At 44.0% G+C, this 115,343-nt stretch carries 103 protein-coding genes and 2 pseudogenes (1 of these 105 running past the window's edge); 15 read left to right on the top strand and 90 right to left on the bottom strand.

Annotation, left to right across the window (positions count from 1 at the left end; all coding sequences use genetic code 11):
* From ASL11_RS34760 to ASL11_RS34720, 10 genes are all read right to left on the bottom strand, one after another.
* Positions 1-112, bottom strand: partial view of a stalk domain-containing protein gene (locus ASL11_RS34760; protein ID WP_056625860.1) — the beginning only. Its footprint begins 491 nt before the window's first position; 112 of the gene's 603 nt are visible here — the first part of the coding sequence; its start codon is at positions 110-112; its stop codon lies off the left edge, out of view.
* A 179-nt stretch (positions 113-291) separates the two neighbouring features.
* A complete protein-coding gene (locus tag ASL11_RS34755) occupies positions 292-984 on the bottom strand; it encodes a hypothetical protein (RefSeq protein WP_056625857.1) in 693 nt (230 codons plus the stop codon).
* A 300-nt stretch (positions 985-1,284) separates the two neighbouring features.
* Positions 1,285-1,548: a glycosyl hydrolase-related protein gene (locus ASL11_RS34750; RefSeq protein ID WP_056625854.1), complete on the bottom strand. Its 264-nt coding sequence runs from the start codon at positions 1,546-1,548 to the stop codon at positions 1,285-1,287.
* A gap of 133 nt (positions 1,549-1,681) precedes the next feature.
* Entirely contained in the window at positions 1,682-2,107 is a 426-nt protein-coding gene (locus ASL11_RS34745) for a DUF1801 domain-containing protein (protein WP_056625850.1), read from the bottom strand.
* A gap of 153 nt (positions 2,108-2,260) precedes the next feature.
* On the bottom strand, positions 2,261-2,824 hold the full coding sequence (locus ASL11_RS34740) for a GNAT family N-acetyltransferase (RefSeq protein WP_056626182.1): 564 nt from the start codon (positions 2,822-2,824) through the stop codon (positions 2,261-2,263).
* Positions 2,825-3,060: 236 nt separating this feature from the next.
* A complete protein-coding gene (locus tag ASL11_RS34735) occupies positions 3,061-4,800 on the bottom strand; it encodes an ABC-F family ATP-binding cassette domain-containing protein (protein ID WP_056625847.1) in 1,740 nt (579 codons plus the stop codon).
* 316 nt (positions 4,801-5,116) lie between these two features.
* Positions 5,117-5,317 (bottom strand): hypothetical protein, encoded by a 201-nt coding sequence (locus ASL11_RS37780; protein ID WP_235550664.1) that lies wholly within the window; start codon positions 5,315-5,317, stop codon positions 5,117-5,119.
* 21 nt (positions 5,318-5,338) lie between these two features.
* Positions 5,339-5,467: a hypothetical protein gene (locus ASL11_RS37940; RefSeq protein ID WP_268796263.1), complete on the bottom strand. Its 129-nt coding sequence runs from the start codon at positions 5,465-5,467 to the stop codon at positions 5,339-5,341.
* Positions 5,468-5,740: 273 nt separating this feature from the next.
* On the bottom strand, positions 5,741-6,229 hold the full coding sequence (locus tag ASL11_RS34725; protein ID WP_056625845.1) for a hypothetical protein: 489 nt from the start codon (positions 6,227-6,229) through the stop codon (positions 5,741-5,743).
* A gap of 375 nt (positions 6,230-6,604) precedes the next feature.
* On the bottom strand, positions 6,605-7,066 hold the full coding sequence (locus tag ASL11_RS34720; RefSeq protein ID WP_056625843.1) for a VOC family protein: 462 nt from the start codon (positions 7,064-7,066) through the stop codon (positions 6,605-6,607).
* A 100-nt stretch (positions 7,067-7,166) separates the two neighbouring features.
* Here ASL11_RS34720 and ASL11_RS34715 point away from each other — a divergent pair.
* Positions 7,167-7,633 (top strand): annotated as a pseudogene (locus tag ASL11_RS34715) (helix-turn-helix transcriptional regulator); the annotation flags it as partial.
* 1 nt (position 7,634) lies between these two features.
* On the opposite strand, the gene ASL11_RS36195 reads toward ASL11_RS34715, so the two are convergent.
* The 5 genes from ASL11_RS36195 to ASL11_RS34695 form a co-directional block, all read right to left on the bottom strand.
* On the bottom strand, positions 7,635-7,772 hold the full coding sequence (locus ASL11_RS36195) for a hypothetical protein (protein WP_235550673.1): 138 nt from the start codon (positions 7,770-7,772) through the stop codon (positions 7,635-7,637).
* Between the two features lie 50 nt (positions 7,773-7,822).
* The gene (locus ASL11_RS34710; RefSeq protein ID WP_056625841.1) at positions 7,823-8,122 is read right to left on the bottom strand and encodes a histidine phosphatase family protein; all 300 of its coding nucleotides are present in this window, start codon (positions 8,120-8,122) and stop codon (positions 7,823-7,825) included.
* 94 nt (positions 8,123-8,216) lie between these two features.
* Positions 8,217-8,591 (bottom strand): hypothetical protein, encoded by a 375-nt coding sequence (locus ASL11_RS34705; protein ID WP_056625838.1) that lies wholly within the window; start codon positions 8,589-8,591, stop codon positions 8,217-8,219.
* A gap of 223 nt (positions 8,592-8,814) precedes the next feature.
* Entirely contained in the window at positions 8,815-9,843 is a 1,029-nt protein-coding gene (locus ASL11_RS34700) for an aminoglycoside phosphotransferase family protein (protein WP_056625835.1), read from the bottom strand.
* Positions 9,844-10,026: 183 nt separating this feature from the next.
* Positions 10,027-10,647 (bottom strand): class I SAM-dependent methyltransferase, encoded by a 621-nt coding sequence (locus ASL11_RS34695; protein WP_056625832.1) that lies wholly within the window; start codon positions 10,645-10,647, stop codon positions 10,027-10,029.
* A 419-nt stretch (positions 10,648-11,066) separates the two neighbouring features.
* Here ASL11_RS34695 and ASL11_RS34690 point away from each other — a divergent pair, with 419 nt between their 5' ends.
* Positions 11,067-11,468: a VOC family protein gene (locus ASL11_RS34690; RefSeq protein WP_056625829.1), complete on the top strand. Its 402-nt coding sequence runs from the start codon at positions 11,067-11,069 to the stop codon at positions 11,466-11,468.
* Positions 11,469-11,529: 61 nt separating this feature from the next.
* Here ASL11_RS34690 and ASL11_RS34685 read toward each other — a convergent pair whose 3' ends face one another.
* Complete coding sequence (locus ASL11_RS34685; RefSeq protein WP_056626180.1) at positions 11,530-12,795, bottom strand: erythromycin esterase family protein; 1,266 nt, start codon at positions 12,793-12,795, stop codon at positions 11,530-11,532.
* Positions 12,796-12,947: 152 nt separating this feature from the next.
* Complete coding sequence (locus ASL11_RS34680) at positions 12,948-14,063, bottom strand: PD40 domain-containing protein (RefSeq protein WP_056625826.1); 1,116 nt, start codon at positions 14,061-14,063, stop codon at positions 12,948-12,950.
* 184 nt (positions 14,064-14,247) lie between these two features.
* Between ASL11_RS34680 and ASL11_RS34675 the strand changes: the two genes are divergently transcribed.
* Positions 14,248-14,673 (top strand): SRPBCC family protein, encoded by a 426-nt coding sequence (locus ASL11_RS34675; protein ID WP_056625823.1) that lies wholly within the window; start codon positions 14,248-14,250, stop codon positions 14,671-14,673.
* Between the two features lie 199 nt (positions 14,674-14,872).
* Here the strand turns inward: ASL11_RS34675 and lepB are convergent, their stop codons facing one another.
* The 5 genes from lepB to ASL11_RS34650 all read right to left on the bottom strand — a co-directional run bounded on the left by lepB (position 14,873) and on the right by ASL11_RS34650 (position 19,949).
* Positions 14,873-15,526 carry a signal peptidase I gene (lepB, locus tag ASL11_RS34670; protein WP_056625818.1) on the bottom strand — a complete coding sequence of 218 codons (654 nt, stop codon included), beginning with the start codon at positions 15,524-15,526 and terminating at the stop codon, positions 14,873-14,875.
* A gap of 83 nt (positions 15,527-15,609) precedes the next feature.
* On the bottom strand, positions 15,610-17,088 hold the full coding sequence (locus ASL11_RS34665) for an Lsa family ABC-F type ribosomal protection protein (RefSeq protein ID WP_056625816.1): 1,479 nt from the start codon (positions 17,086-17,088) through the stop codon (positions 15,610-15,612).
* A gap of 420 nt (positions 17,089-17,508) precedes the next feature.
* On the bottom strand, positions 17,509-18,273 hold the full coding sequence (locus tag ASL11_RS34660) for a GTP cyclohydrolase II (RefSeq protein ID WP_056625813.1): 765 nt from the start codon (positions 18,271-18,273) through the stop codon (positions 17,509-17,511).
* 237 nt (positions 18,274-18,510) lie between these two features.
* A complete protein-coding gene (locus ASL11_RS34655) occupies positions 18,511-19,281 on the bottom strand; it encodes a DODA-type extradiol aromatic ring-opening family dioxygenase (RefSeq protein ID WP_056625807.1) in 771 nt (256 codons plus the stop codon).
* Positions 19,282-19,289: 8 nt separating this feature from the next.
* Positions 19,290-19,949 carry an alpha/beta hydrolase gene (locus tag ASL11_RS34650; RefSeq protein ID WP_056625803.1) on the bottom strand — a complete coding sequence of 220 codons (660 nt, stop codon included), beginning with the start codon at positions 19,947-19,949 and terminating at the stop codon, positions 19,290-19,292.
* A gap of 188 nt (positions 19,950-20,137) precedes the next feature.
* On the opposite strand from ASL11_RS34650, the gene ASL11_RS34645 reads away from it, so the two are divergent.
* Complete coding sequence (locus tag ASL11_RS34645) at positions 20,138-20,689, top strand: helix-turn-helix domain-containing protein (protein ID WP_056625801.1); 552 nt, start codon at positions 20,138-20,140, stop codon at positions 20,687-20,689.
* 318 nt (positions 20,690-21,007) lie between these two features.
* Here ASL11_RS34645 and ASL11_RS34640 read toward each other — a convergent pair whose 3' ends face one another.
* The 3 genes from ASL11_RS34640 to ASL11_RS38290 form a co-directional block, all read right to left on the bottom strand.
* Entirely contained in the window at positions 21,008-23,455 is a 2,448-nt protein-coding gene (locus ASL11_RS34640) for an S-layer homology domain-containing protein (protein ID WP_056625798.1), read from the bottom strand.
* Positions 23,456-23,575: 120 nt separating this feature from the next.
* On the bottom strand, positions 23,576-26,125 hold the full coding sequence (locus ASL11_RS34635) for a LuxR C-terminal-related transcriptional regulator (protein WP_056625796.1): 2,550 nt from the start codon (positions 26,123-26,125) through the stop codon (positions 23,576-23,578).
* Positions 26,126-26,482: 357 nt separating this feature from the next.
* Positions 26,483-26,929, bottom strand: a complete 447-nt coding sequence (locus tag ASL11_RS38290; RefSeq protein WP_442953121.1) for a VanZ family protein — start codon at positions 26,927-26,929, stop codon at positions 26,483-26,485.
* A gap of 166 nt (positions 26,930-27,095) precedes the next feature.
* On the opposite strand from ASL11_RS38290, the gene ASL11_RS34625 reads away from it, so the two are divergent.
* Entirely contained in the window at positions 27,096-27,791 is a 696-nt protein-coding gene (locus tag ASL11_RS34625) for a LysR family transcriptional regulator substrate-binding protein (protein ID WP_056625791.1), read from the top strand.
* Positions 27,792-27,852: 61 nt separating this feature from the next.
* On the opposite strand, the gene ASL11_RS34620 is transcribed toward ASL11_RS34625, so the two are convergent.
* The 13 genes from ASL11_RS34620 to ASL11_RS34560 form a co-directional block, all read right to left on the bottom strand.
* Positions 27,853-28,302 carry a tellurite resistance TerB family protein gene (locus tag ASL11_RS34620; RefSeq protein ID WP_056625787.1) on the bottom strand — a complete coding sequence of 150 codons (450 nt, stop codon included), beginning with the start codon at positions 28,300-28,302 and terminating at the stop codon, positions 27,853-27,855.
* Between the two features lie 325 nt (positions 28,303-28,627).
* Positions 28,628-29,116 carry a (2Fe-2S)-binding protein gene (locus ASL11_RS34615; RefSeq protein ID WP_056625783.1) on the bottom strand — a complete coding sequence of 163 codons (489 nt, stop codon included), beginning with the start codon at positions 29,114-29,116 and terminating at the stop codon, positions 28,628-28,630.
* Positions 29,113-29,955 carry an FAD binding domain-containing protein gene (locus tag ASL11_RS34610; RefSeq protein WP_056625780.1) on the bottom strand — a complete coding sequence of 281 codons (843 nt, stop codon included), beginning with the start codon at positions 29,953-29,955 and terminating at the stop codon, positions 29,113-29,115. The genes ASL11_RS34615 and ASL11_RS34610 overlap by 4 nt, the downstream gene beginning before the upstream one ends.
* A complete protein-coding gene (locus ASL11_RS34605; RefSeq protein ID WP_056625777.1) occupies positions 29,942-32,272 on the bottom strand; it encodes a xanthine dehydrogenase family protein molybdopterin-binding subunit in 2,331 nt (776 codons plus the stop codon). Before ASL11_RS34605 ends, ASL11_RS34610 begins: the two co-directional genes overlap by 14 nt.
* A gap of 150 nt (positions 32,273-32,422) precedes the next feature.
* Entirely contained in the window at positions 32,423-32,758 is a 336-nt protein-coding gene (locus tag ASL11_RS34600) for a thioredoxin family protein (protein WP_056625774.1), read from the bottom strand.
* A gap of 90 nt (positions 32,759-32,848) precedes the next feature.
* A complete protein-coding gene (locus tag ASL11_RS34595) occupies positions 32,849-33,277 on the bottom strand; it encodes an organic hydroperoxide resistance protein (RefSeq protein WP_056625771.1) in 429 nt (142 codons plus the stop codon).
* A 67-nt stretch (positions 33,278-33,344) separates the two neighbouring features.
* Positions 33,345-34,514, bottom strand: coding sequence for an MFS transporter (locus tag ASL11_RS34590; RefSeq protein ID WP_268796265.1), 1,170 nt, complete (start codon positions 34,512-34,514; stop codon positions 33,345-33,347).
* 252 nt (positions 34,515-34,766) lie between these two features.
* Positions 34,767-35,207 (bottom strand): MarR family winged helix-turn-helix transcriptional regulator, encoded by a 441-nt coding sequence (locus tag ASL11_RS34585; RefSeq protein ID WP_056625766.1) that lies wholly within the window; start codon positions 35,205-35,207, stop codon positions 34,767-34,769.
* A gap of 132 nt (positions 35,208-35,339) precedes the next feature.
* Positions 35,340-35,813 (bottom strand): VOC family protein, encoded by a 474-nt coding sequence (locus ASL11_RS34580; protein ID WP_056625763.1) that lies wholly within the window; start codon positions 35,811-35,813, stop codon positions 35,340-35,342.
* A gap of 80 nt (positions 35,814-35,893) precedes the next feature.
* On the bottom strand, positions 35,894-36,547 hold the full coding sequence (locus tag ASL11_RS34575) for a sigma-70 family RNA polymerase sigma factor (protein WP_082596067.1): 654 nt from the start codon (positions 36,545-36,547) through the stop codon (positions 35,894-35,896).
* Positions 36,548-36,655: 108 nt separating this feature from the next.
* A complete protein-coding gene (locus tag ASL11_RS34570; protein WP_056625760.1) occupies positions 36,656-37,498 on the bottom strand; it encodes an alpha/beta fold hydrolase in 843 nt (280 codons plus the stop codon).
* 31 nt (positions 37,499-37,529) lie between these two features.
* Positions 37,530-38,285 carry a hypothetical protein gene (locus ASL11_RS34565; protein ID WP_056625757.1) on the bottom strand — a complete coding sequence of 252 codons (756 nt, stop codon included), beginning with the start codon at positions 38,283-38,285 and terminating at the stop codon, positions 37,530-37,532.
* A gap of 73 nt (positions 38,286-38,358) precedes the next feature.
* Positions 38,359-38,943 carry a TetR/AcrR family transcriptional regulator gene (locus ASL11_RS34560; protein WP_056625755.1) on the bottom strand — a complete coding sequence of 195 codons (585 nt, stop codon included), beginning with the start codon at positions 38,941-38,943 and terminating at the stop codon, positions 38,359-38,361.
* Positions 38,944-39,182: 239 nt separating this feature from the next.
* On the opposite strand from ASL11_RS34560, the gene ASL11_RS34555 reads away from it, so the two are divergent.
* Positions 39,183-40,283: a GerAB/ArcD/ProY family transporter gene (locus tag ASL11_RS34555; RefSeq protein ID WP_056625752.1), complete on the top strand. Its 1,101-nt coding sequence runs from the start codon at positions 39,183-39,185 to the stop codon at positions 40,281-40,283.
* On the opposite strand, the gene ASL11_RS34550 is transcribed toward ASL11_RS34555, so the two are convergent.
* From ASL11_RS34550 to ASL11_RS34530, 5 genes are all read right to left on the bottom strand, one after another.
* Positions 40,272-40,502, bottom strand: a complete 231-nt coding sequence (locus tag ASL11_RS34550; protein WP_056625749.1) for a hypothetical protein — start codon at positions 40,500-40,502, stop codon at positions 40,272-40,274. The two genes, ASL11_RS34555 and ASL11_RS34550, sit on opposite strands and share 12 nt — an antisense overlap.
* On the bottom strand, positions 40,499-41,671 hold the full coding sequence (locus ASL11_RS34545; protein ID WP_056625746.1) for a Ger(x)C family spore germination protein: 1,173 nt from the start codon (positions 41,669-41,671) through the stop codon (positions 40,499-40,501). The genes ASL11_RS34550 and ASL11_RS34545 overlap by 4 nt, the downstream gene beginning before the upstream one ends.
* On the bottom strand, positions 41,671-43,263 hold the full coding sequence (locus tag ASL11_RS34540) for a spore germination protein (protein ID WP_056625742.1): 1,593 nt from the start codon (positions 43,261-43,263) through the stop codon (positions 41,671-41,673). Before ASL11_RS34540 ends, ASL11_RS34545 begins: the two co-directional genes overlap by 1 nt.
* A 154-nt stretch (positions 43,264-43,417) precedes the next feature.
* The gene (locus ASL11_RS34535) at positions 43,418-44,377 is read right to left on the bottom strand and encodes an alpha/beta hydrolase (RefSeq protein WP_056625739.1); all 960 of its coding nucleotides are present in this window, start codon (positions 44,375-44,377) and stop codon (positions 43,418-43,420) included.
* Between the two features lie 96 nt (positions 44,378-44,473).
* A complete protein-coding gene (locus ASL11_RS34530) occupies positions 44,474-45,055 on the bottom strand; it encodes a TetR/AcrR family transcriptional regulator (protein WP_056625736.1) in 582 nt (193 codons plus the stop codon).
* Between the two features lie 242 nt (positions 45,056-45,297).
* Here ASL11_RS34530 and ASL11_RS34525 point away from each other — a divergent pair, with 242 nt between their 5' ends.
* The gene (locus ASL11_RS34525; protein ID WP_327205130.1) at positions 45,298-46,191 is read left to right on the top strand and encodes an NmrA family NAD(P)-binding protein; all 894 of its coding nucleotides are present in this window, start codon (positions 45,298-45,300) and stop codon (positions 46,189-46,191) included.
* A gap of 132 nt (positions 46,192-46,323) precedes the next feature.
* Here ASL11_RS34525 and ASL11_RS34520 read toward each other — a convergent pair whose 3' ends face one another.
* The 7 genes from ASL11_RS34520 to ASL11_RS34490 form a co-directional block, all read right to left on the bottom strand.
* Positions 46,324-46,698 carry a nuclear transport factor 2 family protein gene (locus ASL11_RS34520; RefSeq protein ID WP_056625730.1) on the bottom strand — a complete coding sequence of 125 codons (375 nt, stop codon included), beginning with the start codon at positions 46,696-46,698 and terminating at the stop codon, positions 46,324-46,326.
* Positions 46,676-46,957 (bottom strand): MerR family transcriptional regulator, encoded by a 282-nt coding sequence (locus tag ASL11_RS34515; RefSeq protein WP_056625727.1) that lies wholly within the window; start codon positions 46,955-46,957, stop codon positions 46,676-46,678. Before ASL11_RS34515 ends, ASL11_RS34520 begins: the two co-directional genes overlap by 23 nt.
* A gap of 33 nt (positions 46,958-46,990) precedes the next feature.
* Positions 46,991-47,626, bottom strand: a complete 636-nt coding sequence (locus tag ASL11_RS34510) for a GOLPH3/VPS74 family protein (protein WP_056625724.1) — start codon at positions 47,624-47,626, stop codon at positions 46,991-46,993.
* A 138-nt stretch (positions 47,627-47,764) separates the two neighbouring features.
* Complete coding sequence (locus ASL11_RS34505) at positions 47,765-49,069, bottom strand: enolase C-terminal domain-like protein (RefSeq protein WP_056625722.1); 1,305 nt, start codon at positions 49,067-49,069, stop codon at positions 47,765-47,767.
* Between the two features lies 1 nt (position 49,070).
* Positions 49,071-49,994 (bottom strand): Gfo/Idh/MocA family oxidoreductase, encoded by a 924-nt coding sequence (locus ASL11_RS34500; protein WP_056625719.1) that lies wholly within the window; start codon positions 49,992-49,994, stop codon positions 49,071-49,073.
* 143 nt (positions 49,995-50,137) lie between these two features.
* Positions 50,138-51,142, bottom strand: coding sequence for a PLP-dependent cysteine synthase family protein (locus ASL11_RS34495; RefSeq protein ID WP_235550663.1), 1,005 nt, complete (start codon positions 51,140-51,142; stop codon positions 50,138-50,140).
* A 15-nt stretch (positions 51,143-51,157) separates the two neighbouring features.
* The gene (locus ASL11_RS34490; protein ID WP_056625716.1) at positions 51,158-52,108 is read right to left on the bottom strand and encodes a carbon-nitrogen hydrolase family protein; all 951 of its coding nucleotides are present in this window, start codon (positions 52,106-52,108) and stop codon (positions 51,158-51,160) included.
* A gap of 262 nt (positions 52,109-52,370) precedes the next feature.
* Between ASL11_RS34490 and ASL11_RS34485 the strand changes: the two genes are divergently transcribed.
* Positions 52,371-56,486, top strand: coding sequence for an OmpL47-type beta-barrel domain-containing protein (locus ASL11_RS34485; protein WP_056625713.1), 4,116 nt, complete (start codon positions 52,371-52,373; stop codon positions 56,484-56,486).
* Between the two features lie 179 nt (positions 56,487-56,665).
* On the opposite strand, the gene ASL11_RS34480 is transcribed toward ASL11_RS34485, so the two are convergent.
* The 17 genes from ASL11_RS34480 to ASL11_RS34400 all read right to left on the bottom strand — a co-directional run bounded on the left by ASL11_RS34480 (position 56,666) and on the right by ASL11_RS34400 (position 82,209).
* On the bottom strand, positions 56,666-57,967 hold the full coding sequence (locus tag ASL11_RS34480; protein ID WP_056625710.1) for a Gfo/Idh/MocA family protein: 1,302 nt from the start codon (positions 57,965-57,967) through the stop codon (positions 56,666-56,668).
* A complete protein-coding gene (locus ASL11_RS34475) occupies positions 57,964-59,646 on the bottom strand; it encodes a DUF4091 domain-containing protein (protein ID WP_056625708.1) in 1,683 nt (560 codons plus the stop codon). Before ASL11_RS34475 ends, ASL11_RS34480 begins: the two co-directional genes overlap by 4 nt.
* A gap of 143 nt (positions 59,647-59,789) precedes the next feature.
* Positions 59,790-62,141: an AraC family transcriptional regulator gene (locus ASL11_RS34470; RefSeq protein WP_056625705.1), complete on the bottom strand. Its 2,352-nt coding sequence runs from the start codon at positions 62,139-62,141 to the stop codon at positions 59,790-59,792.
* A gap of 547 nt (positions 62,142-62,688) precedes the next feature.
* Positions 62,689-63,675, bottom strand: a complete 987-nt coding sequence (locus tag ASL11_RS34465) for a hydroxyacid dehydrogenase (RefSeq protein WP_056625701.1) — start codon at positions 63,673-63,675, stop codon at positions 62,689-62,691.
* 130 nt (positions 63,676-63,805) lie between these two features.
* Positions 63,806-65,296, bottom strand: a complete 1,491-nt coding sequence (locus ASL11_RS34460) for an ABC transporter substrate-binding protein (RefSeq protein WP_063795783.1) — start codon at positions 65,294-65,296, stop codon at positions 63,806-63,808.
* Between the two features lie 159 nt (positions 65,297-65,455).
* On the bottom strand, positions 65,456-66,358 hold the full coding sequence (locus ASL11_RS34455) for a carbohydrate ABC transporter permease (RefSeq protein WP_056625695.1): 903 nt from the start codon (positions 66,356-66,358) through the stop codon (positions 65,456-65,458).
* A gap of 14 nt (positions 66,359-66,372) precedes the next feature.
* Positions 66,373-67,290, bottom strand: coding sequence for an ABC transporter permease (locus ASL11_RS34450; RefSeq protein WP_056625692.1), 918 nt, complete (start codon positions 67,288-67,290; stop codon positions 66,373-66,375).
* Between the two features lie 272 nt (positions 67,291-67,562).
* Entirely contained in the window at positions 67,563-69,062 is a 1,500-nt protein-coding gene (locus ASL11_RS34445; protein ID WP_162261693.1) for an ABC transporter substrate-binding protein, read from the bottom strand.
* A 270-nt stretch (positions 69,063-69,332) separates the two neighbouring features.
* Positions 69,333-70,880, bottom strand: coding sequence for an FAD-dependent oxidoreductase (locus ASL11_RS34440; protein ID WP_056625687.1), 1,548 nt, complete (start codon positions 70,878-70,880; stop codon positions 69,333-69,335).
* 69 nt (positions 70,881-70,949) lie between these two features.
* Complete coding sequence (locus tag ASL11_RS34435; protein ID WP_056625684.1) at positions 70,950-72,902, bottom strand: right-handed parallel beta-helix repeat-containing protein; 1,953 nt, start codon at positions 72,900-72,902, stop codon at positions 70,950-70,952.
* A gap of 43 nt (positions 72,903-72,945) precedes the next feature.
* Positions 72,946-74,781 carry a right-handed parallel beta-helix repeat-containing protein gene (locus tag ASL11_RS34430; protein WP_157257155.1) on the bottom strand — a complete coding sequence of 612 codons (1,836 nt, stop codon included), beginning with the start codon at positions 74,779-74,781 and terminating at the stop codon, positions 72,946-72,948.
* A gap of 92 nt (positions 74,782-74,873) precedes the next feature.
* The gene (locus ASL11_RS34425; protein ID WP_056625677.1) at positions 74,874-76,643 is read right to left on the bottom strand and encodes an amylo-alpha-1,6-glucosidase; all 1,770 of its coding nucleotides are present in this window, start codon (positions 76,641-76,643) and stop codon (positions 74,874-74,876) included.
* Positions 76,644-76,713: 70 nt separating this feature from the next.
* Positions 76,714-77,544, bottom strand: a complete 831-nt coding sequence (locus ASL11_RS34420; protein ID WP_056625675.1) for a carbohydrate ABC transporter permease — start codon at positions 77,542-77,544, stop codon at positions 76,714-76,716.
* Positions 77,537-78,424, bottom strand: a complete 888-nt coding sequence (locus ASL11_RS34415) for a carbohydrate ABC transporter permease (RefSeq protein WP_056625672.1) — start codon at positions 78,422-78,424, stop codon at positions 77,537-77,539. The genes ASL11_RS34420 and ASL11_RS34415 overlap by 8 nt, the downstream gene beginning before the upstream one ends.
* A 36-nt stretch (positions 78,425-78,460) precedes the next feature.
* A complete protein-coding gene (locus ASL11_RS34410) occupies positions 78,461-79,777 on the bottom strand; it encodes an ABC transporter substrate-binding protein (RefSeq protein WP_056625669.1) in 1,317 nt (438 codons plus the stop codon).
* A 79-nt stretch (positions 79,778-79,856) separates the two neighbouring features.
* Complete coding sequence (locus tag ASL11_RS34405) at positions 79,857-80,831, bottom strand: LacI family DNA-binding transcriptional regulator (protein WP_056625667.1); 975 nt, start codon at positions 80,829-80,831, stop codon at positions 79,857-79,859.
* 91 nt (positions 80,832-80,922) lie between these two features.
* The gene (locus tag ASL11_RS34400) at positions 80,923-82,209 is read right to left on the bottom strand and encodes a Gfo/Idh/MocA family oxidoreductase (protein WP_056625664.1); all 1,287 of its coding nucleotides are present in this window, start codon (positions 82,207-82,209) and stop codon (positions 80,923-80,925) included.
* Positions 82,210-82,366: 157 nt separating this feature from the next.
* Between ASL11_RS34400 and ASL11_RS34395 the strand changes: the two genes are divergently transcribed.
* Positions 82,367-83,188 carry a helix-turn-helix domain-containing protein gene (locus ASL11_RS34395; protein ID WP_063795777.1) on the top strand — a complete coding sequence of 274 codons (822 nt, stop codon included), beginning with the start codon at positions 82,367-82,369 and terminating at the stop codon, positions 83,186-83,188.
* A 74-nt stretch (positions 83,189-83,262) separates the two neighbouring features.
* Here ASL11_RS34395 and ASL11_RS34390 read toward each other — a convergent pair whose 3' ends face one another.
* The 3 genes from ASL11_RS34390 to ASL11_RS34380 form a co-directional block, all read right to left on the bottom strand.
* On the bottom strand, positions 83,263-83,838 hold the full coding sequence (locus ASL11_RS34390; protein WP_056625663.1) for a TerD family protein: 576 nt from the start codon (positions 83,836-83,838) through the stop codon (positions 83,263-83,265).
* Positions 83,839-84,227: 389 nt separating this feature from the next.
* Positions 84,228-84,974 carry a type I methionyl aminopeptidase gene (map, locus tag ASL11_RS34385; protein WP_056625660.1) on the bottom strand — a complete coding sequence of 249 codons (747 nt, stop codon included), beginning with the start codon at positions 84,972-84,974 and terminating at the stop codon, positions 84,228-84,230.
* A gap of 101 nt (positions 84,975-85,075) precedes the next feature.
* Complete coding sequence (locus ASL11_RS34380; RefSeq protein WP_056625657.1) at positions 85,076-85,993, bottom strand: AraC family transcriptional regulator; 918 nt, start codon at positions 85,991-85,993, stop codon at positions 85,076-85,078.
* Positions 85,994-86,181: 188 nt separating this feature from the next.
* Here ASL11_RS34380 and ASL11_RS34375 point away from each other — a divergent pair, with 188 nt between their 5' ends.
* The gene (locus ASL11_RS34375; protein WP_235550662.1) at positions 86,182-87,597 is read left to right on the top strand and encodes an MFS transporter; all 1,416 of its coding nucleotides are present in this window, start codon (positions 86,182-86,184) and stop codon (positions 87,595-87,597) included.
* A 488-nt stretch (positions 87,598-88,085) separates the two neighbouring features.
* On the opposite strand, the gene ASL11_RS36905 is transcribed toward ASL11_RS34375, so the two are convergent.
* Positions 88,086-88,256, bottom strand: coding sequence for a hypothetical protein (locus ASL11_RS36905; RefSeq protein ID WP_157257153.1), 171 nt, complete (start codon positions 88,254-88,256; stop codon positions 88,086-88,088).
* A gap of 492 nt (positions 88,257-88,748) precedes the next feature.
* On the opposite strand from ASL11_RS36905, the gene ASL11_RS38075 reads away from it, so the two are divergent.
* Positions 88,749-89,249, top strand: coding sequence for a CBO0543 family protein (locus tag ASL11_RS38075; RefSeq protein WP_056625651.1), 501 nt, complete (start codon positions 88,749-88,751; stop codon positions 89,247-89,249).
* 40 nt (positions 89,250-89,289) lie between these two features.
* Here ASL11_RS38075 and ASL11_RS34360 read toward each other — a convergent pair whose 3' ends face one another.
* A complete protein-coding gene (locus ASL11_RS34360) occupies positions 89,290-89,649 on the bottom strand; it encodes an SET domain-containing protein (RefSeq protein WP_056625647.1) in 360 nt (119 codons plus the stop codon).
* Between the two features lie 28 nt (positions 89,650-89,677).
* The gene (locus tag ASL11_RS34355; RefSeq protein ID WP_056625645.1) at positions 89,678-90,763 is read right to left on the bottom strand and encodes a CotH kinase family protein; all 1,086 of its coding nucleotides are present in this window, start codon (positions 90,761-90,763) and stop codon (positions 89,678-89,680) included.
* A 153-nt stretch (positions 90,764-90,916) separates the two neighbouring features.
* On the opposite strand from ASL11_RS34355, the gene ASL11_RS34350 reads away from it, so the two are divergent.
* Positions 90,917-91,420: a hypothetical protein gene (locus tag ASL11_RS34350; RefSeq protein ID WP_200962503.1), complete on the top strand. Its 504-nt coding sequence runs from the start codon at positions 90,917-90,919 to the stop codon at positions 91,418-91,420.
* A 470-nt stretch (positions 91,421-91,890) separates the two neighbouring features.
* Here the strand turns inward: ASL11_RS34350 and ASL11_RS36900 are convergent, their stop codons facing one another.
* The 5 genes and pseudogenes from ASL11_RS36900 to ASL11_RS37280 all read right to left on the bottom strand — a co-directional run bounded on the left by ASL11_RS36900 (position 91,891) and on the right by ASL11_RS37280 (position 95,696).
* A complete protein-coding gene (locus tag ASL11_RS36900; protein WP_056625636.1) occupies positions 91,891-92,292 on the bottom strand; it encodes a hypothetical protein in 402 nt (133 codons plus the stop codon).
* A gap of 25 nt (positions 92,293-92,317) precedes the next feature.
* Positions 92,318-92,986: a hypothetical protein gene (locus ASL11_RS34335; RefSeq protein ID WP_056625633.1), complete on the bottom strand. Its 669-nt coding sequence runs from the start codon at positions 92,984-92,986 to the stop codon at positions 92,318-92,320.
* A gap of 15 nt (positions 92,987-93,001) precedes the next feature.
* Positions 93,002-94,350 (bottom strand): annotated as a pseudogene (locus ASL11_RS34330) (arsenic transporter).
* Between the two features lie 155 nt (positions 94,351-94,505).
* Entirely contained in the window at positions 94,506-95,000 is a 495-nt protein-coding gene (locus tag ASL11_RS34325; RefSeq protein ID WP_056625630.1) for a hypothetical protein, read from the bottom strand.
* Between the two features lie 237 nt (positions 95,001-95,237).
* On the bottom strand, positions 95,238-95,696 hold the full coding sequence (locus ASL11_RS37280) for a hypothetical protein (RefSeq protein WP_157257152.1): 459 nt from the start codon (positions 95,694-95,696) through the stop codon (positions 95,238-95,240).
* On the opposite strand from ASL11_RS37280, the gene ASL11_RS37275 reads away from it, so the two are divergent.
* Together ASL11_RS37275 and ASL11_RS36885 are read left to right on the top strand one after the other, a co-directional pair.
* Positions 95,695-96,213 carry a hypothetical protein gene (locus tag ASL11_RS37275; RefSeq protein ID WP_157257151.1) on the top strand — a complete coding sequence of 173 codons (519 nt, stop codon included), beginning with the start codon at positions 95,695-95,697 and terminating at the stop codon, positions 96,211-96,213. The genes ASL11_RS37280 and ASL11_RS37275 overlap by 2 nt on opposite strands.
* 547 nt (positions 96,214-96,760) lie before the next feature.
* Positions 96,761-96,928, top strand: coding sequence for a hypothetical protein (locus tag ASL11_RS36885; protein ID WP_157257150.1), 168 nt, complete (start codon positions 96,761-96,763; stop codon positions 96,926-96,928).
* 296 nt (positions 96,929-97,224) lie between these two features.
* Here ASL11_RS36885 and ASL11_RS34315 read toward each other — a convergent pair whose 3' ends face one another.
* From ASL11_RS34315 to ASL11_RS34260, 12 genes are all read right to left on the bottom strand, one after another.
* Positions 97,225-98,217 (bottom strand): LacI family DNA-binding transcriptional regulator, encoded by a 993-nt coding sequence (locus tag ASL11_RS34315; protein ID WP_327205132.1) that lies wholly within the window; start codon positions 98,215-98,217, stop codon positions 97,225-97,227.
* A 106-nt stretch (positions 98,218-98,323) separates the two neighbouring features.
* Complete coding sequence (locus ASL11_RS34310) at positions 98,324-99,901, bottom strand: DUF3502 domain-containing protein (protein ID WP_056625621.1); 1,578 nt, start codon at positions 99,899-99,901, stop codon at positions 98,324-98,326.
* Between the two features lie 41 nt (positions 99,902-99,942).
* Positions 99,943-100,851 carry a carbohydrate ABC transporter permease gene (locus tag ASL11_RS34305; protein WP_056625617.1) on the bottom strand — a complete coding sequence of 303 codons (909 nt, stop codon included), beginning with the start codon at positions 100,849-100,851 and terminating at the stop codon, positions 99,943-99,945.
* Positions 100,852-100,893: 42 nt separating this feature from the next.
* The gene (locus tag ASL11_RS34300) at positions 100,894-101,763 is read right to left on the bottom strand and encodes an ABC transporter permease (RefSeq protein ID WP_235550671.1); all 870 of its coding nucleotides are present in this window, start codon (positions 101,761-101,763) and stop codon (positions 100,894-100,896) included.
* Between the two features lie 123 nt (positions 101,764-101,886).
* Entirely contained in the window at positions 101,887-104,595 is a 2,709-nt protein-coding gene (locus ASL11_RS34295) for a beta-galactosidase (RefSeq protein ID WP_056625610.1), read from the bottom strand.
* Positions 104,596-104,847: 252 nt separating this feature from the next.
* A complete protein-coding gene (locus ASL11_RS34290) occupies positions 104,848-106,380 on the bottom strand; it encodes a response regulator (protein ID WP_056625607.1) in 1,533 nt (510 codons plus the stop codon).
* A 14-nt stretch (positions 106,381-106,394) separates the two neighbouring features.
* A complete protein-coding gene (locus tag ASL11_RS34285) occupies positions 106,395-108,194 on the bottom strand; it encodes a sensor histidine kinase (protein WP_056625604.1) in 1,800 nt (599 codons plus the stop codon).
* Positions 108,195-108,217: 23 nt separating this feature from the next.
* On the bottom strand, positions 108,218-109,513 hold the full coding sequence (locus ASL11_RS34280) for an ABC transporter substrate-binding protein (protein WP_056625602.1): 1,296 nt from the start codon (positions 109,511-109,513) through the stop codon (positions 108,218-108,220).
* Positions 109,514-109,776: 263 nt separating this feature from the next.
* Positions 109,777-111,414: a methionine--tRNA ligase gene (metG, locus tag ASL11_RS34275; protein ID WP_056625599.1), complete on the bottom strand. Its 1,638-nt coding sequence runs from the start codon at positions 111,412-111,414 to the stop codon at positions 109,777-109,779.
* A 416-nt stretch (positions 111,415-111,830) separates the two neighbouring features.
* Positions 111,831-112,430, bottom strand: a complete 600-nt coding sequence (locus ASL11_RS34270; protein ID WP_056625596.1) for a response regulator transcription factor — start codon at positions 112,428-112,430, stop codon at positions 111,831-111,833.
* Positions 112,427-113,563 carry a sensor histidine kinase gene (locus ASL11_RS34265; RefSeq protein ID WP_056625594.1) on the bottom strand — a complete coding sequence of 379 codons (1,137 nt, stop codon included), beginning with the start codon at positions 113,561-113,563 and terminating at the stop codon, positions 112,427-112,429. Before ASL11_RS34265 ends, ASL11_RS34270 begins: the two co-directional genes overlap by 4 nt.
* A 69-nt stretch (positions 113,564-113,632) precedes the next feature.
* Positions 113,633-114,703, bottom strand: coding sequence for a fatty acid desaturase (locus ASL11_RS34260; RefSeq protein ID WP_056625590.1), 1,071 nt, complete (start codon positions 114,701-114,703; stop codon positions 113,633-113,635).
* Positions 114,704-115,023: 320 nt separating this feature from the next.
* On the opposite strand from ASL11_RS34260, the gene ASL11_RS34255 reads away from it, so the two are divergent.
* A complete protein-coding gene (locus ASL11_RS34255; RefSeq protein WP_056625586.1) occupies positions 115,024-115,224 on the top strand; it encodes a cold-shock protein in 201 nt (66 codons plus the stop codon).
* The last annotated feature ends 119 nt before the right edge of the window (positions 115,225-115,343 follow it).

Here is a 115,343-nt window from a genome sequence, read left to right as displayed (position 1 = left end):
TGATATTGAAAAATGCTGAAAACAAGTATGTTTGAACTGATTCTGAAGCAAACACCGCAGTAGAGAGAGATAAAAACGTTCCTACAACTAATCCAAGAATAAATTTCTTCAAAAATCTCAACTCCTTAATAATCATGGTATAGAATACTCGTTATGCCCTGCGGGGTTCTCTCTTACAAGTGATTCATTCTAAGTTTTACAGAGTTATACTTTGTAAAATCACCTTTACCGACAGCTCCACTGAGAACAAAACCTATACTGCCCTCCGCTGAATAGGCTTCCGTCATAATATTACTCATCACGCTTAAGCTCAATCCAGACTGGCCCTAACCAGGAATCTATTCGGGACCAGTCTCGCCAGACTTCATTCACCGTCACCTTTTGGGGGCTCAAATTGGATCCCGTTTCCATACCATCTGGAGAACGAAAAAGCTTCGTCGTACTATTTAGCTGGACTTCCTGCCGGACCTCTTTTACCTCGAATAAAGCCGTGTAACGCGGTGAGATCCATCTTTCTCCGTTCAATGTCTCAATCAAGTAGCGGTTATCCCACTTTGCTTTCACTTTTACAGTTTGCGGCGCCAATTGCATCCCTGTAGGCTTGATAAGACCCGGATCGTTATAGAGCGACTCCACACCGAAAATTTCCAAGCTCGTATCAAATGACTTTTGATTCCCCAGAAGCGCGTTGTTTGGCATAATCCATGCATTTCCAAGCCAGGTAGAAATCAAGTAAATCGGAACCAAATATCCTTCTCCATGCCCAACTCTCCGTTGACTGGTGTCCAATATTGTAACCGTTTGAGGAGCTATGATTCCGATTGTCTGCCCGTTTTCACCTAATAAAGTAGTGTCTTCAAATAAGGTGATTGTCATCGACGCAGATGAATCTTCGACCTCTATAGTTGTTGTTGCGAATACTTCCCTTACCGCCATACACGCGAATAATGCAATAACGACTACAAATATCGTTCTTTTTTTCATGTCCAAGCTCCTTGTTTTTGATTTTTGACCAAAAGAAAATCGCCCCTAAAAAGAAGGCGAAATATAACACCCAACTCAAATCTTTATTATGTAAATAATTTATTCATGAACCATTTTCCCGTAATTACTACTAATCATTTAGACGCTCAACATTCAAGGAAGTTCCATGATTTTACAGAATTTTAATTCTAAGTTGAATCCGCACTACTGCCCGTTATTTGAGAAAAGGCAACCAATCCACCCGGACTGGCTGCCTCTTCAAGTAGTTATTAAGCAAGAGTTCCCGTATTCGTTCTGTCATCAGAAATGTTTTATTGCAAAGGTTCGCATTTGAAATGGTCCAAGAGAAACCTCTAATCCATTAAATCGGTTAAAAGGAACTGGCTCAGCTTTGAACAGCAGTATGGCGTTTTGTTCCTGTACCGCAATCCTATCATTCGCAAGAACCGGCAGATGGATTAAGCCAGTTGCGCCATGGCCAGAAGCATCATACAGACGAAGTATCCAAGCATTTTGATAGCTGCAATACTGGATGGATATTTTCGTGTTTGATTCAAAATTCAAAAATCGAACTCCTATAAAAAGGAGGATTTGTGTTACTAGACTACAATCAAGGACATTAAACGCAGCAAAAGCTACCGAATCCTATCTATCGGTAACCTCATTCTGATGCCATTAAACTAACATTAGAAGTTCGTTATCGTGTCGCCTCAACACCAAACCGTATTGCGGCTTCAAGTATATCAATGTTTATATCTTTTAGCGTTTTGAACTTAATGCAATATCCACTCACACTCGCCCTACCAATTTTATTTCCATATGTGTGGGTTAAGTATTTCTTATCTTTAATACCTAGGATATAGACAGAGATTCCGGTTTTGTTTGCACTGATACCAATTTGATAAAACTCTCTGGAACTTCCATCAGCATATTTTATGGTGTGAAATCCATATCCTATATTAGGATTAGAAACAGCTATATTTTCATTGTTTTTACCATCCAAGAACCATAATTTACATACTGGCATTACTTGCAGAATGATGCGGTGTAACTCTTGCATATCACTACGTTTTGGTTCAGCTTGGCTGGTAATATACTTTTCGATTTGTTCTTGTACGTTCATTTAAAATGCCCCCCCTTTTATATTATTTGTTAATACAACATATTTGTTACTTCATTCCATTATCCTGCCTTATTACGCAAAAATGGCCGCCGCGGCAGCCGTTAAAATATTGATTTATGAAGCTATAGTTATCCGGTAGTCTAATAAAACATGTCATCGTTGTATCTTTGCAAAAATGTATGTGTCCCTCAATTCGCTTCCATCAACCGATAAATCTTCGTTCTTGATAATACCCTCAAGTTCAAAGTGTAATCGTTCAGGTATTAACTTACTTCTAGTATTTTTAGTATCGCAACGTATTTCCAATCTTCGGGCATTCAACTGACTAAAAGCAAAATTACAAATACCATCAACCGCTTCAGTCATATACCCACTGCAACTAAAAAGTGTATTTATCCAATATCCAATTTCAAATTTCCGTACATCCCAATCTATGTTATGTAAGCTTGATGTAGCAACAAATTGCCCCGTTTCTTTCAAAAAGATAAGGAATCTTAGATTTTCACGACTTAAAAATCTTACATGTGCCTCTCTAACTGCAAGTTCAATATCATATTCGGTTTGTTCATTTTGAGCAAACTTTAACCATGGTTTCAACTCATTTATCGAAGCATTAACGGCTTCAAAAACAACCTTACCATCCCCATGTTTTGGCATTCTAATTACTAATCGTTCAGTATGAAACTCATCTGGAAAATCAATCATAATTGGTTTCATGACATCCCCCTTTGGTTTATTTTTATCAAACAAAACAACCATAAACTAATGCTACCAAAAAATAACCTGCTTTGCATTACCAAATCTGCCCGTTAGTTTAGCAAGTTACAGGTCAGTCTACTGTTAGTCGGCAAACGGATAACTAAAAAAGCCCGCGGGTTACACGGACTTCATTTGGACATTGTTCTTGTCAACCGACAATTAGTTTGCAGGATCGATTTAATCGAGCGTTAGATTTAAAGCAACTTAATCAGCTCTTCTAGCTCATCAACCAATACTTTTGCAAGTTCAAAATTAGTATCTTTTAAAGCCAATTCTATTTTCATTTCAAGCGATTTTTTATTTTGTTCATTTTCCAGATAGTCTCTATCAAAATGACTAGCATAAATCATCTGTCTAAATTTTCGCATACTCATTTTTCTAATCGTCTTATCGTCAATGATTAAAACATAATCCATACCATTTACAACAGAGTAGAAATCATGAGAAATCATAAGAATCGCACCTTTATAGTCTTCAATAGCTTTCTCCAGTGCTATTTGTGTATAGGTGTCCAAATGGCTTGTCGGTTCATCAAGAAGCAATACGTTTGCTTTACTGGCAGAAACTTTAGCCAATTGAAGCATATTTTTTTCTCCACCAGATAAAGAGGCTATCTTTTGATTAACGATTTCTCCTTCAAAGCCATAGTTTGAAATATACGATCTAACCTCATCATAAGTTTTAAACCCAGCATCGATGAATTCTTCGAGTATTGTATTATAATCCTTTAGTACTTCTCCTTGATTCTGAGATAGATAAGCCACTTTAACATCAGCATTTATTTCAATTGAAGCATGATTATTTGTAAAGATATCTCGAAGTAAAGTCGTTTTCCCAGTACCGTTTGGACCAATAATGGCTACTTTATCCGTAGATTTTATCTCAAAGTTAACATTGTCTAAAAGCAACTCATCAAACGTAACACTATAATTATTGACATTTACAACAATGGTGTCTTCAATCTCATTTTCAATAGCAAAACTAATACTCGGTTGCTTAATATCAACAAATGGCGCTTTAATTCTACGCGCTTCCAATCTTTCTTGAAACCTTACTCTAGCTTTTAATGCTCTCCCTCTAGATGCTTCTGAATTATACGTTGCGATAGCTCTAAGATTATCAATAATGTTATCGTATCTCGCAATTTCTTCTTGTTCAGCGACTGCGATTTCTTGCAACTCAATTTTTGTCTGAAGTAATGAGAAATTATACTCAATATACCGCCCATCAAACTCTTGGATCTCCATGTTTTCAAGGTGTAGAATTTTGTTGAAACAATGATTCAATAGATATCGGTTGTGCGTAACAACTAGCAGCATTCCTTTGTGAGAATTAATCAGATTTTTAAGCGCATTTAGGTTTTCAAAGTCTAAAAATACATCGGGTTCGTCCATAATCATTAAGTCTGGACTACTAAGCATTTCCTTCATCACTTGAATAAGTTTGAATTCCCCACCACTCAGGTCGGATACTTTAAGATCTTTTAGCTTCATAAGGTTTGCTAGATTTAGTTTCTTATTAATGTTGCTTTCAAAATCAGCCCCACCGATTGAATCAAATGTGTCTAAAGCTAATTGATACTTTTCTAATAACGCATCCATATCCGATGATGTTTCCATCTCCGTACAAATAGATGTTATTTCATTTTGTATCTTAATAAATTCTTCCCCAATATATTCAAAAACAGTTGTTTCCTTCGTTTTGTCGAATTGTGGAAATTGACTTACATGCCTAATTTTGCAAGTCGGATCTATTTCTAACATGCCCTCGAACAAATATCTTTCTGGATCCATCAGTATATCGATCAGTGTACTTTTCCCACTGCCACTTGTTCCTATAAAAGCGCAATGTTGTGCCTCTTCAAGCGTAAATGAAATGTTTTTATATAGTTCTTTTTGCGGAAATGAGAAGGACAAGTTTTCAACTTTTATCATAATATTACCTTTCCTTATAACTAAATTAGTGACTATTAGTAGATGTATTGAAGAGCACGTATTTCGAGTTTACCGTTGTTAGAATAACACTTGTTACAAACAACTTCAATCAATTCACATTAAAGTTGTTCGTTAAATCGAAAATACAACTTAGAACAATATGATCACGCTGAAGTGACCCCCCATTTGTTAGACACACTTTGTCCTATTTTCTTTATTAAAAGAATAATCTAACAAACAAGCCTTCCGTCGAAACGAAAGGCTTGTTTTGGTGTTTTTCTAATATCGAGAATTTCTCGATTATCTCCATGTCCAATTAACGCTCGTAGCCGGGATCTTCGTAATCGGTATTTTGCAGCTTATTAAGTATGTTCATATCATGAATATGCGCCTTCGTCCTGTCAGTTCCCAACTTGTAGATTAGTTGATAGAGTTTGAGCAGATCATCGTTAAATTGATCCGTTGCTTTATCGTGATCGGCGGATTTATACGGAATTGGAGCTCTGAATTGGGTCACTTCATCATCCCGCTGTAGTTGCTAAAGCATTTGACGTAGCTTTTCGAGCTCATCCTCTGTCCCGCGGACCTCAAGCTGTTCATTCATAGAAGCTTTACTATCAAGACTTTTGTTGGATAAAGAGACGTATAGTGTATGTATAGTAGACATTCCAAACACTCCTTTTCCTATAGACTACTTCCTATTAAAGCTAATAGGACTTGTTTGAAACAGCGTTCCTCCGTCGTCTTTACACTAACAATACCAAGATCCTTGGGTGGACTTTCATCTTATACTTAACTTACGTTATCCTCACCATAAGCTTAATTACAAAAAGAGACCCACAGCAACGGACTGTAGGTCTCTTTTTGTGTTTTATAGGGGGTCGACTTTTATTAATTGGTGTCGCAGATTTGCACGGCCATTAATGAAATAAAGTTATTGTCACCCGACTGTTGTTGTTGTTGTTTTATTGGTTTTAATAATCACTTCAATCCCTGGTTTTGGATAATTTTCCTGTTCGAAATTCTCTGGATCTTTTATTGTCCACGTAACGTAAGTTAAATATTCGTCATTTGGCGCACGAACTTCCTCAAAGTCCGTTACAAGCTCTTCCCCAGAATCAATAATTCTATATATGAGTGAAAGATTTGCTATATTTGCAGCTACTTTTCTGTCAATAATATTTACAGTACTTATATTGCCTGGCTGAAGTTCAACACCTATAGCAACGTTACCGGTTTTAAGATTCCTGCCAGGCTCGGCATCATTAGTGTTAGCTCCTTGTGCCAATCCGATCTTACAAACGTAAATTGTTGATTGATTGTTTAGCACAAACTCAAGAGTACACTGTGCTTCCATATATGCCTTGTACTCCTTTTCAAAATCTTCTCTTTTTATTTCCTCCGTGTTTAATAGCTCTAATTCTGTCATTATCTTTAATCGCTCCTTACCTATTTTCGTTAAATTTTATATCAAACACATTTAACTCACCTTTTGCTCTTGGACCACTTTGTTATTGAAAGCAAACATTTAATGGTAATCTGTGCGGATTACTTCATTTCTATCCCAGGCACCTAATCCAAGAGTATTGAAAAAAGTGAGCAGAAGCCCTTAAAAGTAATAGGGTTCTGTTCACTTTTTCAGCTTAGTATATACCAAAATTGGAAAAACAATGTATAAACGAACTAATGGCTTTTTCAGTATTTTCCCTGATCCAAATTCATTAATATTCCCTTAGTATACCTGTTATTTAAAAGGAATAATAAAAAATGGCCTTTAGTTGCAAGACCATTTTCTAAATCATTACTATTTGTTGGAAATAACTTTATCAAGGAACTTATCTGCGTCACTATTAAATTTCCAAACAACACCAAATTTATCAGCCAACATTCCGAAGCACGAAGACCAAGGCATTTCTGCTAATGGCATGATAACATAACCACCTACAGATAAATTAGAAAAGTAATTCTCCAGTGTCTGTTTATCATCAATAACGAGACTAATCATTATATTATTTCCTTTTATCAACTCGCCCGTTATACTCTTCATCGAAGGTAGAATATCCGACATCATAATTTTCCCACCTGCGAATTCGATTGAAGACTCCATGATCATATTTAATTCATTTTCTGGCAAGGGATAGTTTGGATCTTGCGGAAAATCACTGAATTTCACCTTTTTTACCTCGTTTACATATAAAGCCTCCGAATAAAATGCGATCGCTTTTTCTGCGATTCCATCAAAATTTAAATATGCAATAGCTGACATAATGTCATACCTCCTTCTTGTTATAAATGTAGTATAATCTATAAAAGGTGACAGCTATTTGTCACCTTTCATAGATTATGCAGAGAAAAAAGAGGGAAATATGGACAAGGTTGAGAGACTAATTTCTATAATCATGATATTGCTGAAAAAAGATGTCGTTACAACAAAAGAATTCGCAAGATTATTTAACGTTTCCAAAAGAACGATTCTTCGTGATATGGAAACACTGAGTTTATCAAACATCCTATCTATTCTATCCATGGAGTTCATGGTGGCTACGCTATTATGGATGAATATAAGGTTGATAAACGTCTTTTAAGCAGCTCCGACTTGGAGAATATATTGACTGCGCTCGGCGGATTGGAACAAATTTTAATTAGCGAAGAAGTTGAAGTGACTATAAAAAAAATAGAAGCCATGGTTAATCCATTGTCTCCGAAAAGTTCAATCCAACTGTCATTTTATAATTGGGAGGGTCGGTCTGAGATTCTTCAAACCTTGAAGATTTGCCAAGAATCGATATTAAAGAGAACGTTAGTTTCATTTGATTATATAGATAAAAATGGCATTAAGGGTTCACAGCGACACTTCTTGGATTTGATCCTACTGGAATCGTAGCTACAACCGTGTTTGTAATTCCGTTAATAACGGAAACATTGTTGTTCGTTGTGTTTGTTACGTAAATACGGTTTGTGTTAGGATTCACATCGATACAGCATGAATACGGTGTTAGCTGATGCCAGTGACTTCTTAGAGCTACTCTAACCAAAGCCTCTTAACTTCTTTTAATTCGTGATTTTTAAATTCTAATTTATAAATGTCTGGCATCGAAGTTGATTCCCAAAATTCAAAGTCAAATTGGTTATTAAAATAATTCAAAATCAAAGTCATTATATCCCCATGTGTCCCGATTACAATTTTCTTTTCTCTATATTCATTTAATATTTTTACTATTGTTTTTATTGCTCTTCCTTGAGCACTGATGGTCGATTCACCATCAGGAAATGAGTAATAAATGTCTTTATAAACTTTCAGTTTTGCTTCCCTAAAATTCATTTCTCCAATCTTACCTATTTCTCGGCATGTCTAATAAAGTAAATAACGGTTTTCATTGTTTTCACTTCTTTCTTTATCTGCTCTGCAATTATTGTTATGCCTTATTTGAATCGTCCCAATCACCATTTATTGGTCTCCTCCATAATTCACCTTTCGCAGATGAAAGAATACTGCTTCCTTGAGCATGTTCACCTGCTGTAAATTCTTTGAGTCCATTCTCCTTAGCATTTATATACATACGTCCACAAGTGAAACACTGGTAAACTGTTTTTTGTAATTCACCAATAAGATATCTAATACTCATTACGGCTCGCTCTTTATCTTTTGCTGTTGGTCCTGATTTTTCTATTGCGTTATCTACTGCATCTAAGAAGTCGAAAAAATCTTGATCTGAAATGATGTATCCTTTATTTGAATGAAAATCCGTTTGGTCTACGATGATATCTCCACATCTACATCTAATCTTCATGCATTTCACCCCGAAAAAGTATATTTAGGACATTGCATTTAACGCCAGATTTATGAATCTCGCAGATTTCCCAAATTAGAGGTATTCGTGCAACGATTCAACTATCCTCCCATTAGCAGAGTAAAGGGCTGTCACACGGCAGCCTAGCTAATTTATTTGGGTACTTAAGATGAACTCCTGATACTCTATCTTCTCTTGAACTATAGTTACCCGTTAATTTAGGCTATGTACCAGATGTGATCATCAAGGGTATGGTCTTCATTTCATAGATTTTTTGGAGAGTATGGATACGCCTAGTCTTCCCATCATCAGCCTCTGTGTGGAGATACCCTTCCACAAGCCTGTACCCAAATACGAGAAGGATTAACTCATAGACACAATGATCAGCAATTCGGGGTACATCGGCAAACTCCGAAAAGCCTTTGTAATACGCAGGGATACATCGCTGGTAATGTTCGACCATGTGATCGATATTCGGATCATCCGCAATCAGGCTTGCGAGATCCTCGCCCAGGTAACCCCATCCGCAGGTATCCCAATCGATAAGCGTGAAATTCCCGTCAGCGTAGATAAGATTGGTTACCCAAAAGTCCCGATGACACAGCACGAGGGGCAATTTTTCAATACGGGCGAATATCTCGTCTGCTTGCTCATCGATGTCGATGAGCATTTGCCGCACGTGCAGAGGCAATTCGCAGTCCTCCGATCGTATATAATCGTAAACGACCGGCCATGACCGATAATGCAAATACGTATTCTTCATGAGATCCGCATGACTCAGGTTGGTCAGGCTCTGCAGCACAGCGGGTTGCACAGCATACAGCTTGCCTTGAAAGCGCCCTAACTCCAGCGCTGCCTTTTCATACATGTCACGGGTCAAGTCTAAACCGGTTACGCCATCGATATATTCCAGCCACAGAAGGTATTCATTACCTTCGGCATTGAACTCGGCGTGATAACATGTCGGCCAGCTGAGGGCTTGCGATAAAGTCGCTCCCAAGTCAGACGAATAGAGATCATATTCCCTGCGCCATGAACCCGGATCGCCGTAACGCTCCCATTTGTTCTGGATTTTCAGCACTATACGGTAGGGCAATTTTTCGCCATCCACGCTTTGGGCGATCCCCGTTACCAGGTAAACTTTTGCCACAGTTCCGCCCTGTAACGGCACAGTTTGGTAGTCGGTGGAGATGATATTCATCTTGAACCGTTGGTTTAAAGCATAAATCAGCTTTTCAAGTTCAATAATCATTTATTCCTCCATTTTCTTTTTTGTCGATGAGGAAGCGCGTATTATCCTGGATATACTCGTTATCATATTGCGGGGCATAGATACCCATCTATTGAGAAACGACATCAATATCAAGTTATTAGTGTACTTCTACTAATCTGCGCAAGTATTCTAATAGACAAATCGTCAGTATACACGAACAACTCAATCTAGAATTGAGTCCTTATTTGGTGATGCCCACACCAGATGAATGGTGTTATATATGTACCTTTCCACACGGTGAACACTTACTTTTGATTCCGCAAGAATATCCATGATATTACGATCCAGATGACAACCCACTAATCGATTGAACATAGGCTCTATTAACTTTTGGGTTCTTTTAATCCATCGATTCGAACTAAGACCATGCTCCATTAACAGTATTTGGCCACCTGGTTTGCAAAAGGAGTTTAATGATTGCAATACTTGAACAGGATTGTCATAGCCGCAAAAGGATAATGTGGATACGATTGTATCAAATGAGCTATCGGGAAACGAGAGCGATTCAATATCTGATTGCATGAACGTCGCCCGAATTCCACTCTCTGTCGCAGAAACTTTGGCTTTGGATAACATTTCACGACTAAAGTCTACAGCTGTCACCTCAACATCTTTAGGGTAAAAGTTAAAATTTGCTCCAGCACCGACGGCAATCTCCAGTACCTTTCCCTTTGCGCTGCCTAGCAATGTGGATCGCCATCTACGCTCAGATTGTTTCTTTCTTCTCGTTTCATATATGTTGGATTGTTTATCGAATTTACGGATTAATTTTTCTTTACTCACAGCACACCTCCTTGAATCGAATGAATCCACCCAAAAATGGAGTGCTTCAAACGTTGCCAGTTTGCACTCCATTTTGTCAACCTAAGATTACGTGTAATTTATAAATATTCTTTATAGCTGCTACCGCTTCATATCGCGGATCATAATAATGCTCCAACAAGAGGCTAACTGCTGACTCAAAAAAGCGAGATACTAGTAGCCTGCAAGTATCTTTAAGTTTATCATATGATTTAAAACCGTCACAGTATTTCAAGTTTTGTTCCTTGTCTGGCTAGGATCAGTATCCTCATATCGGCTGGAGAGCCTAGATGCATGACAGGAATGTCATACCTTACGTTTCATTTATAAGATTCACTTCTGATGCCAGAAGTATAGTATAGTAGGAGTAATTGAAAAATATATTTCAGGAGGATACGGCTATGAAACAGGAGATTTGGATTAACCTGCCGGTCAAAGATGTTGAGAGGTCTACTGCCTTTTTCAATAAGATTGGATTCCATGCAGTGAGCGTTGGTAACGAGAGAGCCAAGCTTGCCATAGGTCAAACAACGATTCTGCTGTTCCCGGATGAGGCGTTTGAGAAATTTACAGGTTCAAAAACCGCAGATACTTCCCATAGCGCAGAAGTAATATTTTCCATTGGCGCTGAAAGCAGAGAAGAAGTAGATACCTTTATTCAAAAAGTAGAGTTTGCCGGAGGAAGCATCTTTGGCATGCCGAGTGAAATTGACGGCTGGATGTACGGCGCAGGATTTGCCGACTTGGACGGTCATCGCTGGAACCTGCTGTACATGGATGAGAGTAAAATGCCGAAACGCTAATATGGCACGACTGTCATTAGCATATGGTCACCGGCGTATAAGAAAAAGTGCTTGTGTGGGTTCACACAAGCACTTTTTCTATAGTTAATGGACGAAGTGCATGGCTTTCGTCCACATGCACAAAGGCGTCGTACCGCTGAGCCATCACTGAGGGAACGTAGTTCCCTCGCTCAGAAGTGGGGCGGTACACGACACCGATGGCACGGTGCCCCAGGACCTCGTGCCCGAGTAACGGATCCTCCTTGCTTAGCAGGAGGATCTGATCATACGCGCCAGCGCGATGCATGAGCTCCTCCCAGCTGCCCTGCTGTGCAGCAGGCACTTGCATCGTCGTCATCGGCGCGCCCCAAGATTTCGCGGCAATGACGGTGCCGCGGTAAGTGCCGAAGCCAATTGCACAGACATCGGCTTCGCCGTGGGCTTCGCGCATAAGCTGGCCGACGTTGATCATGCCGTCGGTCATCATATCGGTTGCACGCGCATCGCCAATGTGTGTGTTATGCTCCCAGACGATAACTTTGGCGTCTGAGCCGTGGTGGAGGGCGAGGCGCCGCAGTGCCTCGACCATGTGTCGGTCGCGGACGTTCCAAGATTCCGCGTCATGCTTGACCATGGTGCTGTAATAATCCTCCGCGTTTACGGCAACAAGCGCATTTAATTCTGCACTAAAGGCGGCTTCGCTATCTTCGTCGTACCGCACTCGTTTCACGTGAAGCTCCTTCAGCAGTTTCACGACATCGTCCTTACAGCTCTCGCCGTAGAAAGCCGCAGAAACTCCGTAGTTTTGCCCCTCTTTCTCATAGGAATCGAAGCACTCAAAGGCTTTACGGGCTAAAGCTAACTGTTCAGGTGTCCCTATTTCCTGCAGGTAGCGTTCAATTTCTTCCAAGGACTCCCATAAACTATAAACGTCAAGTCCATAGAAACCGACGCGCTGCGCCATCGGTTTGTCTTCATTATGCTTTTTTAACCAATCCATTAACTCCCCAACTTCTTCATTTGCCCACATCCACGTTGGCCAGCGATTGAACCCTTCCATCACTGCACTGGCGTTTGGTTTCGCATCCTTGTACTGCTTCACATACCGGTTAACCTCATAGCAGGAAGGCCAATCCCCTTCAACCGCTATGAAGGAAAATCCCTTCGTTTCAATCAATTTACGGCTCAATTCCATACGCAGCTTATAAAATTCGGAAGTACCATGCGTGGCTTCACCAAGTAAAACATACTTCTTATCGCCAATCGCTTCGATTAATACCTCCAAATCATCTGTACTGTTCAAACGCACAGCCTGTTTCTTGAGCTGTTCCACGATAAGTTCATCCATGTTCACTTGAGTTACTCCTATTCATAATGAGTTTTCTTACGTAGTATGCACAAAAATACGAAGAAAAAGCGCTTCACAGGGAAGCGCTTTTTTCTGAAAATTAGTATACCGAGAACATGCGTTAGTTGAATAGTCTTTAGCATTCCAGTTGATCAGTTGAATTTGTAAATAATCGTCTCCGGCTTCGATTCCAAAGTTGAATGGGAACGGTTAACACTGAACATCATTAGTTTGCTGTTTGGACTCCAGAAGAATTCGCTGACCGCCACCTGATTGCCGCTTTTGTAGATCATCTTATTTTCGACTATCTTCATATCGACCACATGGACCTCATATTTGTCGGGGTAATGTTTCGCCACGACATAAGTCAGTTTCGATTGATCAGGTGACCAAGATACTTTGTTGAAATATTCCCCAGTCTCCAAACGATCCCCTATAGGATTTCCATCTGGATCAAGCAGCAGAAGCTCACTTTTCATCCTGTCGGATTGGCTTAAGCTGCCGAGTACTGTCGATACAACAGCTATCTGATGTCCGTCTGGAGAGGGATAGAATCGATTAACATTCTCAGCAAATATCGTATGCAGCACAGGATTATCCATCAGTGACAATTCGATATAACTTAATCTGCTACTAACTAGAAAGTACAAGCGTTCACCTACCTTCGACACCTGCACACCTTTATTGGGTACCATCCATTGATTTAGTGCAGGCATAGGCGTCATCTTTCCCTGCAAATCAATCTGCACGACGCCATTATCACCAATTCCACCCATGTACAATACATGCTCATTATCTAGCCATACGGCGCTGCCAGCAGTTGCCTGATTGGCGATTTCCTTCGTCTCTCCGCCATCTCGGCTTATTATCCGATGCTGGGCAAAATAATTCTCGTCTTCCATATGATTCTGCTTCACATAGATATGCCTGCCGTCGGGAGACACCGCATAAATATCGTAGGAAATGCCAGGTTTTTCTCCACTTACCTCTCCTGAGATGATATCCTTATTTCCCATCGTATCTATATAATTGGGCTCATGAGCTTCGTCTGTTCCTACTTTCACTGACTGCACAAACTCTATCTCATGATCGGAGATCCAGCCAGTTCCATGGATTCCCTCCAATCGACTGGCAGTCCAGCTTTTCGATGAATCCAAGACAATGTCTGTATTTTCGTCCAATACGTGCTTAGTCGCAACCTGCGATTTCGCTATCACACTCGAACTCAACAGTAAAGTCATAACCGCCAAACAAACGAGCTGCTTCATCTTTGGTTGTACTCCTTCTGTTCCTCATATCCTAGCCATATACCTAATTTCACCTAATAATAACATAAAATGCTATTTCCTAGGAGCGCTTTTTCCCCCTATGGCCAATTATAGTTAATCATTAGTTTAATGGTATAATTAACTATAGATAATCTAAAATACATATAGTGAGGCGGTAATTAGAATGGAAACAGTTAATCAAACAATAACGGTAGAAACCACAGTACATGTACCAGTTGAAAAAGTGTGGAAATACTGGACAGAACCACAGCATATAACGAAATGGTCTTTTGCTTCTGATGATTGGCATGCACCAAATGCCGAAAATGATTTAAGGGTAGGCGGCAAATTTCTTACAAGATTGGAAGCAAAGGATGGAAGCTTTGGATTTGATCTTGGTGGAGTTTATGATGAAGTGAGAATTAATGAATTTATTTCTTACACTTTGGGAGATGGAAGAAAAGTTGCAATCACTTTTATACGTCAAGAAAACGATACTAAGGTAATTGAATCTTTTGAAGCAGAAACTACTAATTCCATTGAGATGCAAAAAGCAGGCTGGCAGGCGTTTCTAGACAACTTTAAAAAATATAGTGAAATTTCTAAATAAGATTAGGATAAAGTGAATCGAGGACGTCATTTGTGAGTCGGACTCAACTATCCTTCACGTGTAATTGAGAAAAGGCAACCAATCCACTTGGACTGGCTGCCTTTTCATCTTATTATTAAGATATAGTTCACCATTAGTTCACTGCCCGTGCTCAGGCAATCCCATAAATCTAGCAAAAGTGTAAAAGGAATGTCCGTCTTCATTTATTCACCACACCAAGAACCTTACCCAGTATAGTATCTTTTGGGATTGTTCCAAAATGTCTGCTGTCCGCACTACGACACCAATCATCGCCAACGATATAATACTGCTCGTCAGGGATCATTATTTCCTTCAAATTTGTTTCCTTGCTTTTTAAAAAGTCTTTAGCATTATTACTAAAATTATTGCGGATGTTATCAGCTAAATCAGATCGATTTGCTGCCTCTTGCAATTCTTCAATGCTCATTCCAAGTCTGTGTGCTTGCCCGTAAAAGGTATCAAGTTTTCTTCCGTTTATATAAATCTGACCTATATCAATGCGGATTTTCTCTCCAGGCAATGCGACAATTCTTGCCATTTCATTCTCGCTCAAATTAATTTTGGAGTTCTCCAACTTTGGATTTCTATAAAATACGATTTCCCCTCTTTGAACGTCATTTGATTTGTAATACGTTTGATCGACTACAATCTCGAAGCCATCGAACTCATGATGACCCCGATCCATGTTGTCATAACGGTGATTGTATACATTCGTACCTTCAACGGGGTTAATTATATTAATATCCTGTTTTGTTACATTATCTTGAAGCGACTCTACGGTGCAAGCAGTTAGTAAAACAATCATTAACAAAAGAAATACGCTTAATTTCATTAGCTCTCCTCCAAAAGTATCCTATAAATATTATACTTCAAAAGGATTGTTCATCTTCAGATAAAAGTTCGGTCCTCTTTTTATTAGAGTTCAATGATCTTTGTAGCCACATTTTCACAAAATTCACTGTCATGCTCCACAAAAAGAATAGTTGGTGAGTATTCAAGCAGCAACTCTTCAATTTGCATGCGAGAGATAACATCAATAAAATTAAGCGGTTCATCCCAAATATGCAAATGAACTTCCTCGCAGAGACTTTTTGCAATCAGCACTTTCTTCTTTTGCCCTCCGCTAAAATCTGAAATATCCTTCTCAAATTGGACTCTTGAGAAATCAAGCTTACTTAGAATTGATTTAAAAAGGCCTTCATCGATCCCCTTGCTGGCTGCATACTCCGATAAATTACCTTTAAGATGGGAAGTATCTTGGGATACGTAGGATATTTTCAACTGACTATCCCTTATAAGGTTGCCTGTATAGCTTAGATCTTCACCACAAATAAGTTTGATAATACTTGATTTCCCGGAGCCATTCTTACCCGAGAGTGCAATTCGTTCACCTTGTTGGATAGTAAAGCTAATATCTGCACAAACCATTCTCTCTCCATAAAAAATCGATAAATGATCCAGCTCAACCAGTTGGGTTTTATGAAAAACAAGTTGCGAAATCTCTAAGCTATCAGAGTTTTCAATATTTTTTAGGAGTTTCGACTTTTCATCAATAGCAGCCTGCTGTCTTTGTGCAATTGATTTAGAACGTTTCATCATTTTAGCAGCTTTGTGGCCAATGTACCCTTTATCTACTTTAGAACCAGAATTTCTTGTTCCATTTTTCGTTTTCTCCACTTCATGTGACCAGTTTCCCGTCCGTTTAGATGAATCCGATAAGCGTTTAATATCTTTTCTAAGTTTATCGTTCTCCGCAAGTTCAAAGTTATCTTGTCTCTTTTTATTTTCCCACCAACTTGAAAAATTACCTCTTTGAATTTCTATATTGGTCTTATTGATTGAAAGTATATGATCTACACAGTTATCCAGAAATGACCTGTCGTGAGACACCAAAATATATCCTTTTTTGGTATTGAGATAATCACTGATAAGTTTTCTTGCATTCCTATCAAGATGATTCGTTGGCTCATCAATTAGAAGAAAACTATTTTCCTTAATAAATAATGCTGCGAGTAATACTTTCGTTTGTTCCCCGCTAGACAATGAATTAAAAGGCCGATATAAAACATCTTCAGAAACCTTGAGCAGTGAAAGTTCACGTACTAGTTGCCAGTGCAGATAGTCCGGAAATATGTCGCTGATTACATCGAGCGTATTATTCTCTTTATTTTCCACATAGAAAGGGAAATATTCAAAAACAACATTAGCTGTAATATTTCCGCTATATTCATATTTACCTAGCAACAAGTTAAGAAATGTCGTTTTGCCCCTCCCATTTCTCCCGGTAAATCCCAACTTCCAATCCGTATCGATTTGAAAACTTACGTTCTCAAATATGTTATCGTAACTGCCCTCGTAGGCAAACGACAGATTTGTAACACTTATTAATGACATAACATTATCCTCCTGTATGAAATAATAAAAGCCACAAGAAAGTTACTTTCTTGTGGCTCAAATAAATACAACAAATCTAGCCCCCTAAGGAATTAGATAAGGATATATGGTTTGAGTAAAAAGAATAAGTAACTTTCTTGCATATAAAGAATAAAACATGCGAAATAAACCTCTCGCTTTTGTCGTTTTATTTTTTTATATTCGCAAGAAATATTACATTAAACTTTTCAACTCCATTCATTAATTAAATGGAATCATATCATACCCATTTATTAATTTCAACTCACAAGGTCCTGGTACCGAACAGCACAATTCATCAAGATATCAGTGGACATTAAAGAAGATGACCACTGACCAGTTCAGGGACCATCTCCTTGCCATCTTCTTCTGAGAACGTTTCGTTAAGCGAACACACCGCTATTAGTCATTATTACAACAGCCTTCTTCTCCGTTCAAGTGCCCGGACCGCTCGATTTTCGTCTTCAAATATTTCTCGTTATATTCAGATACATCTCCCCAAAGCTGCACACGATCCTCTACATCCAATCCTGCTTTACTAAGTGCATCTAATTTTTTGGGATTGTTTGTGATCAGCGTGACCGGCTTTGTCCGAAGTGCTTTTAAAACCTTTATCGCGTCGCTATAATCACGTGAATCATCAACAAAACCAAGTTGAAGATTGGCATCCACCGTATCGTATCCGTTTTCTTGTAGAATATAGGCAAGAGCTTTGCTAAAGAGCCCGATACCGCGTCCTTCATGATTAGCTAGATAAAATAACGCGCCGCTTCCATGGTCGGCAATATGTTTCAACGACTGATTGAGCTGGTAACCACAATCACATCGCTTACTGCCGAAAATATCGCCGGTATGACAGATGGAGTGAAACCGAATTAAGGCATGATCAGCATTTTGAAAATCTCCATGTACGAGTACACTCGATTGTTGATATTCCGCTAAATTAGAAGAAGATAATTTGGCGACAATACGTTCAAAATCTTCAGTCGCTTCGTTGCAATTGAGCCAGCAGTACCACTTAAACTGGACTGTCTCTCCATTTAAGTTAACCGGTAGCTTAATGGGTCCGACAAGATATACTGCTCTTTCTTCGTCCGTTTTGATCAGTTTTATTTTCTCTTGTAGCAGTGAAATTACTTTAGGATCAAATTTTTGCACGACAGGCATGGATACTTCTCCTTTTCAATCTGCATGGGGATTTCCGACAATGGGCGCAGCGGCGACTATTTCTTTTCAAAAGCTTCGTAATTCCTCTACACAACAACCTTCAAATAAATGTTCAGCACGATCGCCACACCCTTTGTCTGTATACGGACTTAGTCCCCTTAGCCATGCACCAAATTAACGGAAATAATACCGGGCCATACCAATTAACATCACGATCGCTAATCGAACTCATCATACTTAATTAAATTGCCAACAGCTTAAGCTTAGATTCCCGTATTGATAGCTGCGGTGAAGCAGATTCGCCTGACGATTGGTGTCACCAGATCCCATTGCAAGAAACAGTGGAATAAAGTGCTCACTTGTTGGCACGGCTTCTTGAGCATGAGGAGCCAGTTTATGATATTGAAATAGCGCCTCTGTATCCCATGACTCGAGCTTATTCTGGAGCCAATTGTCAAACTGTTCAGCCCAATCATCATTTCCTTCGGACTGCCACTTCAATCTTCTTAAATTGTGGACTGTTCCTCCGCTTCCGATAATGAGAATATCCTGTTCCCTAAGTTCCGACAACGCTTTGCCGATTTGATACTGCTGCTCGTTGCTTAGATTACGATTCACGGATAGGGCGACAACCGGGATATCCGCCTCAGGATAAAGTAACTTCAAAACCGCCCAAGCCCCGTGGTCCAGTCCTCTACTCTCATTCAGAACGCTCGGAATGCCTTTCTTTTCAAATAATGCCCGAACATGCTCGCTCAGAGAACGATCACTCTTGGCCGGGTAGGTCATCGTATAAAGCTCATCCTGAAACCCGCCAAAATCATAGATGGTTTCATACGTTTCAGTAGCACTGACTGTCTGTACCGGCTCTTCCCAATGAGCACTAAAGAGTATGATTGCTTTCGGTCTAGGTGTATTGTTCTTAAAATTCTTAAGCAGTTTTGTGTATTCGTTATCCTCAAGCACGATTGATGGCGCGCCATGCGCGAAAAAATAGGAAGGCATCATACCATTTCTCACTCCTTTGTTGTAATCAAACCAGCATCCTGATTAAGCCAATTTAGAAAATCAAACTGGTTCTCTTCCGATACGCCATGATCCGTCGGATATAAATGAAATGTTAGGCGCGGCGTCTTCTCTTTGAAATACGCCGCTGCCTCGTGACCTATCCGTACTGGAAATACGGAATCATACTCGCCATGGGAAATAAACACGGATACATCCTTCACGCTTCGCAATGGATACTCCGTTTTCACAAACTCAGGAACGTACCCATTTAGTGAAACGATTCCCTTCAGCTCATTTCCCATCGTAAGTGCAAGTGTCATCGACAGAATCGCACCTTGGCTAAAGCCAAGCAAATACCGTTTGCCTGGATCGATCGGATATTTTTCCGTCGCATATTGAATGAATGCTTCAAGTTGACTTACCGCTTCGTCAAACATCTCTCGGATAGGATTACCCAAACTTTTCAAATCATAATACTGGTAACCTGCTCCAAGCGGTAAATTACCGCGAATACCGATAATGATAAAATTATCAGCCAACGGAGCTACCAAACCGAACATATTTTTTTCATTGGAGCCTTTGCCATGCAAGGTAAGGACTACCGGATATTTCTTGTCTGGGTCCATATTCGCCGGTAAATGAACATCATATGAATAAGCAGAAATCATAAAAATCCTCCTCGTTTTAATTATTTAGCTAAAGCATCTACATTGTTATATCCCAAATAATATTAGTAATAATAAAATAATGTTTATATAAGTAATTTAATGTATGACATGCTAGCGTGTCAATAGATGTTTTGTTAATATGTAATTAAGTTTTGTATTACTAATATTTTATGAGAGGTGCAATCAGGATGGATATCGGCTCAACTATACGGGTAATTCGGAAAAGAAAAAATATTACTATCGCCCAAATTTGCGAAGAAACCGGCTTGTCCCAAGGCTTCATGAGTCAGGTTGAAACCAATAAAACCTCCCCCTCTATTTCGACGCTTGAGAACATAGCACAGGCTTTAAAGGTCCCTTTAGCTTATTTGCTCTTGAAGAAAGAGGAGCGAATGATGGTTGTTCGCAAGGAAGAACGAAGCATTACAACAAGCGGTTCTGACAATTTAAAGGTGGAGCACTTAAGCTCCACAAAGAACGTCAAGATGATGGTGGTAGAGTTCCCTCCAGGCGCTTCGACGGGAGATATACCTCATGCTCATGAAGGCGAGGAGGTCCATGTCGTTATCAAAGGAAGAATATTCGCAGAACAGGGTGAGGATGCGGCTGAATTCGGAGAAGGTGATTCGTTCAGTTGGAACGCATGTACACCCCATTTGGTAAGAAATATTGGGAAAGAAACGGCAATCGTGCTTATTTCTATCTATACAGAAAGCAACAGCGGACAAAACCTTATCTGAAAGTTAGGAAGGTTTTGGACTCCTCCGCGATGATCGATCAAATCTTGTCACTTGGAGTCCGCTGTACTGTGATAATAAAGTATAAGACAGGATGTATTGAATCCGCTCGATTTTTCGAATTACAAACCCCTTTGACTCCGAAAATTAAGTGTTAGAATGCCAAAAAATACAAAAGAGCAGCAGCCATGGACGGGAAAATAATGTCCTGGACTGCTGCTGTTTTATTGAACAAACGTTTTCCGCTAGCGGAATGATTTCAATACCCTCTACTACCCTTTTACTCTCAAATTATTTATTCGTTCATTGTAGTACCGGTCCTTACTTCACTTGCAACAAATTTATGATTAAGGTAACTGCCTCGGCTCGTGTTGCAATCCCATTCGGTACGAACTGATTGTCGCCGCGCCCATTGACGATGCCCAGTTGCTTAGCTGTCAATACTGCTCCTTTAGCCCACTGTGCAATCTCATTATCATCTGAGAAGCCGGTATTTACATCCGTTGCGATCTTCTTGCCGCTAGCCTTAGTGATCATCATGGCCATTTCCATTCGTGTAATCTTGGCCTGCGGTCGAAAGGATCCGTCCGGATATCCAGATAGGATCCCTGCTTCTACAGCTTGAGTGATCGCTTGCTTCGACCAAGCGGGGATCTCTTGCAAGTCTGTGAAGCTTAATGGGGTGTTGCTCAATGCAGGCTTTCGTGCACTTATAAGCATCGTTACGAATTCCGCTCGCGTAATAATAGCATCCGGTTTAAAGCTTCCATCCTCATAACCTTTGACGATTCCTTGCTTCACTGCTTGTTTGATTGTCATTTCTGCCCAATGGCCGGAAATATCACTAATATTCACGACCACCGAGTCGTCTTTAGGCGGCAACTGGGCTGTTTTATCACCGACGAGTACCCCGGGTGCAGCCACTTTTACCGTTACCGTGTAGTTTACCGAGCTGTCGTCGGCCGCTACTACCGCATACGTGATCGGATTCGTGAAATCCTGAGAAGTTGTTCCACTTACCTGCGATTTATTCGCTACTTTCACACTTGCCCCTGTTGTTGCAAACGTCGGAACAAGCACTTTAATATTCGTGCCATTCGGAACTGTTAATACAATTCTATGGTTTTCTTCGTCAACCATTCCACTAACGACAGGGTTCAAGCCTGCGAATGTAAAAGCGGTGATTGCTTTCGCAGGGTTTTCCGCTACTTTTACCGTTACTGTGTAGTTCGTCACGCTTTGATCAGCTGCTAGGACACCGTAAATGACCGGGTAGGTGAAATCCAGTGCTGTCTTTCCGCTACTCACAGGTGTTACAATTCTTTGAGACGATAGTTCAACTGCCGTCACACTGGCCCCCGTTATGGTAAAGATTGGAATTAGCTCTTTTACATTCGTTCCATACGGCACAGTCAATGCAATCATCTTGTTTTCTTCGTCAACCGCTCCCGTTACTCCGGGATTAAACCCTTCAAAGCTAAATGCCGTAATTGACTTCTCTTGAGCCTTTGCGATCGATACTATAACGGAATAGTCCACAGTGCTGTTATCACTGGCCTCTACGGTATACGATACGGGATTCGTGAAATCCTGAGAACTCGTATCGCTCACTTGTGGTTCATTGCCTACATGCACACTTCCCCCTGCTGATGTGAATGTCGGAACAAGCGACTTTATATCCGTGCCATCTGGAACTTCTAAATTAATCAAATGCTGCTCTTCGTCAACCACTCCAGTAACGACAGGGTTCAAGTCTGCGAATTTAAAAGAAGTGATCTTCTTAGCCCCTTCACCTATCATTACCGTTACCATGTAGGTCGACCTGCTTAGGTCAGCTGCGATAACATCGTACTGGACTGGGTTCGTGAAATCCTGTGCTGTCTTTCCGCTCACTTGTTTTACCGGTATAGTGACCGGAATTACAAATATTCCTATAGGTTGTGAGGCATTGGTTCTGAACATGATGTTTGATTTTACATCCGTCATCATACTGGTCCCCGTAATGGTAAACGTCGGAACAAGCGCCTTTACATCCGTTCCCTCCGGAACCTTTAAAGTAATGACTTTGTTCGCTTCGTCAATGGTTGTGGCTACCTGCGTATTCACATTCATTCCTGCAAAGCCAAATGCCGTAATCGACTTCTCTTGGGACTTCGATTCCGACACTCTTACTGTTACTTTATACATCATTGGACTGTCACTTGGTACACCCGTATATACCCAAAAGTTGACTGGACTGGTGAAGTCCTTTCGTCCCACCCTTATTGGTTTTTCGTTATATTCAAGTAAATCAGGGAATGATTTCAAAAATACATCTATGTCTCCATTAGTTCTTATATAAGACTCGTTAAAAGCTCTTCTATAATAAGCATTAATATGGTCATCATTTTCATCTATAAATTTTTGCGTGATTCTTTCCACATCAATTCCCTCAAAGAGATCACCCCATTCGGCTTCTTTCGCTTTTGTACTTCTGAAATGATGCTCGTATTCATTCAAGAAATCAACACCAGTCATGTACACCCTCGAATCCAGATTCGTTACATCCGTTCCAAACGGCACGTCCACGACTATCGTCTTATTAGCCTCATCAATCGTTCCGTACGCATTCCCTTGATTTGGAACTATAACGTAAAACATGGTGATCTTTGCATCAGGGTTTGACACATCTGCATAAGCTCTATCTTCTCCTCCTGGTACAAGCACTCCGACCAGTACCATTACCACCAGTAGAAAGATGGACATTCCTTTATTAATTTTAATTTGCAATTTCTATTCCTCCTTGATTAAATGCGACGGATACATGGCTACTTTTAGTCCCAATATCGCCTATGTATATCAAGTCAAAACAAAAACGCCTCCCCCGAACGGGGGAGACGCAAAGAAAAATTAATTAGGCGTCTGTAACTGTCTCGCACATTGCACCGCTTGAACGCGATTCTTTATGCCAAGCTTACTGTATACATTTTTAATATGTGACTTTACCGTTTCACTTTTGACATTCAGAAGTAAGGCGATTTCACTATTTGACAATCCATCGGCGATCAATCGTAATACCCTTATCTCTTGTCTTGTTAGGGCTTCTTTATGCGCCGAATTGTCTTCCGAAGTAACATTTAAAGCCCGTAGAAGTTGCTTGATGTACCCCGCGGAAACAGGTGAATGTTGGTTGGCTTGCTGCACATTTAAACTAACGGTAAGCATTTCCAGCATTACAGAGCCTTCGTCAACAAAGCTGCGAATATATCCCTGTGGTTCTGCCAGTAGTAATGCAATTTCCAACTGTGCGAGCCCAGTCTCCGATTGACCCGCAAGCCAAAGCGTTGCACTATGTACGATCAATACCTTGACTCTCTCACGGAGAAGGTCATCCCTATCTACTAACAGATACAACCGTTCCAGCAGGTACAACGCTTCTTCCAATCGTCCACTCGCTGCAAGCACCCTAGAAAGAACCAAATACTCTGCCAAATCACTCATTGCTACTTCATCCGCATGTTCCAAACCGCACCCACGCAACCAATCAAGTGCACCTTGAAGAGCACCTTGCCGTAGATATAGATACGCCTGTTCTGCCTCGACTTTCGCGATAAACAAATCATAATCCGGTGAATCAATTTTCGCCTTTACCTGTACTAGCAGCTCTGATGCTTGCTTTGGATTTCCTTCGGCTTGCTGAACCCGCGATGCGGCGATCCCGATTTGAACCATGAGCCGTGCAAAGGGCTGAAGATCTTGGCGACCCCATGACTGACCGATGCACAACGCTGCCTCCTCCAACCGATTCCACTCATACATCAAATTGATATAAGTCAGGTACATGTAACCGATAAATGGATAGTGTTTCTTATGCTCCCATGCTCTAATCCATCTCACTAAGTAGTTTTCCACCGCATTCAGATCCTGAATTAATGTTAATTGGTCATAATTCGAACTATAGCCTTGATATCGGTTCTGTCCCATCACTTGAAAGAAGCTTCCTTCTGGCATATATCTTTCTGTAAGCTCCATGTAATCCGATGATTGAATCAGGTCATTTTGAACATAAGAGGCGATCCCGCAATAGAAATAGATATTTCCCATAACCTTGTTCCAATCTTCATCAGGTGATTTCCCCTGAAGCGCTTCGAAGCGGGCTTTGGTTTGCCACATTCGCTGAAAAGCAGTTTCCCATTGTCCTCCGAGCATCATGACGGATATATAGAACATCTCGAGCATTGGGGTCTCCTCAAAGGCTGCTTCCGGTAATACGGATATCCATCTCATCAAGGCATCACTCTTCGATTGCATCAAAGCAGGCGGATTTTTCTCGATTAATCGAATGGCATCGGCGTACTGTTCTCCTTCAAGATAATGATTCACGGCTTCTTCATTAAATCCATGACCTTCCAGCCAAATGGCCGCGCGGATATGTGCTTGCATCCATTGATCCGGATCCGTTTCGGACCATAGATGCCGTAAGAAGTCGGAAAGCAGATGATGATAGCGATACCAACTGCGCTCTTCATCCAGAGGAATAATAAACAGATTCAGCTTTTCAAGTCTTTCTAAATGCTCTTGAGAGTTCGGTTGCCCCGTCACAGCCTGGCACAACGAACGATTCATTCGGTTTAATATTGAGGTTGCTAATAAAAAAGCCCGCATAGACTCTGATTGATGATTGAGCACTTCTTCGAGCAAATAATCGAATATGTGATTTTGCCTGCCACTAAATTGATGAATAGATTTCGCTATATGAGTGCTTCCCTTCAAAGAAATCGCCGCCAGTTGCAGCCCGCTGATCCATCCTTCGGTCTGCTGAAACAGCTCCGTCACTTGCGCAGTGGTAAGTATTAAGTCGGTTTTATCCCGAAAAAAGACGACACCCTCGTCCAGTTGAAAACGCAAATCCTTCTCCAGTATTCGGTGCATTTCCCTCTGGGCCAGAAGTCTAGCACTAGGGATTGGCAGATGCGTACGACTAGCGATGTAAAGATGAATATGGCGAGGTAAATGTTCTAGCAGATAGCTGAAGGATTGATGAATTTCAGGAAGTTCAATGAAATGAAAGTCATCGAGAATAATGACTAGTTCATCGGTTAACGCATTCAGCTCATTCAAGAGTTCCTTCAATACATGTTCTACAGAAACCGAAGATCCTGCATTCAGATGAGGCTCTATCGTTGAGCCAAAGCTTGGGATTTTCTCCTGAATGGAAGCTCTTATGCAGATCCAAAAATGAAACCAATCATTATCCTGTCGATCCAATGAGACCCACGCAGCAAGTACGCCGCATTGGTTCACCCATTCACTTAATGCTGTTGTCTTACCATATCCTGCTTGTGCGGAAACAAGCGTCAGCTTGGTTTCCAGCCCCTCATTAAGCTTCCGTATCAGTCTTGGTCGGGATACCAAAGATTTGCTCACATGGGGGACAGAAAGTTTAGTTTTTACTATCACTCAGATTTCCTCCCCATGCAAGATATTGTTGATATGAATACATTCTACCAAACCCTACATTCTCCCTTTTTCTAAATTGATAATTTAATCCACCGTTGTGATGTTAGGCAAGTTTAAATTTAAAAAAATTCCCGTTAACAGTGTTCTGGACCCACAATCATTAGTTTTTGAAATGAGTGCTGCGTCTCGTTTGCTTAACGCCATCTGCCAGTCTACTACTTTATATTCTCAAGACTGTCGCGACAAAAAATCCCTCAACGGAGAGGGATTTTCTAATTTTCCAATTAATCTGTTGTCTTGAACCCTTTGATCGATAGTGGTAAAGCTTAAATAAAATAAAAACTTATGACAAGAGCCTTACAATTTTTTAATCCTTACATACTTGCCATACAACCTGAAAATACCGAACCCTAGTAGGCCTCCAACGCTATTTAGGATCAGATCATCCACATCAAAATTTCCGATGGAAAAAAAGACCTCCAAGCATTCCAGGAGTAAGCTCAATCCCAATGATTGGATAAATACTCTAATCAGCGATATCATTTTGCTTTTAGACATGATTACAATAAAAATTCCATACGGCATGAATGCCAAGATATTCCCAACCAAATTGATTACTCCATGTATTGACGGAGTTAGAACGGTAACGGAAATAGTTTTAAACGGAATAAAATTACCATACAGCATTCGGTGCATACTATACGCTGGGTTAGGGTTCTCTAGATTTTTCTGTAGTCGTTCCCACAGAAAGTCCGTATCAATCGAGCCATACTTAAATAATATGATTCTAAATAAAGTAAGCATATACAAGACAAACAGTACTTGTAGCACAATGCGACTCATTTGTTTCATTTTTCTTGTCCCCGCTTTTGAGTTCTATGCTCGTTCGAGGTTTACCCCAATAAAAATTAGGATAAGGGAAACTGTTTAAATAAAAAGTGGGGTATTTATAAAGTTTTCCTTAAATTTCATGTGGGATGGCGGGGCCATTCGTTTTGCCGCGATTGAACCCATTGCGAGCCAAAAGATAGCGACTATCGTAGCTGATTTTTGTAAGCTTCGTCCGCTAGTGCAGTTATCTATGGAGATTAGCGGTAGTAGATCTATTGCAGAAAGAGTTCGATCCGGTGAATTGGACTTCGGTATATGCGCATCTCCAGCAGTAAACCTCATGTTGGAGTTTGAGACACTGATCGAGGAAAAATTGGGGGTAATGATGAGGGCCGACCACCCGTTAGCCAATCAAAGTTGCATCTCTGTGGACGACCTCATAGGACAAACCATCCTATTAAAAGAGCAAAACTGTATTTACCGGGAGTTATCAGAAGGAATGTTAGTTCAAACGAGTAAAGATCCTTTTTCGGGTATCGAAGTGGGAAGTTTTTATGTGATTCGGCAAATGATTAAGGCAGGTTTCGGCATCGGGATTGTTCCTATGTATGACTGTTTGGGACTAGAAAGCACTTTGGTTATCAGACCTTTCGTCGATATTGACCCCGTTGTCGTAATAGGATTAGTTTATAAAGATAACAACATCTTGGGCAGAGCAGCATTATTATTAATGAATGCCTTAAGGGAGGTTAAAAAACAAAATGATATTCATTTGTGTATAATTCATCGAATAACGACCCCCAGCCCCTACTACAAAAAACGTTCACCCAAATGAGTGAACGCCAACTATCTTTATTGTCTAATTCAAAACATTAATGTCTTTCCGACAGCCTTGATTATAAGCTGAATTCACTAGGATTTAATCCAAGCGAATTGCATATGTCACGAACCGCGGCTTTCTCTTTATCATCGAAATCACCATCTGCAGCCCCGATTGCGCTACAAACACCAACGATGACTCGCCCAATCTCAGGCTTATTACTAAATTTGGCAATTGACTTTAGTGCTTCTTGTTTGCCAATCATGGCGTCAAACTCGAGGTTACCAACATAGTGATTAAATCGAGCAATAACATCGCTCATATCAAACACTTTTAATTCTTCACTACGGCTCATGTATCCAGCCATTTTTTGCTTTTCATTGGCATCAATGGATCCGTCTGCTGCCGCTACAACCGCACATCCAGCAACTACAGCATCCATAAAGTCTTTGTTCTTGAATTTCTTAACCTGTTCGGTTAAGCCTTGTTTTGAATTTTGCAACCATGATTTGAATCCAATACTCATATAGGAAGCCTCCATTATATATATTTGCACGCTTCCTTTATTTTAGATACAATTTTTAAATTTAGCAAATTATGTAGAAATTAATCGAGTTGTGCTTTATCTCAGCAAAGCTTAAATCTGATCAGATGATCGGTCTAATGTTCTCTCTTTAAGATTTCAATCTGCTGTTCCCTATTAAATCGTCATGCGGAAATACATCACGAAGATGTATGTAAACTGGATTTAAACCATTTGCGAAGCACCATTCCTTCAATCGTTCCAGATCACAGCACCCCACAATAGTGATCGTCTTCACTCCTGGAAAGCGAGGTTCTACCCAAAGCTGTCACCCCTCCATCCTTGTTTTCGCCTTTGCAACTTGGACAGCCTTCCGAATTTCTTCGTAGCTGGTGCAGCGGCAAAGATTCGACTGCAGCCAGCCACGGATCTCTTCATCATTGGCATTCGGCTTCGATTGTAGAAGCGCCTGGCAAACCATAATAAACCCTGGTGTACAAAATCCGCATTGAAAAGCAAACGTTTCAATAAATGCTTGCTGCACGGCCGTCTCTCCACCCAAGCCTTCAATCGTTGTGACCTTACGGCCAGGAGCTTCAACAGCAAGCATAAAGCAGGATTTGATCGGCGTGCCATCGACCAGCACGGTGCACGCACCGCAGTCCCCATTCTCGCATCCAGCTTTAGCGCCAGTAAGCCCAAGGCACTCCCGCAGGACACGCAGCAGCGTATCAGCTGAACGAATGGTCACCTGATGTTTTTTCCCATTGACCGTGAGTTCGACTTCTCTTTTTCCGCTACCACGTCTTTGGATCATCGACCTCCCCTCCGTTCCAGTGCGGCTAATGTATCCGATAAGGTGTTGCGAAGCACGAATCTGCGATAGTCAGCTGAAGCGAGTATATCGTTTAGCACCGGTAACGGCCAGCTTCGAATAACCTGATCAATCCGCAGTTTTGGAGGAAGCGAATGATTATTCAACCGCTCATCAATCTGCTGCGAGCGAAATGGCACCGTGCTTACACCACTGAAAGCGAAGCGCATCCAGCCTCCCATGTTCATCGCGCAAATGCGAACGACTGGGTAATCGATGTAGGCCATCTTGGTACACTTCACTGTGAATGTGGGCTGATTCAGATATCTTTGATCTGTGATGATCTGAATTAAAACTTCTCCTCGCTCCAGGCGGAGTTCCCCATTGAAGACGGAATGAATCGACACCTGCCGCACGCCATTTGGACTAGCAAGAACAACTTGGCTGTCCGAGAGCAAGAAAGGCAGCAGCGCCTCCCGATAAAATAGCTTCCCGCAGAGATGGCCTCCAATGGTTATTTTGTTGCGGTTCGTCTGATCGGCTAGATGCAGAACCGTCTCGGTGAGGAGTGGGAAAGAATTGTCGTCGGCGAGCTCTGTAAGGGTCCTTGCCGCCCCGACGATCCAGTGACCATCTTTATGCAGCAGTACATTGGATTCTGGAATCGCCTTTACATCAATTATTGCCCCCGTGCGAAGCTGATTTAGGCGTGCCATCGTTATAATCTCCGTGCCTCCTGAATAATATAGCGGATCCAATCCCAGAGAGTCGGCGCGCTGAAACGCTTGAATCGCCTCTTCCACTGTATCCGGCAATACATACTCGAAATCAAAAGAGATCATGTGCAGCCCCCCTTGCGCGCCATATCAATTCGGGTGTAAGAGGTAGTTGGTTCAGTTCAACCCCGGCGGCGATCGAAAGTGCATTCGCCAGAGCGCCCGGCATACCGATCGTTCCACTCTCCGCTACGCCTCGAGCACCGTAAGGGCCATCGACAAACGGTGTCTCGACAAAATCAACCAAATATTCGGGCTGATCACCGAAGCGGGTTAATTTATATGTGCGAAGATGAGGATTCAATACGATGCCTGCTTTGTTAAACAGGAACGCTTCCCGGCTCGCGAAGCTCAGCCCCATATTCATCCCGCCAACGACTTGCCCATGCGCCGTCCCTGCGTTGATCACTTTGCCGACATCGATGACGGAAGCTGCCTTCATAATCGTGTACGTACACTCCCGTGTATCGAATTCGACGAGAACCGCATGTGCGCTTACAGTCCACTGTTGACCAGGAATCCCCTTGCCCGTCTCGGGATCCAGCGCCTTCTGATGATGCACGCGATATCTCCCTCGGCCGATTACCATATTTCCTGAAGCACTGCCATCTGGGTACATATATCCACTAACGAGCGTTCGTATCTCCAGACAAATACCTGGCTGATTTTTCACATATACGTTTCCACCGCCAACCACAAGTTCCTCCGGTGGTCTCTTCAGCACGACGGAAGCGTTATGCTTAAGTTGTGCGATCGCATCATCCGCTGCATCGAGCACGGCTCGGCCGACCATCATCGTGCTGCTGCTTGCAACCGTTTTCCAATGCTCCGGGGTGATTTGGGTATCAACATCAAGTTTGATATGAACCTGATGAACCGGCATATTCATTCTCTCCGCTGCGAGCTGGGCCATGGCGGTTCGGTTCCCTTGACCAATTTCGATCGAACCCACACTCAGGTTCAGAGATCCATCGTGATTGAACGTGATGGTAGCGCTTGATCCGGTATCGATCATGGAACCGGACACTTTCCAAACACACGAAAACCCGGTGGCTTTTACTTTGAAGGGATCTTTCTGCACTAGCTGCATGTTCTCCCCCTGCATCAGCTCTCTCAACTTGCGGATACATTGCCTTAGATCGCCAATGCTGCTGTGGTTCAATAACGTTTGCGTCGGTGTCGTGTCCCCAGGTTGAATAGCATTGAGTTCCCTTAGTTCTAAGGGATCCATCTGTAACTTCTTCGCCAATAGATCCATCGCCCGCTCTGTACAATAGAGCACTTCCGTGTGGCCGAACCCTCGAAATGCGGTTGCATAGGGGTGGTTCGTATACACACTTAGTGCATCACAATGGACATGCTCGATTCGGTATGGACCTGTACAATCCACGGCCGCAGATTCCGTCACAGCAGTACCTTCATCCGTATAACCGCCATTGTCAAACAAAAGTGTGATCTCTGCAGCAGTTAGCAGCCCTTTACGAGTGGCTCCGAGCTTCACTCGTGCTTCCAATCCGATGTGGCTTGGCGATCCGATCATATCAGTCTCGCGGGTATTGTTAACCTTGACCGGACGGCCGCCGCAGGCGAGCGAAGCCAAATAACCGATGTATTCGAGTTGTACGGATCCTTTTCCCCCGAATGCCCCCCCGACCAGCGGTACGCGAACTATGACTTTAGATTGATCAATCCCAAAAAAGCGCTGAAAAAATCGTTTCATCGTGAAGGGGTCTTGTGTCGACGTCTCAATTTCTACCGTACCGTCTGGCTTTGTTTCAACAATTGCGCAGCGAGGCTCCATCGCGCTATGATCCGATGTGCTGAAAGCGTAACTGCCTTCAACCGTCACTTCGCTTAGTGCCCACCCGGCTTGCATGTCGCCTTTTCGAATTTTCACGTGATTGCCAATATTGGTCCCTGGTACAGGATGAACCTCATTTGTCTTTGGATAGCTCGCCAAGTTCTCATGAATTAAAGGCGCTCCGGCTCGAAGAGCGCTACTTGGCGACTGAACGACAGGAAGAGGTTCGAAACCAGTTCTAATCAGCCTTGCTGCTTCCTTGGCAATGTGCTCGTTATCCGCAACGACGACTGCATAGGGCTCGCCGTAATATCGTACCTTGCCTTTTGCTAGCGGTGGCCGATCCGCGAGCGCACTGCCGACAAGCACGGAGTGATCAGCCCCTGTTACAACAGCGTGAACACCAGTTACTTGGAGAGCTGCAGCATAATCAATATATAGAATCCGGGCATGGGCATGTGGACTTGTCAGCAACCAGCCATGCAAGTGACTAGGAGACTGCGTATCATTCGTATATCGAGCAACTCCTGTCACTTTATCTTTCGATTCAACTCGCGGAATAGCTTTACCAATGACGGTCAAGCTTCACTCCCCCCTTTTTCCAATGGTCATTGTACATCTTATATGGAAAAAGGTTGTCCTATACGTCCTTAATGTGTACTCTACAAATTTCTCGTTAAGTAAAAATAATAGGTAAAGAATGACTCGGTGTTCGCGTATGGACAATACTCATTACACGCAAGAATCACCCATGGTTGCATAACTAATGATATGCTGCTTTAAGAATTCTTTACTTTGCTGCCCAACCCAATTCTCTACTTGATATCCATCTTTAAATAGTATGAAGGTCGGCACGCTTGTCACACCGTATTCAGCTGCGAGTTCTTTTTCCTGATTGATATCAACTGTAGCAACGGTTGCCTGATATCTTACTTCTTGAGCCAATTTCTCATCAATGGGAAGCTGGTCTTGGCAAGATTTGCTGCTAGGCTCATAAAAGTCAACAAGTGTGATCCCATGATCGATCTGTCCCCTAAAAGTTGCTTTTATTAATGAATGAATTTCCATTCCGTAACCTCCTTATATTTAATTCATTTAATATGTCGCTTAAGACAATGAAAACCCCGCTTTCGCAAGCGGGGTTTTAGAGAAAAAACGTTAGCCAATCACATTCGATATGACTTCGATATTGCCTTGAGTTGCTCTAGCATATGGACAAACTTTATGGGCTTCATCAACAATTTCCTGAGCTACACTGATATCTACGCCTTTTACGGTAATATCGAAATGAACTGCAAGTACATAGCCGTCATTCGCATCCTTACCGAGTGAAACATTTGAAGCTATTGAGATGCCTTCTGTTTTAATACCTTTTTTCCTAATAACCGTCCCCATTGCACCTTCGAAGCATGCAGCAAATCCTGCAGCGAACAACTGCTCCGGATTAACACCGTTACCAGGGCCGCCTAGTTCCTTCGGATATCTCAAATCCAAGTTAAGATTGCCATCGCTCGAAACTGCTTTACCTTCTCTTCCACCTTCAACATTTACAGTAGCCGTGTACAATTTCTTTTCCATTTTTATCATAGTAACATCTCCTTTTGACTGGTATATTCTTTACGCTTTGTGCTCAGCTTATCCAAACAATACTCAATTATTGCGATGTAATTTTAGTGAAATAACGATTAAACCTGACGGAATAAATCAACACGTAAACCACGATTAGTGCAGCAAACATATTGAAAATAACCAAAGATATATTCAAATTGAAAAATTGAGTTAGTATGCCTACCCCAACAGGGGGAACGATAAACCCGAAATACGCACACAGATAAAATGCTGAAATAACTCGCGGACGTTCTTCCGGCTTCGGCAGCTGTCCGGCAAAACGCAATGCAACCTGAAACGTCCATCCGGCACCAATTCCTTGAATGAATATGCCAGCCCAGAGTAAAAACAAGCTCTCTGCCTGACCGGAAAAAACAATAATCCACGATCCAATGGCCAGAGACAAGATTGCAATCCGCATCCGTGTAACGGGATTACGCGGCCAAGGGAAGAACTGCATCAGCGCTCCTCCGCCTAGAAGCATTAAGATTAACAATCCTGAAATTGACAGATTGTTCGTGTGAATGACATGCTTGACGAATGATGGAATTAGTGAAAACACAACACCACCTAATGTAAAGACGGTAAAGATCGGAAGCCCGATAAAAGACCAGAAATGAGTGCTAATATTATCAGGTACTCCGAGCGAAATCTTTGCTTTAGCCGGCTTCTGTAACGCTAATTCCTCGTGCTTCGGCAGTAATTCCAGCACAATCAAGGAGCTGAACAACATGACGAGCAAAATCCAAAACGGCAAACGAAGCGGTTGAACATGCAGATATTCCACGATTAAACCCGAAATCGCTGGGCCCAAACCAAAACCAATGTTCACGACCACCCCTGATAACTTTAGTGCTGTTCCCACTTTATCTTTAGCGGTTTGTTTTAACAGAAACGCGCTGGCTGTACCTGTAAAAGCGCCATAGGCGATGCCTTCCAAAATCCGTCCCGCATATAGCATCCAACTGTTGGAGCTAATAATAAACAGCAACGTTGATGCGATTGAGATCCATATACTGAATCGAAGAACGTTCTTCAATCCCCAGGCATTCCCTCTCGCTCCTACGACAAGTAAGGTTGGCAGCAAAGCAGCGGCATAAACGGCAAACAAAATCGTGATTTCCAAACTGCTCATTTGATAATGCTCCCCATATAAAGGGAATATAGAAGAAATAAACGTGGCTCCACAGGACATGATTAATACAACCCAAAGCATTCTTATCATAAAGTCTCTTTTCCCCTCTTTAAGAAACGTAATTTAATCCCGTCCTGTCGTTAAATTTAGTTTGCTACAATATGACCTGTTTATTGCAAGTTATGTCCAACGATTTTTAGTCTCATATGCCCATATTTAACACGGTACACTGAATAGGATATATTATTTGACGTAGGCATACATCGAATCGACGAGAAGGATGGATAATACTAAAATTATAGTCCTTACCGTCGATATTCGTTAGACATTCTGTCATGTATGAAAGTTGATGCCAATTACTTCATCCATCATGTTCCTCATCGAACCTGCATGTTCTTTGCCAAATTTCTCTTCGAATTCAGCCTGTGCCCGCTCCCAGCCGAGTCTTCCTAATTCCATGCGACTTAGTGCTTCGTCGGTAATTGATACGATTCTAGCTCGCCGATCGCGTTCGCTTACCTGAATATTTACCAAGCCATCACGCTCCAGTGGCCGTAGATTATGTCCAATCGTGGCACGATCCATAGTCATAAGTCCAGCTAATTCATTCATTGTCTGTGCCCCTCGGTTCTTCAGGTAACCTAAGATGGCATATTGAGTAGCTCGTAGGCCCGATCCTGACTCTGCCAAGCAGGTATCGTAGAAACGTGAAATATGACGTGCTGCGCGTCTTAACTTTGTACAGTTACAGAGATCCATGTTGGTTATCATCATTCTACACCTCCAAAACGTTTGATGACTCATCGCATAAATTGATTTTAGTCTCATATTCCCCTAATTGCAAGAGGAAGAACATGGTTCACCAAAAAAACTACCGATAGGATCGGTAGCTTAACTTGCTTAATGTTATCTTACATACTGAAACATATTTTCTTTTACCTTTGCCACTTCGGCCGGCGTGCGATGGACTTCAATACACTCGTTGACGTCAAATTTATTGCCGTCAAGATCATAGAAGACGAAGTTGATACCGCATGCGCCGCGATCTGCAAGATGATCCGTCTGCACACCACTCGATTGCAAATGGTTGTAGAGGTGTTCGATCTGCCTCACTTCAAATGTAAACCTGAACATCGGATAGCCTTCCTTGTTCGGAAACGCATTGTCGATCTCACCTTTCGTCTCCACCAGATGCAGCCATTGTCCGTCTGACAGTTTCATAATCGCTTGGGCTTCCTCCGGATTAAACGGCACCGCGAATTCTAAACCGAAATTCCTCTGCCACCATTCCGCTGATAGGATCGGATTTCGTACCGGCACGTAGACAGAACAAATGCACTTCAAACTGTTTCCCAATCTTTGCGGCGTGCTCTCATTCATTTTCATCATCCCTTTACAATCATTTCTCTTACATTAGAATGAACGAAATTCGCGTCGGAAACCTAACAACCGAATACATATTATTTTGCCACCACGTGAAATAAGTTGCCGTCCGGATCTCTGAACGTAAAATGTAATTGTCCTCCGGACGTAAGCAGCTGCGTGAGCTGTGTACCTCCCTTGTTCAATCCGAGATAAGCTCTATAAATGTCGAAAGGATTTCTTCGATGGAAAGCATCGACTAACGCGTCAAAATGTACGGGGTTCACTGAATGAGCTTGTGTTTGCTCGCTGCTTTTCTGAGCCAACTCTTTTAACCTTCGGCGAGCTCTCCCAAGGGTTACATGCACCGTAGCCTCATTCATTTCTACGAATACCGCCGTTTCTTTAGCCTTAAAATCGAATATGTCCATCAGTAATAAAATAACGGCCATCTTCGGCGGAAGCCGTTCGGCAAGTTGCTCGAGCAGCTCTCTACTTAACAACGATGCATCCGTTGAGATTGCATCATTCCCCGACTCGATGGAAACAGTCTGAATTCGCTTCTTCCTCTGCACATCAATCCATGCGTTTCGGACGATGCGGTAAAGAAAGGTTTTAGTCACTGGTCTTTCCGGATCCTTAAGCAATGCTTCGTTTAATTTGAGCCATGCATCCTGGGTCAGATCGTCGGCATCCCATCGATTTCCAGCTACATGCATGCTGTAAGTATATAGAAATAGTTTATAGTCCATTCCTCTACATTCTACTAGGCGCTTGCGAATTCCTTTATTGATATTTAGCTTATCGGGGAATGCTAGGGTTTATCTCACGTTTACTCACTCATTCGCAGGGATTCTAGATTAAGCTTTATTCAAGAAACGATTCACTTCTCCAGCAAATTCGTGTGGGTATTGAAACAGGAAGCCGTGATTTGCATCTGGATAGATGATCAACTCCGCATTTGGGATGTGACCCGCGAGTAAATAGGAGTTCACGGTCGGAACCATAATGTCGTTGTTGCCATTAGCGACAAGTGTCGGTTGCGTGATTCCCGCAAGGCGTGCTAGTTTGCCCATATTTGGAATACCCCAGCGAATAATGGCCTCGTCCTGCGCATCACGCGTTGCCAATGACGGCGTCTCATCTCGATCTTCTGTCCGAGTAAAGATACGTCCTACGAATTCTTGCCCCTTGGCTTGACTGTTCTGCGTTTGAGCAAAAAATAGGTAGTAGATGTCTTCAGCGCCTTGCACATCTTTAATCGCATGACTGCGAATGTCATCTTTCCAACCATGCATGTCTCTCCCGCCTTCTGGACCTGTTCCAGCAAGTATCAAACGGCGAACAAGATGAGGACGTAGAAGTACAACTTCTTGCGCAATAAAACCACCCAACGAGAAGCCTAATAGGTCGACCGTTGTTAAGCCAAGAGCATCAATGAAACCCAATGCGCCGCGGGCCATTTCGGTTATCGTCTGTGGTGTCGTTCCTGTAGAACGTCCCACTCCGCTGTTATCAAAAAGAATGACTTCACGTTCAGCGGCAATGTCATCAACTAGCGCTGGATCCCAGTTGTCAATATTGCCGCGAAAATGCTGTAGGAACACAACAGGAATCGTGCCAGTTTTGCCAAAACGGCGGTAAGCATAGGAAGTTTGATTATTAGATGTGATCGTTAAAGTTGTAGCAGTGTATTGGGACATGGATGTAGTCTCCTTTATTTTGGAATTGCGATTAAGCGATCGTAATATCGTGGATATCGACGATAATTGGAATAAAACTGCGGTCTACTGTACCGTCTGGATTACGCGGGTAAACAAGGCGTCGGGTTGGAAATACCAATCCGTCGAACGTTTTGTATTCCTCCATATAGTGAGCGATAACTGCGTCACCATTTACGTCCACTGAGTAGTCCATACGTTTAAGATTACCTTCGCTGTCATAATAAAAAGTTTGTTCTGCCGTATGCGTAGCAATGGATTTAGGGAAACTTACGTGCAGTCTGCGCCATGTTTGGCCATCCTCATCCCAAGGCTCGATCTCACGTGTCTCTACACCTGGGAAAGTGAACAAGTATGGTGTAGTAAGGTAATTCCACATCGCATAGCTAAGGAAATAACCGACTTGCAATTTGTCCCAAGGTGTGAGCATGTCGTAGCCTTCGAATGAAGCACGTGGGTTAGTACGGCTTTCTACAGTCTGACCATCTGCGTATTGCAAGGTAACTCTTTCAGTTTCACTGTCAAAGATCAATTTCTGGTCGGACTCGACCCATGGTGTAAAGACGGTGTGCTGACGTTGAACGTCGATTTCCAAAGTCTCTTCCAAGAATGCGTCTTTGTATCCTTTGAGTTCCCAGAATGGGCCGCTTACAGAGAGCTTTGTCGTAAGTGTTTGGATATTCGACCACCTTTTAAGTCCTCCAGAAGCCTTGAGTACGAGTTCTAGCAAGTCATTTTCAGGTGGAATGTTGTTATGTGGATTCGTCATGATTAATTTCTCCTTTTTATAACATAGTGTAGTGTTAATTTAAGAACGATCGTTCTTATAATGTCAAAAAAAATTATTTCTTCTTTATTATAGACATTGTCGTTTCAATAATTTTATTTAGTTTCTCTTTGTCATCTGTCGTCTTCGACATCACTAATAGCCCGGTATACGCATTGTTAAAATAGTAGGACAACATTTCGGCATCTAATGATTTGTCTAATTCGCCCGACTGCTGACCTGCCTCAATTAACTCACGTATCAATTGCTCTGAGCTTGTAAAGTTCTGTGTTACCCATAATTTGGACTCAGGATCATGAGTTGCCATCTCTACGGCCGTATTTACCATTAAGCAGCCTTTAGGAAGTTCATTTTTATCCTGATTGACAGCCATTTCTAATAATAAACGAATAGCTTCCTCGGCGGAACAAGCGCCATTTACCAGGCTTCTAACGGATTTCTCTATCATTTCATTGTAGCGTTTTAACGCTTTAATATATAAAGAATGTTTATCGCCATAGGTGTCATACATACTTCTCTTGTGAACGCCCATTTGTGAGACTAGGTCCATCATAGATGTTTTCTCATAACCCTGCTCCCAAAATAATCGCATGGCTTTAAGTAAAACGGCATCTTCATCAAACTCTTTGGATCTGGCCATTGTAACGCCTCCTCCTTCTGAAGAGTATCTTAGCATATTGAGAACGATCGGTAAAGAATTATTTCGCACCGATCGTTCTCAATAAGTGAGTAATAGTAGATTTACATCCTAAAATACCTCTTTATCTGAGACAGTTACATAAGAATTGTAGGCAGTATACGTGGTTTATTTGTATAAATTTGTATCGAAAAGTGAATACTTGGAGCAACCTCTGTGAGGTTAGGAGAAGGAGTGTACATGTGCAGCCTACAGAAAAAATTACGGTTAATCAATTAGGTATTATTCTATTCTCATTTGTTGCTTCCACAATCGTCTTAACGCTTCCTGGATTGATTGCGATGTATGCCAAGCAAGATGCTTGGATTTCGGTGTTCCCTTCCACGTTGACCGGATTCTTAAGTATTTGGGTGATGGTCCTACTTTCGAAACGTTATCCTGGTTTGACGATTATTCAATACAGTCAAAAAATTCTAGGGAAATGGTTAGGAACATGTCTGGGCTTATACTACATCTACTTTTGGTTTATGTCGCTTTCAGTTATGACCATACAGCATACCTATTTCATTAAAGCGCTGTTATTACCAAGAAGTCCGTCCATCATAGGTAGTCTGACGTTATTAATCCTATGCGGTCTAGCCGTCTATATGGGTATTGAAGTCATAGCAAGATGCACGGAATTTTTGACACCAATGAAATTATTTTTTTTATTGCCGCTCTTGATTTTGACGATCGGGGAAGCTGATTCTGAACAGTTAAAGCCAATTCTGGGAGACGGAATTCTGCCGGTTTTACAAGGAGCTTTCCTTCCAGGAGGCGCATTCATGAATCAATTGTTTATTCTAGGGTGGCTTCTTCCTTATTTGAATCAGCCGAAAAAGGCATACAAGGTCTCTCTGTTAGCACTTTTAGGAATATTTATTTTTGTATTTATCGTTGTCATTTCAGCAATTATGATTCTCGGTTCATTAACAGGTCAACTGAACTATTCGTATTTAAGTGTCATGCAATACATTGGAATTGAAGGCTCATTTGAACGTCTAGAGGCAATCGCTGTTATGATTTGGGTTATTGGAAGTTTTTCGAAAGTGTCCGTGTCGTTATTTATTTTGTGTATTAGTATAAGCCAGATTTTCCGTATCCAAAATTATCGTGATCTCGTTGCACCGATAACCCTATTGAGCCTCATTGGATCAGTCTGGGTTTTCAAGAATGGTGCGGAACTTCAAACGTATCTGACTTTGATTTACCCGAGCGCTGGTTTAGTCACACAAAGTCTTATCCCATTGCTACTTCTCATGATTGATTCGCTCAGAGGAAAAGTGAACCGTTCACTGCATTAAAAGCATAGTTCCAATGGGTTCAAATAGAATCTTGAACGGGACAACCATACTCGGCAGGTTGACCCGGAAAATTAATAAAGAACCGACAACAGAAGATACACCAATTAATGTGCCGAATACTGCCGCTTCTTTGTTTTTTTGCATGCTCAGGAAAGAGCGAATTCTAACAAAAGACCATACAAGCAAGAAACCTACATATACGATTGTATAGAAAATCATTTTTTGATCTCCTTTCTCTCCAAATGTAAAGGAGGACCTGCCATCCCGCTGCCTAGAATGTTGATCGACACTTCAAGCGAAACGTCTAGCTCTGGAAACCTATCATTCCACCCAGCTTTCAACGCTTTCCACTGTTTCGGCTTATTGCGGTATATTTCTCTGCCGAACCCAACACTATCAACCTTGTACTGCGACTGGACCTTAGTTAATGTATCTTTGACTTGTTTTTCGACGGCGGTCTCCAATGCCTTCTGAACAAGCTTAATGTTCTCTGGTTTACGAATATCTAAATTCGTCGTATTTTCCCAAATGTTACCTTCCCCTTTCAGCTGTATCTTGAATGTAACCTGATCACCAATAATCTGCGGGGTGATTTTTCGGTTTGCCTTGGCCAGAATCATCCCAACTGTTCCATCAGTTTCGGGTAAACTGGCGTTAAGACTGCCGTATTCCATTCGATCTGTCACCCATAGAAGCCCATTGGTTTCACTTTCATTTAGAAATCCTGCTAATTTGAAATCTTTAAAAATGGCTGACCCAGCTAGCTTAAATATATGGTCTTCTTTTAAACCTTCTGTTATGCCATCAGGTGTTATAGCTCCCAATACCGGACTGATTCCCTCTCCAGATGATGCTTGAAAAAAGTCGCGTAATGTAATCGCCAACTCGTTATTTAAAGCTTCCATTTCTTTAATCGCTTCGCTAGGTACTTGTTCAAAGGGGTATTTTACTTTCAGAATATCCCGTCCTTCTCCCCCCTTAACCACCATCATGTATGTTTTTAAACGTTGTTTCGAATCGTGCGTGTAAATGTCGAGAATATCTTCAATCCCACTTTTGGATAACCGCTCACCTATAAAAATAACAACGCGATGTGCCGTAAACAACCTACGAGAACTCTTTTTCTGAAGCCTATAGAATGCTTCGTTAATACTCTTACCTACAGCAGATATCACAAAAAACTTCTCATTGCCACCTCCCCCACTCCCTGGTCCTCCCTGAGAGGAAGAAGGGATCGCAATTTGATGCGATAAGATATAGTCCCCATCATCCGTTATGTCAAATGCCGTCCCCATAATGAAGGCAAGATCATTAATCTCCGTACGATCCCAACACCCACTTGTGGTCAAAAGTGTGAATAGCAAACCAATGTAAAGGAATGGTTTCATTATGAAGATCCCTTCCCTTTCCCCGCATAATCTGGACTTGGTTTTTGACCAGCCGGCTCACGAACCGGATTGTTAGATGCTGTTGATTTCGGACGTTGCGTTTTCGCCCATATCGGCGCCCGGATGATGACATCCTTCAAGTCGGAGAAAGTTAACGGAGCTGCTGGAGTGAAATAGGGGACACCGAATGATCTAAGAGATGAGATATGCATCACAATGCCGATCAATCCAACTACAATGCCATAAAGTCCTAGCGTACCCGCCAACAATAGCATGGGAAACCGTAGTAATCGGATGCCATTAGCGAAGCTATAACGGGGAATCGTAAAAGCTGCAATACCCGTAATCGATACAATAATGACGACCGGAGCGGAAATGATACCCGCAAGCACAGCCGCTTGGCCGATAACCAATGCCCCAACAATGCTGATCGCTTGCCCGATCTGTTTCGGTAATCGAATCCCTGCTTCCCGTAAGGCTTCAAAGATTATTTCCATGATGAAGGCTTCGATCACAGCTGGCAAAGGAACAGGCTCTCTAGAGGAGGCAATACTTAACACCAGATTGGTCGGAATCATTTCTTGATTGAAAGTCGTAATCGCCACATATAATGGAGGTGCAAATATGGCGATACTGATGAAAAGGAATCGAATCCACCGTACGAAAGTTGCAATTGGCCAGCGAACATAATAATCCTCACTAGCCTGGAGACCTGTCCAGAACGTCATGGGAACAATGAGTACAAATGGAGATGTGTCAACGATAATACCTATTTTCCCTTCCAATAACTCAGCAGCAACAACATCTGGTCGTTCCGTACTGTGCACAAGTGGAAACGGAGAATAAGGACTATCTTCAATAAATTCCTCCACATACCCGGAATCAATAATACCGTCAATTTGAATTCGAGATACTCGCTCTCGAACTTCCTCTATAACCGTTTCGGAAGCAATACCAGTGATATACGTAATGACAACTTCGGTTTGGGTAAGCTCCCCGATCGTTACACATTCCATTTTAAGTCTTGACGTTTTCAGCCTGCTACGGATTAACCCAATATTCGTTGAGAGATTCTCAATAAATCCATCCCTTGGACCACGAATGACCGGTTCAGATGAAGGTTCTTCTAGGCTTCTTTGTGATTTATTATTCACTTTGACCATCATGACATCACTGTTCCCAGTGGTAAGCACAGCTGCTTGGCCTTTTAACACTTGTTTGACAATTTCACTAATTTTGGAGGTAACACATGTCAACCCTATAGCGATAATATAATCATCCAGTGATTCTGTTTTCTCAATGATGACATGTTCCTGATTGTCAGATTTAGCTATCATCGGTTTCAATACATAGTCGTCAATCAGAACTTCATCAACAAGTGTAGCAAAGTAGATGATCAGCCAATGATTTTGTCCACACATTTGAACTTTGCGGAAAACAATATCATCACTGTTGTGGAATATACGTCTAAAAATAGATTCATTGTGCTCTAAATCCGTTGTTAATTCGGAGTCCTCTTCTTCAGATAGATGATCCTCAGGTATAATGGGATACCCAGGTTTCGTGTGTAGCCATTTCCTAAACCATTTCACTGAATAAGCCTCCTAAAGAAAAACTATTAACACTAATTTTCCAATTTTTCTCTAAAAATATTCTGAAGATCGTAATCTCGTTTTCTACTCCTCAAAAAAAAGAAACCTGCCTTATGAGCAGATTTCCATACCACCTGAAAGACAGGCGAATCTCCTAGTCTCTCTGATTATTCTTTAACCACGCATTTGCTAACGCAAGTGCGCCTCTAGCCGCAGCCGTGTTCGCCAAAGCGTTAAGCATAACGAAATCGTGAATAATGCCTTGAAAACGGACAGCTGTAACATGAACACCTGATTCGCGCAGCTTATTCGCATATGCCTCGCCTTCATCGCGTAAGACATCGGCTTCAGCCGTAATAATGAGTGCTTGCGGGAGTCCCGCCAATTGCTCTGTGGTCGCGCGCAGTGGTGCAGCATAGATCTCTTCTTTATCCCGCGGCTTCGCTACATACTGCTCCCAAAACCAAGCCATACCATCTTTCCGAAGGAAATACCCGGTTGCGAATTCCTTATAAGATTCCGTATTCAAGCTCGAATCCGTTACAGGATAGAAGAGCAATTGTTTATGAATCTTTGGACCTTTGCGGTTTTTTGCCATCAGTGTAATCGCAGCGGTCATGTTTCCTCCTACGCTGTCACCAGCTACATAGAGGCGGTCCGTATCGAGCCCGTTGTCTTTACCGTTATCGGCAATCCATTGCAGGACGGCGTAAATTTCTTCGATGGCCGTAGGATATTTGGCTTCCGGCGAAAGGCTGTAGTTCGGGAATACAACGCACGCCTCAGTTCCGACCGCTAACTCTCGGATGAGGCGGTCATGTGTATGTGCGTTGCCGAATACCCAACCAGCGCCGTGTATATAAAGAATGACTGGTAACTTGGCCGTTACGTTTTTCTGACGCATGATCCTGATCGATACTTGACCACTCAAACCACCTTCAATCACTTTGTCTTGAATGTCGACCGGTAGTTTCTTAATATCTCCGGATTGGACAGAATCGACCGTTTCTCGCCCTTTTTCCGGACCCAGGTCAAATAAATACGGTGGGTTTTCATTATCTTGCACAACTTTAAACGCGGCTGCTTCTAAAACTACTTTTTGTACGTTTTGCATGAAAAACATCTCCTTTGGGTTAGGCCTCTCCCTTCCCTTTAACCAAAATAAGATTCGGCGAACCAGGTTGCCCCCAAAGTAAAATCTGAAAATTGATTATGACAGCACGGGTGCTAGCCCCGCCGCCACAACCACCAATACATCTTGAACCATTGCTTCTGCGGTGCGATTCTGGGGATTTCGACTCCACTCTACGGCAGACCCAAATATGCCCCAACTCGTGACGAGCGATGTAGCTTGTACAATCTCTATCGAGACCTTTGATTCTGACTCTGCATGTAACCATTCGAATAGGAGTTGATACAGTTCATTTTGCATGGCGATTTCAAACAGCGGCTCAAATTGACGGTCTTCTATAGCCATATACTCCCGAGTACGTGCTAGAAACTCAAAAACGGCAAGTAGAAGGGTTCGCAAACTGTTCATATTCGAGATGGAAGAGTCCGGCAAAGCATCTTTCAATTTCTTCTGAAATTTCTCCCTCATCCAACATTCAAGAAATGCAAATTTATCTTCGAAATGCGCATAAAATGTGGCTCGATTCACAGTCGCCCTAGCAGCAATGTCTTGAACAGAAATGGAGTAGATATTCTTCTTTTCTAGTAGCAATTCCATAAAGGACTGCATCAATAACTGACGCGTGCGCTTCACGCGAGGATCGTTTGCATTTATTGGCATTTACTTCACTCCTTAATTAACTAAGACAACAAAAACGCACTGCTGTTGTGTAAGCCACGATAACAACCATTTGCTGATTGTACAGATCGCTCAAAGCGTTTATCATTCATTTCACAGTGTAGTATACACGAAGCTGATGTGTAAGCAACAGTGTTGTATTTCTAACAAAAAGAAAGGATGATTGATATGATCGCAATAGTACTAACACAATTTGGAGAAGCCAATGTCATTGGATCGCTCTCATGGAGGTGGTCATTATGATCGTCGTTGCCACGCCAACCGGCCAGATCGGCCAACAGGTCCTTGACTACATCTTTGATAGCAATGAGGCAGTCCGAGTAATAGTGCGCGATCCATCCCGACTATCCCCGCGCATGCGTGAACGCGTCGAGGTCGTGCAGGGGTCACATGACGATATCGCTGTCGTTACCAAGGCGTTCGAAGGCGCTGACTCTGTGCTATGGCTGGTGCCCCCGAACCCACAAGCCGAGGATCCTATGAATTACTATTTAAATTTTACCCAACCGGCGTGCGAGGCGATCAAAAGCCAAGGTGTTAAGCGAGTGATTGGCGTATCTAGTCTTGGTTACGATTTCGGCAGCCCTGCTGGATTGCTGTCTCCTGCATTCGCGATGGATGATCTAATCGAAAAAACAGGCGTGAATTACCGATCATTACGCATGCCCTTCTTTATGGAGAACTTGCTCCACCAGGTCAACGCCATCAAAAGCCAGGGAATGTTCTATATGCCTAACGCCGGAGATTACAAGCTCGCAACCTGTGCCACCCGTGATATCGCTGATGCAGCTGCCAAACTTCTGCTCGATAATAACACATGGACAGGTCAGGATAGCGTCTCGGTGGTAGGCCCCGATGATCTTTCCCCCAACGACATGGCTAGGATCATTTCACAAGTGTTGGAGCGGCCAATCCGTTATCAGCAAATCCCTAGCAAGGAATACAAGGCGACAATGATGCAGTACGGGATGTCTGAGGCATGGGCACAGGGACTGATCGACATGGCTGCGGCCCAGGATCAGGGTATTTACAACAACGAGTCGCGTATTGCACAGCGTACGCCTACTAGCTTTATCCAGTGGTGTGAGGAAGTATTAAAGCCAGCTTTTCAAGCTTGATTCTCCCTGATTGTTTTTGAAATAAGTATGCCTGATAATAGAGAGAAGGGCTGCCACGCGGCAGCCCTTCAAATGTTTTTATCCATTATATTTTTATCCAATATTCCATTTTGTTGAACATCAGTTCCTATCTCAGAACGCACCATTCTCATTGGGAGAATTCTCCGGTATGGGCTGACCGACATCCCAGAATTCGACTATGAGGTCCTTATGGAAGCGGAAGATATGGACGACAGTTACCCCAAGGTCTTCTTGGTTTTGTTTTACATAGGAGTGAACCGCAACAAAATCCCCCTCTTCGATGGTATGTTTGATCTCAAGTATTTTCTGCGGATGCATGATGGCGTTCTCTTCCATTGCTAGCATAAGAGATTCAACATCACCGCGAAAAAAAGGATTATGATGACGGAAACCTAGACCAATATACCTCCGGAATGCTTCGCGCACTTCACCCGTTGCCACAAGTTGCAAAAATGACACCGCTTTATTTTTCAGAGAAGTCTCCATGGCTATTCAACCTTTCTATAATTTGTTTGATTGTCAATCCCTCTTCTTCTTTCATTACACGAATTTCCTCAAGTCGCTTCAGTGCTATTTCACGTGGGTATCTTCTTGTTAGTCTTGTATCCTCTTGTTCAAATGGGATCATAGATTCTTCTGTGTAATATTTAATGGTACTGTATCGAACGCCAGAAAGTTCAACCAACTCACTAATACTTACATACTCTGATAATAAAATATTATCTAACGTTCTTTTTCTCCCCATATTTTTCACCCCTATGTTGCTGCAATACTGAAGCTAGTATCCATTATCAATATTTTGGATAGCGATCTCAACCGTCTTAATTTTTTTATAAATGTCCTCTTTACGCAATATCTCTAGTTTTTGCTTTAACGTTTTTTGTTCGTAATCAGAAAAATAATCGTTTAGCATGCTTTTAATGTTTAAAAATAACACTAAGGCAACTGTATGTTCTTCCACATTCCCTTGTTCTAATAATTCAGCTCGAATCTTCTCAACGATGTGAGTCCGTAAATTTGCTACATCCGAATATTTTTTTACGGGAACAACAAATAAAAATTCCGTATTTTCTATCTCTAATATTCCTTTATCTACAAGGCTTTCTACAACCATTTTGTAAATTTCTCTTCTATAGTAAAAGTAAGAAACCCACTTCTTTAACTTCTTTGGTTTCTCTGCAATCATAATTTCGAGTAATCTGTCCAGATATTTTTCACCTGTGGGCACTGAATTAGAAATTCTGACCGTATCATCGTCATCAAATGTAATGTTGCCATTAATAGAAAGTTCCACTATACAAGCCATTATCGTATACAAGTCAACATGCATTCGAAAAAAAGACTTTAGTTTATTGGTTTCACGATCTAATGCAAGTAAGACAAACTCTTGGGGAATTGATAAATTCTGTAACATGGCCGTATCATCCTTTCGAAGACATTCACTTACTACTTACTACTTACTACTTACTACTTATAATATTTTAATTCATTAAAGAAGTCAAAAGGTTTGTTTAAAACAAAAATGCCTGATTCCTCAGGCATTTGCATTAAATTATTTGGATTTATGCGTACCCAGTAACGCTTCATGATAACCACTCCGACCGAATACGCCACCACTATGCTCATAAAATTCAGGAAACAGTTGGAATTGCCCGTCAGTGGTCTGAATCCAACTGCCATTAGGCATTGGATGATTCCCCCTCATTACTTCCCAGTTGGTATAGTTTTGTCTGCCGTTGGATTCGATCAAACCCATAGAGAGTCCAGGCACAGGTAGTAAATGCGCTGCAAGATTCTTGTTCCAATCAACCATGATCGGATTTGCGGTCAAGTCAGCGCAAAAGCAAGGAATTCCATGTTCACTAGCTAGCTTCGCAACTCGCAAGCTCATGCTCATCGTTTTGGCTACCGGCTTTAAGGCAAAGGCCCCGTACCCCATTTGGATTCGCTCCTTAGCATCCTTTTCATTATGGACACTTTCATCGCCTGCGACCCTTACAGGAATATCTGTAACATCCACGTGGATATGCTCAGGAAACGGCTCTTCTACCAATAAAATGTGTTCCATTGCCCCTATTCGCTCAGCCGCGTCCACCAACCTCCAAAGTAACTCCTTGCTGCCGTACCGACCGTTGATGTCTAGGTAATAGGCAATTTTACCGTTTACAGTATGGAGGCATGCACGGTTCCCTGCTATTTGGTGAATCTCTTTCAATCTCTGGATATCCCATTCCAGCATTTTCTCGGGATCTCCATCCTGGTCTGGGTCCGAGCCCAATTTAATTTTCAGCACAAAATAGCCCTCATCAAGCAAAGCCGCGACATCCGTCTCAGTCATCCCATAAGAAACGACCGGCGTACATGCAAGACGTTCATGCCGAGTCGTCAGCATGGATCTGTACCCCTCCGGGATCAATTCACTAAAGCGGGCGCCTGGTGTTTTATGGCTCAGCAGCATCCAAGCTGCATGATCAATGGGAACTAGTGCGTTAAGCGCAAAGGTAACCCTGAGCGGGTTCCCGTCCCACTCGCGGGAGGCATAATCATAGGCTTGCGCCACCAGCAGATCCAGCATGTCCATAGGGGTTTCATATGGGGTATTCTGAGCGGCTAATAACGCATATCTGGTAATCTCGTTCATAAATAAATTGCCTCGTTCATTGCCCCATCGTGTATAGACCTGTGGATCAGACCAAAGTATACTTTGGACACCATACCCCACACCGACATATCCCTCCAGATCCTCCATCGAAATGATGGATTGCCAGAGCTCATTCACATACCCGCCTTTGAAACCGAATGGAGCAAGTAAAGGTTCGCGTTCAACCATAAAATTCGTTTTCTTAATCGTTATCATCCTAATGTCCTTTCGCTTTCTCTCGATACTGTGCAGCGAAAGCTGCCCCTTCATAACCCTGATCTTCGTGGGATAATTGCTTCAAGGCTATCTGCTGCCCTCCTAATAAGAAAGATTTTCTGGCAGCTATCGCAGCAAGTTCCGCCTCTAACAGTTGACTTATTGAAACGAATGGTTCCGCATCCCCAGCCAAGTATGGCAAGCTTGCTTCCAAAAAAGTACGATATAATCGACTGTTATCCACCTGCAAATGCTTAACTGTATTTTCGGTCACAATCGTCGCGTAGAAGGGCAAATATCCCTGTGTAGTTCCGACGCTTAGGAATCCCTTACGCCCATCCTGCCACGTGAGTTCAATTTGATGCTGTAGATGTACACCTGCGGATCGTACGCTTTCGATTCCAGGTCCCATAATCGCTTGCAGGAAGTAAAAAGCATGTATGCCGTAATTAAACTCATCAACGGAACAGCCCGACAACACAGTCACGATCTGGTCGTTCGGATCGTGCTGCCGATGCCATTCTCGGACCTCTTCGCAGACGCTCAACGAAGAACCTCCTGTAAGACGTACGCCACGGAGTTCCCACTCTTGGAGTTGCTGGATGTCATGCAAGTTCCCTGCCATAGGCTTATCTATCATGACAGCTTTACCCGCTTCGACAAAAGGACGTGCACGCATAACATGCAAGTCCCAGTTCACACTGTGTATAATTGCTATGTCAACGAGCTGCGCCATTTCTTCCAATGATTCACAAACAACTTTGATTTCGTGCCTCTCGGCAAATTGTGAGGCATAGCCTTCCTCATGAACGGTTCCCCCATCGAATACGGCAACCACCTGGTGGCCTAGTTCCTTGATAATTGGCACCCAATTGTTCGGATGTGATGTGTCCAGATCTACAATTCCAATCCGTAGAGTTTGCATTCTTTTGCCCCCTATTCAAAGCGTTACTCACCCAGGCATGTACCTGGCCTCTTCTGCTTGACGGAAATAATCATCCATTCAGTTCAAATCCAAACATAATATCACTGCGAATATGCGCATATGTTTGAGACGACGTTATTCGTTTATGGGTACAGATCAGTGCTTACATATTTCAACCCCGAATCGTTAATGGTCAATACGATCCGTGATCCCTTCTCTCGCGACTTCAGCAGTTGCAGGGCTGCAGCAACGTTGGCCCCGGAAGAAAAACCCGCAAAAATTCCCTCTTCGCGCGCTAATCTTCTACAAGCTTCAATCGCCTCCTCATCGGTAACCGACAAGAAGTCAGTGATCAAATTTCGATCAACCAATGGCAACGCCATACTATAGCCGCCGCCTTGCAGTCTGTGGTTCGGATTGGTCTGCATTCCACCCGCCAGATAAGGTGCACCTTCCGGTTCTACCAAATAACTGCGAATGACAGGATTATAGCCATGCAACCTTTTGGCACAGCCAGCAAACGTTCCACCGCTTCCTGCAAAGTCAAGAAACACATCGAATTCGCCTCTCGTTTGCTCCCATATCTCTTCTGCTGTATGTAACTCATGAGCGAGCAAACTCCCTCGATGATGGAATTGATCCGCACGGAATGCGCCTCGTGCTTGAACGATATAGAGAGTTTCTGCATCAACAAGCGCAAGATCCGCGCCAGACACTTGTCCGGGTATTGAGCCAGTTGCTTGTTCGACCAGTATGACCTCGGCTCCAAGCGCACGCATCATTCGCGCTCTCTCCATCGAATTCCCTTTCGACATAACTGCAACAAACGGGTACCCTTTCACCGCGCAGACGATCGCAAGCCCAGTTCCGGTATTGCCGCTAGTCAGCTCCACGACGGTCTGACCTGGCGTAAGCGTGCCATCTAGCTCTGCTTCTTCTATGATTTGAAGCGCAATGCGGTCTTTTTTGCTAAATCCTGGATTGAGGTATTCGAGCTTGGCATAAATCTCTCCGTCTAATTCCTTGGTTAACCGGCTCAATCTAACCATAGGTGTGTTTCCTATCGCTTGATGAGCGCCATCCAGAATTGTTCTACGATAGTCGGTCATTTGCCCAACACCTTCCCAATTCTCTTTCGTAGTTATCATTCTTATGCTTCCAATTCAAAGCTCTATTCGCCCAGGTATGCACCGGGACTCTTCTGCTCGACGGAAATAATCATCCATCAGCTCTAGCCCAAACTCTGCAATAATATCTTTCACATTCAAGTCATCAGATTCGCTAGTCAACAGGACACAGCCCAGAAAACCAGGGTCATGAATCTTGACTTTCGTCCCATATTTCTGTTTGATCTTAAGAAAATGTGCACCATTCTCATCAATATGAATGACAGCGTAATCCAAATTAACTTTGGTTGTAATAAATGAGTAGTAATTCGTGCTCTGTGCCTCCACCTCTCCCAATGGCGTTATTACTGTGCAAGGTAAGCCCGATATCGATCCGGTAAAATAAGATCTGCAGGAATAAGCCCAATAGTTTTGCATAATCCCACCATGATACATGGAAGGAAATACGATCAAATCCGGTTTTGCTTTCGCATACTGCTGCCGAAGCTCATCAAAGTTCAAATCAAAGCATATCGCTGCTGCAACTCTCCCAAAATCACATTCAAAGATGGGCGCTTCCTTCCCATAAAGAATATGATTCTTGTTGTATTCATCGGGAACCAGATAGTTTTTATGATATGCCCCCATCACTTGACCCTCGCGATCAATCAACTGCATCGCATTGCGCCAGCTGCCGTCCTCAGCTTCTATATGTGCTGGATATGTGATATAACAACGGTGCTGTTTCGCAACGCCTGCCAGAAAATCACGGATTTGATTTTTACGAACCCGATAATAAGCTAACTTCTGATCTTGCGGGAACGTCCTTTGATCCGGTCTGTCACAGGCTTCATGCAGTATTATCAAATCTGGACGATCCGGGAGCACATGGTCCAGCTGACTCTGCCAATGTTGGATCATTCGTTCCACCGCCTCTTGGGCAGGAACATCTGCATCAATAACCAAAGGTCTAGGACCCAAACAACTTATCGTTACATAATTCGCCATGAATACTCTGCCCCCCATTCATACACACATCCAACATAAACTGGATTACTAACAAATGAACAGTGCAAGATCTGCACTTTTCTCTATTAATGAACTGTATGTATGAAATTTTTAGTGGTGCGTATCGGAGGTTCACAAAAATATAAATGTTTCAGCTTGATACAGGAGTAAAGTACGGATATTTGACTTTTTATTATTTGGTGAATTGATAAGTTAGAAGTATGGATAATGTCCATAACTACTTATCGAGGAGGCTAGTGTAATGCGAAAAAAAACGAAACTTGGTTATGGCTTAGCGGTAACGTTGACGCTAGGCTTTATCAGCGGGTTGCTGCCCGCACCAAGTGCACTTGCAGCTGCAACGACCTACTATGTGGCTCCGAATGGAAATGACTCCTCAGCAGGTAATTCAGAAGCATCCCCCTTCAAAACCATCAATAAATGCGCCCAAGTCGTGCAGCCTGGTGATACTTGTATCATCGCATCAGGTACATACCGAGAGACGATTACGCCGGCTTTATCCGGCAAAAGCGGTCTCCCCATCACCTTTCAGCCAGCCCCAGGCGCAAATGTCATTGTAAGCGGTACCGAACCGATCAGTGGCTGGACGCAACACGCAGGAAATATCTATAAAGCTGATCTATCTTGGAGTCTAGGAAAAGAAAACCAGTTATTCGTGAATAATGGCTCGGCCGTTGCCCCTCTCTGGGAAGCGCGCTGGCCCAATATCAGCGAATACACACTACCGGGCTTAAAAGCGGGTGTTGCCACCGCAGATTCAGGATCGGCGACGTCAATTGTTGATTCGAATTTGACGCAGCCGACTGACTTTTGGAAGAACGCTTTGGTCTGGGAACGAGGCGGCAACGCCTACCAAGGCATGACCAGTAAGGTGACAGGCTATAACAGTACGACCCACACCCTCACGTATGAACCGATTACAGGCGATTATGCGGAACTGTATCCCCGACTGGGCAGCACGTACTTCCTCAGCGGTGTTTTAGGCGCTTTGGACGCGCCTAACGAGTGGTATGTGGATGGGACAGCGCAAAAGGTCTATTTGTGGGCACCGGACGGCGGTGTTCCGTCCAACGTTGAGGTCAAAAAGCGTATGACAGCCTTTAATCTTAACGGGAAATCCTATATTCAAATGAAGGGGATTCATACCTTTGCGGCCAATATCACGATGAATGGTTCAAGTAATAACACGTTGGACGATATTCAGGCTGATTATGTGTATTTCTCGAACTTTTCCCAGAATACGACGAATCCCGATCAGCTTAATGGCGGAATCAGCATCATCGGAGACAACAACGAAATCAAGAACAGCAAGATTGCCTATTCTTCGGGAACGTTGATCAATATTGAGGGGAACAGCAACCGTATTGTGAATAACGTCATACATGATGGCAGTTATATGGCTTCCTACGATCCCCTGGTCAAGCTTTCGAGCGGGACAGCCAACTTGATCAGTCACAATGAGATTCGGGATTCAGGAAGATTCAATATCTATTGGAGATCGGGTAGCGGAGAAATCTCCTATAACGACATCTCGAATGGGATGTGGCTTTCCAGAGACGGCGCACTGCTCTATAGTTGGGGCGTCGATATGGGCAACAGCAATATCCACCACAATTTGATTCACGACAGTAAAGGTTCCGATATGAGTGTCGGCCTCTATTTTGATAATTATGCCAACAATGTCGTGGCGCATCATAACGTTCTTTACAACAACGACGTGGGGATTCAGCTCAATACACCGGGTAATTACCGACTCATCTATAACAACACGGTCGTGAACAATAAAACAAGCAGCATTGGGTTTTGGGGGTCAGCGCCTTATGCCCAGGAGTTGTTTGGATCGAGAGTATTTAACAACATTTTTACCAACAGTGTCTCCTTAACGGCTGACACAGCAAATGGGTACAACACAACGTCGAACGCCGGCGTGAATTTTGTCAATCCCTCTTCGAACGACTTCCGGTTAAATCAAGGATCAACGGCAATCAACACTGGGGCCGTCATTCAGGGAATCACGGACGGTTACGTAGGTCTTGCCCCAGATGCAGGTGCTTTTGAGTTTGGCGGAGCTGATTGGAAAGCTGGACCGGATTTAGCCAATCCTCCGAGCGTGAATTATGTCCCGATCGATACTCCTTATATGAACCTGATTTTGAACAGTGGCTTTTACGGAAATACGGATAAATGGCTGAAATGGACGACAAACGGCACCACCGATGTCCAGCAAGTACCTGCATCTCCCGACTGGCAGGTCAGAGGAAGACAATTCCGTTTGAAGCTTGGGCCTGGTGGAGCCGGTGTGGAACAGAAAATTACGGGTCTTAAGCCGGATACCGAATATAAATTTGTGGCTTGGGTGTACAATGAACCTGGTGAATCGATCGTTCTCGGCGTATTTAATTATGGCGGAAACGCAATCGATATCACTTCAAAAGATACGCAATATGTTCGCAAAGAAATTACGTTCCGAACAGGCCTTACGAATACGGATGCACGAGTGCGCATTTATAAGCCTGGATCAGCCGTCGGCCTTTCATATGCAGACGATACTGGTCTTATCGAAAACACGCCGTTTAATGCCGGTGTAAGCGAAACCCTTTTAAAAGAGGTGCAGTTCGCATCACCAACTAATCTTTTTACTGTTGGACAGGAAGGAATTTTAAATCTGACAGGAACATTGCAGAACGGCTTGCCGGCGGACCTCTCCACAGCCGATGTCCAGCTTGTTTCCAGTGACCCTCAAGTCCTGCGTATAAATAGCGTAAGCAATGGTTCAGCATCCGTAACGGCCCTTTCGGAAGGTCAAGTCACCATATCGGCAACGGTCTTCAAGGAAGGGATTACCAAAGCAGCTACTCAGATTTCGACAGTCTTCCCTGCTGGCGGGACAGATACCGGAGCAACAGGTTGGACGTTAAAACAATACGGCTCCCATAGCAAGGGCTTTGTATCGGTAGGTACCGATGGCACCTACTCGCTTGTAGGCGTTGGGGACAACGTATGGGACAAATCGGATGATTTCATCTACCTCACCAAAAACGTTCATTTATCCGACCCCAACATTAAAGTAACACTGACGGCTACGATCGACAGCTTTGATTTCCCTGATCCGGCATCGGTCGGCTTGATGTTCCGCGCCAAGGACACGGCGGATTCGAAGCATGTTCAGTTCCGAACGGACGGAACCGGCAAGGTGCTCAGGTATGTATTCCGCAATAACGAGAGCATGTTAGACGCGCAGAAGCCGCCTGCCCAACAACAATATTGGGGCTCTTCGACAGGACTGCTGCTGGACTATGCAGGCAAGAGTATAAACTCTCCTTTCCAGATGAAGTTGGTTAAGGAAGGCAACTCGGTCACTGGCTATTACTATAAAGACTCGCAATGGCAATCCATCGGTTCCACGACTGTGGAGTTCGAAGGAACCGATTTCCTTGCTGGTATCGGAATGTTCTCGGGAAATGGAAAGCCGCCGGTTAAGGCGGTCATCTCACAGTTGGACGTACAAGTGGAAGAAGTATTATCTACCGTTTCGTTAACAGCGGATACCATGTATTTAGGTAGCGGAGGCTCGGCCTTATTATCTGTATCCGGCTATGTGTCCGATGGGTCTCAAGCGGATTTAAGCCAAGCAACGATCGTGTTCAGAAGCGACAATAGCGCAGTAGCGAACGTCGATGGCAATGGAAAAGTAACCGCAACTGGAGAAGGGATTACATCCGTTCATGCTTTAGTTACACTCGGAGGCGTTACAAAGGAAGCGAACACAGGGTTCCTAGCTGATCTCAGGGCTCCGATCACAATAGCTGAGGCTGTCTATGGGACACAAACAGTGGTAGCCCTCTCGGCAACCGACAATCTGTCCGGTATTGCAAGAACCGAATATCGGATCGGCGACAACGGGACTTGGAGCCCTTATACGGGACTTATTTTAATCGAACAAGGCGGGACGCACACGGTTCAGTATCGTTCTGTTGATAAAACAGGCAATACGGAAATAGTCAAAACCATCGTCATAGGTCTATTGGACCGGACTGCTCCGGTTCTAACTGTAGCGCTAGACAAAACTTCGATTTGGCCTGCAAACCATAAAATGGTTGCTGTCCATGCCACTGTGAACGCAAGCGATGCAGATTCTGGAGTAGCATCGGTCATTTTGACATCCATTACTTGCAGCGATCCAAACAGTAACGCAAGCGACATACAAGCGGAGATCGGTACGCCCGCTACAACATTTAATCTGCGAGCCGAGAAAGATCGCACCTATACCATCACTTACACAGCTATCGATAACGCGGGCAATAAAACCGTTGTTTCAAGCGTAATCACCGTTCCCCATGATCAGTCTGGGAAATAACATTAAGTTAGTATGAACACAAAGGGCTGTCTCAAGGGTCAATTTAGACCTTTTGAGACAGCCACTTTTTTCATTAAATAGCGTATCCTCGTGCCCTTTTTTCAGAGTTGTCGTTTGGGGCAGTCTCTTCGCTGTCGGAAATCATGAACTTAGCCGATTCTTGCGATTGCGAGTTGCCGTCACTCTGACACCAAGTTGCTCCAATCTATTTGTGAAGACTGCCCTGACGCCATGGAAGCATCCGCCCGAAACCCGACAAGATGCCCGACGATAGCATGCTCCAAGGATGTGGAGAATTGAGCGGAAGCGTCTCCTCGAACAACTCGCACGAAATCCTCGACAAGCCGGTGATCGCCGCCTCCATGCATATCGCGACTGACCGGAATATCGACGCGGTGCTCGCTATATACGCCTCCTTTCCGCAGGTGTGGGTAGCGCACCACGAAGAAACCTTCCTCGAGCTCCCCATAGATCTCGCCCTTCGTTCCTGTAATATGCACGGTGCGACAGGCCTTGGCTGCCCCGCCGACCAGATTGTGAACGGCGGGGCTTCCGTTCTCAAACTCCATCATCACCGCTTGATGATCGGCAATGTCGTTATCGCACCTCCAGACACAACGGCCGAAAGGGTTATCGGTGCGCAAGCTCTCCAGCTTCTCCTCCTCGCTGAACCGCACGCCGTCTAGGTAACGAGGCCACACGTAAACCGGCCATAGCGAATGATCCACGTACAGTTTCTTCGCCGAGTACACGCAGTTCTCTTCGATTGCGCAATCGGTCAGGCAACGAGTACCCGAACCTTGTGGAGCTCGCGACTCCCGAAAATAAGAGCGGCCGCCGTAGCTGCTCACCTTGACTGGACGTACTTTCGATTGAAACCAGGTGATAAGGTCGAGGTCGTGGCAGCATTTTTGCATGAGGAAGGACGAGCCTCCTCGCTCCTTATTCGCGAATTTGCCGCGAACGAACGCCGTGGCCATGTGATGATAGTCCACATTTTCCTCCGTCTGAATGTGGAGGATGTCTCCGATCGTCCCTGCCTCCAGCTCCCTCTTCAGCTCCACGTAGAACGGAGCATACCGCAGCACATGGCAGATCATGACCTTGCGACCGCACGCTTGCGCCGTGCGATGCAGCTCCAGCACTTCAGCTTCCGTAATGCCGATCGGCTTCTCCAGCAGCAGGTCGTAGCCTTTCTGCAGCAGCGGCAAGCTCGTCGAGACGTGTTGTGCGTCCAAGGTCCCGTTAATCGCCGCGTCCGCCAATTTCGGCCGTGCGACAAGCGTCTCAACATCCGCGAACACCATGTCCCCCGGCAATCCATAACGTTCAGCCGTATGCGCGCGCCGAAGCGGATTCGGATCCACTACCCCAACTATCCGCATCTGCTCCGGATGCTTCAACGCGTAGCTCGCGTAATTCATACTGCGGCTGCCTGCTCCCACAATGATGACCTCTATCGGTTTATTCTCGGCGTTCATTTGTTCTCTCCCCTTTTGATTAACTCCGATGCATCGTTTATCGCCCGATTGACCTTTTCCCGAAGCCCGAGCAGCCATTCTGCATCGCACGGATACCGGCTAAAGCTCAAAGGCTCCGTGAGTCCCTCTTCAATCATCGCCAGAACCCGGTCGCGCCCGATCAAGCTTTCCAGCAACTGCAGGGCCCTAAGGTCTTGTAAACCCTCGAAGAACACTTCCATGCGAATTGACTCTACCGGCCCTTCCGCGCCAGGGTAAACTAGGAACGCGTCGCCAGATGGGAAGCTCCGGCCGGCGTCCGTCACACGATACGGGTCGATTGCTTGCAGCGAATACTGCGTATTCCAGAAGTTGTAGCCCCAATGCAAGAAGCCGGCAATTTGAAACTTATATAACTGAACACCGAACACTCGATTGCGGGCGGACGGCATGTTGAAGAACCGATTGGATACTTGCCGGTACTGCACACAGCAGTAATACGTCCATAGTTCCGGCACTTGACGCTTAAGGAAAGGTTCAATGTGGTCGTTCGCCGGAATCGGCCGCTTCACAAGCCCCTGCTCATAGTACTCATAGTTGGTCAGAGCATCGATAATCGGGAAATTCCCCAAGTGAGTCTGCATCAGCTCGCTTGCACTGCGATACCAAGGCATATGTTCAAGCAAAGGCTCATCCGATATATGAAAATAGCACCGATTCTCAAGGCCTCGCTCGTGAAGGAGCGCCGTCAAAGCAGGTAAGTATTGACCCAGGAAGGATTTATATTCCTCCCCAGTCGCATCCGTCTCCCAGCCAAAAATGCGACGCAGCTCCCCCTGTTCCTCCGCCATCACTTTCGGAGCATGCTTTGCCCCCCACTGGGTGAACAGGTGCGAGAATTCCAAATAACGGATGCCGACCCGATCACACACCTCAATCCAGCGAAGAAGTCGATCAAAACCGAATTCATAGGTTCCGTCCGGCTCCTTCTGCACATCCACCAGTTGAACTGTTGGGCGCTCCCCGCCGACTTGGGTATCCAGTGGAGGTGTGAAGTGCGGCGTGAGAACCATGTTCATGCCGTGCTGCACGGCGGTTTGCATATACTGTTCGATCAGCAGCCAATGCGCATCGCTAAACACTTGGACTCCGTAGTAATTCGCTAGGCAGTCGGTATGGAACCACTCCGTGTGAATCAGCGTTTGAGGTGGCAGAACCGCTGAGATGACCTCTAAGTGAAAGCACTCCTCACCAATCTTTTCCCCCGTCATTTTTGTAAACTGCACAGTGACAACATAGGCTTCCGCTGGTGTCTCCTCATCTAACTCCACAGTAACCCAGACGGATCTCCATTGATAATGGATTCCCACAACCCCATACTCTTCGTCTATAGGATACAGCGGATCGGGATAAAGGCCAGGCGTGACCCGCAGCACATTGACATCATGGCGTCGCTGGCAGGGGAGTTCCGATGGAGCCAAGCCGACCTCACGCAAGGTAATGGCAGCTGGCAAGGTGGACGTGAAGCTCACCCGGATCGGCTTGGTCAAAGCAGGTGCGCGATAGGCGACTTGGAAATTGAACGTCTCCCCGCGCAAGGCGGAGCTCCTCGTATATGACTCAGCCCAAAGCTCCTCGTCCGGAAACACTTTGACTAAGGAATGGAGACAGCGTGTCTCAAATACAAATACATCCTGCATGTAAATTCCCTCTTTATTCTCTCGACTTAAGATCAGCGTAACTCCCGGAAAAAACAAAAGAAAGTGCAAGATTCGCACTTTCTTTCACTAATTCGATGAACAATTTGAACTTTTATGCACGATGACGATTCAAAGCAGTCTGCCTACAACGACAACGATTTCTTGATGCGGTAATCCTTGGGTGTCGTGCCAAAACGCTTCTTGAACAGCTTGAAGAAATAGCTCGGAGAGCTGAAACCGACCTTCTCCGAAATTTCGTTCACCGGCAGGTTGTTGTTCTCCAGCAGCATGACCGATTTCAGCAGTCGAATTTCATTGATGTAATCGGCAACAGAGATCGTTTCCTGCTTCTTGAAAATGCGGCCGACGTACGCGGAGGACATCCGGAGCATATCGGCGATTTCCTGTAAGCTCAGATTCGGATTGGAGTAATTCGCCTGAATCATGTCTTTAATCGTATCGATGATAAAATGGTCCTTCGTCTCCGTACCTCGCTTCTGATCCTCAAAAATAGCGCTTAGGATGGCGCCGAACTCCGCGAAGATTTCGTCCAGTGTCTCCTTCTCGAATACGAGGCGATCGATGGAGCGAAGATCGATGAGCAGTGGTGACAGCTTGTTCTGATTGATTTCACGAACGGTCTGTTTAATTAAGATGCCAAGCTGGATCACCGATTGCACGACGGCATCGGAGCTCATCCCGGCAATCAACCGGCGTAGGTGCTCCAACTCCTGGATGACGTTGTCCGGACGGCTCGCTTTGATTGCCTCCGCGAATTTTCGCTCGAGCTCGAGCGGGATGTGTGCCTCGAGATTGGCAAGATTGCTCTGCACCATCTCCGGTGTGATCACGGAACCGTGGCCAAAATTCATTTTGTAAAGATAGTAATCCAATGCTTTCTCGTAGCGAGCCGTCAACTCGTGATAATGGGACGCGACATCTCCCAGTGCTACTGTGAAAGTGACATGGTAGTAATCCCCGATGATCTGCTGCGCCTGCAGCAGCAGCTTGGTGATTGCTGTGTAGCTTGCCTCCGGGCGAGCGCCGGCTTCGAAGACCAACACCAGATATTCGCCACGAATGTCGACGACATCCCCGCGCAGCCCCTCTGGAACAATTTCCCGAATGATATTGGACACGGCAAAATTCAGCAGGTTTACATTCACACCGAGGACGTTGTCTTTCAGTTCTTCGTAGCGATCGAGCTTGAGAACCCCGATGATGCTCTCTTTTTCCAAATCAACGGTCACATATCCACCCCGTACGCACTCGTCCCATTCCTCTGACGAGAAAGCTCCGCTATCGGTCACGAGCTTGCGCAGATAGTAAGAGCGCATAATCGCTTCGTTGCTGTCGTGCTTCGTTTGCTCGGTCATAAGCTTCTCGATAAGATGATTATAGATATGCGAGATGTAGCTGATCTCGTCCTGCTCATTCGTACGGTCCGTCTCACCACCGGGCAACCTCTTCGTCTGCTTGAGCAGCCCGTTGATCGGCGAGTAGAGACGGTTCGAGACGACCAATGAGGCGACGACGGCTATAACAAGACAAATTGCGGCGACCGTTATGAAGACGATCTTCAGCCGATCGACAGCGGCGATTACGCCAACATAAGGTTCAACATCGACGATTACCCAGTTAACTGAGCGGTTTACGATGTAATTAACGATTTGCTTTTCGCCGTTAGCCGTATACGTAAACTGAGAAACCTGGCGGTGTGAGGTATCGATCTGCCGATATACCTCGTCCTTCAGATTACCCAGATCTTGGTCAAATTGAATATCTGGACTGTACATCTCTTTATTCTGGTCCAGCACGAAAATCCGGTTGGACCTATTCGAAGACTGCCTGTTCATCAACTCCAGCTTTTCAAACAGCCATTCCGGCTTTACATTGATAATTAAAGCGCTCTCCTTCTTGGTATACGCGTCCAGCGAGTCATACATAAATAGGGAGAACACCTGCTGTGAGCGCTCCGGATGCTTGAGGTCCGGGACGTAACGTAATGGCATCATCTGCATTTTGAAAATTGCCTTGCCGCCGTTCAGAAATTCACCGATATGATTCATTAGGTTGCTGGTTGAGCTAGTGATTGCGTCATCACCGCTCATAAAGAACATGTTTCGCTTGCTGTTGTAGAAGACGATCGAGTGGATAAAGGAGTTGTAAGCAATTGTCTTACTCAACTTGTTTATGCGGTCGGTATCTTCAAAGGTGTCCTGTTCACCACTGAATAACAAATGGGCCATATCGGTATCGTAGAACATAGAGATGGCGAAATTTTTCACTGTATCATTCATGTAAGTGATGTTGTAGTTGATCTGAGAAAGCACCTTCTCGTTGGCTTCTTGCTGCGAGTCCAAGCTGATCTTCTTGGAATAGAGAAAAGCGGACAGCAAGGAGGCCAGCATAACGGATATAATAAGCAGATTAATTGACAGTATGATGCGCATGAAATATTTCCGTTCCCGATACTTGCGCAAGTAGTTATTCATCGGTGCATCCCCCCCTATCTCCGACATCTTATACAGGTCCAATCGCCCGGCATCCCGTCCACGATATGGCTGTTCTTTACCTATTTCAACGCGGAACGCTAACTTCCTTTTTATAGATATACACCCTTCGGATGACCGAAGGGTGTACGCTTGTGTAGCGGGACCTGCACTTAGTAATTACGTGTGAGCTGCAGATGGCTGAAGGGCGTTAGCGCAGCGTTGAATGCTTTTGAACGGCGCCGACAGGGATAGCCCGTTATTCGCCGTATCGCTGCCTGTTGCCTGCGATACATAATAGGTAACTCCAGTGGCCGAAAATAACTTAACTGGAAAAAATGCAGCTAATTTCATTCAGATCGCGAGAATCAGATCGATAACTGGAGAATATCCAGTTAAATTACACCCTTTTCGCGAGAATTGGGACTCCCCCTGAAATTAGCTGCATAAAATCCAGTTGCTTGTTCTATTTCGCAGAAATGACCACGATTAACTGTACATTTTCCATCAATTATGGTGCATGTGGAACTAACGCCACAGAGGTTCAATCTCAAGCCAACAAATGCATCTGCTCTGCCCGAACTTCTCCTCTCAGAGGGCGGCCGTCGAGATAAGCCCGCAGGTCGTTCACCACCGCCTTCGCGATGCGGCCCATGCCATTATTGACAGCTCCTGCGATATGCGGAGTCAGAATCACGTTCGGCAGCTTGCGCAGCGGATGGTCCTCTTGCGGCGGCTCTGGATCGGTAACGTCGAGACAAGCAAACAATCTTCCTTTGCTCAATTCTGCAACGAGTGCCTCCTCGTCGATGACTGATCCTCGCGCCGTATTGATCAACACACAATCGTCTTTCATCATCGCCAGCCGATCAGCGTTAAACAACTGATACGTCTCCGGCAGAGACGGCAAGTGAATGGAGATGACGTCGCTCTCTCGCAGCAAGTCATCCAGTTCTAACTTCTGCGCGCCCATCTCCCTGGCTCGCTCCTCGCTGACGAACGGGTCATAGAGCACGGTCCTAACGTCGAACTGCTGAAGCAACTTTATGTAGTGAGAGCCCGCACGCCCTGCTCCAACGACACCGATCGTGAGACCGTATACTTCGCGCACGCGCGAGCCGTCGCCCCAGCCGCCAGCCACCGTCTCCTGGCTAAGCCGCCACATGTCCTTGAGCGACACGATGGTAAAGCCGAGCGCCGTCTCCGCCACCCCTTGGCCAAGCGCTTCGGTCGCGTTGGCTACGCGAACGCCACGCTGCCACAACGCTTCCGTCACGATCGGCTTAACAGTTCCGGCCGCATGCAGGACGAGCTTCAAATTCGGCGCGCTCTCCAACACCCGCTCCGTCAATGCACAGCATCCCCAAGACGTGATCGCCACATCTGCTCCGGCAATCAGGTCACGCACCTGCTCCTCCGATGGGTTCCCAATTTCCTCATTGAGCGTTACGTCGCCAAGTTCGCGAAGTTGAGCCAGATGTTCTGGACTGAATATCCGCTCCCGTTTGTCTTTTCCTTGCAGTATGGCAATCTTCAATTGAAGTCCTCCCTCATTCGCTTGTTCCATATAATCGAGCAAAGCCCATGAGAAAACCAGGGCTATTCCAGATAAACATTGCTGTTTTAGGGAGATAGCCCAGGTTATCCATAGGTTCTTTCATCCAGCGTTACTTTTTGCCGTTCGTCTTCAACCACGCGTCAAGCTGCTTCTGACGCTCAGCTACAATCACATCGGCGCCGGCCTTCTTCAGTTTTTCTTCATAGATAGGCAAATATTTCTCCGTATCGAGCGTACCCGTTGCAAGAGCGGCATAGTACTCGTCGTTAACCGCCTTGACGTTCGCCGTTTCTGTCTTAACAGGATCTGTATTGAAGACAAATCCGGTGAGTGGGGAAACTTCGCCTTCCGCGTTAACTTTCGCCGTCTGTTCCAGCTTGTCAGCCGGTGACCCTTCTGGTAAATACTCGTTGATGATGCTGCCGAAAATCCAGTCCGTATTGGTGAAGTAGCCGGCATCTTGATTAATTTTGATGAAATTTCCAGTTGTCTTCGTATAATGTTTGCCTTCAATACCGTAAACGAGTGTGTTATACAACTGCTTATCGGTGTTTACCAGTTCCAGGAACATCATTGCTCTCTCCGGATTTTTGGATGTCCGGCTGATCGCATTCAGGGTGCTGGCCGCACCGCTAAAGACTGCCTTAGCAAGCGGGACGAGTACAACGTCGTTGCCTCCATTCGCCGCCTTGAACTCCACCTCGGAGCCCGGCTTGCCAGTAAAGTCGAACCATACTGCCGTGGTGCCTTTGTTATACGCGTCTGCTGCATTTTTTAACGTAGCAGCGTCTTTATTAATGTAGCCTTTCGAGTACCAAGAGTTCGCTAACTTAAAATTGGTTCTCATTTCATTCGTTACATCAGGAAGGACTTTGTAGGTCGAGTCATTCTTGTAAACCGGACCTTTTGGATCGATGTTGTAAAGGAAGCCGGTATAAAAGCCGCGTGTGGTGCCGAAAGGAACGATCCCTGGTTCGTTATCTTTAATCTGCTTCAGGAACGGCTCGATGTCTTCCATCTTCTTGATGCTGGTGGGGTCCAGTTTATACTTATCTGCAAAACGCTTCTGAACGACTAGCCCCACGCGGGTGGCCGAGATTTGGTAGTTTGGTACTGCATAGATTTTGCCGTCCATCTTCGCATCGTTCCAGAACTTCTCTTCCATCGTTTGGTAAAGCTTCTGTCCTTGGCTCTTTAACAGATCGTCAATCGGCTGGAAAACACCTTTTTTCTGATTCTGATCGAACTTAAACAGCCAGTTTGACGTCCAGATAATATCTGTCACTTCGTTCGCAGCCACGATAGTGTTCATTTTTTGCTCGTAGGTACCGAAGTCGATCGGCATCAGCTTAATCGTTGCGTTGATTTTCTCTTGCGTAATCTTATTAACAGCATCATTTACCAACTGTAGGTCAGGATTTGCCTTGTTCTGCGGGTAATACCAGGTCAGCTCGACCGGGTCAAGCTTCTTAGTCACCGGCGCTGCCGATGCGGACGGAGCCGCACTGCTGGACGGGGAAGCACTGCTTGTGGAGTCTGAACTGTTTCCGCAACCGGTTACTGCGATGGCAAGAGCGGAGCTAAGTGCGAGTGTGGACATCCACCTAAAACGTGATTTTTCTCTGATGATCTTTTTCAATGAAGAAACCTCCCTTAAAATGATTTTCAAGCTGACATATGAAAGCGGATGTGAAAAGCCGATTTTTGATTCCCCTTCGTTCCCCTCCTTCCCGGCTTTGCTCATCCGGATGCTTGCAACTTATCCTTTAATGGCACCGATGGTCAGTCCCTTTACGAAAAACCTTTGGAAGAACGGGAATACCAGCAGCATTGGACCGGCCGATAGAACGGCAACTGCGAATTTAGCCGATGTCTTCGGAAAATCCCCCATGTCAACATTAAGCGATACCATGGCCGTGGCGAACTCGGGACGCGACGTGATGAAATCAAGCGTATTCATGGTCCTCACTAGCAATAGCTGCAGCGGCACCAGTTGCTCATTGTTGATGAACAGAAGCGCGTTGAACCACTCATTCCAATAGTTAAAGAGGATAAATAATCCCAGCGTAGCCAGCGCCGGCTTTGAGAGCGGAAGAATCAGCTTCGTGTAAATTCGCCACTCGCGTGCTCCCTCCACCTTCGCCGACTCGATAATTTCGGTCGGGATTTTCGCCATAAACCCCTTCATAATTAACACGTAGAAAGGGCTAAGCAATCCCGGTACGATAAGCGCCCATATTGAATTTTTCAAGTGCAGCAACTGGGTAATCAGAATGTAGAACGGCACAAGACCGCCATTGAACAGCATCGTGAAGAACACGTAGAACGACGTCAAACGCTGCAATCCGTAATCCTTCCTCGACAGCACATACCCCATCGTGGAGGTCAGAATCAGACTGATGCATGTGCCGATAACGGCGACGATGATCGTCACGCCGTAGGCACGAAGGATAGTGTCCGGCGTTTTCAGAAAGTAGTGGTACGCCGCAGCGCTGAACTGTTCTGGAATAAGGCGAAAGCCATTATGCAGAATCGACTGCTCATCAGAAAACGAGATAACGATCACAAGGGTGAACGGAACGAGCATTGCGATCGTAATCAGGATGAAAACGGCATGAATGATGAGCTGACTCCATACCGCTTTGGACTGTTGGAATAGCACTGAATATTTCCTCCTTAGAACAGAGAATTGTCCTCATTTATTCGTCTTACGATTAAATTGGCGGTGACAACCAGAACGAAGCCAACGAAAGACTGGTACAAGCCGACGGCCGAAGCCATACTAACGTCAGCAATTTCGCTGAGCGCCCGGTAAATGTAAGTATCGATAATATCTGTCGTCGCGTACGTCATACCGTTATTGTTCGGGATGAAAAAATGCAACCCGAAGTCACCTCGGAACATGTTCCCGATACTGAGGATAAGCAGAATAATAATCAGCGGCGTCAGCTGCGGTATCGTAATATTCGTCACCATTTGCATCCGCTTTGCTCCGTCGATCCTGGCCGCTTCGTACAACTCTCCGTCAATCCCGAGGATGCCGGCGTAATACACCATCGCTGAGAAGCCAATCGCTTTCCATAAATGCACGATGTTTAGAATGTAGGGCCAATACTCGGCTTCGAAGTACCACGAAATTTTTTCCATACCGGCTGAAGCCAACCAGCTGTTAATAAACCCGTTGTCGTGATCAAGGAATGCCAGCGTGATGTAACTCATGACCACCCACGATAGGAAAAAGGGCAGAATTAACGCGGTCTGATAAATCTTGAGCCATCTTTTCGCAATTTCATTGAGTAGAATGGCTACCGTGAGCGCTGCGATCGTAGTTAGCAGCATGTAGCCCAGGTTATATAGTACAGTGTTGCGGGTGATACGGAATGCCGTTTCACTTTTGAACAGAAACTCGAAGTTCTTAAATCCGATCCATTCGCTGCCCAGAATCCCCTTGTCATACCTGTAATTTTTAAAAGCGATCACGACCCCGAACATCGGGATGTACGACATGATAAAAATATAAATGACTGCGGGGAGCGAGAGTGTAAACAGTTCGATGTTCCTGCCGAAAAACCGGATTGACTTCTTGCGCCTCATTGGATGTCTTCCTCCTTGCCTGTAACAATTTGCTTGGCTTGCTGCCTGAGATCAAGATAGCTGAATTTTCATCTATAAAACAGTGCAAAAACTGTACTTTTGTCGCCACATCGAGTAAACGATCTGTATTTTACTAACTGAAGTCCTTGCAGTCTACAGAATGCAGCGAGGGCTCAAACATCGAGACCGCCAGCGGAAACGTCAAAAAGGCCGAGAACCGCCCGGTGTGGGTTACACCGTCGTTCTCAGCCTTCCCTATATAGGCTTGGGGGTCACTTCTTCCCCTTCGTCTTCAGCCAGTCGTCTAGTTGTCTTTGTTTCTCGGCGCGTATCCTTTCACTGCCGGCCTTATTCAACCTCTCTTCGTAAACCGGCAAATACTTCACTGGATCGACCGTTCCAGTAGCGAGCGCTGCATAGTACTCGTCGTTCACTGCTTTCACATTGGCCAATTCCGCCTTCAAGTCCTCCGTTTGAAAAACAAAGTCGTAGTATGGGGATACTTCCGCCTCTTCGTTGATGCGAACGGTCTGTTCGATCTTGTCTGCTGGCGCCCCTTCTGGTAAATATTCATTGCGGATATTGCCGAATACCCAATCCGTGTTCGTGAAATACCCAGAATCCGAAATCAGCTTGACATAGTTGCCGCCGGATCGTGTATAGTGCTTTCCTTCAATCCCATAGACAAGCGTATTGTATAATTGTTTATCGGTGTTCACCAACTCGAGCAGCTGCATCGCTTTGTCTGGATGCTTCGACGTCCGGCTGATCGCGTTCATGGAGCTGACAGCACCGGTGAAAGACGGCTTCGCCAGCGGAACTAGTACGACGTCGAAGCCACCGTCGCCGGCCTTAAACTCTGCCTCAGAGCCGGGTTTTCCCGTAAAATCGAACCAAACGGCAGTGTTACCCTTATTGTAGACATCCGCCGCATTCTTCAGCGTAGCGGCGTCCTGATTAATATATCCTTTGTCGTACCAGGCGTTAACCATAGCAAAGTTCTGCCTCATCTCCGGCGTGACATCGGGAAGTACTCGGTTGGTCGAATCGCGCTGGTAAACGGATACTCGCCAGTCGATGCCGTAGATGTGGTTCGTGAAGAAGCCTCTTGTCGTACCGAAAGGGACGATCCCTGGCTCCCCTTCCTTCACCTGCTTCAAGAAAGGCTCGATATCGTCGATTTTGCGGATCGCACTTAGATCGAGCTTGTATTTATCGACGAACCTCTTCTGAATGACCAAGCTCGGGCGCATAGCGGCAATTTGGTAGTTCGGCACGGCTAGCTGTTTGCCATCTAGCTTACCATCGTTCCAGAATCGCGAAGACATCGACGCCTGCAGCTTCTGTCCATAGCGAGCAAGCAGCTCGTCCAGCGGTTGGAACACACCTTTCCTAGCATTGGTGTCCCATGGGAACAGCCAGCTCGAGGTCCAGACAATATCCATCGTATCGCTTGCCGCCACAAGCGTATTCAACTTCTGCTCGTAGCTCGCGAAATCGACTGGTTGCAGCTTGACGCTCGTATGAATTTTATCCGCGATTAGCCTGTTCACTTCGGCATTCACCAGCTGCAAGTCGGCATTTGCCTTGTTCTGTGGGTAATACCAGATCAACTCGTCCAGCTCGGTGTCGCCATCGCCATCGGCCAGCTGCGATTTCGTGCATCCGCTCATGACGAACATCAAGAAAATGAATAAGCTCAGAACCGTAAACAACATAATTCGATGTCCTGGAAACGTGCTAAGGTTTTTCCCGACGTTTATCTTGTTCAAGGCCATTCTCCCCTCTCCAACTCCGATCTCCTATACGCTATCCTATTATAACCTGATCTCATGGGACAGACATATACTAGATTAATAAAGCCAGAAAGGGGGATTACGCCACAATTGAATCTCCTCCTCCAATTCTTAGAAGATTACTCTCAACGCGTGTTTCAGAAATTGTTAACATTCTGTCCGTAACATAAATAAACTGCCAGCATGCTGGCAGCCTATTCAAACCTCAAAGTATTGCATGTAGTCCTGATAGATAAACAAACATAATCATGCGTTCAACACTTGTCCGTCTATCAAAAGTCTTTCACGGAGCTTGGCGTAATCGATCTCCTGCACGGCGCAGCCTGCTTCCAAGGCGAGCGCCGCTGCGGTTGCAGCAGATTGCCCGAGTATCATGAATACGGGCTCCATACGAATCGAACCATAGGCAATGTGAGAGGAGGACAGACAAACCGGTACGATCAGATTCGAACATTCCTCGCCTTTGGGTACGATAGAGCGATAGGAAATCGGGTAAGGTCCACTAGGACTGATCTCTACATTGCCTTCATTGACGCAACGTCCATCCAACACAATTCTTCGGCAGTTATGGGAATCCATGGTATAAGCTGCCAGACCAATGGAGTCTTCCGCCACTGTATACTTACGGCAGTGATGCTCAGTCATCACGACTTCGGCAATCATTCGGCGTCCTTCCCTTATATAAAGCTGGTGCGGCCAACCGCCTGTTTCTTTGAACTCGTCAGCAGGCAGTCCCCACTGGCGCGCTTCAGCACGAACATAAGAAGGGACCGATTCATCGTTGGCGAGAAAATAGAGCATACCAAGATTATAGTTCACATGGTCCTGAAAAATAGCCTCACGCGTGACATAATTCCCCTCCGGCCAATGATAGTTGGCCCCGATATGATCGGTGCTGAAAGCGCCTCGGTTGTTGAGATCGGACTTACCCCTAGGCATAATCTTATTCAGCTGCATGGCATCCCATACACCGGAATTAATGTACCTCAATAGCAATGCAAATCGGTCGGGGTTGTAATTCGGCGGCTCAGGGAATGCGATCCGGTTGTCTGGAACATTCGTCAAGCATATACGGAAATTGTATGCTTGGACGGTACGATCACCCTGTCCTTGGTAGCCTGGCGCTTCATCGCTGATACCCGGAAGCAGCCCGCTGTCCGGCTTCCCTTCTATCCTGTATGGATCGGTCCAGGCATAGAAATTATGCTTCGGATGTCCAAAGTGAATGCCGTTTAAAGTTTCTCTGTATACCGAGTTCGCTTCCCGGCCCACATGATAAGACACACCAGCCCGAGCAAACAGATCACCTTCGTAGGTAGCGTCTATAAAAATAGAGGCTGTAAAGGTATTGCCGTTTTCCATCCGTATGCGGACAATCCTGCCGTTCTTCATTTCCACCGAGTCCAGATGCTGTTGGTAATAGACAGGCGTCCCCGCACGTTCTAACCATTCGTGAAAAATCGCTTCCGCAATATGCGGCTCAAAGGCCCATGCAGCTCCATCCGGCTCATCGCTGCCATAATGTTTGCCGATTGTGCGGTAAAATTCCCGAGAAATGCCTCCGATTGCTTCTTTGTTTCCAACATCGGTACGACCTAACCCGCTTGCTGTCATCCCTCCCAGGTGCGTGCCGAACTCGGCTATAACAGGGCGGAGCCCCATCCGACTTGCTTGAACGGCTGCAGCTATCCCCGCAGGAGTAGCACCATAAATGCATAAATCCGCTTCGATATGCTCCGGCTCTTTAGCAGCTGTCTGCTGTGCATAATAGTTTAGTTTACTGAAATCAGTCATCTTCTTTATATCTCCTTATCCCCTAGGGTTCTATCTATAAGAACTGCGACTGACTTCATTCTTCGCAGCTTAAAACCATCCACCTACAAATCCAACGATATCCCAGTTGCCGTCCGTTCGCCCCTTTAAGGTGATTGAATCACCGGGATTTGCTGATTCGAGTTCGCCCTTGAGACCAGAAGGGGTCCTGATCGACGATCCGGACTGCGGCGTTAGTTTAATCAGGTAGGGTGACTCAATAACTACCGTAAATTTCTGTCCCTTTTTAGACTGTGGCAGTGTGAACGCTGAAATGCTGGAAGTGCCTGCATTGGTAAGAACATGTCCGTTGGCACCAGGGTCAATTGCTGCTACGGACGCCAGTGTCATCTCAGGCATCGGGTATAGATCTGCAAACACCTGATCTGCGGTTGGATCTACATACAACAGACGCTGTGCGCCCCCACTTGCCGTGCAGTTGACAAACCTGATATTACGAATGGTTTCTGAGCCATTTTTCTTAACCGAAAATCCGCGTGCAATCAAAGGCACTGGTCGCTCTTCGATCGATGCACATTCCACAAAATCTACATTGCCGATGGCTGTTCTTGGAAACTGCGGTACAGTCGTTACAATGAATGAAGAACCGTAACCATAGGGGTCTTCAGGTGCGTTTACCGTATTACAATTTACCGCTCTGCAGCGTATGAAGGACACTTTAATGCTTTCTGGGGAGCTTGATAATACCGAAAACCCAGCGTACTGCTCCTTTTCCGCCATGCAATCGATAAATTTCACCTCGCCCTTGACCGCATTCGCTCCTTCCGCGCCATAATTGACTGAGCTACCGAAGGAATTGCTTTTGGTTCGGCAATGCTCAAAGGTAATATCAACACGCTCATTGGCAGCAGTCATCCGATGAAGAGTCACGAGAAAGCCACGCCCGACATTGCCCTCAGCAACGCAATCCACAAACCGAATTTTTTTCAAGACATCCTGGCCTGAATTGTTGTTGGGCTCGATATCGACACCACTTTTCGGTGCTGTGCCGGTCGTGTTCGTGAATCTGCACCTCTCTACCAGCAATCCGTCCACGCTAATAACGGAAAGACCCTGCCTGCGATTATTATTAGCTACACAGTCCCGCAAAACAACGTCCTTGCAATAGGGTTGAGACGCCTCGTAATTACCGATATAGAATCCATCCCCACCGCTGTCGTTGGCATGAATCCCTTCGATGACAATGTTTTCCGATCCGCTTATATCGAAAATATGTGCCTGCTCTCCGGAGTTGTAAGCAGGTTTGTTCATCTGCAAGGTAGCTCCGTTGCCGATGATATGCACATGTTTCGCATTCTTAATTCGGATCAGTCGCTCGTAAGGTGATTTTCTGTTTAAACTATCAATTGCTTGGATGACGGTACCAGATTCACATTCGATGACTATGTTGCTCGGCACGATCAGTTGACTGGTCAAATAATAACCGACACGCTGCTTCGGGATATACAGCTTTTTACCGGCAGCGGCGTTAATGGCATTCTGCAAAGCTTGTGTTTCTACAGTTACACTGTCACCAATAGCGCCGAACCAGGATAGCAGAATGGTTTCGCTGATTATTCGCTTAAATCTTTTGCCACGTGTTGTAACGACTACTGTTCCGGTATTGTCTACCGAAGTCGTATCTGCGCTGTCGAGTAGAAAATAACCTTCCTTCCCCGCATCCGTCACATAATAAGCAGCCTCAGGGAGCAGATCAGCGGATGTTCGCAACCCGCTCAACGACACGGACAAGCACATGTCGATATTGCGTAAATCGGTCAGCATTAATTTTTGGCCTAACGGACCGTATACGTTTTCCGTAACGGATGATTTCGCTTCCGCTACACCTTGAAACCTAGAGTTGAGCAGGCCCCCTGTGGCAAAAGCTACTCCCGCCGCTCCAATTGATGCTAGCAGCTTCCTACGATTAATCCTCATCACTGACGTACCTTCTGTGGAAACTTCCGTAATTTCATCATTTGGATTTGTCTGTTGGTTACTCATACCTAAAACCCCTCCCAGAAATATGTTGGATTAGCTTCCATTATTAAGCTGGCGTGACGGATAGTTGACCTGCATCGGTAACTGTCACTATAAATACGCTTCCATTTGGCGATTTCAGCTTTAGTGACGAAGCACTTAGCGCTCCGGCAGAGCCAATCGGTTCCCATACACCGGGAGAGCCGTCGGAGACGCAAATCCAGCCTACTGGTGACAGTGTGGAAGGCTGAACGTTCCACAGGATGGAACCGCGTTTCCATGTTCCCGTAACAGGTAAGGCTGTAGCCCATCCCGATATCATATCCTTCGACTGTATTTCAGGTGATGTCCAAACCTTCAGATTCGCAGCCCCGAATACGGGAATCCCCGTGCCTGCGAACACGTTTCCAGCTGTAATCCGAAGGTCTGAGCCCACTGCCGGCGTATCGATTTGAACGCATTTCCCCGCGCACTCCGTCACATTGCCGTCGAATAACGTCTCCGTCACCACGCCGCCAAACCAGTATCCAACACTGCCAATATTGACCAACTGATTGCCGGTGATGAGATGACGACCTGTCGCCTGGGGCCCTGCAAACCGGACGGCTCCATTCGAAGAATTGATATCCTTAATCAAGTTGTCTTTGAATTGAACGGAAGAGCAGTTGGTAAATGAGACGGCTATTGCTCTTGCCGACTCGATCCGATTGCCAGCGACGATCGGAGCTTCTGAATTCGCGATATTCCAGCCAGATGCACCTGTCGCATAATCGCGGTTTCCGCTGATTTCAAGTCCCTTGGTCACATTGGAGCTTTGGATCATGCGAGCGTCGGAGACAGACCCGTAAAAATCGTTGTCCTTGATGGTCACCTGCACGGTGATTGCCGGAGCACTATTACAGCGGAAGAAATATCGCGCTTGGCCCTTATTTCCCGTAATTGTTATCCGTTTGTTCGGAGAAGCCGTATTAGGATTGTAGGAATTAATGAAATAAATTTCGCTATAATACTCGTTCTCTGTAATCCAGATATCCTCAACGATATCCGAGCCCGTAGAGGAGCTATTCGGCTCCAAGTCAATGGTGGCAACATACGGAAAGGAATCCTTGATCACATTGCCTTCGATCCACACTTTTCGGCCGGAGACGACAGCGACTGCACATCTTCTTGGATTGCTGAGTACGTTGTCGCGTATATGCACATTCTCGCTGGGAGCAATATAATCGGAGCCAATATAGACACAGTCACCGTAAGGTGCAAGTAAGACATTGTTATGAATAAATACATTGACGGAATTGGCGATCCTGACAAGATGCGACTGCTCGTTGGCTGTGCCGGTTGTGTAACCGCCATTCAGGTAAAGTCCTGTGACATGGAGTCCTCCGCCCAGATAATTATGAATTTGCAGCATGCGTTTCTGCTCAGACCCATCGGAACCGTCCATTCGGATTTCCGGCATACCAATTCCGATCATAGAAGCCGTCAGCGAGACAGAACCACTCAGCTTATAGAAGGACGTCGTCTTGGGGACAATCATCGGCTTACCGGTAGCTGCAGCGGAACGGAAGGCATCCGTGTCATCCGTAGTTCCATCTCCGACTGCGTTGTAGTCAAGAACATTTACCCAACCTGGATCGCAAGTTTCCAGTAGTGCTAACCCTTGCTGCTCGTACACATTCTCGGTCACAGAACTGCCTGCCGCTGCTGCCGGCGTTCCTAGTAAACTCATCACCATTCCTCCGGCTGCTGCCGTTAAACCAGCCGTTCCTAGTACGGCAAGCAAGCTTCTCCGAGTCATCTTACGGGCTTGGCCGGTTTCTTCCTCTTGCACGGGTAATTCCAACTGGCGCTGAGTATCGATCTCTTGAAGTTTGACATCATGGAGCTCTGAATCCTTCATCATAATCCCTCCTACATGGTAGATATTCGGAAATATGTGGTTCGACTCATAGGTGTACAATACTTCTTGCTTCGGCTTACATACTCGTCTTCCCGCTAACCAGATATGGGCTGCGAATCTAATAGTAAACAGGCGGTTAACGCAGCGGACCAGTGAAAATCGCGGATCACGTCAATTTTTCTTCGTATATCGTATTGTTGCAGAGGTGGACCTTTCCGGCTGCAAGCAAGCGGTGAAGTCTTGGCTTCGGCATCGAAATATTCAAAAATGACGCCATGCCGCTCATACCAGGACTGCACAGCATCAATCGTTCGCTCCGCCAGTTTGTTGGCTTCCTGCTCTTTCCCCTGCTTGCGCAGACCCGTAATAATCAGATAATTCGTGCTGATCCACACCGGCCCACGCCACATATCCGTGGAGTACGTAGGCTCGGATACAGCCGTGCTGGGAATAGGCAATGGCGTACCAAAGTGCTGTGGATCATGCAGCATCGCGAGCAGACGCTCTGTCCTTGTTTCCGGTAAATCCTCAAGCAGCATCGGCATAAAACCGCTTACCGCCTTCACCTTCGACATGCTTCCGTTCATGGCAAGATCATAATAAAATCCGTCTTCCTCGTGCCACAGTTTACTATGTATGCTTGCCGACATGGCAGCTGAACGACGGGACCATAACAATGAACGCTCATGGTCTCCCAGCTCTTCAGCAATACGCGACATATATGTCATATCAGCAGCTGCATAGGAAGAAAAATCCACAGCGTCCAGCTGCGCCGCCTCATCGAATCGAGGTGAATTATCCATGCCGGATTCGCCGGATCGGCAGAGTGGATTTCCCTCGATCATCCATTCCAGCAGACCATTTTGATTATTATCTCGGTGTGTGAGGACCCATTCCATATAAAGCTCCAAACGGGGCAGTGCATAGGACAGATCCGTCCAGCGCTTCGTAAATCGGAAGTTCTCCCAAACACCCCATGCCAATATGGGAGGCTGAGTAATCGAAGAAACCGTGCCGTCCGCTCTGCTCATATGCGGAATCATCCCATCCTCTAGCTGAGTCTCGAGCACACTCTTGAGAAACATCCAGGAAGTATCGGCATGAATCCTGTTCATGGCGAAGGAATGAAATACCGAGTCCCACAGCCACATGGCTCTGTGGGGTACACGATCAGGAGTCGACCAAATCTGGCCGATTGACGCCTCAGCAGAAAGGGTATTCACTTTCATGATACTTAAGCATTTTTTAAGCAGCCTGGCTCTTGCAGGATTTCGAACCACTGGCAACTGAGCATAGGGGTTCAGTCTTTCCTTCATCACTTGATGTCGATCTAACAGAATGGCGTCAACTGCGCGATTTGTCGCTTCGGCTGCATTCGTCCCGAAGGCCAATGCCCAGGATCGTTCATCCGCAGCCAGCAGAAGCGCAATGACATCCCCCTTACCAACATCCTCTGTGATTGTTAATTGTCCTCCATTGGAGAGATTCTCAGTATGCATTGTCAGCCCGTTCCTGTTCTCAAGCCCGTCGTCCACGAATGCTAGAGCCACGTCTCCATCTTCTGGCAGATGACCAATCAACGTATGCCAAGCTGCATACATCATCATTATCTCTCCCCTATCCGTTTCGGATATGAGCACGTCCCCTGTAGCGATCCGCACTTTACCGAAATCGGCAGTTTGAAGCTTAAGCAGTCGACGCTCTGGCGTATGAATAAGCAAATCATAACCTGCCGACCCTACGGTTGCGACGAATTGCGACCGGGTGTCGGTTTCGCCATCAAACCCTGAAAATGCAAACAGAGCTCCCTCTCCCCAAATATCGGGCATATTCGTCCAACCAGATGCTAGCGAATCAGGCCCCATCTCATTTCCCTCCTTTTTTCCTTATTCTTCATTCCGGGCGGCCATTCCGCCGAAGAATAAAGCATTTCAGTCATCCTTTTAACCCCGCAGATGCTACACCCTGCACGAATTGCTTCTGGGCGAAGAGAAACACAATCAGAACCGGAAGAAGCGTAATGACGGAACCTGCCATAATAATCGTCGTCTTATTATCCACCTCATTGCGCAGAAACAGGAGTCCAAGTGGCAGCGTATACAGCTTTTTATCCTGTAAATAAATAAGCGGCTCAAGCGTACTGTTCCATGAACTGATGAAGGTAAACACAGCTAGGGCCGATAAGGCAGGCTTTGTCAGCGGAACGTATATTTTATAAAAAATGGTCCAAGGATTCGCTCCGTCGACCCAAGCTGCATCATACAGTTCCTTCGGAAGCGTCTTGTAAAACTGGTGCATCAGAAAGATGCCGAAGGCGCCTCCCAGAAAGCTACGCAGGTAAAGCGGATAATACGTATTTAGCATACCTAGTTGTTTCCATATAAAATAAGTAGGAATCATGGTGACTTGCGATGGCAGCATCATCGTGCCCAGCATTGCCAGAAAAATAAGGTTGCGTCCTTTAAATTCGAAAAAAGCAAGCCCATAAGCGACGATTGCGCAAGAGGCAACCATGCCAACCATATCAAGCACAGTAATTAATACGCTATTCATCGCGTATCGTACAAAATTAACCTCGACCCAAACTTTATAATAATTGCTCCATTCAATCGGATGTGGCCATAATTTTGGCGGCAACGTTAGTTCATCGCCCGGTTTCATTAATGATGTAGTGAGCATCTGCATAAAAGGAACCAGCATGAACAGCATGCCGCCGATCAAGACGATATAAGCGGCCCACTGTAGACCAAGCGATTGTTTACTCATAGTGGACCCACCTCTTCTCCATTTTTTTCTGAAATAACGTGACCAGCAGAATGATTGCAAATAATCCCCACGCCCATGCGGATGCAGCGCCCATCTTCGCGTTCAGGAACGCGTCCCGGTAGATCAGAATGTTCGGAACCATATTCCTGTCATGAATGGAGTTTATGTCGCCCTTCTCGCCAAGCATGACCAGAAACACATCAAATGCGTGAAACGCCGAAATCGTCGAAAGGATCATGACCATATAAACCATCGGGGATACGAGTGGTATCGTAATTTTCGTGAAATATTTCCAGCCGTTGGTACCGTCAATCCGGGCGGCTTCCATGATTTCTTTGGAAATGTTTTGCATACCTGCGAGAAGCAGCACCATGGAATATCCGGCACCTTTCCAAATATTCACGATGGCGATTGAACCGATGACCAACCACCACTTTTCACTCCGGACCCAATTTACCCTGTCTAGACCCAAAGAATCCAGCATCCAATTCAGAATCCCGAACTCGTTATTGTAAATCCAAAGCCAGACCAGCCCTCCTGCAACCCATGGCGTAATGACTGGTAAGAAGTAAATCAGCCGAAAAAACGTTTTTCCACGAATTTGCAGATTCAACATGTAAGCCAACAGCAAGGAGACCAACGTCTGACCCGGTACGAACAGCAGAGCGAAGTAGAACACATTGCGCAGTGCCAGCCAGAACACGTCATTTTTCACCATTAACGACCAATTTCTCAAACCGATCCAATGCGGCGCGTTGAACAAATCCCATTTCGTAAAGGTTAAATAAAACGAGAAGAAGAATGGGAACAGAAAGAAGACGGCCAATTGTATGAGAAAAGGGAGGGTGAAGCAGAAGCCCCACCAGCCTTGTTTGCGCATCGTAACACCTCATTCGACCGGACCTGAAGTCCGTACTTATTTATTCTCGTCCAAAACGGATTGCACTTTTTGCTGGATTTCCTTCGCTCCATCAGTTGGCGCTTTCTTGCCATCGAGGATATCATTCAGGATCGGGGTTGCCGCTGCGCGCCATTGATTCCAGGAAGGATTCTCATCCAGCGTGCCTCCAGCCTCCTCGACGCCTTTCGTAAAAGCTTGCTTATTGGCCGGCTTGCTGCTCGACTTCTCGAGAGCTACGAGCGCGGTTTTCTTCACAGGAAGGCTCGCTCCGCTTTCGGAAAGAAACGTCTGTGCTTCGTCGCTCAAATAATATTTGAGGAATGTCCACGCCGCTTCCTTCGCTTCCGGTTTCGCCTTGGAGTAAATCAGCCATTGGTTGACGACTGTAGGAACGAAGCGTTTGCCGTCAAAACCGATGGGAACCTTGACGACATCCCAATCCAGATCAGGCTTGTTCTTATTCAAGTTGACTTGACCAGAATATTGCAGGAACGTCATCGCCGTTTTTTCGCTTTGAAAATAATTCTGATTCGTTTGCATCTCTCGGGTCGGGCTGATTTTATCCTTAAGGATCGTATCGGCCCAACGCGTCAAGCCTTCGACAGTCTTGGGATCACTGAATGTTGCCTTCGTCATGCCCGCATCAAGCGCTGAGCCCCCGGTCGATTTGATCCAAGGAATCCAACCCTGAGCAATAGAGCTAGCCGTCTGGAAACCGTAAATATCCGTTTTTCCGTCACCGTCCGTGTCCTTCGTCAACTTCTTGGCCGCATCAATCATATCCTGGAAAGTCCAGTTGTCAGTAGGGAAAGGAACATTGTTTTGTTGGAAGATTTTCTTGTTATAAACGAGTGCGTTCGGGTTGACGCCATGCGGAATGCCGTAAATTTTACCGTCTGGTGTCTTGGCGGACAGCAGGGATTCGATATAATCCTCCGTCTTTAAGTCCCGTTTAATATAGGGTTCTAGATTTTCGGCAACGCCTCGCGTCCCGTAACCAAGGATAACGGCATTTTCCTGAAACCAGATATCAGGCGCGTTATTACCCGCGATATTCGTTACAATTTTAGTTGTAAAATCAGCCCAAGGCGCTTCTTCGATCTGAAGCTTGATGTTGGGATATTTCGCTTGGAAGCCGTCGATGATTTTTTTACTTGTGATGTCATAGCTGCCTGGCAAGCCGATCTTTAAATTAACTTCTTTCGGAATGTTCGATGTTACACTTGAGCTAGATGGACTGACCGCAGGGGTATCCGTAGTGGTTTCTGAGGAGCAGGCTGCAGCTGAAAAAGCAATCAAAACTGATGCGGATACAAGTTTGAACATTTTCATACAAAAACCTCCCTTTTGAGAATGGACGAATGAATTTGCTAAGATCTTGCATGTTACACGTGTTCGTAATTGAACGAACTTAAATGCGTCCCGTAGATTGGCGCACATTCATTTCGCATTTGATCTCAATATCTGCCTTGTCTTCTTGTCCTTGCCCCTCTTTGCTCCCCATTATTTCTAATGCCAGCACGGCCAGCTTCCCGATAGGAGGACCGATCGTTGTAACTGGAATCTCCATTCTTTCCATTTCCGGAATATCATCATAAACGATCAACGAGTAGTCGTCGGGCATACGAATCTCCCTGTCTCTGAACAACTTGATCAGTCCGAAGGCGTAAGATTGGTTGTCGACAATAAAGGCCGTTGGTCTATCGGGACTGTCCAGCAGTTCTGCAACACGCTTCTCCGGAAAGGAATCCCCCTCTTTGGCGGCAATCACGTAATGCTCATGGTAATCCAGTCTCTGTTCCAGAATTCCTCTAGTGAAACCCAACTGTTTCTCGTAGGAGTCCCCGACGAAGGTAATTCTGCGGTGACCATTAGCCGCCAAATAACATACGGACTCATAAATGGCTCCGCTTCGGTCGACGCTGATCCGGTGCGTCCCCTCTAAGGTGCCGCCTCCCATCAGCAGCATTCGCCCTTGAAAGAGCTCCTTCTGCTTGATGAAAGCCATATCCGGCTGCCAACCTGGAGGACTCCAGAAGATGATCCGATCGACGAAATGCTCGTTAAATGCACGAAGTCCTCGAGGCGGATCAGCCAGCGAGATCATCACATCCAGTCCACGCCTAGCGGCTTCATGCTGAATCTGCAGGCTGAGGTGATGAAAGAATAGCGCTTCTGATTTCGGCCACAGTAAGCCTATGGTCTGCGTCTGCTTGTCAGCCAGTCTTCGTGCCGCCTGATTGGGGATATAGTTCATCTGTTCGGCTATATTGACGATTCTTTGACGGACTGCATTGCTGACCCCCGGAGATCCGTTCAACGCTTTCGATACGGTGGGATGGCTCACTCCTGCTGCACGGGCGATATCCTTAATGGTTACTTTCATGGATTGCTTAGTTCCTTTCAACTTACACATGTCTATGATAATTTAAGTATATTACACGTGTTCGTAATTAGGAATACTTTTCCATAAAAATTTAAAATCTTACTAAACTCTCGATCTCAATCTGTCGACCGGTTCGCATGGAGACATTTCCAGCGATCCCCGTCAATATGGATATGGCTCCATCGACATGCGAGGCAGCTCGGTTCAATCTATCAGACGCTGGTTCTCCAAATAGATCGTTTAACAGTATCGGATCTCCTCCACCATGTCCTCCGCTTCTTTCCTCTATCTCGACCTCATAAGCCTTCTGGAACATCGGCTGTACGGTTAGCTGCTTGTGAGAAAGTGCGCCTTCATCCTCTTTCTCCCCCGCCGAGTTGATGTACGATCGCTCCACTACCTTAAGCTCCATTCTTCCCTTACTGCCGTTAAATACAACATTGAACCCTTCCCAAGGTTGGTAAGCGTTCAAGGAATATGTCAGTATTGCCTGGTTCTCGTAACGTACGATAACGCCTAGCGTATCTTCGATACTAATTCCGTCACCGAACACACTTTGATCCCGTTGATAGCCGTCAGCGATCTCCGCATCTAGGTACAACGCTTTTAAATGATCGTTGGAATCCAGATGCAGCGCGAACGGATCGTTTTTAGCTACCTCGCTGCCGAGCGCCCGTTGGTAAAATTGCGTCACGCCTCTGCGTTCCGCATTTTCGCGTCCATAATACATTAGACCGCCCATGGCAAATACCGATTGCGGGCGAGTGCCCAGCCAGAAATTAACCAGATCGAAATGATGAGTCGACTTGTGAACGAGCAGCCCTCCACTATTGCGTTTATCCCTATGCCAGCGACGGAAGTAATCGGCTCCATGCTCGGTGCTAAGCAACCATTCGAAATGAACGGAATGAACGTCGCCAATAACGCCGTCCATAATCAGTTCGCGCACTTTGGTGTTATGCGGTGCATATCGATAGTTGAAGGTGACCCTGAGGTTGCGCCCAGTCCTCTTCACTGCGTCAAGAATTTCTTGGCACTTGTCCTCGTCAACCGTCATCGGCTTCTCGCTTATCACGTCGCAGCCCAGTTCCATAGCACGGATAATGTACTTATGGTGCGTTCTGTCCATGGTTGTTACGATGATGGTGTCGGGCTTCTCCTTCTCAATCATGGCATCGAACTCTTCTGAGCCGTAAACGGCGATTTCATGATGTGCGTACTTTTCTTTGAGCAATCGATTTGCATAAGATAACCTTACAGCGTTGATGTCGCAAAAGGCGACAAGCTCGGTACGATCACGGTATCCTTCAGCGAGAGCTCCATAAAAAAATTCGGCGCGCCCGCCTGTACCGACCAGTGCATATTTTTTTTTCATCATAGCCTCTTCCCCTCTTCATTTGTTGTGACGCTTTCATTGTAACGCAATAAATCATCCTTTTCTGCGGATTATTTGCGAAAATGTCCCGCTTTCTTTGCATTTTTTGCGTATTTTTCAGGTGAGCGTGCTATAGTGAGGAAAAGGAGGGGACAATCTGATGCAGAAGGAAATGTTCATCCACCATATGAAACGGAACGGCTACTACACGATGCAAAAATACCATTTTCACGACCGATACGAGATTTATTATTTAATTAAAGGGGAACGGACTTATTTTATCAAAGACTTGACCTATCGAATCCGTGAGGGTGATCTTGTTTTTGTTGATAAATATGAACTTCACAAAACGGGCGACACAAGTCTGCCGAATCACGAGCGCATTTTGATCAATTTTACCGAAAGCTTCCTGAACCATTTCAGCCAACCGCTGTTGTATGAACCATTCCGGATGAAAATCAGACTGCTTTCTGTTCCTCTTCATGAGCAAGAGTGGGTGCATCGATTACTGTTTGAGATGCTGAATGAGTCAAACGATTCTCTGCCGGGATACGAAACGGCGCTTCAATCTCAACTGGCCACTCTGCTGATCTGGTGCGCACGCCGGTTGAACCGAGGAAGCGGAGCGGATTTTGAACACGAGAGCCCTGCACATAAAAAAATTGCCGAAATCGTCGCCGCCATCAACGGCAGATTCGAAGAGCCACTATCTTTGAACGCCATTGCCAAGGAGCATTACATCAGCCCCTATCATCTAAGTCGAATGTTCAAGAAGGTTACCGGATTTTCCTTCGTCGAATATGTTACTAGCATTCGAATCAGTGAAGCGCAGCGACTGCTGCGGGAAACCGACTGGAAAATTACGTTGATCGCCCAACGCGTCGGTTACGAGAACATCAGCCACTTCGGACGCGTCTTCAAGGAAATAGCCCAAACAAACCCGCTTGAATACCGGAAAGCAGCCATTCGGGAGGGTCATTAAACTTTTTCAATTGAATCTAGGAAAAAACAAAAAGCCGTCGCGTATATCGCGAGGGCTTTAATCATTTCATAATACTAAGCTAAACCATAATCTTTCGCTAAACCACCAAGACCTTCTCTATACCCACTGCCTACCGCCGAGAACTTCCACTCACCTGAATTCCGATATAACTCACCAACGACCACTGCAGTTTCAATGGAGAAATCTTCACCCAAGTCGTAACGGATTAGCTCTTGGCCATCCACTTCATTAACAATACGAACGTAAGCATTGGAAACTTGCCCAAAGTTCTGATTCCGTGCTGCAGCTTCATGAATCGTAATTGCAAAAGCAATTTTCTCGATCGTTGCTGGAACCGCCGATAAATTAACATTTATTTGTTCGTCATCACCAGCGCCGTCACCTGTACGGTTGTCACCATTATGTATAACCGATCCATTTTCATTTTCCTTGTTGTTATAGAAAACAAAGTTTTTCTCGTTATCCACTTTGCCAGCAGCGTTGGTACAAAAAACAGAACAATCAAGATCGAAATTGCCGCCGCCATCGTATTTATTCGTGTCCCAACCAAGTCCTACAAAGATTTTTGCAAGCCCCGGATTTGTTTTTGTAAGATCTACTTTCTGACCTTTAGATAGATTGATTGGCATAGAATGTTTACCTCCACTTTATTATTTTATGGGTAACGTTCAGCTAAGTCATCGATTTGAATTTCGTGAGCTCCCTCGCATAAATGAGAGTACCTCCTCTCGACAGTGAAATTTTTCTCTGCATGATACATACGACGATTCTTTCAAATAGTTCCAAAATAAAAAAATGAAAAAGGCCACCGAACATGGTCGGTAGCCTCCTAGCCTAGTCGTGTTTCTGCAGCTATTGTCATTACTCGTCTTAGAACGATTTTTTAGTGCAACTTACAATTTTCCATCCTTTCAAGTCAACCTTCTTATATCCATAATTCGTAATTGCATCGAATGTGAATATGGTCAAGACGGATGGTACTGGCAATCAGTTGGCATATAAAAATGTTTGGAATTCACTAAGCTACCGTCACGATGATGGGTTGATTCTTTGTAATGATTATTGTGTGCTCATGTTGTGCCGTAAAGCCACCACCCGGTAAACATAATGTCCACCCATCCGGCTGCTCAACGGCATAGTCCGCCCCCGTTGATAAAAAAGGCTCAATCGTAAGGACTAAACCCTCTTTCAATACACGTTTATCATGTTTGTTATAGAAAGGAAGAATCTCTGTTGGAGCCTCATGTAAGGATTTCCCAATACCGTGACTACACAAATTATTAATAACGTTATAGCCGCCTTTTCTAGCCTCGCTTTGAATAATCCGTCCGATTTCGTTCAATTTAACTCCATGCTTAAGTGAAGAGATTACTTTCATCATCGTATTGTGTGTGTATTCACATAAACGCAATAAGGATGGATTGTATGGAGTTATCGGAAAAGACTGTCCCGCATCCGCATAATAACCTCCCAATTCTGCCGAAACATCGATGTTTATTAAATCTCCTGGTTGGATGATGCGATTTCCGGGTATTCCGTGAGCCACTTCATTGTTAACGCTAATACATGTGTAGCCAGGGAAATTATATGTTGCTTTCGGTGCCGGCACAGCTCCATGCCTTTTCAAAAAACTGCCTCCGATTTCATCAAGTTCCTTTGTTGTTATACCTGCACGTGTGTGACGTTTCATTTCACTAATCGTCATTGCAACGATTTTACCGATTGCTTTTAGTCCATCGATATCGTTTTGGGATCCTATTGTCATTAAAGCCCCTCCATTGTCCGTATATCATTATTTTACTCATTTTAAGAAGAATACTCCACTAATAGACGAAATCTTCAATTCCAAATGAGAAATTGAAGGTTTTAGCTGGTCTCGAACGCTTCAGGTACTGGTTTTCTGTGAAATGCTTTCATATCTTGAAGCGGTGGGAGCCCGAAAAGCCGGCGATATTCACGACTGAATTGAGCCGGGCTCTCGTATCCGACCTCCAGCGCGGCGACCGTCGCGTTCGCGGTGCCGTTCAGCATGAGGCGTCTCGCTTCTTGGAGTCGGAGCTGCTTCTGGTATTGTAGGGGAGCCATCGTCGTGACAGCTTTGAATTTATGATGAAGTCCTGAGACACTCATTTTGGACGATCTCGCCACCTCTTCGATTGTGAAGGTTCTGTTGTAATTCTCCTTTATCCATTCAATCGCTCTACTGATCCCCTCATTTTGCTGGTCCATGAAAACACGCTGAACAAACAAGTGCCCATAATCGCCCGTCAGCAAGCGAAAAATCATCTCGCGCTTAATCAGCGAAGACAGGAAGCGGATTTCAACCTCGGACTTGCCTCGCAGCTCCAACAGCCTGATGAATAAGAGTTGCAAGTGTTCATCAGATTTGCCTACGTAAGCTCCAGGGCCCAGCTTTTGGTCAAGCGGCTTAACGGTGATACCGGTATCCGTCATGACAGAAGCAATCTCTTCCGCCGTTACATCGATTCGCAAGCCGAAATACGGCGATTGCCGCGAAGCGCCGATGACTTGACCAGAGGCCGGTATATCGATCAACGAAACCAAATAGTCGCCTGCGCTATAATAGATCGTGTCCTGACCGAGATGAAGCTTCTTACCTCCTTGTAGAATCAGGCAAAAAGAAGGGGTGAGAACACCGGGTATGATCGCTGTCGGTCGGTTCCGCCGGACTAGCGAAAAAAAGGGAACTGACGTGTCCGTACGACCCTCTGCAAGATGAAGGGAATCCACCATATTCACTAATTGATTCAATTTCGACTGCATGGGAACGTTCCTCCATTCCTTTTATCATCTCCTATTATACGCCTTTCCACTAAGAGCGCAAACCTGTTTATTGAACAATATGGATTATCACTTTGCAGTATTGATCAATTTTTTAGCAGGAATGAGCTACTTCCCGTTGCCGATTCGCGTCATAATAACTGTTATAAAGTGAAAGGGAGGTTATCCTCTTGAAAGAACATTCGAAACGAATTATTTTGGCGATGATCGTCGCCTGTCAGCTGATGATGGTGCTCGATGCATCCGTCTTGGTTACTGCATTACCCGAAATCGGCAGCACACTCCATCTGTCGACGGCGGCTCTGACTTGGGTGCAAAACGCTTATATTTTGGCGTTCGGAGGCTTCTTGTTGTTAGGTGCTCGAGCTGGGGACATCCTAGGAAGGAGAAAAACATTTGCCGCGGGGATCGCCTTGTTTTCGTTGGCCTCGATGTTAGCTGGATTGGCGCCGTCCGCTGAACTTTTGCTAGTGGCACGCGCATTGCAAGGAGTGGCAGCAGCGATGGCAACACCTTCTGCACTCGCCTTGTTGTCCGTAAGCTTCTCGGAAGCACGGGAACGGTCGAAAGCAATCGCGGTTTACAGCGCCGTATCCGGAGCCGGAGGCAGCGTAGGTTTAATCGTTGGTGGATTGTTGACAGATCTCATCTCTTGGCGCGCCGGGATGTTCCTCAACGTACCGATCGGCGTCGCTCTGCTTCTTATGGTTCCTCGATATATGCAGGAGACTGAGACCAAAGTGGGCCGACTAGATATCATGGGAGCCATGACATCGGTGATCGGCATGACGGCGCTGGCATTCGGCTTCGTTCAAGCGGCATCTGTCGGATGGAAAGCGCCGGAGGTATGGGGTTCGCTTGCTCTCGGAGGTGTCTCGCTAGCGGCTTTCGTGAGGATCGAAGCACGTGCGAAAGAGCCGATTACCCCTCTTCGCCTGTTCGCGAACCGAACACGATCCGGAGCCTACTTGGGTAGGCTGTTGCTCTTGTGTGGAAATTATCCGATCTTTTTCTTCGTTCCGCAATTTTTGCAAAAGGTCCTTCATTTCAATTCTTTGCAGGCTGGACTTGCAATCATGCCGTTCACGGCCGTTCAGTTCGGGATGATGTATGCGATGCCTACGCTGTTAGCCCGATTCGGGAACGCTAAAGTATTAATTGCCGGATTGATAATCGCGATCACCGGAACAAGCTGGCTGAGCCTCATTTCGGTTGAGTCGAGTTTCCTTCCTCATTTGTTTTTCCCTTTGCTCGTCATGGGGTGTGGGGCTGGCATGATTTTTCAGCCATTTACGACGCTGGGGTTGTCCGGCGTGGATGCCAAAGATGCAGGTGCAGCGTCAGGGCTCGTCAACGTCGCTCATCAGACTGGAGCGTCGCTTGGGCTCGCTGTTCTGATCGCTGTCTTCGAGGCTGCGAACCGGCCGGAAGTTCCATCAGATACGTCTTTTGCTCATGCAATCTCCGTCTCGCTCGTGGGTTCTGCCGTTTTCCTGACAGCTTCTCTCCTAGCGGTCTTGATCTTGCTGCTGCCAGCGGAGAGGGCGCAACGCGTCGTCGCGGCTGAACCGCGTAACGCGTCTTGAAGCTTTCAATATTTGTTATTGTTCCATCTGCATGACGAAATATGAGTATAAGTTTTTTCACCAAAGCAGGCCATAAATGTGGTTGGCGAGATTTATTCTAGTCATCTTTGCTTTCTAAATTTAAGTACTTCTATAATCAATTCTATTGAACAAAAAGCCACCGTTAAAATCCCAATAAAAGATAACACATAGAGAATGAATCTAACCGTCATATAAGCCAATGGCATGCTATCGAATAGATGTTGTATTGTACTCACTGCAAAAGAATTATTTAAAAAAAGAAGAAGTACACCAGCAAATATTCCGTAAAGTAAATTATTTTTATGATCCATAAAAAGCTCCCTTTTAACAATATGATTTTCAATTTCCATACGACTATAGGTGACTAGCTTCGTTATTTTGTTTGTTTCTTAAGAAAAGGCAACCAATCCATTAGGATTGGCTGCCTTTTTCATTTAGCTATTGAACTCTAGTTACGTGCTAAGTTATTAGCACCAACCTCTCTCAGGCCAATCAGACCCATATATCGTTGGAAAAAGGGCAAGCATGATAACGCCACTATAAAATACTTTTAACCCAACAGCTACTGCCTTTTTTCTAAAATTCGTTTCAACGCCATCCTTTGAATCTTGTTTCTGGTTCATTTCAAATTCCTTCATATTATCCCAACCTTTCTTTATGTATTTGTAAATTTTACCAAATATATGGATTCATACATATAGTACTAAAGAAGCAATTATATCATCAAGTCTGGGTTTGTTTAGCATGCAGCTTCAACGCATCCGTTAATTGAGAATGAATATCATTGGTATGCAAGTATAAAAGATTTCCCCAAAAAAGAAGCCATCTTTTCGTCTAAAACGCTAAAGTTGACTTCTTTTTATTCACGATTATTCTTTTAGCGCTTTTGGCATTTCATCCAACACGCAATCCAACGTTAGCGGTTCGTTCAGCACCCATCGTGTGCCGGCAACGTGGGCTTTTCCGCTTTAACTGCGGGAACGTTATTCCAAATTGGATAACTAAGGAGATCATCCTTTTCTGCCAACTACTTTGGATATCCATAATTTGGATTATTCGAGAAAGTTGTGGATAGAATATAGCTTGCAACAATTATTATGTTGTATAAGAAACGAAGGTGGTAAATTCCAATGCATGTTGTAATAGCTTTATTTACGATTTATTCAATTTGGCGTTGGGCAGATTGGAAGAACTGGTACAAATATCACCCAACTATGCTCTTTATCATGGGTGGCGGTCTTTTGTATGAATATCTAACCATGGACTTTCATTTGTGGGTATTTCATCCCGACTTTCTTTATAATCATCGAATAACGGTTATTGTATATGCAATAATAACAATGCCACTAAGCGTTCTTTTGTTCCTCTCAAGCTACCCGAGAACAACCAAGCTAAAGCAGATCATGTACGTATTCAAATGGGTATTTATTTATTCAATTGTCGAATTAGTTTTACAAATCTTCGGTAGAATTTCATACGATAATGGTTGGACTTTTTGGCACTCTGTGATGTTTGATGTCATGATGTTTCCTATGCTTATACTGCATTATAGAAAACCACTACGTGCCTATTTGTTATCGTTAATAATTATTGTAGTACTAATGTGGTATTTCAAAGTCCCAATAAATTGAATAGTCGATTGCGGTTAGACGAACTAACACATTTCAGTTTTTATTTATGGATAACCTTAAACCACATTGAAGATTGGTCCTTAGGGTCTCCATTGTAATTAATCAAAATCTCTTCACCTGCTTTAATATCTTTATAGGCAGAGAAGTCAATGGTTAAATTATTTATATTCGATATATATCTCGCATTGGGAGTGAAAGAGTGATTGTATAATCCACCGTATCCAAGAGCGATAGCTTTATCCTCTCCCCAACGATAAACATAGTTTTTGAGGATACTTTCCCTCATTTCTTCCCATTCTTTTTTGGTGACAACGATAATTGGGGCTGACTCAATTAAGTCACCTTTTTTAATGTTTTCGGTTGCAAAAATTCCTCTTCCATATTTTTCTGTATGTTTCATTTCAATTTTATTCAGCGTGCTTCCTCCTTTATGAAAGATCTTTTAGATGCTTTCGAAGATAGCTGTTGCGTTTTTCAATGAAGCGAAGTATGAATTCTGGTTCACTATTAAATAGCGCAATGGATTCCTTTTTAAACGGATCTAAAGAAATATAGGATTTTAATTGCGTATGGAGATTTGCCACCATAGGTTCTATTGCCTTAACCGTAAATTTTGTTTCTAAAATTTCTTCCATAATACGACGGTATTGCTGCCGTATTTCCGTTACATCCAATAGTCGTGCAGTGAGTGTATTATAGCCTTCAATCGGAACAGCATAATATTCCATTATTTTTCCATTCCAATTTCGTCCCCAAGTTGCGTCATAATCCCAGGGGATCACCTGATATAATTTCGTCTCTTCATTTCGAATTATAGAATAGTTGTGAATAAACCCATCGTAGTTTTGGGTACAAACTGCCCCACATAACCAAAATAAATAATTTTTGATATCCAGATCCTTTATTATCGCTTCTCCAAATTGGTCTCGGTTAGTTGTATTTATTTTTACAATAAACTTTTCTAAGTCTTGTTTATCTTTATCAGTTCCCATTTTTTGAAAATATCCGGACATGAGGGAAGGTTTTGGATTTCCCTTCGGTGTTAATAAAGAAAAGTTCGCATGGTAGATCGTAGCATAAAAAATAGGACTTGATGGTAATTCTCTTTTTTGTAAAAAAAATTCATCCACCGATTCAAGTTCTAGATATATTCCCTTTATTTCCCCATTCAATTCTAGAAAAACATGCTTACTATTTGGAGCAGTACTCCCAATGCTCTGGAAAAAATCAAAAGAAAGTTTGTTGCGTATTAAAGATGGATCTCGGTATTCAGCATTTAAGTGTATCTCACGCCCCGCAAATTCTTCTTTATATGACCTAAAGTCGATGCTATAGGATTTCTTTTGAAAATTACGGGTATGATCTCCCCGATATGAGATCCCTATCTCATGAGGAATGTTGTCTACAATTAATTTGGCAGGAACAGGATCATCTTTCCAAACATCAGTATTTAGTACCTTAAGATCATTCGGTTCAATCGTTATACCATAAGTAGAAATAGCAGTATGTTCCATTAAATCATTCCCTTGCCTTTTTTTATATCTTATGAAGAAGTAAGTGGTGTTGATAATAAATTGGTCTTTACACTAGAACAAATAATACGGGATTCACATAAAATACAGCACCTTGATTTTCAAGGAATTTTTACGATGGGTGGTCAAGTCAATATGGGTGAAACTCAAATACTAGATTTAATAAAACAAGCTCAAGATACTGGACTAGATGAGTTTTTAGTTCGAAACCCTGTGTCAAATAAAGGAACTGGTGGTACTGGTAAAGGTACTAGTGGTACTGGTAAAGGTACTGGAGGTACTGGCAAAGGTACTGGAGGTACTGGCAAAGGTACTGGAGGTACTGGCAAAGGTACGGGAGGTACTGGCAAAGGTACGGGAGGTACTGGCAAAGGTACGGGTGGTACTGGCAAAGGTACTGGAGGTACTGGTAAAGGTACTGGAGGTACTGGTAAAGGTACGGGTAAAGGCACTGGCAAAGGTACTGGTAAGGGTACTGGTAAAGGCACTGGTAAAGGCACTGGTAAAGGCACTGGCAAAGGTACGGGCAAAGGTACGGGTGGAACTGGCGGGACTGGGAAAGGCACTGGTGGTACAGGCGGGACTGGGAAAGGCACTGGTGGTACAGGTGGGACTGGGAAAGGTTCCGGTAAAAAGTAGATTAAAAAATATGATAAATGAAGGCAATCAAATTGCCTGTTCATAACCACCTCAAGCTTCATCACAGCTGATTGTGGTTAACCGTTACAAGGTGATAACTACTCATTAACTTGCCGTTACTTATGGTACGGTTCTCCGTACAAACTTTAACGGCAAGTTAAAAAGGCCATATCGCTTCTATACATAATACTTGGCATCGGAAGTAATAAACAGGCATGATTTCACCAACATATTTTCCTTATTCGATGCTGTATTCTCATATTCCTTGCTGTCTATGTAACGAAACCAAGCCAAATAATGTTGTAGATATAATATCAACCAGTAAACAAATACAAACAAAGTAAAGAGACTAACCAATAAAAAAACCATAGGAGTTCCCTTCCTGGGAATCTTATGGTTTTATTGTGTACTACTTCCAACTTCCTTATAAGCATTTTAACCAATATTAACCAAAATCCCTTTGGTTCTTCCTACTTTTTACCTTTACCTTCTTTACCTTTTTCCTCTTTGCCTTCTTTGCCTTTGCCTTTGCCCTCTTTACCTTCCTTGCCTTTGCCCTCTTTGCCTTCTTTACCTTCTTTGCCTTCTTTGCCTTCTTTACCTTCTTTGCCTTCTTTGCCTTCTTTACCTTCCTTGCCTTCTTTGCCTTCTTTGCCTTCTTTACCTTCCTTGCCTTTACCTTCTTTACCCTTTTCTTCTTTACCTTTGCCCTTTTCTTCTTTAGACTCTTGACCTTTTGCTGCATGCTTACCTTTTTCTTCTTTCTGTTCTGTTCCTTTGGTTTCTGTTACTTCTTGTTCTTTATTGCTGTTCTCATTCTTGTGTTCACCATGCTCATGACCGTGTTTACCAGGACCTTTTCCTCCAGGCATACCGCATTACCTCCTAATTTTATACTTACATGGTCGGTGAGTGGACGCTTTTAATATGCTGAATATTTGTATAAAAGGTCCTGCCTTCCGCTGTAATCATGTGGACAACATTGTTTTCTATTTCTTTTAGTAATCCTATCTTATTGGGGCTCCTCCCCAAGTCAAAAACAACGAGTTTACCTTCCAACTTTTTCAGTTGCTCCTCGAATGAGCGAGATAATGGCAGATCCGAAGGATTTACAGGAAAAAACTTTTTATCCAGTTGGTAAGGTGTTTGGTAATCACTATATGGAACGAGCCACTTCAAATGGTTTAACGGTATAAACATTGTTTTGTAAACAGGGGAATAAAATTCAAAGTAATTCGTCATGATATGGGTAATGTAACCATGTATGGGCTGATAGCCCGAAACAAAAATTTCTGTAAATACCCCTTTGGAATTCATTAGTATTTTTCTATACGAAATTTTATCACTATTAATTGGCTTTTCAGTAAGAGCGGAGAAGTCCGTTGAACTTTTTTTGGTATTTAAACTGACGTTTAAAATATGAAAAGAAGGAATATATATATAACGTTCCCCGTTATATAAAACTAGGATATCTTGCCCCGCATCAACCAAAATGCCTGTATGCCACTTATCACCAAGCAATTCAACATCAAAAACCGCTCCTAGCTTCTTCTGAAAAAGGTCCATCTACGTTGCCTCCTCTCACTTAAATAACCAGCCCGTCCATACGTATAAACACAGGAGACTTATAAGAAGACCGATAGGTATGATCATAATCGTCACTTTAATATATTGACTCCAAGTAAGTCTTATATGATGTTTTCTCAGTATATGCATCCATATCAATGAAGCTAGAGTACCCATCGGTAATAATAATGAACCAATATCTGCACCAATGACTGTTGCTAAATAAGCAGTATGCATGGTAAAAGTATCCAACCCCATATTTTGCAAAGATAACGTTCCAATCATAATAGAAGGAAGGTTATTAAATAAATTAGACATGGCAGTCAGCAGAATGCCCATTACAAAGATGGCATTAAAATGATTGTGGGCAACCGCTCCACCAAGCCAATGTACGAGAAAATCAGTCAGTCCTGAAGTATGAAGTCCGTAAATGATGACATAAATGCTGAAAGCGAATATTAGAATGTGCCAAGGGGTTTTTACTAGAATATCCTTTGGCCCTATTCCTTTACGAATCCACCTCACGGCAATTAGAACAATTGCTCCAATAATTGCGGGCCATTCCGTTGCTGCAAGAAAAAGCTGCATCGGATCAAAATAACAACTAGGATGCAAATCCGAAACAGCCCCCAATCAATATATCCTTTGTCCTGCGGATCTACTTGGAGGGGATGAAACGTTGAGTAATTGTTGTGTACAATAGTGCTTATTGAATGGGGCTGCAAGGACATTATTTTTACGGGTATTTCACGCTTGAAATATACAAACAACAGAATCGTAATCGTAATAATCCCTGTCATAGCGGGTACAAACATCATAGATGTATATGTGTTTAGATCTAAGCCGACTGTTTTTAACGCAATCAGATTTGCTAGATTACTAACGCCGATCGGTGCGCTTGCACCAGTAGCAATTAAAGCACCCGATATGAGGTAAGGAATTTTTTGTCTAGTTTTTAAGTTCAGTATAGATAAGGTTTGGATGATAATGGGGGTTGTTATTAGAATACTTCCGTCATTATTAAAAAACATCGTCATTAAAAAGCACAATATATTAATGTACCAGAAGAGTGCTCGACCGGAACCCTTTGCCCGAACAGCCAAATTAGTAGCTGCCCACCTAAAAATCCCAATGCTTTCTAATACGATAGACATTACAATTGTTGATATTATGGTTATGCTTGCCCCACTAACAATGGAAGCTATATGGAACACACCTGAAAGTGGCACAATTCCTAATGCCAGGAAGATTAAAGCACCTAGGGTTGTTGGAATAGATTCATTAACACCGAAAGGCCTCCATATTATCAACAACGTAACGCTAACGAAAACAATGGAGATTACCGCAGTTGTTATATCAAACATGATCTTGCACCTCACACGGCGGGTTGGCTGATGATGGTCCAAGTCTCCGTACAATGAGAGGGAGGGTGAGAATTTTAGATAATGTTGATCCTACATCGTTTACAATGATCAGCATATTTCCCCTCCTCCCACTTACGATAAGATTCAGAGATGGATTATTTTTTTTCGTTGCTATCTTGCTTTTGTTCTTGCTTTTGTTCTTTCTTTTCCTCTTGATTTTCTTTTTTAACTCCATAAGACATACTTTTAATATGAAAGTTAAAAATAGTGACTAATTCATGGTTAACAACCATTGTAATGTAATCATCATTGGCATCGGCTAAAACGCCCTGAACACTCTCATGGCCACCACGGTTAACTTGACACCAAAGATTTTTCATACCTTTCAATAAACCAATAAAATTGTCAGCTTCCATAATTTTCAACGGAGTTGCATTCGGCTGTGCAGTCAGCAAGTACTCCATTGTGTCTTTCGTATTTACTGTCATACTCTTTAAATGACTTGTGTTGTAATAAATAAGTCCATCCTTCTCATTGTAGATCCCCACATAATCGAATCCCACTGCTACAATCTCGCCTTGACGAGATTCAGGACCCCCGCGATCCAGTCTTACTTGTTTACCCATTAGCAAAGAATAATCGAATGCCATAATAATCATTTCCCCCTTCAGGTAGTGGTTGGTTGTTGTTACATGATTTATATATACTCACGTGGCAAAGGTTTGTACTAAACGAATGCCCCGTCTCTTAAAAACTCCACATTTATCACTAGAGGGTATTTGTACGTGGATATATACACAAACCCCTCCGATCATCAGAAAAACGTTTATCTGTTAAGATAAACGTTTCTCATGAATGACTGAAGGGGCGTCCAACTGCTCCTGCTATTACATTCTTTTTATATTGGATACATCGGAAATACAACTTAAGGCAACAACATACACAGTATCTCGCGTAGACATTATGACAATACCGTCATTAAGTCCGATAACTTCGGCATTAGATACATCGTTTAACTGCTCAGCTAACGTGTTGAAATCAACTTTCGCTTTGCCGACTAATGGATTAAACAAGTTCATCATTGATGAGCCTTCGTTGTTATCTTTGTCGTTATTGTCAGAGTTTTCTTTACCAGTAATCAACTTACTGTCGAAATCTTCCCCCCATATCTCTAAGCCGGCAATAAGATGCATAGGTATGAAGCGCTCAACCCCGTTACTTGTAAAATTTAAAAGTAAGTTTTCGGCGGAAATAATTTTCGCATTCGAGTATTTTCCGTTTGAATAGTCTAATGTGTGTATTTCTTTCAATTTTTTATCTTTTAGCTGACTAAGGAGATTTTGCATGGCATCCCCACTATGGCAGCATTTGCATTCCTCGTTATTAGACCTAACTTCCTGTTTAGGTGGCCCTGGGGGTTTAGGTTTTGGTGGCCCTGGGGGTCCCGGTGGCTTAGGTGGTCCTGGGGGTCCCTCTGGCCCTTTTGGTCCTTCTGGTCCCTCTGGTCCTTTTGGTCCCTCTGGCCCTTTTGGTCCTTCTGGTCCTTCTGGTCCTTTTGGCCCTTTCGGTCCTTCTGGTCCTTTGGGTCCTTTCGGTCCCTCTGGCCCTCTTGGTCCTGCCGGCCCTTCTGGCCCTTTTGGTCCCGCTGGTCCTGCTGGTCCCGCTGGTCCCGCTGGTCCCGCTGGTCCCGCTGGTCCTGCTGGTCCTGCTGGTCCTGCCGGTCCTGCTGGTCCTGCCGGTCCCGCTGGTCCTGCTGGTCCTGCCGGTCCTGCTGGTCCTGCCGGTCCTGCTGGTCCTGCTGGTCCTGCTGGTCCTGCTGGTCCCGCTGGTCCCGCTGGTCCCCTAGGGCATAACTTACAGTGATGTTTTTTACACCTATTTCTTTTTTTGCGCTTATGACATATCAATTTCCTCTTTTTTTTCTTTCGTTTCGGACATTTGCAGGGCTCTTTTCTTTTACATACTAGGCAAAGATCCTCTATACCACTTGCTAATGATTGAGAATTGTCAGGTTTGTCCTTTACTTTGTACAAACTAAGTTTAGCAGCAACTTTAACTATGCGAAAAGTTTTCATCTTAAAAGCACTAGGATTAAAAAATATTTTCGAACGTTTCACAATGACTGAACCCTCCTCTCAGAAATCTAGACATTTGCTACTAGGGAACATTTAACTATGTGGGTATTTGCAATATCAGTGTATGAACCTATAAAATAGCCTGTTCTAGTGAAAGAGCACATTTTGATACGTTTAGAGAATTAAAATTGCAATAAAGAAGAAATACGGGCTATACCCTAGAGCGTTCGCGAACACGTGACATATACATGCAGTATAAATAACGATTCATGTCATTTATCGGGTAATACTTGTGAAATAGATTGGTCACACTTCAACGAACAGGAGGAATCCTTATGTTTATAGTCTGCCTACTTATTCTTTCTGGAGTAGGATTATATGTAACATTAAAGCCTCCGACAGAGCAAAATGAAAAGTCGTTAACAATTGATATATTCCCAGAGCTTAACATGGATAGTGTCCAGAACGCTTTTGAAGGCGCGTCTTTCAAGAAAGAAGAATAACAACGTTTGATCTACTATTGAATAATTGGGCGTTCGTATAGGGTGATTAATTCTAGTACACGTTCACAAAATATCAAGCAAATCCTCCCTAGGATTGTTACTGCCTGTAAACGCAAAGAATCTACCGAATATTTCGGTAGATTCTCAAGTAAAAAGCTACTCTAATGAGTGGCAGAAGCGGTCTCAGTTACCCAGAAAAACGAACCTGTTCCCCTGCACCAAGACTAATTGTTCTACAAATCGCTCCGATTTAGATAAATTAGCCAAAGTAAATTCGTTAGAAGGGGTCTTCTTTATCATTGTGTACTCTGCCTAATGATGAGTTTAGGTGCTAAGACCGTAAGTTTCATCACCTTTTCTTTTTGAATCAAATTTGTTAAAATCATCATTGCCTGCATGCCCAGCTGTTCACTTTGCTGCGAAACCGTCGTTAGTTCGGGATTTATCGCTGAAGACAATTGCGTATCATCAAACCCAGCAATCGCGATATCTTCAGGAATTCGTAACCCGCGTGATATGGCTGTTTTCATAGCACCTATGGCCACATAATCATTGATACATAAAATAGCAGTAGGGCGATTGGACATGGTAAGAAATGCTTCCATCAATTGTCGTCCGCAAGACATGGAGAAACTCCCCATGCGAACCCATTCTTTGCGATAAGAGAGCTGATTCGCCTCTAACGTACGCCGATAGGCTTGCAGCTTCTCCACCGTAGTTGTCGTTGCTGCGCTTCCGCCTAAGAAACCTATTTGACGATGGCCACGATCAATCAAATGCTGAACAATCAGCTTAGTGCCTAAGTATTCGTCTGTTTTCACACGATGACATGGATGTCCTGGCAGTGTGCCATTTATCAAAACAATAGGGATTTTCCTCTGTATATCTACCACTTCCTGCACGAGAGAAGGCGGACAATGTCGTGAATTAATACGGCCTCCCATGAGAATGAGTCCATCCACTTGCCTTTCACATAGTAAGTTTAAATACTCGGATTCTCTGTTGTAATCGCTAAAAGTATTGCATAAAAAAAGGGTGTAACCAAGCTTTTGTGCAGCCCTCTCTGCCCCTCCGAACACCTCTGGGAAAAACATGTTGCTGCTATCCGGAAACAAGACGCCGATCATGCCGGTCTTCTTATTGACTAGACTGCGTGCTAAGGCATTGGGCTGAAATTTATGTTTTTCAATAATGGCCATAATCTTCTGCCTAGTGGATGCACGTACAGGTGCTGTATCATTCAGAACTCGGGAGACCGTCGAGACGGAAACATTCGCTTCTCTAGCAATATCATAGACTGTAATGGTTTCCAGGAGCTCACTCTCCGTTACGTCAAAATGAAAAGCGAATGATCGAAGGCCTGTTCTGAAACAGACCTTCGATGTGTAATGTCACTTATTTCGTGCTTTCTACCATTTTCTTGAATTCATCCAATTGCTTTTGGACTTCAGTCATGACTTTGTCAAAACCAGCAGCTTTCAAACTCGCACGGAAATCTTCTACTGCTTTCACAGGGTCACCAGCTTTTCCGTAGAGGATTGCAGGTCCCTTTGATCCAACCACTTGTGTAATTGCTGTTAACTCATTCGTGACGCTGGCCTTATCGAAAACAAATCGGCCGTAAGGATAGGCTTTCTTGATCTTATCATAAGAAGCATACAAAGCGCCTTTCCCAGCCCAGTCTTCGCCATTAGGGATTTCGTTCTTGTCGATACGCCCACCCCAGAAGTTAGAGTAGAAATCATCTCTTTGGACATCGTAACCATCCGGACGGAAACGTTTGCCATCTTTCACGACATATTGAACGCCTTCAAGTCCATAGTTCATCAATTTATAGACTTCAGGGTCTTGACGAATAAGCTCATAGACCATCAGCGCGCGCTCTGGATGCTTACTTTTCGCCCCAATGGATGTACCGCCATGTGTGATCGACATCGATACGAGGTTATTTTTAGTCGCCGAGAATGGGAAGAATTGCAGATCTGAGCCTGGTTGCAGCTTATCCATTTTGATGCGCTCGCCAAGGTAGGTTTGTGTATGATGTTGATCGACAGAGGTTTTACCTGCTTCCATTTCTGCGCGGTTATCACCTTTATAGTTCAACACATCCTCGCGCCAGAAGCCCTTGTCGCCCCAACTTTTCATCATCTTAGCAAAATCAACGAACGTGTCATCAAGAAATGGACTATACGCTTTGTACTTATCATTAAAAGATTTTCCGTAGATTAATGCGAATAAGCCAGTATTTATCGGAAGTTCAATCGCGTCCGTATAGGAATTGATATATCCGCCAATGTTGCCTCCTGAAGTACCATTCGTATCCCATGGAACAACGCCCGGCTTCTTATCCTTGACACCTTGTAAGTATTTCTCCAACGTTTTCCAATCCGTGATCGGTGAAGTGATACCGAATTCTTTGGCCCAATCACCACGATATTGAAAGCCGTGATTTACCCATTGCGTATAGTGATCTTCGGGGATGAGCATAATCTGATTCTTGTATTTCGTCTCAGCCCAGTTCTCTGGCGGTACTTCCTTCCACGTGATCGGTGCATAAGTGGGCAGAAGCTTATCTAGTGGCTGGAAGGCGCCCTTTTGCGCATTTTGCCACGTATCCAACCAGTCGGTTGCCACTGTAATTAAATCAACAGGCTCCCCAGATGCGAGTAATAAATTATATTTCGTTTGCCAATCGGCCCACTCTACCCATTTAATTTCCAGTTTGGCATTGACCTTTTGTTTCAAAATGGCATTGAGCTTTTCCATGACTTTCTCAAACTGACCATTCTTCGGCTTGTCACCCAACATGACATAAGAAATCGTTTGAAACTCCGAAGTATCGATTTTACCACCAGCAGCTGTTGCAGGTGCTGTGGAATCTGAAGAAGTGCTGTTAGATGACGTACAAGCTGTCAAGCTTACTGCGAGCGTCGCAGCGAGTGCAATACTAAGCGCTTTCTTTTTCTTGAACATGGAATTGCCTCCCCATTATCATTTTTGTTTTATGCATAACGTCAGCCTTTAACAGCACCAACGGTAATACCTTTGATGAAATATTTCTGTACCAATGGGTAAAACAGGATGACGGGGCCTGTTGCAACAACCGCTGTGGCCATTTTCATAGACTCAAGCGGCATATCTCTGGGCTGAACATTGGAGGAAACGGATGAATTCTTAATAAAGTCGGCACTGGTGACCACATTATAGAGAAACAATTGAAGCGGTCGATATTTCAAATCGGGCGATAGGAACAACATGGCATTGTACCATTCATTCCAATACCCCAGAGCTATAAACAATCCGATTGTAGCTAAAGCGGGTGTCGTCATCGGCAAGATTAGCTTCGTAAAGATTCTAAAATCGCCTGCTCCATCCATTTTGGCTGACTCTGTAATCGCATGAGGAATCGATGTAACGAAGCTTTTCATCATAATTATCAGAAACGGGCTCATAAGTCCTGGCAGCAGAACAGCTAAGTAATTATCTTTGAGGTGCAGCCATTGAGTCATAATTAAGTAAAATGGGACAACTCCCCCATGAAACAAAGTTGTGAAGTAGATGAAAAAGGATATTCTGTTCCGGTAAGGAAAATCTGGACGCTGCAAGGAATATCCCGTCATTGCGACGACGAATAGTCCAATGGTTGTGCCAACTATCGTAATTCCCAGCGTCACACCGTAGGAGCCAAGAATTACGCCTGGGTTCTCAAACACGATTTTATAAGCAAAGCTACTAAATTCTTTGGGCCATAAATTATAACCATGCAACGTAATGGATTTCTCTGAGGTGAACGAAGTACCGAATACGACAAGAAATGGAATTAGGCAACATAGTGCAAATAAAGCTATAAAGATGTAGCCGAATAGTCGTATAGCCACGGACGAAAAATCCGTCCCCCTCTGGCGAGCGATGACTTGCTCCATAGGATGTCCTCCTCAGCTATTCATCATTTGAATAAGCAATTTTTAGAATAAGGTGTTATCAGGTGAAAACTTTTTCACAAGCCAGTTTGCTGTTATGACGATGAAGAATCCAAAAACAGACTGATATAAGCTGACAGCGCTTCCTAAGGAGAAGTTAAAATTGTTCATTAAGGAGCGGAACACGAACGTCTCAATAATATCTGTAGCATCGAATAACGCTGTATTATTAGCTCCGACTAAGTTGTAGAATAAGCCGAAATTGCCTCGGAGGATGCCCCCCAATGAGAACAGAAATAAAATAATAAAGGTGGGCTTCAGCCATGGGAGCACAATATAGCGAATCCGCTGTAAGGCATTGGCGCCGTCGATTTCTGACGCTTCAACGATCTCGGAGTCTAAGCCCATAATGGCGGCGAAATACACAATAGAGCCATATCCTGTAGACTGCCACAAATACGTGATGACAATGATAAATGGCCAAATACTTGGGTTCGAGTATGTTTTGACAGGATCCCATCCGATCGATTTTAGAATGCCGTTCAGCAAACCGAAATCATAACTGAGAATGTTATACGCGATGAGTCCAACAAGCACGAATGAGATAAAATAAGGCAAAAACATCAACGATTGCGAGACTTTCTTAAACCACTTTTTACGAAGCTCATTCAGTAGAATAGCAATACTGATCTGAAGAATATTGCCAAATACGATAAATGCAAGATTATAGAGAATGGTATTGGAAGTTAGTTTCCATAATGCGCCTGAAGTCACTAGAAATTTGAAGTTATCGAACCCAACGAAGTCACTGCCGAAGATACCAGCCGAGTAGTTATAGTTGATAAATGCAAGATAGAGCCCAGGCATTGGCAGGTATGACATGACTAAGAAAAAGAGAATAGCGGGTACACACATGAGTAATAAGGTGCGATGCGACCAAAACCTTCGTAACGGTGTCGTTCGCTTTCTAACAACGGGTGAAACGGCATCTATGGTCTTGGATGTGATGGCAGTTTTCATACGTTAGCTCCTTTCATATTAACTATCGGAGACGGGTACGAAACGTAACGGTTCCAATATAGCATCATTTTCTAACCCTACGGCTTCCAACAAAATAGCAAGTTCATTCTCCTCTTCCCGCTCATGGAACCATGCCCCAGGCAAATAAAAGGATTCATCACTCCCACCACGGAATATCGGTCGATTCGCACCGCCTTGCGTCCATATACGCCCCACCAGATTTCCATTAAAGAACACGGACAGTTTCATATCTCGGCCTTTGGTATATACACGCCATCCTAAGCCATGATTGCTGTCTTCAAGCTCGCCATAGAGCCATGCGACAGTACCAGGCTTCATCGCTATCGTTTCTGTGACAGGTTTCGCGTCGATGCGTAAGGCTTTAGCATGTTGCAATAAGCCTTGCTCCTGACAACCCGCTACGGTCCACTTACTCGCCGACGTCCCTTCATACAGTGTGATTTGCCCGCTCAAGGCAATGTACGTTTTATCTAAAAATAGCGTAATGACCGCAGTTTCTCCCGCATGTACGAAAGGCGTAAGATCCAGAAAAGGATCATGCGGATTTACTTGTCCTAGTGCATGTCCATTTACATAGGCATATGCTTCCGTGAAGTTACCAGGCGTATGAAGAATCCAACGATTAGCTTTGTCTGCCAGCTTAACGTGCTTGCGATAGCAATGATGAGCAGGTAAATCTGCTGATAACCAGCCTCCTATACTCACGATCGGCCATTGCCCGTCATCCACATCCGTAGCTGTATATTCGTCTTTGATTTCATCGGCTTGCATGAGTTTGAATCGCCAATTTTGATTTAGGTCTCTTGTCGACGTGACACCGATAATGCCGGTTAGTCCCTTCAGACTGTTCAATTGAAGGCCGGGAAGCGTCGTATCGTGAAAATTGGTATGTCCCCAAATTTCCACACGAGCTGTTAACTCAGGAACCACTTGTATAGCTTCAGGGATCGGTACATAGCGGGATGTTCCGCCTGGTGTTACCGTGCCCATATACCATTCTCCCGTGTAGAGCGAAACCACATCACTAGCTCGTTGAAGGATGAAACCCTGATAGTCGTTATCAGTCTGCGGCAATTGTGCTTGATACCAAGCGAACCCACGATAAATTCCGTGTCTTTCTAAATAATCGACATCGTCACCAAGGTATACAATCTCCTCCGAAAAGGAACCTAATTGGTCAACCTTACTTAGCTGCCATGTTATTTCCACTTCCCTGCTTTCCCTCGCTTGCACCGCAACTGTTTCAATTCGCAACTTGCCATCCTCATCGATGCCTTCTAAACGAAGTGCACGAGATCGGCTCATTCCAATGATTTCAAGTTTATGTCCATCAGATAATTGGACCGTGGCTCTAATTTCTTTGTCTGAAGCCTGAAAAGATAAGGTTACCCTTCGTTCTAATTGCGAATTATGAAGGGTCATCTCGGCATGCTGTACGCCAATCTCCGACTCAAAGGTAAATTGCACTGCTCCTTCATTATCCGTATGGAAAACGAAAAGTGTACGCTGCTCCTGCGCTAGATGCTTCACTTGTATCAGTTCAGCCGTTGCATAGTCGAGCTGGCCGCCACCAGCAATCCCCCATGTTCGTAAAGGCACACGGAGTGGCAAAATCGGGCACTCGAATGCCGAAACATTCAATTCAAATACGAGCTCGCCGCCTTGTTTCAAAGCTAGATGATTCAGCTCACTAGGCGTTGCCTCAGCTAAAGAAGCGCCATATGTTTGAATCACGTGATGCAGCAACCTGCCCTCGTACGCTTCTTCCCGGATATGCCCTTCAGGCGTAATCATGCCATGAAAATCGTAATCTGAAGTCAGGAAGGAAAGCGGATCTCCCCAATTGTTGGCGGCATTTGTAAAGCCAAAGTTTGTCCCTGATGCTTGCAAATAAGGACCTAGCAATTTGGCTCCCGCCGATAACAGTCTTCGAAGTAGAAAGTGTGAGCGGTTCGTTTCGGTTACTAACAAGGGATAACCCCTGCGTGCTAATTCTTCTCTATAATAGTGAACTCTCTCTTCAAAGAATGGATCACGATCATTTGGGTAAAAGTTGCAGGTTGGCACAACGCCTTCTGCGAACCCCGATGCTTGCAACAGACCACCTTGGCCTGCACATGCAATTAAAGGAACCGTGATGCCATGCCCAATAGCTAGATCTCTTAAGGCTGAGATATATCCTTCCGGATCCTCACAAGGATAGAAATCAAGCTCATTCTCCAATTGAACAGCGATTATGGAACCTCCCTGACCTTGTTCATATCGCTGAAGAATAGGTAGGATTCGTGCGTACCATCTTGCCACATGGGTTAAGAAAAGCGGATCATTATCCCGAATTCGCATGTTTTCTTCGACAAATAGATAAGCAGGCAATGCACCTCCGTCCCATTCGGAACATATGTAGGGACCTGGTCTTGCGATGACCCATAAGCCAGCTTCCGAAGCCTCTTGAAGGAACTGCGCTACATCTTTCTCTCCGCCGAAATCCCATACCCCTTCATGGGTCTCATGATAATTCCAAGGGAAATACACATCAATGGCGTTATAACCACAGGCTTTCACTTTACGTAAGCGTTCTTGCCAAACACCGCGAGGGATTCGAAAATAAAACAAAGAGGCGCAGAGGATAACTTCTGATTTGCCATCTATGCGGATCGCCTCGGGCGATAATTGAATGATCTGATTGTGGCTAATGGATTGTTGCACTCGTCTTCCTCCCCTCAGTTGGGCTCTCTACGCTTGTATGAAACCCGTTTCATTCACCAAGCAGGTTTCATGTTGTCTCTAATGCCAGTATAGACAAAATATAAAGCGCTTACATTCAAATAAACTTCTAAATACATAAGAAAACAACACTGTTCACCACATCATAAAAAAGCAAAAAGTTGTGAATTATACTGCAATTCACAACTTCATGCCTTCCATATTTCACTGATTTCTTATACTTTTCACATCATTTTAGGACTCACACCTAAATTCTTTGACTGTTTTCCCTTCAAGCTCTTTAAACACTTTACAGAAATAGGAAGCTTCTTGAAAGCCCGTTTTTTCTGCGACTTCATATACCTTCCAGCTAGGATCCTGAAGTAATAACTTAGCCCTTCGAATTCGATAACGATTCAAATATTCTACAAATCTTAACCCTGTCTCACTTTTAAACAAATTGGATACATAATTAGAACTAAGGTGAAGACTTTCAGCCAACTTGCTAACAGTGATATCCTCCGCATAGTGCTCCTCAATATACGCAATGGCGGCTTGAATTTCTTTACGAAACGGCGTATTCCCCATTGCTTCATAACTTAATTCTTTTTGCCATGTCTGGAATAATTGCTTCAGTTGCTGGATGGTAGGGAACGCTTCAATTGCACGGTTGATTTGCCGATAGGTTGACTCCGCACTTGCAGAAAACTTACCTCTTCCGATCGCAGCAGCCTTTGTTAATATAGTGGCTTCATGGATGACGACTTTCAATTCATCTAGCGATAGCCTTCTTGTCAAAAGCAAGTCAAAGAAAAGTTCCGTTTGCTTGTCTACTGCTTCGAATTGACCGCTTTGAATCGCAGAAGCGTAAGCTTTCATCGAAACCTCTACACCTTGAATTTCGCTACTAGGCTTAGCCCAATAGGAATATACTTGTCCGACACCATCATAGATCGATTGTTCAAGGGCTTTTTCTGCTTGACGATACAATATCCTCCAATCCGTTAAAACATGCCCAATAGAACTAATGCCTATAGTCAAAGTACTAATTTTACCCGTATTTTCCATCAAAACAGCAGCATGCCGCAACAATTCTTCTCTACATATTAGTTCGCTAGTCTCATTGGGAAAATGCCTCATAATCACGGTTCGATGATCTGAAATCGGAATACGAATCGGGACTTCCCCTAATTCAGATAGCAAGGCACGCGTGGAATTAGCGTTAAACTCACCCTCGAATAGCATAATGGCAATTGGACCGGTAGGAATCGGGAATCGTATCGCTCTTGCTTGATCCTCCATCTCATCAACCGTCTTTAATTCACCGAATATGAGCTTTCGTCCTAGTAAGTACCACATTTCCTGCAAATTCTCATTTCGGATCGCGGCTTGTCTCTTCAGATGAAGCTCATCTTCAATTTTCGTTTTCATTTGCCCGAGTAATTGCTGCAAGGATTCTGGTTCCAGATCATGCTTAAGCAAATAATCCTCAGCACCCAGCTTTAGAGCCTCCTTCACGTAACGAAAATCATCAAAGGAGCTTAGCGCGACAATTTTAATCGAATCATCTTGCTGTTTCACCTTCTGAATCAAATCAATCCCATTCATTTCGGGCATCGAGATATCGGTCAGAATTAAATCGACATGCTGATGTTGCAAGATATCTAGAGCATGTACACCATTTAAAGCTTCGTTCACGATATGAAAACCATAATCTTCCCAACGAATGATCGATTTAATCGCATAGCGATAGATTGCATTGTCCTCAACGATCATGGCGTTCAGCATATTAAGCCCCCTCCTTAACGTTTTATTTTATAAGGAATACGCACAATGGCTTTGGTACCTAATCCTAATTCACTCTCATAGCTAAGCCCATATTGCGGCCCATAGTAGAGCTGAATTCGCTCATGCACATTAGGAATGCCGATACCTGTAACACCAGGGACCGATTCTTTCTGAGCGCCAACATGCAGGATATTCGCGACTTGCACGGTATCCATGCCTTTCCCATTGTCTTCTACGGTAAGTAGTAAATCTCGATCAACCACCCTCGCGCTTAATTGGATTTTGCCTATTCCCTTCGACATCTCAATTCCGTGCAGAATGGCATTCTCGACCAAAGGCTGTAGGATAAAATAAGGGACTTCACAGGCTAACAAGGGCTCATCTACCTCATATTCCATTTGAAAAGCTTCCCCATAGCCAATTTTTTGGATAAAAACATAATTCTTTAGCTGCGTTATTTCTTGCTCCAAACTATGAAATTCACCAACACGCCGTACCGAAGACTTCAATAAATCGATAACAGAACTAATCATTCGCTCAATCTCGGGTTGTTCGTTCATACGAGCATACCATTTCACCGTTCCGAGAGTATTATATAGAAAATGAGGATTAATTTGACTTCGTAATACTGTGAATTCCGCTTGCTGCTTCGCGATTTGTTCCTTGTAAACGATATTAATAAGTTCATTGATCCGAGCTAACATGAAATTAAAACGGAGTGATAAACTACCGATTTCATCTTTACCCAGTGGAACAATGCGCACATCAAAATTCCCATCTTCTACGCGTCGCATCGTCTGCTCTAAAATTTTGATATTTCGTGTAGATGAGTTGGAAAGTATGGCGGCAATACCAGTCGAGATCAATACGGCCAACAAAGATACAAGGACAATCACAAATACGATGATTTGCGTACCCGATAGCAAAACAGACATTGGAATAAAACATAGCACACGCCATCCCAAGGTTGGGGTTCGTTCTTGTACGAATAAATGACTGTCCGCGCCTGCATATTCTACAGTAGCCATGGCCGCATCGCCTTCACTAAGTACATTCGATATACTATTTCGTATGAGTTTGTCTGTTTCTGGACTTCCGCCACCTACTAACAATTCGTTAAAAGGGTTGAGGATAGCGACATTACTCTGCTTAATAATGGAACTTCCGCTGCCCAATGAAAGAAAAAAATTGGCATCAAGACTATAAATAATCGTTCCTAAGCTGCGATCAATCTGGTTCACATCTACGAAATCTCTGATGAGAAATACCTCATTTCGCTCACGTAAAGAAGGGGTCCACCCCATACTAAACTGATGGGATTGTAGATACGTCTGTGCACGCAATGTCATCGTCGATACCGCATCATGGTTCAGGGTATGATCCAGTCCCTTTTTATTTTCCCACCAATACAATTGCCCTGTGCTCGTTTGGATCATAATGGCATTCAGAAAAGGATTACCATTGCCATATTGCGCAAGTAGAAATTCCATGCGACTTCGGAAAGCTGGATAGCTCTCACTCGTTACTACTTCCCCTTGTTCAGCCACAATTTGCCGAATATTCGTATCACTGAGAAGATAAACGGAGGAGGTGAACGCCTCTTTCGCTTTGTTCTCGATATTGTCCGATACTTGGTGTATCACCTGCATAGACAGATCCTTGGTATTAGCTTCAATAAACTTGGTTGAGGCGTAAATCGCAACCCCGCCAACGGTTGTCGAGATGAATAGAATGAGAATCATATTGGAAAGAAAAAGCTTCGTGCGAATTCGGAAATCTTTGATACGATTGGAAAATGGTTGAAAAGCTCTCATTCATCTAGGCTCCTTACCAACGCTCATTTGGAAGCTCGACGTTGTTGATTAAAAGCTTGATCCAACTCTTGAATACACCTGTCCACATTGTGTGAGGGGTCAATAATGAATTTCGTTATGGCATTAATGAATATCTTTTGCAGATCTTGGTTCACAAAATCAATATAAAGGCTGGACCAATCATACGTTTTACCCCTTTGTATATAAGTGGAATCTAATTCGATATAGGTCGGATCAAAATCTTTCGGTAACCCTTTAATAACAGATAGCGCTTTCTTATTCTTCTGGAAAATGTTGCCCAACTGTTGCGTTGCAAACAGGTCCAAGGCTTGTAATGCCGCTTCCTTATGTGGTGATTTAGGATTTACGACGATACCGCCTGTCGATTTCAAACCGAATATAGCCTTTTGCGGATCTGTCGAATACGGGAATGCGAATAAACCCAAATTGCTCGCTGGATTTTTGGATTTTACCCCATCAATCGTCCAAGTACCGTTGATGATCATCCCTGCTTTCCCTTCTGCAAGGAGCATTTGCGCCTGATTCCAATCTGTTTCAAATGGTTTATGGTTGACGTATTTCAGACGCTCACCGAAACGCCCCAAAATTTCTTTGAACTGGATTTGATTGTCCTTAAATGTTGTTTTTCCTGCTTCAATATCCTTAATCCAAGTGGGATTAATCACATATTGATTCGCTAATAAATCCGCCGCGAGGTCCCAACTTATCGTCCAAGCATCCTTATAACCTGCAGCGATCGGGACAATCCCTACCTTTTGCAGAGCTTCACAGGCTTCGATAAATTGTTGCCATGTTTTTGGCGGCTCTTTAATATCAGCCTTGGCAAATGCGTCTTTATTGTAAATCACGCCAACACCATTCACATCAATCGGCAGCGCCCATATGCGCCCATCGGCTGACTTCACGCCATTTAGGTAACGTTCATCAATATTAGCTAGACTCGGTTGATTGCTTAAATCCATCGCATAGCCTGAACGAATAAAATCAAAAGCCGTATCCAAATTATCAATCATGTACATATCCGGCATATTACCTGAAATTGCCCAAGTACGCAGCAAACTCAAATAGTTGCCTCCATCAACGCCTGTAAGTGCGAATGTGTACGAAGGATGCTGCTTACTGTATAGCTGCGTCCCTAGTTCTAGCCACTTCCGTGCCCCCTCCTCATCAAAATGGTGGACCCATGACAATGTTTGTACTTCTGGCTGGCTCCTGGGAACCTTGGTTACGTTCTGTGACTGGCAGGCTGTTAACACCACTAATACCGAAATGCCAAGGGATATAATCCGAGATTTCATCCAACCACTCTTTCTATTGATAGCGTTTACATAAGTATTCGAATAACAAGTTCAATTTCTGATCTATAGTTCCACAAATAAGTAAATGGGATCTATTAATATTTCGCATGAAGGCATGAATTTCCTCTATACCACACTAGTCTCTTACAAAGTATCATCTGTAAAGTGTTTCAGAAAAGCACCAACCCTTTGTACTATCTACATTGGCAACTGGTTGGCGCTATCTTTGAAAATTGAAATGTTACTCTTTGCCAGGAAAACGTTCATCCTCTAGAGTCAATGCCCTTAAGTCGTCGTACCTCCTCTTCAATTCGGTTAACATCAATACGTTGGAACAATACTTCAACTTGGGTTAACTCTCTTGCAGCGGGACATTCAATATATGCCCAAGTGGGAACAGATAAACCTAGAAAAGCTCTAATCTTTTTACAGGAGAAAGGAAGAAAGGGTTCCAATAGATTCGACAAATTCGCAATGATTTGAACACATGTATGAAGCGTATGATTACATGCGCCCACATTTTCTTTGATCTGATTCCAAGGTTTTTCATCATCAAAATATTTATTACAGCTACGAATGAACGCAAACACGCTCTCCAGCGCTTCTTTTAACTTTCCTTTCTCAACAAGGTCACCGCATTGAATATACAGGTCATCCATTTGTTCTTTGATCGTCGTATCAATTACACTTTGAGGGACTTTTCCTTCGTAAAATTTTTCAATAAATACTAAACTTCGATTCACAAAATTCCCAAACGCCCCAAGCAATTCCCCATTATGGCTATATATAAATTCTCTCCAAGAGAAATCCGTATCTCGATTTTCTGGACCATTGGCAATAAGGAAATATCGGATTGAATCCGCCTCATACCTCTCTAATAGCGAGGGAACCCAAACAGCCCAGTTTCGACTTGTTGAGAATTTTCTTCCTTCTAGGGTTAGAAATTCGCTGGATATAATATGATCTGGCAGGTGTAAATTCTTCAAACCAAGCAGAATAGCTGGCCATATAAGTGTATGAAACGGGATGTTATCTTTCCCATGAATATAGTAGGCTTTTACACCTCCATTGGACCAAAACTTTTCCCACGATTCTCCGCGCTGATTGGCCCACTGCTTACTGGCAGACAGATACCCACTTACCGCCTCTATCCACACGTAAATTTTTTTCCCATCAAATCCTTCAAGGGGTACATCTACCCCCCAATCCAAATCCCGAGTAGCAGCTCGATCCTGCAGACCTTCTCTTAAATATCGCCTTGAAAGTCCAATGGCGTTTTCCCTCCACCCATCCGCTTGATCAACAAAGTTTTCCAGATCATTTTGAAACTTCGATAGCGATAGGAAGTAATGATCAGATAACCTTGATGACGGTCTTCCCTTGCATAACTTACATGAACGATTATGCAGTTCCAACGGATCCAATAATGCGGAACAGGCGTCACATTGATCACCTCTTGCATCACTGCCACAATGAGGACAGTTCCCTTCAACATAACGGTCTGGCAGAAAACGATCGCAATCGTTACAGTACGTTTGTTCAACTGCTTTTTTATATAGAACACCATTGTCCAGTAGTTGATTAAATACCCCTTGCACAACTTCGTGGTGAAACGGATGATCCGTTCGTGTATACAGGTCGTAGGAAAACCCCATTTGATGGAAACAATCCACAAACTCATTATGATATCTGTCTGTAATTACTTTAGGGGAAACCCCCTCTTTGTTCGCTTGAATTGAAATAGGTGTTCCATGACAATCACTTCCTGATACATAAAGTACCTCTTCCCCTTTTACCCGAAAATACCGCGCAATCACGTCACCTGGAAGTAAACTCGCAACCCGTCCTAAGTGAAGTGATCCGTTCGCGTAAGGCCATGCTCCTCCAATAAATATGCTCATCTCAATTTTCCTCCCTAATTTAATAACTCTTGAAAACAAAAAAAACCCTCGTCCTCAAAAAGGACGAAAGCTGTCGCTCACGTGTTTCCACCTAAATTTACCGATCCCTTACGGAGACTGGCCTCTACAGGTACGTCACCACATGAGGTGATTATACCCTGGCACGTTAACGGGTGCGCCCGGTGCGGTCTACTACCTCTCTGAGAGGGTTCAATGCACAGCTCTGAGACCATGTTCGTCAGACGTTTCTTTACTCCTTTTCACCTACCGGAGCTCTCTGTTAAAAGAACGGGGTCCAACTACTCTTTCTCGTCGTTGCCTTATTCATATTCCCTATATAACCAATTATAAATATATATATTCCAAAAAATCAAACTAATTTTCAATTATAAAAAGATTATACTTTTCTCGGAGGGCTATTTGAACCATCCCTTCTCTTTGAAACGCATAATAGCCTCAATTCGGTTACTGACATTGAGCTTATCGAGAATAACGGAAATATAGTTGCGAACAGTACCTCTTGTAATATACATGTGATCAGCGATTTCCTTCGTATTTTTACCATCGGCGATCAAGTTCAACACTTCCTTTTCCCGCTCGGTCAAAGGATTTTCTTCATTATAAGTTTCATCTACCAGCTCTGAGGCATAGATGCGTCTGCCTGCCATCACGCTCCGAATTGAGGTCGCCAGTTCCTCGCTGGGACTATCTTTCAACAAATAACCGTTGGCACCTGCCTTAACGGCCCTTTCAAAATACCCATACCGGGCAAACGTAGTCAAAATAATGACTTTGCAACCCAATCCCTTTAGTTCTTCCGCCGCATCTAAACCGTTCATTATTGGCATCTCAATATCCATAACACAAATATCTGGCTTATGCAGTTTAACCAGCTTTACAGCATCCTCGCCATTGCTTGCTTTACCAACGACCTGCATATCCTCTTCCAAATCAAGTAAGGATGCAAGTGCACCAAGCAGCATTCGCTGGTCCTCGGCAATCACAATTCGGATCATATCCGCACCTCCCTTTCTGGTGGTATGATAGCATTCGGCACTTTGATTACAATCATTGTTCCTTGGTCTGAGACAATTTCCATACAACCATTTACAAACTCAAGTCGCTCTTTCATGCCCCGTAATCCATTCCCAAGTAAAACAAGACATTCTTTCGTCATGCCGATCCCATTATCCCCGACCTTGATAACGAGATCGCTTGGTGATGGCTCAATGGAGATTGAACACGAAGTAGCACTGCTATGTTTGATAATATTCGTAATCGATTCCTTTAAACACATACTCAACACGTTTTCATTGATCAAGGAAGTGTTGGTTAACTTCGGATCACCCTCCACAATGAGGTCAATCTCAGCCGCCTTCAAAATCTGTTTGATTCGAAACATCTCTTCCACGAGTCTCGTTCCACGCATTTGTGTAACGATTTCCCGAACTTCCTTTAACGCAATTCGAGCTGTCTGACGAACATCATTGATTTCGATTTGTGCTTGCGCTGGATTTTTGCTAATTAATTTCCCTGCCAAATCACTCTTCAAACCAATTAATGAGAGCTTCTGACCAAGTGTATCGTGTAAGTCACGGGCGATTCTTTGGCGCTCTTCTAACTTTACCAGCTCGGAAATCCGCTTATTTGCATCCTCTAGTTGTCCCTGGAGTTTTTCACTCCTATTTCGGTTGAACGTGGTGACAGGAATGAGAATAACAGCAATGACACTAATAATGATAAAAGGCAATTGGTCAAAATACACAGGATTTTGCGATACCAATCCATAGTTAATTGTAACAATCGTTGTTACTAGATGAATGCAGTACAATGTGATAAATCCTGCCTTACTTTTCATGGTGCCAATAAAAAATGCTAAAAAGAGAGAGAAATACACATAGCTGAATACGATAGCCATGATAATCGAAATAATAATTTGTATACTAGTCCAAAAGTACACAATCCATCCTTTAGATACGAAGGACAGCACGTAGCAACTAAAGAAAACCATGATCATGATGGTACCTAACACAATGTGGTAGGTGGTAGAAGAACGAAATATGAAATAAAAAGGGAGGATATAAAAGACAACCCACACATACGGACTAAGACCGGTGTTTTTGTGAAAAATTTGATACCACTTTTGCATAGTCCGTTTAGCCTCTTTTTCTTCAACATAGTTTTAATTATATTCTAGCATAAACATCAATCGATGTATTTACTGCCCTTGAAAGCTTGATTTATGGACTTTTACGTTTATTTTGTTAACCAAAGGATCATGCTCATCTTCCTTAAGGTGCACCTGTTTATTATTTTTATAACCAACAAACGTTTTGTTATGCTCATCCCATAGTTTGAAATTTAGCGACTTCAAACTAGTGCCGATTGTAATGGTCGTTGCTTTTTGAAGCGGAGGTGTTGCATTGTGCGCTTTTTCCAAATTATAATTGGGCACTTTCGGACTCAAATGATGGACATGATGAAACCCAATATTGCCAGTAATCCATTGCAGAAGCTTCGGCAGCTTATAATAGGAGCTTCCTTCTACCGCGGCTTTCACATAACTCCACTCATCTTCCTTCTCGAAGTAGGAGTCTTCAAACTGATGTTGCACATAAAACAGCCAGATTCCCATCAAGCCCGCTACGAACATGATTGGAGCTTGAACCAGAACAAACGACTGCCAGCCAATTATCCAGATCAGTCCTCCATATAAAGCAAGGATGGAAAGATTCGTCATATACGTACTGATTCTTTCCTTGCGTCTAGCACCTTTCGTATTAAAGCGGTTCGTGAATAGGAACAAAAAGATGGGACCAAGTCCGAACATAATGAATGGGTTCCGATATAACCGATATGCGATTCGGACCCATACGGAAGATGCCGCATATTCATCGACGGTAAGCACCCACATATCACCGATTCCACGTTTCTCGAGATTACTGCTCGTTGCATGATGGATGGAATGACTATTTTTCCACTGCTGATAGGGAAAGAGTGTAAGAATTCCCGTCATTGTACCGATGATTTCGTTAGCTCTACGGCTTTTGAAGAACGATTGATGACAACAATCATGGAAAATGATAAAAGTTCGTATAACAAATCCGGATGCGATGATCGTAATCGGTAATGTGATCCAATAGGATATAGATAGGCTTATATACGCAGCTACCCAGAGTACGATTAAAGGTCCTAAGGTATTGAATAGCTGTTTGATACTAGCCCTCGTATTTGATTTTTCATAAGGGGCAACTTGTTTTTTTAAGTTCGTTAGCGTGGATTGAGTCATCGTATAGTTCCTCCTCGATATGGTGCGCAGGTCTTGTTAGCGAATATCAGTTGTCGTATCCTATCTTCATTATAGATATCGCTTTCAATTCGTTGCAGTCATAAACATCATGTAGACGGTATGATATATGTCATATAGACAAGCGAGAACCTTACAAATTTGCTAATCGGACTTTTGTGTGTTAGTATTGGGTTATAAACAGCTTTGACATAAACTCACATATTGAAAAAGTGATCATTTGTGTAATGGTGCCTTTTTCAATGTGTGATTTTTTTTGTTTGAAAAAAGCATGTTAATAACAATTTGGAGGTAATTATATTATGGAAACAGGAACAGTGAAATGGTTTAACGCAGAGAAAGGCTTTGGATTTATTGAAATGGAAGGCGGAAATGACGTATTCGTTCATTTCTCCGCAATTCAAGGAGATGGATTTAAATCATTAGACGAAGGACAACGCGTAGAATTTAATGTAGCTCAAGGCAACCGCGGTCCTCAAGCTGAGAATGTTGTAAAACTGTAATACACAGTGAACTGTCCTTAACTGAACTGTGACCCGTAAGATGGACACTTTGAAAAAAGTGCCCTCTTACGGGTCATTTGTGTTTTAATCAGACTATGAGAATGGAGCGGAGGAAGAAA

Origin of the sequence: Paenibacillus sp. Soil750 (genome assembly GCF_001428045.1) — a bacterium.
Taxonomy (GTDB): domain Bacteria; phylum Bacillota; class Bacilli; order Paenibacillales; family NBRC-103111; genus Paenibacillus_E; species Paenibacillus_E allorhizoplanae.
This window is presented reverse-complemented; position numbering and strand designations above follow the sequence as displayed.

Coding starts and splice junctions, on each gene's coding strand:
- ASL11_RS34755 (WP_056625857.1), bottom strand. CDS start 984: ATGAAAAAAAGAACGATATTTGTAGTCGTTATTGCATTATTCGCGTGT.
- ASL11_RS34745 (WP_056625850.1), bottom strand. CDS start 2,107: ATGAACGTACAAGAACAAATCGAAAAGTATATTACCAGCCAAGCTGAA.
- ASL11_RS34740 (WP_056626182.1), bottom strand. CDS start 2,824: ATGAAACCAATTATGATTGATTTTCCAGATGAGTTTCATACTGAACGA.
- ASL11_RS34735 (WP_056625847.1), bottom strand. CDS start 4,800: ATGATAAAAGTTGAAAACTTGTCCTTCTCATTTCCGCAAAAAGAACTA.
- ASL11_RS37940 (WP_268796263.1), bottom strand. CDS start 5,467: ATGTCTACTATACATACACTATACGTCTCTTTATCCAACAAAAGTCTT.
- ASL11_RS34725 (WP_056625845.1), bottom strand. CDS start 6,229: ATGACAGAATTAGAGCTATTAAACACGGAGGAAATAAAAAGAGAAGAT.
- ASL11_RS34720 (WP_056625843.1), bottom strand. CDS start 7,066: ATGTCAGCTATTGCATATTTAAATTTTGATGGAATCGCAGAAAAAGCG.
- ASL11_RS34710 (WP_056625841.1), bottom strand. CDS start 8,122: ATGAATTTTAGGGAAGCAAAACTGAAAGTTTATAAAGACATTTATTAC.
- ASL11_RS34705 (WP_056625838.1), bottom strand. CDS start 8,591: ATGAAGATTAGATGTAGATGTGGAGATATCATCGTAGACCAAACGGAT.
- ASL11_RS34700 (WP_056625835.1), bottom strand. CDS start 9,843: ATGATTATTGAACTTGAAAAGCTGATTTATGCTTTAAACCAACGGTTC.
- ASL11_RS34690 (WP_056625829.1), top strand. CDS start 11,067: ATGAAACAGGAGATTTGGATTAACCTGCCGGTCAAAGATGTTGAGAGG.
- ASL11_RS34685 (WP_056626180.1), bottom strand. CDS start 12,795: ATGGATGAACTTATCGTGGAACAGCTCAAGAAACAGGCTGTGCGTTTG.
- ASL11_RS34680 (WP_056625826.1), bottom strand. CDS start 14,063: ATGAAGCAGCTCGTTTGTTTGGCGGTTATGACTTTACTGTTGAGTTCG.
- ASL11_RS34675 (WP_056625823.1), top strand. CDS start 14,248: ATGGAAACAGTTAATCAAACAATAACGGTAGAAACCACAGTACATGTA.
- lepB (WP_056625818.1), bottom strand. CDS start 15,526: ATGAAATTAAGCGTATTTCTTTTGTTAATGATTGTTTTACTAACTGCT.
- ASL11_RS34665 (WP_056625816.1), bottom strand. CDS start 17,088: ATGTCATTAATAAGTGTTACAAATCTGTCGTTTGCCTACGAGGGCAGT.
- ASL11_RS34660 (WP_056625813.1), bottom strand. CDS start 18,273: ATGCCTGTCGTGCAAAAATTTGATCCTAAAGTAATTTCACTGCTACAA.
- ASL11_RS34655 (WP_056625807.1), bottom strand. CDS start 19,281: ATGATGCCTTCCTATTTTTTCGCGCATGGCGCGCCATCAATCGTGCTT.
- ASL11_RS34650 (WP_056625803.1), bottom strand. CDS start 19,949: ATGATTTCTGCTTATTCATATGATGTTCATTTACCGGCGAATATGGAC.
- ASL11_RS34645 (WP_056625801.1), top strand. CDS start 20,138: ATGGATATCGGCTCAACTATACGGGTAATTCGGAAAAGAAAAAATATT.
- ASL11_RS38290 (WP_442953121.1), bottom strand. CDS start 26,929: ATGCTTACTTTATTTAGAATCATATTATTTAAGTATGGCTCGATTGAT.
- ASL11_RS34625 (WP_056625791.1), top strand. CDS start 27,096: ATGTGGGATGGCGGGGCCATTCGTTTTGCCGCGATTGAACCCATTGCG.
- ASL11_RS34620 (WP_056625787.1), bottom strand. CDS start 28,302: ATGAGTATTGGATTCAAATCATGGTTGCAAAATTCAAAACAAGGCTTA.
- ASL11_RS34615 (WP_056625783.1), bottom strand. CDS start 29,116: ATGATCCAAAGACGTGGTAGCGGAAAAAGAGAAGTCGAACTCACGGTC.
- ASL11_RS34610 (WP_056625780.1), bottom strand. CDS start 29,955: ATGATCTCTTTTGATTTCGAGTATGTATTGCCGGATACAGTGGAAGAG.
- ASL11_RS34600 (WP_056625774.1), bottom strand. CDS start 32,758: ATGGAAATTCATTCATTAATAAAAGCAACTTTTAGGGGACAGATCGAT.
- ASL11_RS34595 (WP_056625771.1), bottom strand. CDS start 33,277: ATGATAAAAATGGAAAAGAAATTGTACACGGCTACTGTAAATGTTGAA.
- ASL11_RS34590 (WP_268796265.1), bottom strand. CDS start 34,514: ATGCTTTGGGTTGTATTAATCATGTCCTGTGGAGCCACGTTTATTTCT.
- ASL11_RS34585 (WP_056625766.1), bottom strand. CDS start 35,207: ATGATGATAACCAACATGGATCTCTGTAACTGTACAAAGTTAAGACGC.
- ASL11_RS34580 (WP_056625763.1), bottom strand. CDS start 35,813: ATGAATGAGAGCACGCCGCAAAGATTGGGAAACAGTTTGAAGTGCATT.
- ASL11_RS34575 (WP_082596067.1), bottom strand. CDS start 36,547: ATGGACTATAAACTATTTCTATATACTTACAGCATGCATGTAGCTGGA.
- ASL11_RS34570 (WP_056625760.1), bottom strand. CDS start 37,498: ATGTCCCAATACACTGCTACAACTTTAACGATCACATCTAATAATCAA.
- ASL11_RS34565 (WP_056625757.1), bottom strand. CDS start 38,285: ATGACGAATCCACATAACAACATTCCACCTGAAAATGACTTGCTAGAA.
- ASL11_RS34560 (WP_056625755.1), bottom strand. CDS start 38,943: ATGGCCAGATCCAAAGAGTTTGATGAAGATGCCGTTTTACTTAAAGCC.
- ASL11_RS34550 (WP_056625749.1), bottom strand. CDS start 40,502: ATGATTTTCTATACAATCGTATATGTAGGTTTCTTGCTTGTATGGTCT.
- ASL11_RS34545 (WP_056625746.1), bottom strand. CDS start 41,671: ATGAAACCATTCCTTTACATTGGTTTGCTATTCACACTTTTGACCACA.
- ASL11_RS34535 (WP_056625739.1), bottom strand. CDS start 44,377: ATGCAAAACGTACAAAAAGTAGTTTTAGAAGCAGCCGCGTTTAAAGTT.
- ASL11_RS34530 (WP_056625736.1), bottom strand. CDS start 45,055: ATGCCAATAAATGCAAACGATCCTCGCGTGAAGCGCACGCGTCAGTTA.
- ASL11_RS34525 (WP_327205130.1), top strand. CDS start 45,298: ATGGAGGTGGTCATTATGATCGTCGTTGCCACGCCAACCGGCCAGATC.
- ASL11_RS34520 (WP_056625730.1), bottom strand. CDS start 46,698: ATGGAGACTTCTCTGAAAAATAAAGCGGTGTCATTTTTGCAACTTGTG.
- ASL11_RS34515 (WP_056625727.1), bottom strand. CDS start 46,957: ATGGGGAGAAAAAGAACGTTAGATAATATTTTATTATCAGAGTATGTA.
- ASL11_RS34510 (WP_056625724.1), bottom strand. CDS start 47,626: ATGTTACAGAATTTATCAATTCCCCAAGAGTTTGTCTTACTTGCATTA.
- ASL11_RS34505 (WP_056625722.1), bottom strand. CDS start 49,069: ATGATAACGATTAAGAAAACGAATTTTATGGTTGAACGCGAACCTTTA.
- ASL11_RS34500 (WP_056625719.1), bottom strand. CDS start 49,994: ATGCAAACTCTACGGATTGGAATTGTAGATCTGGACACATCACATCCG.
- ASL11_RS34495 (WP_235550663.1), bottom strand. CDS start 51,142: ATGATAACTACGAAAGAGAATTGGGAAGGTGTTGGGCAAATGACCGAC.
- ASL11_RS34490 (WP_056625716.1), bottom strand. CDS start 52,108: ATGGCGAATTATGTAACGATAAGTTGTTTGGGTCCTAGACCTTTGGTT.
- ASL11_RS34485 (WP_056625713.1), top strand. CDS start 52,371: ATGCGAAAAAAAACGAAACTTGGTTATGGCTTAGCGGTAACGTTGACG.
- ASL11_RS34480 (WP_056625710.1), bottom strand. CDS start 57,967: ATGAACGCCGAGAATAAACCGATAGAGGTCATCATTGTGGGAGCAGGC.
- ASL11_RS34475 (WP_056625708.1), bottom strand. CDS start 59,646: ATGCAGGATGTATTTGTATTTGAGACACGCTGTCTCCATTCCTTAGTC.
- ASL11_RS34470 (WP_056625705.1), bottom strand. CDS start 62,141: ATGAATAACTACTTGCGCAAGTATCGGGAACGGAAATATTTCATGCGC.
- ASL11_RS34460 (WP_063795783.1), bottom strand. CDS start 65,296: ATGTCCACACTCGCACTTAGCTCCGCTCTTGCCATCGCAGTAACCGGT.
- ASL11_RS34450 (WP_056625692.1), bottom strand. CDS start 67,290: ATGAGGCGCAAGAAGTCAATCCGGTTTTTCGGCAGGAACATCGAACTG.
- ASL11_RS34440 (WP_056625687.1), bottom strand. CDS start 70,880: ATGACTGATTTCAGTAAACTAAACTATTATGCACAGCAGACAGCTGCT.
- ASL11_RS34435 (WP_056625684.1), bottom strand. CDS start 72,902: ATGAGTAACCAACAGACAAATCCAAATGATGAAATTACGGAAGTTTCC.
- ASL11_RS34430 (WP_157257155.1), bottom strand. CDS start 74,781: ATGATGAAGGATTCAGAGCTCCATGATGTCAAACTTCAAGAGATCGAT.
- ASL11_RS34425 (WP_056625677.1), bottom strand. CDS start 76,643: ATGGGGCCTGATTCGCTAGCATCTGGTTGGACGAATATGCCCGATATT.
- ASL11_RS34420 (WP_056625675.1), bottom strand. CDS start 77,544: ATGAGTAAACAATCGCTTGGTCTACAGTGGGCCGCTTATATCGTCTTG.
- ASL11_RS34415 (WP_056625672.1), bottom strand. CDS start 78,424: ATGCGCAAACAAGGCTGGTGGGGCTTCTGCTTCACCCTCCCTTTTCTC.
- ASL11_RS34410 (WP_056625669.1), bottom strand. CDS start 79,777: ATGAAAATGTTCAAACTTGTATCCGCATCAGTTTTGATTGCTTTTTCA.
- ASL11_RS34405 (WP_056625667.1), bottom strand. CDS start 80,831: ATGAAAGTAACCATTAAGGATATCGCCCGTGCAGCAGGAGTGAGCCAT.
- ASL11_RS34400 (WP_056625664.1), bottom strand. CDS start 82,209: ATGATGAAAAAAAAATATGCACTGGTCGGTACAGGCGGGCGCGCCGAA.
- ASL11_RS34395 (WP_063795777.1), top strand. CDS start 82,367: ATGCAGAAGGAAATGTTCATCCACCATATGAAACGGAACGGCTACTAC.
- ASL11_RS34390 (WP_056625663.1), bottom strand. CDS start 83,838: ATGCCAATCAATCTATCTAAAGGTCAGAAAGTAGATCTTACAAAAACA.
- map (WP_056625660.1), bottom strand. CDS start 84,974: ATGACAATAGGATCCCAAAACGATATCGATGGACTAAAAGCAATCGGT.
- ASL11_RS34380 (WP_056625657.1), bottom strand. CDS start 85,993: ATGCAGTCGAAATTGAATCAATTAGTGAATATGGTGGATTCCCTTCAT.
- ASL11_RS36905 (WP_157257153.1), bottom strand. CDS start 88,256: ATGAAGGAATTTGAAATGAACCAGAAACAAGATTCAAAGGATGGCGTT.
- ASL11_RS38075 (WP_056625651.1), top strand. CDS start 88,749: ATGCATGTTGTAATAGCTTTATTTACGATTTATTCAATTTGGCGTTGG.
- ASL11_RS34360 (WP_056625647.1), bottom strand. CDS start 89,649: ATGAAACATACAGAAAAATATGGAAGAGGAATTTTTGCAACCGAAAAC.
- ASL11_RS34355 (WP_056625645.1), bottom strand. CDS start 90,763: ATGGAACATACTGCTATTTCTACTTATGGTATAACGATTGAACCGAAT.
- ASL11_RS34350 (WP_200962503.1), top strand. CDS start 90,917: ATGGGTGAAACTCAAATACTAGATTTAATAAAACAAGCTCAAGATACT.
- ASL11_RS36900 (WP_056625636.1), bottom strand. CDS start 92,292: ATGCCTGGAGGAAAAGGTCCTGGTAAACACGGTCATGAGCATGGTGAA.
- ASL11_RS34335 (WP_056625633.1), bottom strand. CDS start 92,986: ATGGACCTTTTTCAGAAGAAGCTAGGAGCGGTTTTTGATGTTGAATTG.
- ASL11_RS34325 (WP_056625630.1), bottom strand. CDS start 95,000: ATGGCATTCGATTATTCTTTGCTAATGGGTAAACAAGTAAGACTGGAT.
- ASL11_RS37275 (WP_157257151.1), top strand. CDS start 95,695: ATGGCATCCCCACTATGGCAGCATTTGCATTCCTCGTTATTAGACCTA.
- ASL11_RS37280 (WP_157257152.1), bottom strand. CDS start 95,696: ATGCAAAATCTCCTTAGTCAGCTAAAAGATAAAAAATTGAAAGAAATA.
- ASL11_RS36885 (WP_157257150.1), top strand. CDS start 96,761: ATGTTTATAGTCTGCCTACTTATTCTTTCTGGAGTAGGATTATATGTA.
- ASL11_RS34310 (WP_056625621.1), bottom strand. CDS start 99,901: ATGTTCAAGAAAAAGAAAGCGCTTAGTATTGCACTCGCTGCGACGCTC.
- ASL11_RS34305 (WP_056625617.1), bottom strand. CDS start 100,851: ATGGAGCAAGTCATCGCTCGCCAGAGGGGGACGGATTTTTCGTCCGTG.
- ASL11_RS34300 (WP_235550671.1), bottom strand. CDS start 101,763: ATGTGTGTACCCGCTATTCTCTTTTTCTTAGTCATGTCATACCTGCCA.
- ASL11_RS34290 (WP_056625607.1), bottom strand. CDS start 106,380: ATGCTGAACGCCATGATCGTTGAGGACAATGCAATCTATCGCTATGCG.
- ASL11_RS34285 (WP_056625604.1), bottom strand. CDS start 108,194: ATGAGAGCTTTTCAACCATTTTCCAATCGTATCAAAGATTTCCGAATT.
- ASL11_RS34280 (WP_056625602.1), bottom strand. CDS start 109,513: ATGAAATCTCGGATTATATCCCTTGGCATTTCGGTATTAGTGGTGTTA.
- metG (WP_056625599.1), bottom strand. CDS start 111,414: ATGAGCATATTTATTGGAGGAGCATGGCCTTACGCGAACGGATCACTT.
- ASL11_RS34270 (WP_056625596.1), bottom strand. CDS start 112,430: ATGATCCGAATTGTGATTGCCGAGGACCAGCGAATGCTGCTTGGTGCA.
- ASL11_RS34265 (WP_056625594.1), bottom strand. CDS start 113,563: ATGCAAAAGTGGTATCAAATTTTTCACAAAAACACCGGTCTTAGTCCG.
- ASL11_RS34260 (WP_056625590.1), bottom strand. CDS start 114,703: ATGACTCAATCCACGCTAACGAACTTAAAAAAACAAGTTGCCCCTTAT.
- ASL11_RS34255 (WP_056625586.1), top strand. CDS start 115,024: ATGGAAACAGGAACAGTGAAATGGTTTAACGCAGAGAAAGGCTTTGGA.